This is a genomic window from Stenotrophomonas sp. BR163 (genome assembly GCF_047520985.2).
GTDB classification, from domain to species: domain Bacteria; phylum Pseudomonadota; class Gammaproteobacteria; order Xanthomonadales; family Xanthomonadaceae; genus Stenotrophomonas; species Stenotrophomonas sepilia.
The window spans coordinates 63,119-168,580 of the sequence record NZ_JAXBRE020000005.1; the positions used below are offsets into that span (position 1 = coordinate 63,119).

At 65.7% G+C, this 105,462-nt stretch carries 131 protein-coding genes, 1 tRNA gene, 1 other RNA gene and 1 pseudogene (2 of these 134 only partly in view); 89 read left to right on the forward strand and 45 right to left on the reverse strand.

Annotation, left to right across the window (positions count from 1 at the left end):
* Positions 1-316, reverse strand: the start of a protein-coding gene (gene ygfZ, locus ACM0PY_RS05715; protein WP_180884522.1) for a CAF17-like 4Fe-4S cluster assembly/insertion protein YgfZ. Its footprint begins 560 nt before the window's first position; the window shows 316 of its 876 coding nt (coding positions 1-316); the start codon lies at positions 314-316; its stop codon lies beyond the left edge, outside the window.
* A gap of 39 nt (positions 317-355) precedes the next feature.
* Here ygfZ and ACM0PY_RS05720 point away from each other — a divergent pair, with 39 nt between their 5' ends.
* From ACM0PY_RS05720 to ACM0PY_RS05765, 10 genes are all read left to right on the forward strand, one after another.
* The gene (locus ACM0PY_RS05720) at positions 356-526 is read left to right on the forward strand and encodes a DUF1674 domain-containing protein (protein WP_005409075.1); all 171 of its coding nucleotides are present in this window, start codon (positions 356-358) and stop codon (positions 524-526) included.
* Positions 527-582: 56 nt separating this feature from the next.
* Positions 583-975, forward strand: a complete 393-nt coding sequence (gene sdhC / locus ACM0PY_RS05725; RefSeq protein ID WP_005416132.1) for a succinate dehydrogenase, cytochrome b556 subunit — start codon at positions 583-585, stop codon at positions 973-975.
* The gene (gene sdhD, locus ACM0PY_RS05730; protein WP_005409077.1) at positions 972-1,358 is read left to right on the forward strand and encodes a succinate dehydrogenase, hydrophobic membrane anchor protein; all 387 of its coding nucleotides are present in this window, start codon (positions 972-974) and stop codon (positions 1,356-1,358) included. The genes sdhC and sdhD overlap by 4 nt, the downstream gene beginning before the upstream one ends.
* A gap of 31 nt (positions 1,359-1,389) precedes the next feature.
* Entirely contained in the window at positions 1,390-3,180 is a 1,791-nt protein-coding gene (gene sdhA / locus ACM0PY_RS05735) for a succinate dehydrogenase flavoprotein subunit (protein ID WP_414609342.1), read from the forward strand.
* A gap of 66 nt (positions 3,181-3,246) precedes the next feature.
* On the forward strand, positions 3,247-4,032 hold the full coding sequence (locus ACM0PY_RS05740; RefSeq protein ID WP_005409079.1) for a succinate dehydrogenase iron-sulfur subunit: 786 nt from the start codon (positions 3,247-3,249) through the stop codon (positions 4,030-4,032).
* Between the two features lie 98 nt (positions 4,033-4,130).
* A complete protein-coding gene (locus ACM0PY_RS05745; protein ID WP_049413478.1) occupies positions 4,131-4,379 on the forward strand; it encodes an FAD assembly factor SdhE in 249 nt (82 codons plus the stop codon).
* Complete coding sequence (locus ACM0PY_RS05750; protein WP_072168330.1) at positions 4,330-4,779, forward strand: hypothetical protein; 450 nt, start codon at positions 4,330-4,332, stop codon at positions 4,777-4,779. Before ACM0PY_RS05745 ends, ACM0PY_RS05750 begins: the two co-directional genes overlap by 50 nt.
* A 23-nt stretch (positions 4,780-4,802) precedes the next feature.
* On the forward strand, positions 4,803-6,044 hold the full coding sequence (locus ACM0PY_RS05755) for a lipoprotein-releasing ABC transporter permease subunit (RefSeq protein WP_005416136.1): 1,242 nt from the start codon (positions 4,803-4,805) through the stop codon (positions 6,042-6,044).
* Entirely contained in the window at positions 6,037-6,750 is a 714-nt protein-coding gene (gene lolD / locus ACM0PY_RS05760; protein WP_032954095.1) for a lipoprotein-releasing ABC transporter ATP-binding protein LolD, read from the forward strand. Before ACM0PY_RS05755 ends, lolD begins: the two co-directional genes overlap by 8 nt.
* A 187-nt stretch (positions 6,751-6,937) precedes the next feature.
* Entirely contained in the window at positions 6,938-7,387 is a 450-nt protein-coding gene (locus tag ACM0PY_RS05765) for a DUF6491 family protein (RefSeq protein ID WP_065195830.1), read from the forward strand.
* A 74-nt stretch (positions 7,388-7,461) separates the two neighbouring features.
* On the opposite strand, the gene ACM0PY_RS05770 is transcribed toward ACM0PY_RS05765, so the two are convergent.
* The 3 genes from ACM0PY_RS05770 to ftsY form a co-directional block, all read right to left on the reverse strand.
* Positions 7,462-7,731, reverse strand: a complete 270-nt coding sequence (locus ACM0PY_RS05770; protein ID WP_014036808.1) for an oxidative damage protection protein — start codon at positions 7,729-7,731, stop codon at positions 7,462-7,464.
* Between the two features lie 5 nt (positions 7,732-7,736).
* Positions 7,737-8,861: an A/G-specific adenine glycosylase gene (gene mutY, locus ACM0PY_RS05775; protein WP_134972143.1), complete on the reverse strand. Its 1,125-nt coding sequence runs from the start codon at positions 8,859-8,861 to the stop codon at positions 7,737-7,739.
* 102 nt (positions 8,862-8,963) lie between these two features.
* Positions 8,964-10,250, reverse strand: coding sequence for a signal recognition particle-docking protein FtsY (ftsY, locus tag ACM0PY_RS05780; protein WP_180884517.1), 1,287 nt, complete (start codon positions 10,248-10,250; stop codon positions 8,964-8,966).
* 129 nt (positions 10,251-10,379) lie between these two features.
* Between ftsY and ACM0PY_RS05785 the strand changes: the two genes are divergently transcribed.
* Entirely contained in the window at positions 10,380-10,679 is a 300-nt protein-coding gene (locus ACM0PY_RS05785) for a hypothetical protein (RefSeq protein WP_065185205.1), read from the forward strand.
* 192 nt (positions 10,680-10,871) lie between these two features.
* Here ACM0PY_RS05785 and htpG read toward each other — a convergent pair whose 3' ends face one another.
* Complete coding sequence (gene htpG / locus ACM0PY_RS05790; RefSeq protein WP_180884515.1) at positions 10,872-12,764, reverse strand: molecular chaperone HtpG; 1,893 nt, start codon at positions 12,762-12,764, stop codon at positions 10,872-10,874.
* Positions 12,765-13,278: 514 nt separating this feature from the next.
* Between htpG and rsmD the strand changes: the two genes are divergently transcribed.
* From rsmD to ACM0PY_RS05820, 6 genes are all read left to right on the forward strand, one after another.
* On the forward strand, positions 13,279-13,857 hold the full coding sequence (gene rsmD, locus ACM0PY_RS05795; protein ID WP_111201959.1) for a 16S rRNA (guanine(966)-N(2))-methyltransferase RsmD: 579 nt from the start codon (positions 13,279-13,281) through the stop codon (positions 13,855-13,857).
* 26 nt (positions 13,858-13,883) lie between these two features.
* Positions 13,884-14,393, forward strand: coding sequence for a pantetheine-phosphate adenylyltransferase (coaD, locus tag ACM0PY_RS05800; RefSeq protein WP_005416145.1), 510 nt, complete (start codon positions 13,884-13,886; stop codon positions 14,391-14,393).
* 59 nt (positions 14,394-14,452) lie between these two features.
* Complete coding sequence (locus tag ACM0PY_RS05805; protein ID WP_005409092.1) at positions 14,453-14,944, forward strand: hypothetical protein; 492 nt, start codon at positions 14,453-14,455, stop codon at positions 14,942-14,944.
* A gap of 132 nt (positions 14,945-15,076) precedes the next feature.
* Positions 15,077-15,358, forward strand: coding sequence for a YfhL family 4Fe-4S dicluster ferredoxin (locus ACM0PY_RS05810; protein ID WP_004153175.1), 282 nt, complete (start codon positions 15,077-15,079; stop codon positions 15,356-15,358).
* Complete coding sequence (ggt, locus tag ACM0PY_RS05815) at positions 15,355-17,085, forward strand: gamma-glutamyltransferase (protein WP_134972425.1); 1,731 nt, start codon at positions 15,355-15,357, stop codon at positions 17,083-17,085. Before ACM0PY_RS05810 ends, ggt begins: the two co-directional genes overlap by 4 nt.
* A gap of 117 nt (positions 17,086-17,202) precedes the next feature.
* Positions 17,203-18,090 (forward strand): MBL fold metallo-hydrolase, encoded by an 888-nt coding sequence (locus ACM0PY_RS05820; protein WP_072168323.1) that lies wholly within the window; start codon positions 17,203-17,205, stop codon positions 18,088-18,090.
* Between the two features lie 41 nt (positions 18,091-18,131).
* On the opposite strand, the gene ACM0PY_RS05825 is transcribed toward ACM0PY_RS05820, so the two are convergent.
* Together ACM0PY_RS05825 and upp are read right to left on the reverse strand one after the other, a co-directional pair.
* Positions 18,132-18,425: a PsiF family protein gene (locus tag ACM0PY_RS05825; RefSeq protein WP_049413317.1), complete on the reverse strand. Its 294-nt coding sequence runs from the start codon at positions 18,423-18,425 to the stop codon at positions 18,132-18,134.
* A 185-nt stretch (positions 18,426-18,610) separates the two neighbouring features.
* Complete coding sequence (upp, locus tag ACM0PY_RS05830; RefSeq protein WP_005416149.1) at positions 18,611-19,243, reverse strand: uracil phosphoribosyltransferase; 633 nt, start codon at positions 19,241-19,243, stop codon at positions 18,611-18,613.
* Between the two features lie 217 nt (positions 19,244-19,460).
* On the opposite strand from upp, the gene ACM0PY_RS05835 reads away from it, so the two are divergent.
* The 7 genes from ACM0PY_RS05835 to ACM0PY_RS05865 all read left to right on the forward strand — a co-directional run bounded on the left by ACM0PY_RS05835 (position 19,461) and on the right by ACM0PY_RS05865 (position 27,972).
* Positions 19,461-21,974, forward strand: a complete 2,514-nt coding sequence (locus ACM0PY_RS05835) for a TonB-dependent receptor (RefSeq protein WP_219633392.1) — start codon at positions 19,461-19,463, stop codon at positions 21,972-21,974.
* Complete coding sequence (locus ACM0PY_RS05840; RefSeq protein ID WP_111201963.1) at positions 21,974-23,089, forward strand: NHL repeat-containing protein; 1,116 nt, start codon at positions 21,974-21,976, stop codon at positions 23,087-23,089. Before ACM0PY_RS05835 ends, ACM0PY_RS05840 begins: the two co-directional genes overlap by 1 nt.
* Positions 23,090-23,103: 14 nt before the next feature.
* Positions 23,104-24,453 carry a purple acid phosphatase family protein gene (locus tag ACM0PY_RS05845; protein WP_235646680.1) on the forward strand — a complete coding sequence of 450 codons (1,350 nt, stop codon included), beginning with the start codon at positions 23,104-23,106 and terminating at the stop codon, positions 24,451-24,453.
* A 10-nt stretch (positions 24,454-24,463) separates the two neighbouring features.
* Positions 24,464-25,090 (forward strand): inorganic diphosphatase, encoded by a 627-nt coding sequence (locus tag ACM0PY_RS05850; RefSeq protein ID WP_111201965.1) that lies wholly within the window; start codon positions 24,464-24,466, stop codon positions 25,088-25,090.
* 25 nt (positions 25,091-25,115) lie between these two features.
* The gene (locus ACM0PY_RS05855) at positions 25,116-25,580 is read left to right on the forward strand and encodes a hypothetical protein (protein WP_180895443.1); all 465 of its coding nucleotides are present in this window, start codon (positions 25,116-25,118) and stop codon (positions 25,578-25,580) included.
* Between the two features lie 141 nt (positions 25,581-25,721).
* A complete protein-coding gene (locus tag ACM0PY_RS05860) occupies positions 25,722-27,137 on the forward strand; it encodes an FAD-binding domain-containing protein (protein WP_180884510.1) in 1,416 nt (471 codons plus the stop codon).
* A 139-nt stretch (positions 27,138-27,276) separates the two neighbouring features.
* Positions 27,277-27,972 carry a YiaD family glycine zipper/OmpA-like lipoprotein gene (locus ACM0PY_RS05865; RefSeq protein WP_005416156.1) on the forward strand — a complete coding sequence of 232 codons (696 nt, stop codon included), beginning with the start codon at positions 27,277-27,279 and terminating at the stop codon, positions 27,970-27,972.
* Positions 27,973-28,174: 202 nt separating this feature from the next.
* On the opposite strand, the gene ACM0PY_RS05870 is transcribed toward ACM0PY_RS05865, so the two are convergent.
* Positions 28,175-29,206: a LysR family transcriptional regulator gene (locus tag ACM0PY_RS05870; RefSeq protein ID WP_061477953.1), complete on the reverse strand. Its 1,032-nt coding sequence runs from the start codon at positions 29,204-29,206 to the stop codon at positions 28,175-28,177.
* A gap of 147 nt (positions 29,207-29,353) precedes the next feature.
* Between ACM0PY_RS05870 and ACM0PY_RS05875 the strand changes: the two genes are divergently transcribed.
* From ACM0PY_RS05875 to ACM0PY_RS05900, 6 genes are all read left to right on the forward strand, one after another.
* A complete protein-coding gene (locus ACM0PY_RS05875) occupies positions 29,354-29,581 on the forward strand; it encodes a hypothetical protein (RefSeq protein ID WP_049414419.1) in 228 nt (75 codons plus the stop codon).
* Positions 29,578-30,348 (forward strand): SDR family NAD(P)-dependent oxidoreductase, encoded by a 771-nt coding sequence (locus ACM0PY_RS05880; RefSeq protein WP_053499154.1) that lies wholly within the window; start codon positions 29,578-29,580, stop codon positions 30,346-30,348. The genes ACM0PY_RS05875 and ACM0PY_RS05880 overlap by 4 nt, the downstream gene beginning before the upstream one ends.
* Before the next feature lie 91 nt (positions 30,349-30,439).
* Complete coding sequence (locus ACM0PY_RS05885) at positions 30,440-31,663, forward strand: efflux RND transporter periplasmic adaptor subunit (RefSeq protein WP_049414417.1); 1,224 nt, start codon at positions 30,440-30,442, stop codon at positions 31,661-31,663.
* Positions 31,664-31,790: 127 nt separating this feature from the next.
* A complete protein-coding gene (locus ACM0PY_RS05890) occupies positions 31,791-34,961 on the forward strand; it encodes an efflux RND transporter permease subunit (RefSeq protein WP_109813849.1) in 3,171 nt (1,056 codons plus the stop codon).
* Between the two features lie 63 nt (positions 34,962-35,024).
* Positions 35,025-35,762 (forward strand): SDR family oxidoreductase, encoded by a 738-nt coding sequence (locus ACM0PY_RS05895; RefSeq protein ID WP_049470334.1) that lies wholly within the window; start codon positions 35,025-35,027, stop codon positions 35,760-35,762.
* Positions 35,756-37,177, forward strand: coding sequence for an efflux transporter outer membrane subunit (locus ACM0PY_RS05900; protein ID WP_414609343.1), 1,422 nt, complete (start codon positions 35,756-35,758; stop codon positions 37,175-37,177). Before ACM0PY_RS05895 ends, ACM0PY_RS05900 begins: the two co-directional genes overlap by 7 nt.
* Before the next feature lie 41 nt (positions 37,178-37,218).
* Here ACM0PY_RS05900 and ACM0PY_RS05905 read toward each other — a convergent pair.
* Positions 37,219-37,596: pseudogene (locus ACM0PY_RS05905) on the reverse strand (VOC family protein).
* Positions 37,597-37,737: 141 nt separating this feature from the next.
* Between ACM0PY_RS05905 and ACM0PY_RS05910 the strand changes: the two are divergent.
* Positions 37,738-38,001 carry a hypothetical protein gene (locus tag ACM0PY_RS05910; RefSeq protein ID WP_111201971.1) on the forward strand — a complete coding sequence of 88 codons (264 nt, stop codon included), beginning with the start codon at positions 37,738-37,740 and terminating at the stop codon, positions 37,999-38,001.
* A gap of 19 nt (positions 38,002-38,020) precedes the next feature.
* On the opposite strand, the gene ACM0PY_RS05915 is transcribed toward ACM0PY_RS05910, so the two are convergent.
* The 3 genes from ACM0PY_RS05915 to hchA all read right to left on the reverse strand — a co-directional run bounded on the left by ACM0PY_RS05915 (position 38,021) and on the right by hchA (position 40,700).
* Complete coding sequence (locus ACM0PY_RS05915; RefSeq protein ID WP_111201972.1) at positions 38,021-38,878, reverse strand: endonuclease/exonuclease/phosphatase family protein; 858 nt, start codon at positions 38,876-38,878, stop codon at positions 38,021-38,023.
* 240 nt (positions 38,879-39,118) lie between these two features.
* A complete protein-coding gene (locus ACM0PY_RS05920) occupies positions 39,119-39,823 on the reverse strand; it encodes a PA1136 family autoinducer-binding transcriptional regulator (protein WP_111201973.1) in 705 nt (234 codons plus the stop codon).
* 4 nt (positions 39,824-39,827) lie between these two features.
* The gene (gene hchA / locus ACM0PY_RS05925) at positions 39,828-40,700 is read right to left on the reverse strand and encodes a glyoxalase III HchA (protein ID WP_134972715.1); all 873 of its coding nucleotides are present in this window, start codon (positions 40,698-40,700) and stop codon (positions 39,828-39,830) included.
* 379 nt (positions 40,701-41,079) lie between these two features.
* Here hchA and ACM0PY_RS05930 point away from each other — a divergent pair, with 379 nt between their 5' ends.
* Entirely contained in the window at positions 41,080-42,303 is a 1,224-nt protein-coding gene (locus ACM0PY_RS05930; RefSeq protein WP_235646618.1) for a cytochrome P450, read from the forward strand.
* A 17-nt stretch (positions 42,304-42,320) separates the two neighbouring features.
* Here the strand turns inward: ACM0PY_RS05930 and ACM0PY_RS05935 are convergent, their stop codons facing one another.
* Positions 42,321-44,342: an esterase/lipase family protein gene (locus ACM0PY_RS05935; RefSeq protein WP_134972716.1), complete on the reverse strand. Its 2,022-nt coding sequence runs from the start codon at positions 44,340-44,342 to the stop codon at positions 42,321-42,323.
* 147 nt (positions 44,343-44,489) lie between these two features.
* Between ACM0PY_RS05935 and ACM0PY_RS05940 the strand changes: the two genes are divergently transcribed.
* The gene (locus tag ACM0PY_RS05940) at positions 44,490-44,951 is read left to right on the forward strand and encodes a methyltransferase family protein (protein WP_111202031.1); all 462 of its coding nucleotides are present in this window, start codon (positions 44,490-44,492) and stop codon (positions 44,949-44,951) included.
* A 14-nt stretch (positions 44,952-44,965) separates the two neighbouring features.
* Here ACM0PY_RS05940 and ACM0PY_RS05945 read toward each other — a convergent pair whose 3' ends face one another.
* From ACM0PY_RS05945 to ACM0PY_RS06045, 21 genes are all read right to left on the reverse strand, one after another.
* A complete protein-coding gene (locus ACM0PY_RS05945) occupies positions 44,966-45,448 on the reverse strand; it encodes a hypothetical protein (RefSeq protein ID WP_180884506.1) in 483 nt (160 codons plus the stop codon).
* Between the two features lie 258 nt (positions 45,449-45,706).
* Positions 45,707-45,925, reverse strand: a complete 219-nt coding sequence (locus ACM0PY_RS05950) for a helix-turn-helix transcriptional regulator (protein ID WP_065183319.1) — start codon at positions 45,923-45,925, stop codon at positions 45,707-45,709.
* Between the two features lie 55 nt (positions 45,926-45,980).
* A complete protein-coding gene (locus ACM0PY_RS05955) occupies positions 45,981-46,700 on the reverse strand; it encodes a hypothetical protein (protein WP_235646619.1) in 720 nt (239 codons plus the stop codon).
* On the reverse strand, positions 46,693-46,845 hold the full coding sequence (locus ACM0PY_RS05960; protein WP_235646620.1) for a hypothetical protein: 153 nt from the start codon (positions 46,843-46,845) through the stop codon (positions 46,693-46,695). The genes ACM0PY_RS05955 and ACM0PY_RS05960 overlap by 8 nt, the downstream gene beginning before the upstream one ends.
* Positions 46,838-47,041, reverse strand: coding sequence for a hypothetical protein (locus tag ACM0PY_RS05965; RefSeq protein ID WP_235646621.1), 204 nt, complete (start codon positions 47,039-47,041; stop codon positions 46,838-46,840). Before ACM0PY_RS05965 ends, ACM0PY_RS05960 begins: the two co-directional genes overlap by 8 nt.
* Positions 47,038-47,583 (reverse strand): hypothetical protein, encoded by a 546-nt coding sequence (locus ACM0PY_RS05970; protein WP_414609344.1) that lies wholly within the window; start codon positions 47,581-47,583, stop codon positions 47,038-47,040. The genes ACM0PY_RS05965 and ACM0PY_RS05970 overlap by 4 nt, the downstream gene beginning before the upstream one ends.
* Before the next feature lie 187 nt (positions 47,584-47,770).
* Positions 47,771-48,277 (reverse strand): hypothetical protein, encoded by a 507-nt coding sequence (locus tag ACM0PY_RS05975; RefSeq protein WP_414609345.1) that lies wholly within the window; start codon positions 48,275-48,277, stop codon positions 47,771-47,773.
* Positions 48,274-48,642, reverse strand: a complete 369-nt coding sequence (locus ACM0PY_RS05980) for a hypothetical protein (RefSeq protein WP_100449732.1) — start codon at positions 48,640-48,642, stop codon at positions 48,274-48,276. Before ACM0PY_RS05980 ends, ACM0PY_RS05975 begins: the two co-directional genes overlap by 4 nt.
* A complete protein-coding gene (locus tag ACM0PY_RS05985) occupies positions 48,639-48,857 on the reverse strand; it encodes a hypothetical protein (RefSeq protein WP_100449733.1) in 219 nt (72 codons plus the stop codon). The genes ACM0PY_RS05980 and ACM0PY_RS05985 overlap by 4 nt, the downstream gene beginning before the upstream one ends.
* On the reverse strand, positions 48,854-49,060 hold the full coding sequence (locus ACM0PY_RS05990) for a hypothetical protein (protein ID WP_100449734.1): 207 nt from the start codon (positions 49,058-49,060) through the stop codon (positions 48,854-48,856). The genes ACM0PY_RS05985 and ACM0PY_RS05990 overlap by 4 nt, the downstream gene beginning before the upstream one ends.
* Complete coding sequence (locus tag ACM0PY_RS05995) at positions 49,057-49,278, reverse strand: hypothetical protein (RefSeq protein WP_032962321.1); 222 nt, start codon at positions 49,276-49,278, stop codon at positions 49,057-49,059. Before ACM0PY_RS05995 ends, ACM0PY_RS05990 begins: the two co-directional genes overlap by 4 nt.
* Positions 49,275-49,490: a helix-turn-helix domain-containing protein gene (locus tag ACM0PY_RS06000; RefSeq protein ID WP_087786640.1), complete on the reverse strand. Its 216-nt coding sequence runs from the start codon at positions 49,488-49,490 to the stop codon at positions 49,275-49,277. Before ACM0PY_RS06000 ends, ACM0PY_RS05995 begins: the two co-directional genes overlap by 4 nt.
* Positions 49,490-50,269 carry a lambda exonuclease family protein gene (locus tag ACM0PY_RS06005; RefSeq protein ID WP_100449735.1) on the reverse strand — a complete coding sequence of 260 codons (780 nt, stop codon included), beginning with the start codon at positions 50,267-50,269 and terminating at the stop codon, positions 49,490-49,492. Before ACM0PY_RS06005 ends, ACM0PY_RS06000 begins: the two co-directional genes overlap by 1 nt.
* Complete coding sequence (bet, locus tag ACM0PY_RS06010; RefSeq protein ID WP_202909960.1) at positions 50,266-51,228, reverse strand: phage recombination protein Bet; 963 nt, start codon at positions 51,226-51,228, stop codon at positions 50,266-50,268. The genes ACM0PY_RS06005 and bet overlap by 4 nt, the downstream gene beginning before the upstream one ends.
* A gap of 7 nt (positions 51,229-51,235) precedes the next feature.
* A complete protein-coding gene (locus tag ACM0PY_RS06015; RefSeq protein WP_100449736.1) occupies positions 51,236-52,174 on the reverse strand; it encodes a hypothetical protein in 939 nt (312 codons plus the stop codon).
* Positions 52,175-52,257: 83 nt separating this feature from the next.
* A complete protein-coding gene (locus tag ACM0PY_RS06020) occupies positions 52,258-52,776 on the reverse strand; it encodes a hypothetical protein (RefSeq protein ID WP_329813195.1) in 519 nt (172 codons plus the stop codon).
* A gap of 43 nt (positions 52,777-52,819) precedes the next feature.
* Entirely contained in the window at positions 52,820-52,969 is a 150-nt protein-coding gene (locus ACM0PY_RS06025) for a hypothetical protein (RefSeq protein WP_414609346.1), read from the reverse strand.
* A 109-nt stretch (positions 52,970-53,078) separates the two neighbouring features.
* Complete coding sequence (locus tag ACM0PY_RS06030) at positions 53,079-53,318, reverse strand: hypothetical protein (RefSeq protein WP_414609347.1); 240 nt, start codon at positions 53,316-53,318, stop codon at positions 53,079-53,081.
* Positions 53,315-53,638: a hypothetical protein gene (locus ACM0PY_RS06035; RefSeq protein ID WP_111097070.1), complete on the reverse strand. Its 324-nt coding sequence runs from the start codon at positions 53,636-53,638 to the stop codon at positions 53,315-53,317. The genes ACM0PY_RS06030 and ACM0PY_RS06035 overlap by 4 nt, the downstream gene beginning before the upstream one ends.
* Before the next feature lie 153 nt (positions 53,639-53,791).
* Positions 53,792-54,583: a hypothetical protein gene (locus tag ACM0PY_RS06040; protein WP_495493246.1), complete on the reverse strand. Its 792-nt coding sequence runs from the start codon at positions 54,581-54,583 to the stop codon at positions 53,792-53,794.
* Between the two features lie 158 nt (positions 54,584-54,741).
* Entirely contained in the window at positions 54,742-55,416 is a 675-nt protein-coding gene (locus ACM0PY_RS06045; protein WP_242898959.1) for an XRE family transcriptional regulator, read from the reverse strand.
* A 92-nt stretch (positions 55,417-55,508) separates the two neighbouring features.
* Here ACM0PY_RS06045 and ACM0PY_RS06050 point away from each other — a divergent pair, with 92 nt between their 5' ends.
* Entirely contained in the window at positions 55,509-55,712 is a 204-nt protein-coding gene (locus ACM0PY_RS06050; RefSeq protein WP_088470458.1) for a helix-turn-helix domain-containing protein, read from the forward strand.
* Between the two features lie 17 nt (positions 55,713-55,729).
* On the opposite strand, the gene ACM0PY_RS06055 is transcribed toward ACM0PY_RS06050, so the two are convergent.
* The gene (locus ACM0PY_RS06055) at positions 55,730-55,951 is read right to left on the reverse strand and encodes a hypothetical protein (protein WP_088470459.1); all 222 of its coding nucleotides are present in this window, start codon (positions 55,949-55,951) and stop codon (positions 55,730-55,732) included.
* Between the two features lie 318 nt (positions 55,952-56,269).
* Here ACM0PY_RS06055 and ACM0PY_RS06060 point away from each other — a divergent pair, with 318 nt between their 5' ends.
* The 4 genes from ACM0PY_RS06060 to ACM0PY_RS06075 all read left to right on the forward strand — a co-directional run bounded on the left by ACM0PY_RS06060 (position 56,270) and on the right by ACM0PY_RS06075 (position 59,754).
* On the forward strand, positions 56,270-56,710 hold the full coding sequence (locus ACM0PY_RS06060; protein WP_088470460.1) for a phage regulatory CII family protein: 441 nt from the start codon (positions 56,270-56,272) through the stop codon (positions 56,708-56,710).
* Positions 56,711-56,801: 91 nt separating this feature from the next.
* Positions 56,802-57,737 (forward strand): hypothetical protein, encoded by a 936-nt coding sequence (locus ACM0PY_RS06065; protein WP_414609348.1) that lies wholly within the window; start codon positions 56,802-56,804, stop codon positions 57,735-57,737.
* Positions 57,734-59,218: a replicative DNA helicase gene (gene dnaB / locus ACM0PY_RS06070; protein ID WP_414609349.1), complete on the forward strand. Its 1,485-nt coding sequence runs from the start codon at positions 57,734-57,736 to the stop codon at positions 59,216-59,218. Before ACM0PY_RS06065 ends, dnaB begins: the two co-directional genes overlap by 4 nt.
* Entirely contained in the window at positions 59,215-59,754 is a 540-nt protein-coding gene (locus ACM0PY_RS06075; RefSeq protein WP_414609350.1) for a hypothetical protein, read from the forward strand. Before dnaB ends, ACM0PY_RS06075 begins: the two co-directional genes overlap by 4 nt.
* Positions 59,755-59,759: 5 nt before the next feature.
* On the opposite strand, the gene ACM0PY_RS06080 is transcribed toward ACM0PY_RS06075, so the two are convergent.
* The gene (locus ACM0PY_RS06080; protein ID WP_414609351.1) at positions 59,760-60,356 is read right to left on the reverse strand and encodes a hypothetical protein; all 597 of its coding nucleotides are present in this window, start codon (positions 60,354-60,356) and stop codon (positions 59,760-59,762) included.
* Between the two features lie 65 nt (positions 60,357-60,421).
* Here ACM0PY_RS06080 and ACM0PY_RS06085 point away from each other — a divergent pair, with 65 nt between their 5' ends.
* From ACM0PY_RS06085 to ACM0PY_RS06265, 37 genes are all read left to right on the forward strand, one after another.
* The gene (locus ACM0PY_RS06085) at positions 60,422-60,706 is read left to right on the forward strand and encodes a hypothetical protein (RefSeq protein ID WP_414609357.1); all 285 of its coding nucleotides are present in this window, start codon (positions 60,422-60,424) and stop codon (positions 60,704-60,706) included.
* Entirely contained in the window at positions 60,703-61,164 is a 462-nt protein-coding gene (locus ACM0PY_RS06090) for a RusA family crossover junction endodeoxyribonuclease (RefSeq protein ID WP_414609352.1), read from the forward strand. Before ACM0PY_RS06085 ends, ACM0PY_RS06090 begins: the two co-directional genes overlap by 4 nt.
* Positions 61,161-61,373, forward strand: coding sequence for a hypothetical protein (locus ACM0PY_RS06095; RefSeq protein ID WP_414609353.1), 213 nt, complete (start codon positions 61,161-61,163; stop codon positions 61,371-61,373). The genes ACM0PY_RS06090 and ACM0PY_RS06095 overlap by 4 nt, the downstream gene beginning before the upstream one ends.
* A gap of 8 nt (positions 61,374-61,381) precedes the next feature.
* Entirely contained in the window at positions 61,382-61,777 is a 396-nt protein-coding gene (locus ACM0PY_RS06100; RefSeq protein WP_065197438.1) for a hypothetical protein, read from the forward strand.
* Positions 61,774-62,157, forward strand: coding sequence for a GIY-YIG nuclease family protein (locus tag ACM0PY_RS06105; protein ID WP_414609354.1), 384 nt, complete (start codon positions 61,774-61,776; stop codon positions 62,155-62,157). The genes ACM0PY_RS06100 and ACM0PY_RS06105 overlap by 4 nt, the downstream gene beginning before the upstream one ends.
* Positions 62,158-62,235: 78 nt before the next feature.
* A tRNA-Met gene (locus tag ACM0PY_RS06110) sits at positions 62,236-62,313 on the forward strand.
* 84 nt (positions 62,314-62,397) lie between these two features.
* Entirely contained in the window at positions 62,398-62,898 is a 501-nt protein-coding gene (locus ACM0PY_RS06115; RefSeq protein WP_088470467.1) for a hypothetical protein, read from the forward strand.
* Positions 62,899-62,900: 2 nt separating this feature from the next.
* The gene (locus ACM0PY_RS06120; RefSeq protein WP_414609358.1) at positions 62,901-63,212 is read left to right on the forward strand and encodes a hypothetical protein; all 312 of its coding nucleotides are present in this window, start codon (positions 62,901-62,903) and stop codon (positions 63,210-63,212) included.
* Positions 63,209-63,448, forward strand: coding sequence for a hypothetical protein (locus tag ACM0PY_RS06125; protein ID WP_088497117.1), 240 nt, complete (start codon positions 63,209-63,211; stop codon positions 63,446-63,448). The genes ACM0PY_RS06120 and ACM0PY_RS06125 overlap by 4 nt, the downstream gene beginning before the upstream one ends.
* Positions 63,445-63,858, forward strand: coding sequence for a Gp49 family protein (locus ACM0PY_RS06130; RefSeq protein WP_414609355.1), 414 nt, complete (start codon positions 63,445-63,447; stop codon positions 63,856-63,858). Before ACM0PY_RS06125 ends, ACM0PY_RS06130 begins: the two co-directional genes overlap by 4 nt.
* The gene (locus tag ACM0PY_RS06135; RefSeq protein ID WP_088497115.1) at positions 63,845-64,279 is read left to right on the forward strand and encodes a hypothetical protein; all 435 of its coding nucleotides are present in this window, start codon (positions 63,845-63,847) and stop codon (positions 64,277-64,279) included. The genes ACM0PY_RS06130 and ACM0PY_RS06135 overlap by 14 nt, the downstream gene beginning before the upstream one ends.
* Positions 64,255-64,557, forward strand: coding sequence for an Rz1-like lysis system protein LysC (gene lysC, locus ACM0PY_RS06140; protein WP_088497114.1), 303 nt, complete (start codon positions 64,255-64,257; stop codon positions 64,555-64,557). Before ACM0PY_RS06135 ends, lysC begins: the two co-directional genes overlap by 25 nt.
* The gene (locus tag ACM0PY_RS06145) at positions 64,554-64,934 is read left to right on the forward strand and encodes a hypothetical protein (protein WP_143592530.1); all 381 of its coding nucleotides are present in this window, start codon (positions 64,554-64,556) and stop codon (positions 64,932-64,934) included. Before lysC ends, ACM0PY_RS06145 begins: the two co-directional genes overlap by 4 nt.
* Positions 64,921-65,121, forward strand: coding sequence for a hypothetical protein (locus ACM0PY_RS06150; RefSeq protein WP_414609356.1), 201 nt, complete (start codon positions 64,921-64,923; stop codon positions 65,119-65,121). The genes ACM0PY_RS06145 and ACM0PY_RS06150 overlap by 14 nt, the downstream gene beginning before the upstream one ends.
* Before the next feature lie 131 nt (positions 65,122-65,252).
* Positions 65,253-65,444 (forward strand): HNH endonuclease, encoded by a 192-nt coding sequence (locus tag ACM0PY_RS06155; RefSeq protein ID WP_216358876.1) that lies wholly within the window; start codon positions 65,253-65,255, stop codon positions 65,442-65,444.
* A gap of 160 nt (positions 65,445-65,604) precedes the next feature.
* Positions 65,605-66,018, forward strand: a complete 414-nt coding sequence (locus tag ACM0PY_RS06160) for a helix-turn-helix domain-containing protein (protein WP_111172968.1) — start codon at positions 65,605-65,607, stop codon at positions 66,016-66,018.
* Positions 66,019-67,716 (forward strand): terminase TerL endonuclease subunit, encoded by a 1,698-nt coding sequence (locus ACM0PY_RS06165; RefSeq protein WP_235646645.1) that lies wholly within the window; start codon positions 66,019-66,021, stop codon positions 67,714-67,716. It begins immediately after the preceding gene.
* The gene (locus ACM0PY_RS06170) at positions 67,713-68,996 is read left to right on the forward strand and encodes a phage portal protein (protein WP_235646646.1); all 1,284 of its coding nucleotides are present in this window, start codon (positions 67,713-67,715) and stop codon (positions 68,994-68,996) included. The genes ACM0PY_RS06165 and ACM0PY_RS06170 overlap by 4 nt, the downstream gene beginning before the upstream one ends.
* 4 nt (positions 68,997-69,000) lie before the next feature.
* On the forward strand, positions 69,001-69,888 hold the full coding sequence (locus tag ACM0PY_RS06175; RefSeq protein WP_235646647.1) for a head maturation protease, ClpP-related: 888 nt from the start codon (positions 69,001-69,003) through the stop codon (positions 69,886-69,888).
* 4 nt (positions 69,889-69,892) lie between these two features.
* Positions 69,893-71,080: a phage major capsid protein gene (locus ACM0PY_RS06180; RefSeq protein ID WP_235646648.1), complete on the forward strand. Its 1,188-nt coding sequence runs from the start codon at positions 69,893-69,895 to the stop codon at positions 71,078-71,080.
* Between the two features lie 57 nt (positions 71,081-71,137).
* Positions 71,138-71,380, forward strand: coding sequence for a hypothetical protein (locus ACM0PY_RS06185; RefSeq protein ID WP_235646649.1), 243 nt, complete (start codon positions 71,138-71,140; stop codon positions 71,378-71,380).
* 2 nt (positions 71,381-71,382) lie between these two features.
* Complete coding sequence (locus tag ACM0PY_RS06190; protein ID WP_235646650.1) at positions 71,383-71,727, forward strand: head-tail connector protein; 345 nt, start codon at positions 71,383-71,385, stop codon at positions 71,725-71,727.
* 1 nt (position 71,728) lies between these two features.
* Positions 71,729-72,067 (forward strand): phage head closure protein, encoded by a 339-nt coding sequence (locus tag ACM0PY_RS06195; RefSeq protein WP_220083855.1) that lies wholly within the window; start codon positions 71,729-71,731, stop codon positions 72,065-72,067.
* A 5-nt stretch (positions 72,068-72,072) separates the two neighbouring features.
* Positions 72,073-72,564: a hypothetical protein gene (locus ACM0PY_RS06200; protein WP_235646651.1), complete on the forward strand. Its 492-nt coding sequence runs from the start codon at positions 72,073-72,075 to the stop codon at positions 72,562-72,564.
* The gene (gene gp17 / locus ACM0PY_RS06205; RefSeq protein WP_235646652.1) at positions 72,564-72,917 is read left to right on the forward strand and encodes a tail completion protein gp17; all 354 of its coding nucleotides are present in this window, start codon (positions 72,564-72,566) and stop codon (positions 72,915-72,917) included. The genes ACM0PY_RS06200 and gp17 overlap by 1 nt, the downstream gene beginning before the upstream one ends.
* Positions 72,918-72,969: 52 nt before the next feature.
* On the forward strand, positions 72,970-73,467 hold the full coding sequence (locus ACM0PY_RS06210; RefSeq protein ID WP_165710565.1) for a phage tail tube protein: 498 nt from the start codon (positions 72,970-72,972) through the stop codon (positions 73,465-73,467).
* Between the two features lie 62 nt (positions 73,468-73,529).
* Positions 73,530-73,919, forward strand: a complete 390-nt coding sequence (locus ACM0PY_RS06215) for a phage tail assembly chaperone family protein, TAC (RefSeq protein WP_065724360.1) — start codon at positions 73,530-73,532, stop codon at positions 73,917-73,919.
* 32 nt (positions 73,920-73,951) lie between these two features.
* Positions 73,952-74,158, forward strand: coding sequence for a hypothetical protein (locus ACM0PY_RS06220; protein WP_043034803.1), 207 nt, complete (start codon positions 73,952-73,954; stop codon positions 74,156-74,158).
* Between the two features lie 17 nt (positions 74,159-74,175).
* Positions 74,176-76,335 (forward strand): hypothetical protein, encoded by a 2,160-nt coding sequence (locus ACM0PY_RS06225; RefSeq protein ID WP_414609463.1) that lies wholly within the window; start codon positions 74,176-74,178, stop codon positions 76,333-76,335.
* On the forward strand, positions 76,328-76,663 hold the full coding sequence (locus ACM0PY_RS06230) for a phage tail protein (RefSeq protein WP_088497094.1): 336 nt from the start codon (positions 76,328-76,330) through the stop codon (positions 76,661-76,663). Before ACM0PY_RS06225 ends, ACM0PY_RS06230 begins: the two co-directional genes overlap by 8 nt.
* Positions 76,664-76,673: 10 nt before the next feature.
* Positions 76,674-77,645 (forward strand): hypothetical protein, encoded by a 972-nt coding sequence (locus ACM0PY_RS06235; protein WP_235646654.1) that lies wholly within the window; start codon positions 76,674-76,676, stop codon positions 77,643-77,645.
* Complete coding sequence (locus ACM0PY_RS06240; protein WP_235646655.1) at positions 77,642-78,337, forward strand: phage minor tail protein L; 696 nt, start codon at positions 77,642-77,644, stop codon at positions 78,335-78,337. Before ACM0PY_RS06235 ends, ACM0PY_RS06240 begins: the two co-directional genes overlap by 4 nt.
* A 62-nt stretch (positions 78,338-78,399) precedes the next feature.
* Positions 78,400-79,140: a C40 family peptidase gene (locus ACM0PY_RS06245; RefSeq protein ID WP_235646656.1), complete on the forward strand. Its 741-nt coding sequence runs from the start codon at positions 78,400-78,402 to the stop codon at positions 79,138-79,140.
* Entirely contained in the window at positions 79,133-79,732 is a 600-nt protein-coding gene (locus ACM0PY_RS06250; RefSeq protein WP_235646657.1) for a tail assembly protein, read from the forward strand. The genes ACM0PY_RS06245 and ACM0PY_RS06250 overlap by 8 nt, the downstream gene beginning before the upstream one ends.
* Positions 79,733-79,764: 32 nt before the next feature.
* Entirely contained in the window at positions 79,765-83,232 is a 3,468-nt protein-coding gene (locus ACM0PY_RS06255; RefSeq protein ID WP_495493247.1) for a TipJ family phage tail tip protein, read from the forward strand.
* Positions 83,232-83,621: a hypothetical protein gene (locus ACM0PY_RS06260; RefSeq protein ID WP_235646659.1), complete on the forward strand. Its 390-nt coding sequence runs from the start codon at positions 83,232-83,234 to the stop codon at positions 83,619-83,621. Before ACM0PY_RS06255 ends, ACM0PY_RS06260 begins: the two co-directional genes overlap by 1 nt.
* Positions 83,621-84,358 carry a hypothetical protein gene (locus ACM0PY_RS06265; protein WP_495493248.1) on the forward strand — a complete coding sequence of 246 codons (738 nt, stop codon included), beginning with the start codon at positions 83,621-83,623 and terminating at the stop codon, positions 84,356-84,358. Before ACM0PY_RS06260 ends, ACM0PY_RS06265 begins: the two co-directional genes overlap by 1 nt.
* A gap of 7 nt (positions 84,359-84,365) precedes the next feature.
* Here the strand turns inward: ACM0PY_RS06265 and ACM0PY_RS06270 are convergent, their stop codons facing one another.
* On the reverse strand, positions 84,366-85,031 hold the full coding sequence (locus ACM0PY_RS06270; protein WP_414609469.1) for an SOS response-associated peptidase: 666 nt from the start codon (positions 85,029-85,031) through the stop codon (positions 84,366-84,368).
* Positions 85,032-85,109: 78 nt separating this feature from the next.
* Here ACM0PY_RS06270 and ACM0PY_RS06275 point away from each other — a divergent pair, with 78 nt between their 5' ends.
* Positions 85,110-85,652: a hypothetical protein gene (locus ACM0PY_RS06275; RefSeq protein WP_414609467.1), complete on the forward strand. Its 543-nt coding sequence runs from the start codon at positions 85,110-85,112 to the stop codon at positions 85,650-85,652.
* 106 nt (positions 85,653-85,758) lie between these two features.
* Positions 85,759-86,262, forward strand: a complete 504-nt coding sequence (locus tag ACM0PY_RS06280; protein WP_414609468.1) for a hypothetical protein — start codon at positions 85,759-85,761, stop codon at positions 86,260-86,262.
* Positions 86,263-86,265: 3 nt separating this feature from the next.
* Here the strand turns inward: ACM0PY_RS06280 and ACM0PY_RS06285 are convergent, their stop codons facing one another.
* Both ACM0PY_RS06285 and ssrA read right to left on the reverse strand, forming a co-directional pair.
* Complete coding sequence (locus ACM0PY_RS06285; RefSeq protein ID WP_495493249.1) at positions 86,266-87,471, reverse strand: phage integrase central domain-containing protein; 1,206 nt, start codon at positions 87,469-87,471, stop codon at positions 86,266-86,268.
* Between the two features lie 165 nt (positions 87,472-87,636).
* Positions 87,637-87,990: a transfer-messenger RNA gene (ssrA, locus tag ACM0PY_RS06290) on the reverse strand.
* Between the two features lie 220 nt (positions 87,991-88,210).
* On the opposite strand from ssrA, the gene ACM0PY_RS06295 reads away from it, so the two are divergent.
* On the forward strand, positions 88,211-88,783 hold the full coding sequence (locus ACM0PY_RS06295; protein ID WP_061477942.1) for a hypothetical protein: 573 nt from the start codon (positions 88,211-88,213) through the stop codon (positions 88,781-88,783).
* A gap of 75 nt (positions 88,784-88,858) precedes the next feature.
* Here the strand turns inward: ACM0PY_RS06295 and smpB are convergent, their stop codons facing one another.
* Positions 88,859-89,362, reverse strand: a complete 504-nt coding sequence (gene smpB, locus ACM0PY_RS06300) for an SsrA-binding protein SmpB (RefSeq protein WP_005416174.1) — start codon at positions 89,360-89,362, stop codon at positions 88,859-88,861.
* 57 nt (positions 89,363-89,419) lie between these two features.
* Between smpB and ACM0PY_RS06305 the strand changes: the two genes are divergently transcribed.
* Positions 89,420-89,845, forward strand: a complete 426-nt coding sequence (locus tag ACM0PY_RS06305; protein WP_061477941.1) for a type II toxin-antitoxin system RatA family toxin — start codon at positions 89,420-89,422, stop codon at positions 89,843-89,845.
* Positions 89,846-89,848: 3 nt separating this feature from the next.
* Positions 89,849-90,106: an RnfH family protein gene (locus tag ACM0PY_RS06310; protein WP_134972719.1), complete on the forward strand. Its 258-nt coding sequence runs from the start codon at positions 89,849-89,851 to the stop codon at positions 90,104-90,106.
* A gap of 34 nt (positions 90,107-90,140) precedes the next feature.
* Here ACM0PY_RS06310 and ACM0PY_RS06315 read toward each other — a convergent pair whose 3' ends face one another.
* Positions 90,141-90,533, reverse strand: coding sequence for an outer membrane protein assembly factor BamE (locus ACM0PY_RS06315; protein WP_005409234.1), 393 nt, complete (start codon positions 90,531-90,533; stop codon positions 90,141-90,143).
* Between the two features lie 103 nt (positions 90,534-90,636).
* On the opposite strand from ACM0PY_RS06315, the gene fur reads away from it, so the two are divergent.
* Positions 90,637-91,044, forward strand: a complete 408-nt coding sequence (gene fur, locus ACM0PY_RS06320; protein ID WP_005409235.1) for a ferric iron uptake transcriptional regulator — start codon at positions 90,637-90,639, stop codon at positions 91,042-91,044.
* A gap of 63 nt (positions 91,045-91,107) precedes the next feature.
* Here the strand turns inward: fur and ACM0PY_RS06325 are convergent, their stop codons facing one another.
* On the reverse strand, positions 91,108-92,364 hold the full coding sequence (locus tag ACM0PY_RS06325) for an SGNH/GDSL hydrolase family protein (protein WP_180884503.1): 1,257 nt from the start codon (positions 92,362-92,364) through the stop codon (positions 91,108-91,110).
* Positions 92,365-92,461: 97 nt separating this feature from the next.
* On the opposite strand from ACM0PY_RS06325, the gene ACM0PY_RS06330 reads away from it, so the two are divergent.
* The gene (locus ACM0PY_RS06330) at positions 92,462-93,379 is read left to right on the forward strand and encodes a LysR family transcriptional regulator (protein WP_111202027.1); all 918 of its coding nucleotides are present in this window, start codon (positions 92,462-92,464) and stop codon (positions 93,377-93,379) included.
* A 134-nt stretch (positions 93,380-93,513) separates the two neighbouring features.
* Here ACM0PY_RS06330 and recN read toward each other — a convergent pair whose 3' ends face one another.
* On the reverse strand, positions 93,514-95,175 hold the full coding sequence (gene recN, locus ACM0PY_RS06335) for a DNA repair protein RecN (protein WP_065179665.1): 1,662 nt from the start codon (positions 95,173-95,175) through the stop codon (positions 93,514-93,516).
* Positions 95,176-95,290: 115 nt separating this feature from the next.
* Here recN and hrcA point away from each other — a divergent pair, with 115 nt between their 5' ends.
* The 4 genes from hrcA to dnaJ all read left to right on the forward strand — a co-directional run bounded on the left by hrcA (position 95,291) and on the right by dnaJ (position 100,317).
* The gene (gene hrcA / locus ACM0PY_RS06340; protein ID WP_005416180.1) at positions 95,291-96,355 is read left to right on the forward strand and encodes a heat-inducible transcriptional repressor HrcA; all 1,065 of its coding nucleotides are present in this window, start codon (positions 95,291-95,293) and stop codon (positions 96,353-96,355) included.
* 63 nt (positions 96,356-96,418) lie between these two features.
* Positions 96,419-96,934, forward strand: a complete 516-nt coding sequence (gene grpE / locus ACM0PY_RS06345; RefSeq protein ID WP_049416918.1) for a nucleotide exchange factor GrpE — start codon at positions 96,419-96,421, stop codon at positions 96,932-96,934.
* Positions 96,935-97,115: 181 nt separating this feature from the next.
* Entirely contained in the window at positions 97,116-99,038 is a 1,923-nt protein-coding gene (gene dnaK / locus ACM0PY_RS06350) for a molecular chaperone DnaK (RefSeq protein WP_005416183.1), read from the forward strand.
* A gap of 154 nt (positions 99,039-99,192) precedes the next feature.
* Positions 99,193-100,317 carry a molecular chaperone DnaJ gene (gene dnaJ / locus ACM0PY_RS06355; RefSeq protein ID WP_072168303.1) on the forward strand — a complete coding sequence of 375 codons (1,125 nt, stop codon included), beginning with the start codon at positions 99,193-99,195 and terminating at the stop codon, positions 100,315-100,317.
* Between the two features lie 122 nt (positions 100,318-100,439).
* Here the strand turns inward: dnaJ and ACM0PY_RS06360 are convergent, their stop codons facing one another.
* A complete protein-coding gene (locus ACM0PY_RS06360; protein ID WP_111202029.1) occupies positions 100,440-101,237 on the reverse strand; it encodes an AraC family transcriptional regulator in 798 nt (265 codons plus the stop codon).
* Between the two features lie 72 nt (positions 101,238-101,309).
* On the opposite strand from ACM0PY_RS06360, the gene ACM0PY_RS06365 reads away from it, so the two are divergent.
* From ACM0PY_RS06365 to ACM0PY_RS06375, 3 genes are all read left to right on the forward strand, one after another.
* Positions 101,310-102,509 carry an MFS transporter gene (locus ACM0PY_RS06365; RefSeq protein ID WP_111202030.1) on the forward strand — a complete coding sequence of 400 codons (1,200 nt, stop codon included), beginning with the start codon at positions 101,310-101,312 and terminating at the stop codon, positions 102,507-102,509.
* Between the two features lie 572 nt (positions 102,510-103,081).
* A complete protein-coding gene (gene pdxY / locus ACM0PY_RS06370) occupies positions 103,082-103,990 on the forward strand; it encodes a pyridoxal kinase (RefSeq protein ID WP_134970525.1) in 909 nt (302 codons plus the stop codon).
* Positions 103,987-105,111, forward strand: coding sequence for a prephenate dehydrogenase (locus tag ACM0PY_RS06375; protein WP_134970527.1), 1,125 nt, complete (start codon positions 103,987-103,989; stop codon positions 105,109-105,111). The genes pdxY and ACM0PY_RS06375 overlap by 4 nt, the downstream gene beginning before the upstream one ends.
* Positions 105,112-105,370: 259 nt before the next feature.
* On the opposite strand, the gene ACM0PY_RS06380 is transcribed toward ACM0PY_RS06375, so the two are convergent.
* Positions 105,371-105,462: the 3' portion of a hypothetical protein gene (locus ACM0PY_RS06380; protein WP_005416191.1), read on the reverse strand. 103 nt of this gene lie beyond the right edge of the window; 92 of the gene's 195 nt are visible here — the last part of the coding sequence; its start codon lies beyond the right edge, outside the window; it ends in the stop codon at positions 105,371-105,373.

The following is a 105,462-nucleotide window of genomic DNA, read 5'->3' on the forward strand; positions in this document are numbered from 1 at the left end:
CGCTGCGCACCTGTACCTGCACCTTGCGACGGAACACGAAGCGCTGCAGTTGCGACGCAATCGCATCGGCATCGCCGTCGGCCAGCACCAGCATCACGTGATCGTCGGCCAGCCGGAGCAGCTGGAACACTGCCAGGGTGCGGCCCTTGGCACTCAGCCAGGCGCTCCACTGCCAGTGCAGCAGGGGCAGGGCGGTGACATCGCTGCTGAACTGGGCGTGGGCGAAGGCGGCCGCATCCGGGCCCTGCAGGCTCAGCAGCTGGTGGCCGGGCAGGCGCGGATATCCGACGAAAGCAGGGGGCAGGTTGTCAGGCACGTGAACGAGGTCTAAAATTTGTGCGTTGCGAGACCGAACATGATAGGCCAAACAACCCCCACTCCCGACGACGAATCTGAAGCCCCGCTGGTCCCCGCGGCACCCGTGCCCGTGGAACAGGAAAAAGCAGAGGAATTCGGCGGCCGCGGCGGACTTGATCCGGTGCGGTATGGCGATTGGGAGAAAAACGGACGCTGCATCGATTTCTGATCAGCATTGAGCCAACGCGGCCGCGTGCCGCCCAGCCGAGACAACGAGCCCAGCGAATGGCGACCAGACAACGCCCACTTTCCCCGCACCTTCAGGTGTATCGCTGGCAGATTCAGATGGCCACCTCGATCCTGCATCGAGCCACTGGCATCTTTCTGTCTGTTGGTGCCCTCATCATCGCTGCCGGCCTGCTGGCCCTGATGATGGGGCCCGAGTCCTGGAACTGCTTCACCGGCCATGCCGGGGCCTGGTATGGCCGCGTGTTCCTGTTCGCGTGGACATGGTCGTTCGCCTATCACCTGTGCAATGGCATCCGCCATGTAGTGCAGGACTTCGCCATCGGCTTCAGCATACCTGCCTTCATCCGCAGCAGCTGGCTCTCGGTCATCGGCAGCCTGGTGATCACCCTGCTGGTGTGGGCCTATGTGATGTTCGGAGGTGCCGCGTGAGCAAGTTCCGTACCCCGCTGAAGAACGTGCGCGGCCTGGGCTCGGCCAAGACCGGCACCGAGCATTTCGTGCACCAGCGCCTGACCGCCGCCGCGCTGGTGGTGCTGGGCATCTGGTTCCTGGTCTTCGTACTGGGCCTGCTGGGCTCGGATTACGCGACCGCCGCCGCCGCCGTGGCCAAGCCGTGGAATGCAGTGCCGCTGATCGGCCTGCTGATCGCCATGTTCTGGCACGCGCAGCTCGGCATGCAGGTCGTGCTGGAAGACTACATCCACGAATCGCTGCTGGCCCTGGTGCTGCAGACCGCGGTGAAGTTCGTCGCCGTGCTCGGCATGATCGTCAGTGTGTTTGCGGTGGGCCGCATCGCCCTCGGCGTTGCCTGAGCCCAGGCACCTACACAGGAATCCAGATTAGATGTCCGCTTACAAGATCACCGAACACAAGTACGACATGGTCGTGGTCGGCGCCGGCGGTGCCGGCCTGCGCGCCACGTTCGGCCTGGCCGCCAAGGGCCTGCAGACCGTGTGCCTGACCAAGGTCTTCCCGACCCGTTCGCACACCGTCGCCGCCCAGGGCGGTATTTCGGCCGCACTCGGCAACATGGGCGAGGACGACTGGCGCTACCACTTCTTCGACACCATCAAGGGTTCGGACTGGCTGGGTGACCAGGACGCCATCGAGTACATGTGCCGTGAGGCCATCCCGGCCATCATCGAACTGGAACACTACGGCGTGCCGTTCTCGCGCACCGCCGAAGGCAAGATCTACCAGCGTCCGTTCGGTGGCATGACCACCAAGTACGGCGAAGGCCCGGCGGCGCAGCGTACCTGCGCGGCGGCCGACCGTACCGGCCACGCGATGCTGCACACCCTGTACCAGCAGTCGCTGAAGCACGATGCGCGCTTCATGATCGAGTACTTCGCGCTCGACCTGATCTTCGACGACGAAGGCGCCTGCCGCGGCGTGCTGGCCCTGGACATGTCCGATGGCACGCTGCACCTGTTCCGCGCCCAGGGCGTGGTGCTGGCCACCGGCGGCTACGGCCGTGCCTACTTCAGCGCTACCTCGGCGCACACCTGCACCGGCGACGGTGGCGGCCTGGCCATGCGTGCCGGCATCGCCATGCAGGACATGGAGTTCGTGCAGTTCCACCCGACCGGCATCTACGGCGCCGGCTGCCTGATCACCGAGGGTGTCCGCGGTGAAGGCGGCATCCTGCGCAACAGCAGCAGCGAGCGCTTCATGGAGCGCTATGCACCGCACTACAAGGATCTGGCCTCGCGCGACGTGGTCAGCCGTTCGATGACCATCGAGATCCGCGAAGGCCGCGGCGTCGGCGAGCACAAGGACCACATCCTGCTCGACCTGACCCACCTCGGCCCGGGCGTGATCGACGAGAAGCTGCCGGGCATCGCCGAGAGCGCCCGCATCTTCGCCGGCGTCGATGTGCACAAGCAGCCGATCCCGGTCATTCCGACCGTGCACTACAACATGGGCGGCATCCCGACCAACTACCACGGTGAAGTGGTGCAGAAGGTCGGCGACAACGACAACGCCGTGGTGCCGGGCCTGTACGCCATCGGCGAAGCGGCCTGCGTGTCCGTGCACGGCGCCAACCGCCTGGGCTCGAACTCGCTGCTCGACCTGGTGGTGTTCGGCCGTGCGGTGGCCAACCGCTGCGCCGAGACCATCAAGCCGGGTGCCGCGCACAAGCCGCTGCCGGCCGATGCCTGCGACAAGGCGCTGGGGCTGCTGGACAAGCTGCGCCACGCCAACGGCGATACCCCGACCTCGGTCATCCGCGATCGCATGCAGCGCACCATGCAGGCTGACGCGGCCGTCTTCCGCACCAGCCAGACGCTGAAGGAAGGCTGCGAGAAGATGGACAAGATCTTCGACTCGTTCCAGGACGTGAAGGTCTCCGACCGTTCGCTGGTCTGGAACTCGGACCTGATCGAGACCTACGAGCTGAACAACCTGCTGCTCAACGCGGTGGCGACGATCAACTCGGCCGAACAGCGCAAGGAAAGCCGTGGTGCGCATGCGCACGAGGACTATCCGGACCGCGACGACGTCAACTGGCAGAAGCACACCCTGGTCAGCGTCGACGAGAAGGGCAAGTGCAGCTTCGACTACCGTCCGGTGCACATGTACACGTTGACCGACGACGTGTCCGTGGTGCCGCCGAAGCCGCGCGTGTACTGATCCGACCCCGCCTACCATGCAATCCGCGCCCACGGGCGCGGGCCGCCTGAGCCAACGAGAGCAGCCATGGCCGAGTTTTCACTCCCCAAGAATTCCAAGATCACGAAGGGCAAGCACTTCCCCGTGAAGAACGGCGGCAAGAATGTGCGCACCTTCAAGATCTACCGCTGGAGTCCGGACGACGACAGCAACCCGCGCACCGATACCTATGAAGTCGATCTGGACGCCTGTGGCCCGATGGTCCTGGACGCCCTGATCAAGATCAAGAACGAGATCGACCCGACCCTGACCTTCCGCCGTTCCTGCCGCGAAGGTATCTGTGGTTCGTGCGCGATGAACATCGACGGCACCAACACCCTGGCCTGCACCCGAGCCATCTCGGACTGCGGCAAGAAGGAAGTGCCGATCTACCCGCTGCCGCACATGAACGTGGTCAAGGATCTGGTTCCGGACCTGACCCACTTCTACGCGCAGTACGCCTCGATCAAGCCGTGGATCCGCACCCAGACCCCGGCACCGCCGGACCGCGAGCGCCTGCAGTCGCCGGAAGACCGCAAGAAGCTGGACGGCCTGTATGAGTGCATCCTGTGCGCCTGCTGCTCGACCAGCTGCCCGAGCTACTGGTGGAACGGCGAGCGTTACCTGGGCCCGGCGATCCTGCTGCAGGCCTATCGCTGGATCATCGACTCGCGCGATGAGGACACCGGTGCGCGCCTGGACGATCTGGAAGATCCGTTCAAGCTGTACCGCTGCCACACCATCATGAACTGCGCCCGGACCTGCCCGAAGGGCCTGAACCCGGCGCTGGCGATCGCCGAGATCAAGAAGCTGATGATGGAGCGCCGCGCCTGATAAAGGCCTGGCAGTACCCGGTGGAGCCACGTCACGTGAGGCTGCACCACCCAGTAGAGCCACGCCATGCGTGGCTTTGCTGTATCTGGAGAAGCACGATGGAAGACGATGTCCTGCTGAAGAAGCTGCGCTGGCGCTGCCGCCGCGGCATGCGCGAACTGGACCAGCTGTTCGGCCGCTACCTGGACCGTGAGTGGAGCACTGCACCGACCGGAGAGCGCGAGGTTTTCCTGTTCCTGCTCGACTGCGAGGACGATAAGTTGTGGCGCTGGTTCATGGGCTATGAGGCCTGCCCGCATGCGCACGCGATCCCCCTCATGCAGAAGATCCTCGCCCTCAAGCCTTGAGTGGCGCCCCTCGCGGCTGCAGGCCGCCGCCCAGTTGGCGGTGCTGCTGGCCGCGCCCTGGTTGTTGCGCGCCTCGGATCTGCCTGCGCGGTTGCTGATGCCCGCGCTGCTGCTGGCCTGGGGCGTCGGCTTGGCCGAACTGGCCTGGCGCCAGCGCAGGCCGCGCGTGCAGGTGCTTCTGCCTCCGCTTCCCGAGGCATTGCAGGTGGCCGGACGGGACGTCGATACGCCACGGCTGGTGGTGCGTGGCCCATGGTTGTTGTTGCTGTGGCGTGAGGATCGGCGCCGCCGGCGCCTGCTGTTCTGGCCGGATGTGCTCGATTCAGGGCAGCGACGTGAACTGCGACTGGCCGTGGCCACACGCAGCGTTTCCCGTCGGCCCCGGTCAATGGCACCATAAGCTGAATTGACCGGCGTGCCTGCATGTTCAAACCCATTCCCGTGGCCATCGGCCTGCGCTACCTGCGCGCCAAGCGCCGCAACGGCTTCATCTCCTTCATCTCGATGGCATCGATCCTGGGCATCGCGCTCGGCGTTACGGTGCTGATCACCACCCTGGCGGTGATGAGCGGTTTCCAGAAGGAAATCCGCAGCCGCCTGCTGCAGATGACCGCCCATACCACCATCAGCCGCGACGGCGAGCCGATGCCGGACTGGATGCGGGTGGTTGATGTCGCCCGCAAGGATCCGCGCGTGGCGGGTGCCGCGCCGTACATCGAGATCCAGTCGATGATCAGCGGCCCGCGCGTGCAGGGCGCGATCATCCAGGGCATCGATCCGGCGCTGGAGCCGAACGTCTCGGTGATCGACAGGAAGGTCACCAAGGGCAGCTATGACAGCCTCAAGCCGGGCAGCTTCAACCTGCTGCTGGGCAAGGAGCTGGCGATCTGGCTGGGCGTGGACGTTGGCGACCAGGTGCTGGTGACCTTTGCCGAAGTGCAGGGCACGCCGGCTGGTGCGGTGCCACGGATGAAGCGCTTCACCGTCAGCGGCATCTTCGAGGCCGGCTACAACGAGGTCGATCGCGGCGTCGGCTTCGCCAACATGCAGGACCTGGAGCGTGTTCTGCGCAGTGACGGCGCCACCGGCGTGCGGCTGAAGCTGCACGACATGGACCGCTCGCTGGAAGTGGGCGTGGACCTGGCGCAGAGCCTCGGCGGTGCCTACCGCGTGAGTGACTGGACACAGCAGAACGCCAACCTCTACCACTCGCTGCGCATGGAGAAGGTGGTGATGGGCATCCTGCTGTCGCTGATCATCGCCATGGGGGCCTTCAACCTGGTGTCCTCGCAGGTGATGCTGGTGACCGACAAGCAGGCCGACATTGCCATCCTGCGCACCCTGGGCCTGACCCCGGGCGGGGTGATGCAGGTGTTCATGGTGCAGGGCTCGTTGATCGGCATCTTCGGCACGCTGGCCGGCCTGATCGGCGGCATCACCCTGACCCTCAACCTGGAACGCATCCTCGGCGCCATCGAGAGCGTGTTCAACGTCAAGCTGCTGCCGGAGGATGTGTACTACATCACCGGCCTGCCGACCGACATGCAGACCGGCGACGTGGTGGCGATCACCGTGGTCGCGCTGCTGATGAGCTTCCTGGCCACCCTGTATCCCGCCTGGCGGGCAGCACGCACCCAGCCGGCGGAGGCCCTGCGTTATGAATAAGGTCGTCAACCGCGGCGATGAAGTGATCCGCGCCGAAGCGCTGGGCAAGACCTATGCCGAAGGGCGCATGCAGACCCCGGTGTTCGATGGGCTGGACCTGACCGTGACTGCTGGCGAGACGGTGGCGATCATCGGTGCCTCCGGCGCCGGCAAGAGCACGCTGCTGCATCTGCTGGGCGGCCTGGACATTCCGACTGCCGGCGAAGTGTATGTGACCGGCCAGCGCATGTCGGCGCTGTCGGATACCGCGCGCGGCCTGCTGCGCAACCAGGCGCTGGGCTTCGTCTACCAGTTCCATCACCTGCTGCCGGAATTCACCGCGCTGGAAAACGTGATGATGCCGGTGCTGCTGGCCGGCACCGCCGTGGCCGAGGCGAGCAGCCGGGCCACCACGCTGCTGGAAGCGGTCGGCCTCGGCCATCGCCTGGACCACAAGCCGGGCGAGCTGTCCGGCGGCGAACGCCAACGTGCTGCAGTGGCGCGCGCGCTGGTCAATCATCCGGCCTGCGTACTCGGCGACGAGCCGACCGGTAACCTGGATGACCGCACCGCCGGCACCGTGTTCGAGCTGATGCTGGAGCTCAACCGCGCGCGTCATACCAGCCTGGTGCTGGTGACCCACGACCGCAGCCTAGCACGGCGCCTGGACCGGGTGCTGGAGCTGCGCGAAGGGCGCCTGCACGCATTGGCCCACGCCGACGTCTGAGCGCTGGGACCGCTTTGGTAGAGGCCGCCCTTGGGTGGCTGCTCCAGCAGGGCAGGCGCCAACCAAGGTTGGCGTCTACCGTGGTCCGGCCAGCAGCCGCCGACCGGCGGCTGAATGGGGCGCGAGCCGTCGCGCCGGCGTTGCCAGCCCAGGCGCATGATGGCGACAGTTCCCCGAGGAGATCGCCATGAAGACCCCGATCCTGATGGCCGGACTCTGCCTGGCACTGGCCGCCTGTGCGACCACCGGCCGGCTCAGCAGTACCGAGAAACTGGATCTGTACCGTGCCCACGCCGGCGCGCCGCAGAATGACATGCAGTTCTTTGGCAGCCTCAATGGCTGGACCGAGCTGGGCGACAGTGCGCTGGCGGTGTGGACCCGTCCCAGCGAAGCCTATCTGCTGGAGTTGAATGGTCCCTGCCAGGACCTGCCATATGCGACCGCCATCGGCCTGACCAGCAGCATGGGCCGCGTGTCGTCGCGCTTCGACAAGGTGCTGGTGCGCGACCCCACCGGCGGCCCGCGCCTGCCGTGCTTCATCAACAGCATCCGCAAGCTGGACGTGAAGGCCCTGCGTGCGTCCGAGCAGGAGCTGCGCCAGGCGCAGGTGCAGGAGCGCGAGGAAAACGCGAAATAGCGCGGTAGTGCCGGCCGCTGGCCGGCATCGCGCAGATGCCAGATTGCCGGCCAGCGGCCTGCACGACCTGCCTGTCAGGCTTCCGGGGTGAAGCCGGCCGGCTTTTCCGCGTCCTTCTCGAACAGGAACTTGACCAGTTCGCCTTCAAGGAACGCACGATGTTCCGGCGTGCGCGGCGACAGCCGGTTCTCGTTGATCAGCATGGTCTGGTGGGCCAGCCACGCGGCCCAGGCCTGCTTGCCGATGTTGTTGAAGATGCGCTGGCCCAGCTCGCCGGGGTAGGGCACGAAGTCCAGGCCCTCGGCATCGCGTTGTTCGTACTGGCAGAAGACGGTTCGGGGCATGGCACTCACTCGTGGTTGCGGGGTTTGCTGGAATTTCGTTTCGGCGTCTTGATCGTGGCGCCGTCGAGCAGTTTGCGGATCGGTGCCGGCAGGCCCAATGCGGGTAGCTCGTCGTTGGCGACCCAGCGCAGCGTGGGTTCTTCCACGCGCAGGCCGCGCACCTTCCGTGACAATACCTGCAGGTGCAGCCTGTAGTGGCTGAAGGTGTGCTGCAGCACCGGCAGTTCCTCCGCATCTTCCAGCGAGCCGTCGACATGTGCGTCGAACCAGTCCTGCAGGTCGCTGCCGGCCTCGGCCTGCGGCAGCGTCCACAGCTGCGCCCAGATGCCGGTGTCCGGCCGCTTCTGCAGCAGCACGCGCTGCTGGGCGTCGCGCAGCAGCAGTGCAACTGCTTCGCGTTCGGGCAGGGTCTTGCTGGGCTTGGGCGTGGGCAGTTCAGCGGTGCGGCCTTCGCGCCGCGCCACGCATGCGTCCTGCAGCGGGCAGATCACGCAGGCCGGCTTGGCCCGGCTGCATACCGTCGCGCCCAGGTCCATCTGCGCCTGGGTGTAATCGGCCATGCGCCCGGCCGGCACCTGCGCGACGTGCGCCTCGGCAATCGCCCACAGTTGTTTCTCGATGGCCGGCAGGCCGGGAAAGCCGTCGATGCCGTGGTAGCGGCTGAGCACGCGCTTGACGTTGCCGTCGAGAATCGCGAACCGCTCGTTCCAGGCCTGGCTGAGGATCGCACCGGCGGTGCTGCGGCCGATGCCGGGCAGGGCATGCAATGCATCGAAGTCACGCGGCAGGTCGCCGTCGTGCAGTTCCACGCAGCGCTTTGCCGCGGCATGCAGGTTGCGTGCACGGGCGTAGTAGCCGAGCCCGGCCCACTGCGCCATCACTGCGTCATTGCTGGCGGCAGCGAGGTCGGGCAGGGTCGGGAAGTGCTGCAGGAACCGCTGGAAGTACGGGATGACCGTAGCCACCTGGGTCTGCTGCAGCATGATTTCCGACAGCCAGACCCGATAGGGGCTGCGCGGGTGCTGCCAGGGCAGGTCATGGCGACCGTGGTCGTCGAACCAGTGCAGCAGGCGGGCGACGAAGTCGTCTTCCTGGGCAGTGTCGGCGCTGGCGTGCGGCTGGCGGGGCATGAGTGTTCCGGAAGGAGGCAGCCACCCATGGGGTGGCTCTGCTTCGCCCTGGTGGAGCCACCCATGGGTGGCTGCACCAGATTGCGGTGGCTGCGCGATCTATCAGGCGCCCAATGCTTCGGGCAGCAGGGCGTCGACGAAGGCTTCCGGGTCGAACACGCGCAGGTCTTCCGGGCGCTCGCCAATGCCGGCGAAGCGGATCGGAATGCCGAACTCGCGGGCCAGTGCGAACACCACGCCGCCCTTGGCGGTGCCGTCCAGCTTGGTCACCACCAGGCCGGTCACGTTCACTGCGGCATTGAACTGGCGCAGCTGCGACAGCGCGTTCTGGCCGGTGGTGCCGTCGATCACCATCAGCACTTCGTGCGGGGCGGTGGGGTCGATCTTGCCGAGCACGCGGCGGATCTTGCCCAGCTCGTTCATCAGGCCTGACTGGGTGTGCAGGCGGCCGGCGGTATCGGCGATCAGCACCGAGGTGCCGCGGGCCTTGCCGGCCTGCAGCGCGTCGAATGCCACCGAAGCGGCATCGGCGTTCTGCCCCTGCGCGACCACGGCCACGCCGTTGCGCTCGCCCCAGGCCTGCAGCTGGGCCACGGCCGCGGCGCGGAAGGTATCGCCGGCAGCCAGCATCAGGCTGTGGCCGTCATCCTTGAAGCGCTTGGCCAGTTTGCCGATGGTGGTGGTCTTGCCGACGCCGTTGACGCCGACGGTGAGCACCACGAAGGGCTTGGCGTTGCGGTCGATCACCAGCGGCTTGGCCACCGGCTGCAGGATCGCGATCAGCTCGGCGCGCAGCGCGGCCAGCAGCGCATTGGCGTCGGCGAACTCGCGCGACTTCATGCGCTTGCGCAGGCCCTCGACCAGATCGGTGGTGGCGCCCACGCCGACGTCGGCGGTGATCAGGGCGGTTTCCAGTTCGTCCAGCAGATCGTCGTCGAGCTTGGGGTTGCGCGAGAACAGGCCGCCGAAGCTGCGCGCGATGACGCTGTTGCGCAGGCGTTCGCGCCAGCCGGGCTTGCCGGCGGGCGCCGGCGGGGCATCCACCAGCGCCGGCAGGTCGGTGGCCGGGGCGGTTGGTTCCTCGACCGGAATGACCGGAGCCAGAGGAGCCAGCACAGCGGCCGCGGCGAGCGTTTCAGCCTGGACGTCCTCGGACGCGGTGGCCGGCTGCGCAGCTGGCACGGCAGGCACTTCGGCGACGGGGGCCTGTACGGCGACGGTGGCCGGTTCCGGTGCCTTGGCTTCGACCACCGCGGCGGTGGGTGCGTCTTCGGCCGGGGCGGCCGACGGGAACGCCGCCGCCAGCTCTTCAGCCGAGTAGTGCTGGGTCTTGGGCGCCTCCGTGGTGGGGGCATCCTGGGGCTTCTTGCGGCGGAAAAAACTGAGCATTGGCAAAAGGCGCTGAAATCAGAGGGATATGCTACCACTCGGGCCTGTCGGGCCGATGTGGACTCAAGGTCGCGGCCGGCTGGCCGTTAACCGGTCCGGAGGGTTGCGCGGAGCGGCCCGGAGACCGCCATGAACAACGTGATGGGAATCGCCCTAGGCGGCATGCGTGCGGCCCAGCAGGGCGTGCAGGTGGCCGCGCACAACGTGGCCAATCTGGCGACCCCGGATGCGCAGCGCCTGCAGTTGCAGCGCGGTGCCACTGGACAGGGTGGGGTGCAGGCCTCGGTGACTGCCGCCGGCGCCGATGTCGGTGCACCGCTGGGAGATCTGCTGGCGGCGAAAGCCGAGGTGGTGGCCTTCGCCGCCAATGCCTCGGTGATCCGCCGCCAGGACCCGTTGCTGGGTTCGCTGCTGGATCGGGAGGCCTGAGCAACACCGCCTTGGCAGGTGCCAACCGCTGCCCCTGGCAGGTGCCAACCTTGGTCGGCATCCAAGCCCCGCCCTGGCAGGTGCCAACCTTGGTTGGCACTCATGGAGCAGTCGAGCATGGCTCGACTCTACAAAAGCGCGTGAACCAGGGTTGGCCTCCATCGGGACGCTGCCCGGCACCCGATCTGTCGATCAGGCCGACAACTCCAGCAGCAGCTTGTTCAGGCGCGCCACATAGGCACCCGGGTCCTTCAGGCTGTCACCGGCGGCCAGCGCGGCCTGGTCGAACAGCACCCGGCCGAGGTCGTCGAAGCGCGCGCCATCGGCTTCGGCGTCGAGCTTGGCGATCAGCGGATGGCCCGGGTTGATCTCCAGCACCGGCTTGCTGTCCGGCACCTTCTGCCCGCTGGCTTCCAGGATCTGGCGCATCTGCAGGCCCAGGTCCTGCTCGCCGATGGCCAGCACCGCCGGCGAATCGGTCAGGCGGTGCGACACGCGCACCTCGGCCACTTCGTCACCCAGGACCGTCTTGAGCCGCTCGACCAGGCCCTGCTTGTCCTTTGCTGCCGCTTCCTGTGCCTGCTTGTCCGCATCGGTTTCCAGTGCGCCCAGGTCGAGATCGCCACGGGCGATGTCGACGAAGCCCTTGCCGTCGAAATCGGTCAGGTAGCCCATCAGCCACTCGTCGATGCGGTCGGTCAGCAGCAGCACTTCCACACCCTTCTTGCGGAACACTTCCAGGTGCGGGCTGTTGCGTACCTGGCTGTAGCTCTCGCCGGTGAGGTAGTAGATCTTGTCCTGGCCTTCGGTCATGCGGCCGATGTAATCGGCCAGCGACACGCTCTGCGCATCGCCGTCGCCGCGGGTGGAGGCGAAGCGCAGCAGGCCGGCCACCTTCTCGCGGTTGTTGTAGTCCTCGGCCGGGCCCTCCTTCAGCACCTGGCCGAACTCCTTCCAGAACGTGGCGTATTGCTCGGGCTTGTCGGTGGCCAGCTTCTCCAGCATGTCCAGCGAACGCTTGGTCAGCGCCGATTTCATCGAATCGATGACCGGGCCGGACTGCAGGATCTCGCGCGACACGTTCAGCGACAGGTCGTTGGAATCGACCACGCCCTTGATAAAGCGCAGGTACAGCGGCAGGAACTGCTCGGCCTGGTCCATCACGAACACGCGCTGCACGTACAGTTTCAGGCCCTTGGGCGCATCGCGGTGGTACAGGTCGAACGGCGCGCGGCCGGGCACGTACAGCAGTGAGATGTACTCCAGCTTGCCCTCGACCTTGTTGTGGCTCCACGCCAGCGGGTCGCTATGGTCGTGCGCTACGTGCTTGTAGAACTCGGTGTACTCGGCGTCGCTGATCTCGGTGCGCGGGCGGGTCCACAGCGCGCTGGCGCGGTTGACGGTCTCCCACTCGACGGCGGCGCCTTCTTCGCCACCTTCCTTCGGCATCTGGATCGGCAGACCGATATGGTCCGAGTACTTCTTGAGGATGCTGCGCAGGCGCCAGCCATCGGCGAAGTCGTGCTCGCCGTCCTTCAGGTGCAGCACGATGCGGGTACCGCGCTCGGCCTTGTCGACGGTGGCCACTTCGAAATCGCCTTCGCCACGCGAGCTCCAGCGCACGCCTTCGGCTGCAGCCAGGCCGGCGCGGCGCGAGGTCACTTCCACTTCGTCGGCGACGATGAAAGCGCTGTAGAAGCCGACGCCGAACTGGCCGATCAGCTGCGAATCCTTCTTCTGGTCGCCGGACAGCTGCCGCAGGAAGTCGCCGGTGCCGGACTTGGCGATGGTGCCGAGGTGGGCGATGGCTTCGGCGCGGCTCATGCCAATGCCGTTGTCTTCGATGGTGATGGTGTGGGCGGCGTCGTCGAAGCTGACGCGCACGCGCAGCTCGCTGTCGCCTTCCAGCAGCGCCGGCTGGGTCAGGGCCTCGAAGCGTAGCTTGTCGGCGGCGTCGGCAGCGTTGGAGACCAGCTCGCGCAGGAAGATTTCCTTGTTGGAGTACAGCGAGTGGATCATCAACTGCAGCAGCTGCTTGACTTCGGTCTGGAAGCCAAGGGTTTCGGTCTGGGTGGTCTCGGTCATCGATAGGGCTCCATGTGCAATGCCGCGCCAGCGCGTGCGGCCTCGCCAAGGGGTAGGGATGATTGTCCCGAAATCAAGGGGTTGGTCGGGCAGGGCTTGCAGCCCTGCACCTGCAGAGGCCGAAGCAACAGCAACAGCGGGCGTTCCGTGGGATGGCGGGGCGGTGTGGGTTGGCAGGACACGCCATGAACCCGTCCCTGAAGTGACCCCCGAGACTTGGACGGGTTCACTCGGCTGTTGGTAGGTGTCGACCTTGGTCGACACATCTGTCAGATATCGAAATAAAACTGGCCTGTATGTCGAGCATCGGATCGCGTCTGGGGTGGAGCCCCCTGAGTCAGGGGGCGGCCGCGAAGCGGCCGGGGTGTGGAAGCTGGTAAGTGGGGCCCGCGTTTCGCGCAGCAAAGCGTGGGAGCGACAGCGCGCATGCGTTGGCGCGTCCCCGGGCGCCGCCCGGCCGAACTACAATCCCGCTCATGCTGAATTTCTCGAATGAACCCCGCCGGGGGCGCCGGTGAGCGGCCGCGGGGGCAATGACGGCCAGGTCCGCATCATCGGCGGTCGCTGGCGCAATACCCGCCTGCCGGTGCCGACCCTGCCGGGACTGCGGCCCAGCAGCGATCGTGTGCGCGAAACCCTGTTCAACTGGCTGATGCCCAAGCTCGGCGGGGCCTGTGTGCTGGACCTGTTCGCCGGCAGCGGCGCATTGGGCCTGGAAGCGGTCTCGCGCGGTGCCACCCACGCCACCCTGGTCGAGCGCGATGCGCAGCTGGGACGCAACCTGGCCGCCGCCGTGGCCAAGCTGCAGGCCAGCGACCAGATCAGCGTCGTGCAGGCCGATGCCCTGCGCTGGCTGCAGGGTGCGCCCGCGCAGCAGGCCGATCTGGTGTTCATCGACCCGCCATTCGCCGATGGCCTGTGGCAGGACGTGCTGGCCCAGCTGCCGCGGCACCTGGCCGCCGACGCCTGGCTGTACCTGGAATCGCCGGCCGGCCACGTGCCGGTGCTGCCGCAGGGCTGGCTGCTGCACCGCGAGGGCGGCACCCGTGAGGTGCGCTTTGCCCTGTACCGCCGTGCCACTGCTACACTTTGACCTCATCTGAACATCTGCTACCGCCCATGACCGTGGCCAACCGCCGCATCGCCGTCTATCCCGGCACGTTCGACCCGATCACCAACGGTCACATCGACCTTGTGAGCCGGGCCGCGCCGCTGTTCGAAAAGGTCGTGGTCGGCGTGGCGCAGAGCCCGTCGAAGGGCCCGGCGCTGCCGCTGGAACAGCGCGTGCAGCTGGCGCGTGGCGCCCTGGCCCACCATGGCAATGTCGAAGTCATCGGCTTCGATACCCTGCTGGCCCATTTCGTACGTTCGGTCCAGGGCGGGGTGCTGCTGCGCGGCCTGCGCGCGGTGTCCGACTTCGAGTACGAGTTCCAGATGGCCAGCATGAACCGCCACCTGATCCCCGAGGTCGAGACCCTGTTCCTGACCCCGGCCGAGCAGCACAGCTTCATTTCGTCCTCGCTGGTCCGCGAGATCGCGCGCCTGGGCGGCGACGTGTCCGGTTTCGTGCCGGCCGCGGTGCTCGAAGCCCTGCGCAAGGTCCGCGAAGCGAAGGCGGCACAGTCGTAAGCCCGCCGTACCTGCACCCCATTACGTACAACACCACGCACCATTCCGGGAGGAAATCCATGAACACCACCATGCGCGCGATGCTGATCGCTTCGTTGGCCCTGGCCTTCACCGCCTGCAAGAAGGAAGAGGCCGCTCCGGTCGACGAGGCCAAGCAGGCCCTGGTCGCTCCGGCCAAGGACGACGATGCCGGCTGGAAGAAGTACCTGCAGGAAGTGGCGATCCAGAACATGGGCAACATCACCAACAGCCCGTTCCTGTACTACCTCTCCCCGGAATCGGACCCGGACTTCCAGGCCAAGTACGAGCGCCAGACCGAGAGCGCGACCCAGGCCGTGGCCCGTGGCGTGCAGCCGGGCAACATGCTGGCCTTCGGTTCGTCGGCCTCGGGCAAGATGGCTGACATGATCCAGGCCGTGTTCAAGGACGTGTCGCCGGATTCGATGAAGGGCGTGCGCGTCGTCTTCATCGGCCAGTCGGCCGACAACGCCCGCGTGCAGGCTGCGATCCAGCCGACCGGTGCCGAGTACATTTTCGTCGAAGCCAAGTAATACCGAGCCATGGCGGCCATGCTCCGGCATGGCCCGGGCGGCGTCCTGCCAGGGCGCCGCTGATGACCTGACCGGCCCGCGCGCCCGCGCTGGCCGGTCCTTTGTCCCAAGGCGCGGGCGAGGAGTATCGCCATGTCGCTGAAAATCAACGAGCTCTGCGTCAACTGCGACGTCTGCGAGCCGGCCTGCCCGAACCAGGCCATTGCGATGGGTGAAACCATCTACGTGATCGACCCTGCGCGCTGCACCGAATGCGTGGGTCATTTCGACGAGCCACAGTGCGTGGTCGTCTGCCCGGTCGAGTGCATCGACCCGGATCCGGAGATCGTGGAAACGGAAGACCAGCTGCTGGCCAAGCTGCGCCAGCTGCAGCACGATCACCCCGAACTCTATGCGGAGCCCCCATCCGAATGAAGACGCTGATCGTCCGCCCCCTGTTGCTGCTCGGCCTGCTGCTGAGCCCGATGGCCTGGGCCGACAGCCCGGCTCGTGCCGAGCGCCCCGACGGCGCAGCCATTGCCAGCGGCCACGCGCTGGCCACCCAGGCCGGTATCGATATCCTGGCGCAGGGCGGCAACGCCTTCGACGCTGCGGTGGCGGTCTCGTCCACGCTGGCGGTGGTCGAGCCGATCAGTTCCGGACTCGGCGGCGGCGGCTTCTTCCTTCTGCACGACGCGGCCACCGGCAAGGACGTGATGCTGGATGCACGCGAGACCGCACCGGCGGCGGCCACGCCGCAGGCCTTCCTCGACAAGCAGGGCAACCTGGACCGCGACCGCTCGGTCAACGGTGCGTGGTCGGCGGGTATTCCCGGCCTGCCCGCAGCGCTGGTCGAACTGTCGGCCCGGCACGGCAAGCTGCCGTTGTCGGCCTCGCTGCAGCCGGCGATCCGCATCGCACGCGAAGGCTTCCCGGTGTACGACCGCATGGCCAAGGGCTACGCGTCGCGCCGTGAAGTGATGGAGCGCTATCCCGGCACGCGTGAAGTCTATCTGCGCAACGGCAAGCCGATCGCCAGCGGTGACCTGTTCAAGCAGCCGGAGCTGGCGCAGACGCTGGAGCGCCTGGCCGCTGGAGGTTTCGACGGCTTCTACAAGGGCCAGACCGGAAAGCTGTTGCTGGCGGGCGTCAAGCAGGCCGGCGGCAAGTGGACCGCCGAAGAGCTGGCCGGCTATCGCGTGAAGCAGCGCGAGCCGATCGTGTTCAACTACAACGGCTGGAAGATCACCACCGCGCCGCCGCCGTCGTCCGGTGGCATCGCGCTGGCCAGCATGCTGCAGATCCTGGAAGGCTGGGACATCAGGAAGATGGATCCGGCGCACCGTACCCACCTGGTGGTGGAGTCGATGCGCCGTGCCTACCGCGACCGTACGTTCTTCCTCGGCGATCCGGACTTCGTGCAGATCCCGCAGAAGGTGCTGACCAGCAAGGACTACGCACAGGGCCTGCGGGCGACCATCCATCCGGAAAAGGCCACGCCCAGCGACCTGCTGTCGGGCAACCCGACGCCGCTGGAAGACGACGAGACCACGCACTTCTCGATCATCGACCGCGACGGCAACCGCGTCGGCGCCACCCAGACCGTCAACCTGCTGTACGGCTCGGGGCTCATTCCCAAGGGCACCGGTGTGCTGCTGAACAACGAGATGGACGATTTCGCGCTGAAGCCGGGTACGCCCAATGCCTTCGGCGTGATGGGCTACGAGGCCAATGCGCCGAAGCCGGGCAAGCGCATGCTCAGCTCGATGACGCCGACCTTCATGGAAAACAGCGACAAGGTGATCGTGCTGGGCACCCCGGGTGGCAGCCGCATCATCACCATGGTGCTGCTGGGCATCCTCGGCTACGACGCTGGCCTGGACGCGCAGCAGGTTGCCGCGCTGCCGCGCTACCACCACCAGTGGCTGCCGGACCTGATCGAAGCCGAGGATGATGCGTTCGACGCGGCGACGGTGAAGCAGCTGCAGGCGATGGGCCACAGGATCGACCTGCCGGGCAATGTCGCCGCCGGCGGACGCGGTTCCAGCCACGTGTGGGGCAACCTGCAGACCGTGGAATGGGACCGCAAGGCGAACAAGCTCTTCGGTGGCAGCGACCCGCGCAATCCGGTGGGCAGTGCCCAGGTCGTGCCGGCCTACTGATGTGGTGGTGCCGGCCACTGCCCGGCAATCTGCAGATCACCAGGACCCCGCCAACCGGCGGGGTTTCCTGTTTCCTTTCTAGCGATTATTTAACGGTCCGGCGCCGATAATCGACGCATGAAACTCTGGTCTATTCGTGGAAACTCGCAGCGCCTGGACGGCGGCGCGATGTTCGGCAACGCGCCGCGTGCGTTGTGGGAAAAATGGGCGGCTCCGGACGAGCTCAATCGCATCGAGCTGGCCTGCCGTGCGCTGCTTGCCAGTCCGCTGGAAGGCAAGACGGTACTGTTTGAAACCGGTATCGGTGCGTTCTTCGACCCGCGCATGCGAGAGCGCTACGGCGTGCAGGAAAGCCAGCACGTGCTGATCGATTCACTGCGCGAAGCGGGTTTCGAGCACGAGGACATCGACGTGGTGGTGCTCAGCCACCTGCACTTCGATCATGCCGGTGGCCTGCTTGCCGCATGGAGCGAAGGGCGTGAGCCCGAGCTGCTGTTCCCCAACGCAACCTATGTGGTTGGTGCGCAGCATTGGCAGCGCGCCGTGCAGCCACACCCGCGCGATCGGGCCAGTTTCATTCCTGAGCTGCCCGGCCTGCTGCAGGCCAGTGGCCGCCTGGAAGTGGTGGATGGCGAGTACTCGAAGGCGCTCGGCCGCAGCGTGCGCTTCAGCTACAGCGATGGGCATACGCCGGGGCTGATGCTGGCCGAGATCGTTGGCCACGCGCATGCCGGGGAAGATGCGCACGGTGGCGTGGTGTTCTGTGCCGACCTCATCCCAGGTCGTTCATGGGTACACGTGCCGATCACCATGGGCTATGACCGCAATGCCGAATTGCTGATCGACGAGAAACGGCAGTTCCTTGAGGACAAGCTGGCGCGCAACGTGCGGCTGTTCTTCACCCACGACCCGCAGGTGGCGCTGGCGCAGCTGGGCCGTGATGACAAGGGACGTTTCGTGACCCTGCACGAACAGGGCGAGCTGAAGGCGCGCGCCCTGGGGTAATGGCAGAGCCGAGCGTGGGCTCGGCTCTGCATCACTCGTCGTTACGACGCCTTCAGGCAGCTGCTCATGAAGGTCTTGCGCGCATCGCCTGCCAGTTTCTTCGCGCCCGCGTCAGCGTTGCACTTGCGCATGCGTTCCTGCTGCGTATTGACCGGCTTGGTTTCGGCGGCCTGGCCACTGAGGCAGGAGCTCTGCGCGGTCTTGTAGGCATCCCCCTTCAAGCCCTTGTTCTTGGCCGAGCATTCGGCCATGCGTTGCTGCTGCGGGGTGGTGGCGTTGGCAGCCAGGGGCAGGCCGGCCAGCAGGACGGCGGCCAGCAGGAATGAGGCCTTCATCGCGAGCTCCAAGGGTGGCGGGTGCGCGGAGCATTCGCCTCCGGCCGGCAAGGCCACGTGAAGAATCACGCGTCGGCCACACCCGCGTCCACGGGCGTTCACGTGCCGCGGCGAAGCGCGCCCGCGAACGGTTCTCGGGTCAGAGCCCTCTCCTGCGGAGAGGGATCCGACCGCGGTTCGCCGGATCAGCCGACGCGGGTGCCGAAGATGCGGTCACCCGCGTCGCCCAGTCCGGGCAGGATGTAGCCCTTGTCGTTGAGCTGGGCATCGATGGCCGCAGTGTAGATTTCCACGTCCGGGTGCACGGCCTTCACTGCTTCGATGCCTTCGGGCGCGGCCACCAGGAAGATGCCCTTGATGCGACGGGCGCCGGCGCGCTTGAGCATGTCGATGGTGGCGATCAGCGTGCCGCCGGTGGCCAGCATCGGGTCGAGGATCAGTGCGTCGCGCTCTTCCAGGCGGCCGGTCAGGCGCTCGAAGTAGGGCACCGGCTGCAGGGTTTCTTCATCGCGCTGCAGGCCGACCACGCTGACACGGGCCGCCGGGATCAGCGACAGCACGCCGCTGAGCATGCCCAGGCCGGCACGCAGGATCGGCACCACGGTGATCTTGGCGCCGGCAATGCGCTGCACCGTCACCGGGCCGGCCCAGCCGGCCAGGGTGTGCGGCTCGGTATCCAGGTCGGCGGTGGCCTCGTAGGCCAGCAGCGTACCCAGCTCGTTGGCCAGTTCGCGGAAATCCTTGGTGCTGAGCGCAGCGTTGCGCATCAGGCCGATCTTGTGCTGCACCAGCGGGTGGCGCACTTCGACGATCTTCATGGTCGGGAAGGGGAATAGGGAGAGAGGCCGCCATTTTGCCGGATTGGCGGGGCGAAGCCCAAACCGGGCCCGGGGCCGCTGTACATGAAATGTGCAGACGCATGTCACGGCCATGCAACCTTGCGGACATACCGTGCAGACCCATTCTTAACAGGAATGGGGATTCCCAGTGCATATCAAGACTCCGTTGGCCGTTGCCATCACCCTGACCCTGGCGATGGGGGCTGCGGCACCGCTGCAGGCCGCCGGGCAGCAGGCGGTAGCCGCTACCGGCGCCGTGGCGGCCGACGCGGTCGACCTGGACCGTATCGAGGTGCGCGCCCAGCTCGAATCGCAGATCCGCGCGGTCGACCTCAAGCGCGGCAGCGACGCCATCGAAGACGCGGTGTCCTCCGATGCCCTGGGCCAGTACCCGGACAAGAACGTGGCCGAATCACTGCAGCGCCTGCCGGGCATCAGCGTGACCCGTGACCAGGGCGAGGGCCGTTTCGTGGTCATCCGTGGCCTGGACGCCAATCTCAACAGCGTCAGCGTGGATGGCATCGCCGTGGGCACGCCGGAGGATTCCAGCCGTGCCGCGCCGCTGGACGTGATCCCGTCCGATTCCACCGAACGCCTTCGCGTGGTGAAGTCGCCGACCCCGGACATGCCCGGTGATGCCATCGGTGGTGCCGTGCTGGTGGAATCGGCCTCGGCCTTCGACCGCGACGGTCGCAGCCTGCGTGGCAAGATCGAGGGCAGTCACCAGCAGCTGTCCGGCGAGACCAGCCCGAAGGCGGCCTTCAACTACAGTGAAGTGTTCAACGACACCTTCGGCGTGGCGCTGGGCGTGAACTACCAGAAGCGCAGGTTCGAGTCGGACAACACCGAAGTGGAGTACGACGGCGAGGACGATGCCGCCCCCGGTGACGTGACCGCGATCAACCTGCAGCACCGCAAGTACGAGATCGAGCGCAAGCGCATCGGCGCCAACCTCAACCTCGACTGGCGGCCGGACGAAGACAGCAGGTACTACCTGCGCACGCTGTACAGCCAGTTCGACGATGCGGAGACCCGCCAGCGCGTGATCTTCAACTTCGACGACGCGAAGATGGTCAAGACCGGCACCGACCAGTACCGCCTGGATGGCATGCCGAAGGATTCGATCGACAAGCGCATGCGCTACCGCACCAAGAAGGAAAACACCTTCGCGGCCAGCCTGGGCGGCGAGAACAAGTTGACCAACGCCGTGGTCGATTACCGGATCGGCTACACCCGTACCGAAGAGCGCGTGAACGACGAGATGGAGACGCGTTTCAAGCTCAATGGCAAGGCGTTCAACGGCAGCCTGGACCAGAGCAGCCGGCTGCCCAGCTACAGCTTCGACAACCCGCAGTGGCTGGACAACAGCAACTACGCATTCGACCGCTTCGTGCTTTCGCCCAAGCAGGTGAACGACAAGGAGCACAGCGCGCAGGTCAACGTGCGCTTCGACGGTGACAGCAGCAGCATCAAGTTCGGTCTGCTGGGCCGCTGGCGCGACCGCGACGTGAATGTGGATGAGCGCGAACTGCGCGTCGGGCCGAAGGTGACGCTGGCGGGCTGGACCACCTCCTCGCCCGAACATCGCCACGGCAACTTCGGCGACGGCATGGATTCGGCTGCGATGCGTGCCTTCTGGGCGGCCAATGGCAGCCAGTACAGCGCCCGCCCGCAGGACGTCGGCGGCAATGCAATGACGTCGCTGGAAGAGGATTACGTGGCCAGCGAAGACATCTTCGCCAGCTATGCCATGGGTAACTGGGACGTGGGCGCGCTGCGCATCATCGGCGGCGTGCGCGTGGAGAACACCCGCTTCAAGGCGATCGGCAACCAGGTGGACGTGGCCGCCAACGGCCGCAGCTTCACCGTCACCCCGCGCGTGGCCAACAGCAGCTACACCAACGTGCTGCCGGGCCTGCACCTGCGCTATGACGCGGCTGATGACTGGGTGCTGCGCGCCTCGGCCAACAAGACCGTATCGCGCCCGTCCTTCGGCGACGTCTCGCCGCGCGTGGGTTACAGCCGCGGTGACGAGGAAGTGCGCCTGGGCAACCCGGAACTGGATCCGTACGAGTCGAAGAACATCGACCTGTCGGTGGAGAAGTACATCGGCAGCAGCGGCATCGTTTCGCTGGGCCTGTTCCACAAGTCGATCGATGGCTACATCGTCGAAACCGTGCGCACCAATGATCCGGCCTACGGTGGATTCGATGTGACGCAGCCGATCAATGGTCGCAAGGCCACCGTGCGTGGTGCGGAGTTCAACTGGCAGCAGCAGCTGGCCTTCCTGCCGGACGGCCTGGATGGCCTGCTGGTCGGCGCCAGTGGCACCTGGCTGGATACGAAGTTCGATGCCGGCATCAAGGACCGTGCGGGCGAGGACTTCACCCTGCCACGCGCCTCCAAGCACGTCTACAGCGCGCACATCGGCTATGAGAAGTACGGCTTGAGCACGCGCCTAGCGGCCGTGTACCGCAGCGAGTACCTGGACAGCATCGGCAAGGGCCGCGCGTTCGATATCTACGTTGCGCCGAATACCCAGCTCGATTTCTCGCTTGACTACAGGTTCACCCCGCGCGTGAGCGTGTACTTCGAAGCGCAGAACCTGCTGGACAAGCCGCTGGAGCTGTACCAGGGCACGCGTTCGCGCACCCTGCAGATGGAAGAGTACGGCCGCACCTATGCGCTGGGCCTGAAGGTGGCGCTGTGATGGGGCGTGGCGTCACCGTCCTGGCCGCCGCGCTGGCAGCTACGCTGGTCGCCGGCTGCACGCCGGCCACCGGCACCGATCCGGTTGCGGGAGCTGCCGCGCCGGCCGCCGGGGGCGAGCGCGTGGTGACCACCATCGCCGAAGCCTTCCTGTCACCGATGACCCCAGCCGACAACATCGATTCCCCCGCGGCCTGGCGCGCGCCGGACGGCGCGCTGTGGCTGATCGCCACCGCCAAGGCCACCGACAAGCTGGTGGTCTACGACGGCAGCACCGGACAGCACCTGCGTGACGTCGGCAGCAGCGGCACCGCACCGGGGCAGTTCGACCGCCCAAATGGTATCGCGGTGATCGATGACCTGCTGTGGATCGTGGAGCGCGACAATCACCGCGTGCAGGTACTGCGCCTGCCGGACTTCACGCCGCTGGCGACGTTCGCTGCGGACGACCTGCGCAAGCCTTACGGACTGTGGGTCGACCGTCGTGCCGATGGCTACAGCGTCTACGTCACCGACTCCTGGGACAACGGCGAGGATGCACAGGGGCGTGACGTCCTGCCGCCGCTGGCCGAGCTGGACAAGCGCGTGCGCCAGTATCACGTGATCCGCAATGGTGAGAAGGTCGACGCGAAGCGGGTGGCCAGCATCGGCGATACCACCGAGGCGGGAGCGCTGCGCGTGGTCGAGTCGATCTGGGGCGATCCCGAGAACGACCGCCTGCTGATCGCCGAAGAGGACGAGAGCTACGCCAGCGAGTTCAAGGTCTACACCCTGGCGGGCCGCTTCACCGGCACCACCTTCGGCCGCGACGTGTTCAAGGCGCAGGCTGAAGGCGTGACCCTGCGCACCTGCGGCAAGGATGGCTGGTGGATCACCACCGAACAGGGCAAGCAGCGCAGCGTGTTCCATCTGTTCGACCGGCACACGCTGAAGCCGGTCGGCGCGTTCCAGGGCAATACCGTGGCCAACACCGACGGCATCTGGATGATGCAGCAAGCCAGCACGCGCTTCCCGCACGGCGCGCTGTATGCCGTACACGACGATCAGGGTGTGGTGGCCTTCGACTGGGAAAGCATCGCCAAGCAACTGGCGCTGCCGCTGGAGTGTGGTGCATGAGCCGGCAGTGCGTGATGCGCACGCTGGCCCTGAGCCTGCTGCTGGCGCTGCCGTCGCTGTCGTTCGCGGCGGCCGAACCGAATACCCAGGTGCCGGCAGGTAGCCGCCACTACGCAGCGACGACGGTGCCGGACCGCATCGTCGCCTCGCCGGTGGTCGATCCCAGCCATGGGTTCGCAGTGGCCTGGCGCACCGATGGCAGCGTGCAGGCGCCGCTGCTGGAGATCGCAATGGCCGCAGATTCGCCGGCCATCGAAGGCATCCGCCAGGTTCGTGCGACGACCCGCGCGCTGCAGACCGAGAACGGCCTGTCGCACCACCATCGTGCAGATGTCGATGGCCTGCAGCCGGATACCCAGTACGTCTACCGTGTGCAGGGCAACGGCAGTTGGAGTGCATGGAACCAGCTGCGCACGCTGGCTGCCGCCGACCAGCCGCTGACCCTGCTGTACTTCGGCGATACCCAGAACAAGAACGTCAGCCATGTCAGCCGCGTGGTGCGTGCCGCGCAGAAGGCCGCACCGCAGGCACGCATGAGCCTGTTTGCCGGCGACCTGGTCAGCGGCGGCGACAACATGGATGACAGCGAGTGGGGCGAATGGTTTGCCGCCGTCGGCTGGCTGGCGCAGGAAACGCTGGTGGCACCGGCCATAGGCAATCACGAGTACTTCGAGGAATTCGAGGACACCCCGCAGGAGCGCCGCGTGCTGGGCCACCACTGGCCGGTCACGTTCGCGTTGCCGGGCAATGGTGCCAGCGCTGCGCAGCAGAGCAGCTACTGGTTCGATGCGCAGGGCGTGCGCGTGGCCGTGGTAGACGGCACATCGGCACTCGACCTCGGCACGGCCAAGGCACAGGCACAATGGCTGGACAAGGTGCTGACCGGCAATCCGCAGCCTTGGACCATCGTGTTGCTGCACCAGCCGTTCTACTCGCCGCGCGAAGGGCGCGAGAACGCCGCGCTGCGTGAGGTGCTGTTGCCGGTGGTACGCCGCCATAACGTCGATCTGGTGCTGCAGGGCCACGACCACACCTATGGCCGCCGTGGCGAGGGGCAGGCCGCAACGCCGCAATACGTGGTGACCGTGGCGGGGCCGAAGCAGTACCGCCTGTCCGATGAAGCGCGCAGGACGATGAACCCAGTGGCCGAAGACACCCAGTTGTTCCAGGTGTTGAACATCGACCCGCAGCGCCTGCGTTATGAAGCGCGCACCGTGACCGGCCGTCTCTACGATGCCTTCGAACTGCGCCGCGATGCCAAGGGGGGAAAACAGCGCATGGAGCTGACCGAAGGCCGCATCACGCCGCGTGATTGCCCGCGTGCGCAGACCGCCAAGGGTCGCGCCGATCGCTGCTGGGAATGAGGAAACGCCGATGACCACGCCCCGTCGCATCCTTCCTCTCGCTGCCATCGGCGCCGCTCTGCTGTTGCTGACCAGTGCGGTGACCGCTGCCGATACCGTGCTGCATCCGTTCCTGGTGGCCCAGCCAAGGGAAGCCCCGCAGGAAGTGAATCTGGCGGTGGAGATTCCCTCCGGCAGCATGACCAAGTACGAGATCAAGGAAGACGGCCTGGTGCATGTGGACCGCTTCCAGTCGATGCCGGTCGCCTATCCGGCCAACTACGGTTCGATGCCGCGCACGTTGGCTGGCGACAACGATCCGCTGGACGCGCTGGTGCTGACCCGTGAACCCCTGCATCCGGGCGTGATCGTACGCTTCCGGCCGATCGGCTACCTGAAGATGATCGACGGCGGCGAGCACGACGAGAAGATCATCGGCGTGCCGACCGACAAGGTTGACCCGACCTACGCCAACATCCGCGACCTGGACGATCTGCCGGAGATCGAAAGACACCGCATCGAAGCGTTCTTCCGGGTCTACAAGGACCTGCCGGCCGGGCGCAACCCGGTGCAGCTGAACGGTTGGGGCAACGCCGCCGAGGCGCGGGCGCTGATCAGCGAAGCGATGAAGCGCTTCGGCGCGGTCCCCGGTCCGTGACCGGGGCGGGGCCCTCCGTCGTTGTATGCTCGCCGCTCACTCCCGGGAAGCGGTGCGGATGGGCGGATCGACATGGGTGCGCGGGTTCGGCGCCACGCTGTTGGTGCTCGAGCTGTTGCTGCTGGCGTTTCCGGTGACCTTGCTGGATGGCTTCCGCCTGATGGTGCTGCTGCAGCCCAATGACCATCCGGACCGGATGCCGACGCTGGTCGGAGCTGCGCTGGCGGGCCTCGGCCTGCTGGGTTTCTGGTGGCTGGCGGGGACATTTCTGCTCAATGGCCTCACCCTGCGCGGCTCGCCCTGGTGCGCGCGGTTGGCGGCGGGGCTGGGCGTTGCCCTGTGCGTGGCGAGCCTGATCTTCGCACTCGTGTTCGACCGCCTGACCGGCTGGGCACTGGTGGGGCTGCTGGGATTGCCGGTGCTGGTCCCGCTGGCGCACATGATGTTGGCCAGCTGGCAGCGCTCGTCCGCCGAAGCGGCCGCGTCGTAACGCGGGGTGTTCATCCACCCCCACGCATGGCGTGGACCTGCAGAGGGCCATGGCATGACACCACCGCTGCGTCTCCTGTCATGGCGTGGGCTTCACTGCTGCTGGCTATGATGTGCGCCTTCCACAACGAAGGCGGTGCATGTGTCGGTAGCGTTGGTATGGTTCCGCCGTGATCTGCGGCTGCAGGACAATCCGGCCCTGCAGGCCGCGCTGGACGCCGGTCACCATGTGGTGCCGGTGTACATCCACGCGCCGCACGAGGAAGGCGAATGGGCGCCCGGCGCGGCGTCCGATGCCTGGCGTCATCGCTCACTGGCCGCACTGGATGCCGACCTGCGCACGCGCGGCTCGTCGCTGGTGCTGCGCAGTGGTGACAGCCTGCCGGCCCTGCAGTTGCTGATCGAGCAGACCGGCGCCGAGGCGGTGTACTGGAGCCGCAAGTACGAGCCGGCCACCCAGCCTCGCGACGCCACCATCAAGCGCACGCTGCGCGAGCAGGGCGTCGACGCGCAGAGCTGCAATGGCAGCCTGTTGTTCGAGCCCTGGGACATCGCCACCCAGCAGGGACAGCCGTACAAGGTGTTCACGCCGTACTGGCGCAACGTGCTCAGTCATTGGCGCCTGCCGGCACTGCAGGCCGCACCGGAGGCACTGGCGACGCACGCGGTCGACAGCCTCGCAATTGATGATCTACAGCTTGCACCGACGCTGGATTGGGATACCGGCTTCTGGGAGCACTGGCAGCCGGGCGAAGCCGGTGCGCTGGAGGCGCTGTCGGTGTTCGAGGACGGCGCCTTGCACGGTTACCGCGAGCAGCGAGACCTGCCCGATCGCGTGGGCACCTCGCGGATGTCGGCGCACCTGCATTTCGGTGAGATCGCACCGTGGCGCATCGCGCATGCGCTGGAAAGACTGCGCAGTGCCGGCACCGATGCCGACATCGACGGCTATCTGCGGCAACTGGGCTGGCGTGATTTCGCCTACCACCTGTTGCATCACTTTCCGAAGACGCCCACGGACAACCTCAATCCGCGTTTTGACCGCTTCCCCTGGGTAGCGCCGACTGCAGCACAACTGCACGACTGGCAGCGCGGCAACACCGGCGTGCCGATCGTTGATGCCGGACTGCGCGAGCTGTGGCACACCGGCTACATGCATAACCGGGTTCGGATGATCGTGGCCAGTTACCTGTGCAAGCACCTTCGCGCGCACTGGCTGCATGGCGCGCGCTGGTTCTGGGACACCCTGGTCGATGCCGATCTGGCCAACAACACGATGGGCTGGCAATGGGTGGCCGGGACCGGCGCCGATGCCGCGCCGTACTTCCGGGTGTTCAACCCAGTCACCCAGGCCGAGAAGTTCGATCCGCAGGCCCGCTACATCAGCCGCTGGGTGCCGGAGCTGGCGGCGCTGCCGGTGAAGGCGCGGTTTGCGCCGTGGCAACATCCTCTGCTCCTGGCCGCACACGCGCCTGACTACCCACGCACGCCGATGGTGGACCTGGCAGAGGGCCGCGATGCTGCGCTGGCGGCATACCGCCAGTCGGGGGCGGGGTAAAGGGGGACCCGAGCGATCCGGTCAGTTAGCTGAACGCGGCCCTGTCGGCGCACCGGATCATCATCCCGACATCGCATTCGGCTGTTTATCCTCTCTGCGCCCGCAAGCCGCCGGCCGACCGGAAACCAAGGAGAACCTCATGATCCGCAACACCACCCGCAACGTCGCACTGGCCCTGATGAGTGCGGCCGTCCTGTCGGCCTGCGCCACCGGCGGCTCCTATGTGCAGAGTGACCAGTACGGCAACCCGACCGAACAGCAGAACCGGACCGGCCGCAACGCGCTGATCGGTACCGCCATCGGCGTGGCGGCCGGCCTGCTGACCGGCGACAGTGCTACCGAGCGGCGCCAGCATGCGCTGATCGGTGCCGGTATCGGCGCACTCAGCGGTGCCGCCGTCGGCCAGTACCAGGATCGCCAGGAACGCGCACTGCGCGAGCGCACCGCCAACACCGGCATCGATGTGCAGCGCCAGGGCGACAACATCATGCTGAACCTCCCGGACGGCATCACCTTTGACTTCGGCAAGGCGACCCTGAAGCCGCAGTTCTATGGCTCGCTCAACGGCGTGGCCGGTACGCTGCGTGAGTACAACCAGACCATGATCGAGGTGGTTGGCCACACCGACAGCATCGGCAGCGACGCGGTCAACAACCGCCTGTCGAAGGAACGCGCCGACTCGGTCGCGCAGTACCTGATCGGCCAGGGCGTGCAGAGCGTGCGTATCGAAACGCTGGGCGCCGGCAAGGCGTACCCGATTGCCGACAACAGCACCGATGCCGGCCGCGCCAAGAACCGCCGCGTCGAGATTCGGGTGATTCCGCTCAAGCAATAACGCGTAGCGTTGCTGCTTGAGCCGGTCCGGCCATCGGCCGGAACGAAAATGCCGCCCTTGCAGGCGGCATTTTTGTGGGTGCCGAGCGTTGCTCGGCACGCCGACAGCGCATGCAGAGTCGAGCCGCGCTCGACTCCCTCTGTAAGCCATGCCGACCAAGGTCGGCATCTACCAGAAGATGGATAGGCGCTCTTGTTGCAGGTTACGCCGCCGAAGCGGCCACCTTCTCCAGGATCCGCTTGCCACTGTTCTCCAGCGCGGCATCTTCCTGTGCCTTCTGCTGCTGTGCCAGCTTCGCGCCGGGGCACTGCGCCAGCATGTAGTTGGCATCGAAGTTGAGCTTCTCGACCAGGAAGTCGACAAATGCGCGCACCTTCGGCGAGACCAGGCGGCCGCCGGCGAATACGGCATTGAAATCCACTTCCGGGCCGGTCCAGCCGGCCAGCACGCGGCGCACCATGCCCGATTCGACGAACGGCTTGGCCATCACATCACCGGTCAGCAGCAGGCCTTCGCCACAGACCAATGCACCATTCAACGCAGACATGTCGTTGGCAGTCATCAGCGGGGTGACCGGGAAGTCGCGCAGTTCGCCGCCGTTCTCGCCCAGCTGCCAGGTGAAGCGCGGCGAGTTGCCGGTATGGTACGGCTTGCGCATCGCCAGGATGCGATGGAACTGCAGCTCTTCCGGATGCAGCGGTTCGCCATAGCGCTCAATGTAGGCCGGACTGGCGAACACCTGCGTGCGCAGGCTGCCCAGCTTGCGCGCGACCAGATTGGAATCGGGCAGGGCACCCACGCGCAGCGCCAGGTCCGCTTCACCGGCGATCAGGTCCAACTTCTCGTTGCCCATGTGCATGTCCAGGCGGATCTCTGGATACTGCGCATGGAACTGGCCCAGCAGCGGCGCAATCCAGGTGATGCCGATCGAGTAGGGCACAGTGAAGCGCAGCCAGCCGCGCGGGCCGGACTGCAGCTGGCTCACCGCGCTCTCCGCTTCTTCCAGTTCGCGCGCGATGCGCTGGCAGTGCTCGTGATAGATCGAACCGGCTTCGGTCAGGCCGAGGCGGCGCGTGGTCCGGTGCAGCAGGCGCGCGCCCAGGCGCGTTTCCAGCTCCTGCACTTTGCGGCTGACCGTGGTCTTGGGCAGGCCGAGCGATTTGGCAGCAGCAATGAAGCTGCCTTGCTCGACCACTTTGACGAAGATCAGCGTCTCGTTGAGATCGTGGGACATGGTCGGGGGTCCTGGACGTCGGGGATGGGACAATCGTGACAGAACGATTGGACCGGGTGCGGGATGATTATTCCCCTTAATCAGGACTAATCAAGTAAAGGTTTGAGGTCTATCGTGGCGCCATTCGTTAATTGGAGCCCGTCCGCCATGAGCCTGCGCAACATTCTTGCCCGACTCCGGAACGCCGGCCAGAACACCCTGGACCTGGCGATGACCGTCGAAGCCCGTCCGAGTTCCTTGGTACACAAGGACTTTCGTGAGTTTACCGCGCCCATGCGTCAGCAGCGTGGCGGTGCCATCCGCCTGGTCCCGCACAAGGGCGACCGCCTGCGTCGAATCGGGACTATCCCGGATTTGGGAGGAAATGTCCCGTGAATGGGATACTGACGCCCGAAGTCCTGGTCCTTGGCGGTACCGGTGCCGTCGGCCAGGGCGTGGTCGGCGCGTTGCTGGAAGCCGGCAGCCCGGTGCTGGTGGTTGGCCGCGATCCGGGGCGGCTGGCCGCGCTGCATGAGCAGTTCGCGGATGAGCCCGGACTGGAGACGCTGCTGGGTTCGCTCAGCGATGACGGCTCGGCACGCGCGCTGGCCGAACGCATCGCGCAGCGCCCGCGTCCGTTGGCCGCCGTGATCGCGGCCATGGGTGGCCCCTACCGTCGCGGCCGGGTGATCGACCGCAACGGCGATGAGCTGCTGGGCGCGATGCAGGCCGACCTGATGCCGCACGTGCACGCCGTGCGCCACCTGCTGCCGCTGCTGCAGGACAACGTGCATGCGCGCCGCTACGTGATGATCGGCAGCCCGGCCAACGCCAAGCCCTGGGCGGGCTACGGTGAGACCTCGATCACCACCGCCGCACTGCGCATGTACGCGCAGGTGGTGCACCAGGAAGCGCAGGCGCTGGGCGTGCGCGCGCAGATGCTGGAAGTCTGCAGCCCGGTGTGTACCCCGGCCAACGCGGCCAATGCCTGCATCGAGTGGCCCAGCTCGTTGCTGGTCGGTCGTCGTGTGGTCTCCCTGCTTGACGGGTGCCGCGACAACCGCGCCATCGTCCGCTGCGACAGCAGCGATGCCGAATTGCCGCGTGGCCTGCTGCACCTGGAAGTTCCTCCGCTGTGGCGCGACACCGCAGGCATCGCTTGACCTCGACCATGGTTGAGGTCGCAGTATTCGCCGCCGATTTTTGCAACACGTTCTCATATCGCTGTACCACCCCTCCGTACGGATGCATGCCATGACTTCCCCCAATACCACCCCACATCGTTTCGGCCATCGCATTGCGATGGCCGGCGTGTCGATCCTCGCCGCGGCCGTGCTTGCAGCCTGCAGCGGCGGCCATGCCGAAGAAGGCGGTGCACCGCCGCCGCCGCAGGTCAGCGCCGCGCCGGTGCTGGTCAAGCAGGTCAGCCAGTGGGACGAGTTCAGTGGCCGCGTCGAAGCGGTGCAGAGCGTTGAACTGCGTCCGCGCGTGTCCGGCTACATCGACAAGGTCAACTACGTCGAAGGCCAGGAAGTGAAGAAGGGCGAAGTGCTCTTCACCATCGACGCGCGCAGTTACCAGGCCGAGTACGACCGGGCAGCCGCCGAACTGGCCCGCGCCCGTACCCAGGCCACGCTGGCCCGCAGCGAGTCCGAGCGCGCCAAGCGGCTGTCCGAGCAGCAGGCGATCTCCACCGAGACCGCCGAGCAGCGCCGTGCGGCTGCCGACCAGTCCGGCGCCGCCGTGCAGGCCGCGCAGGCAGCATTGGATGCCGCCCGCCTCAATCTTGAGTTCACCAAGGTGCGGGCACCGATCGACGGCCGTGCCGGCCGCGCGATGGTCACCGCCGGCAACCTGGTCACCGCCGGCGACAGCGCCAGCGTGCTGACCACGCTGGTCTCGCTGGACACGGTGTTCGTCTACTTCGATGCCGACGAAAGTACCTTCCTGCGCTACGCCCAGATGGCACGCAAGGGCGAGCGCCCGAGCGAGCGTGACAGCGCGCTGCCGGTGAAGGTCGGCCTGTCCGGTGAAGAAGGCTACCCGCACACGGGCAAGGTCGACTTCCTCGACAACCAGGTCGCCCGCAGTACCGGTACCATCCGCGTCCGTGCGCTGCTGGACAACGCCGATCGCCAGTTCACGCCGGGCTTGTTCGCCCGCGTGCAGCTGCTGGGCAGCGGCCAGTTCCAGGCGCTGCTGATCGACGACAAGGCCGTGCTGACCGACCAGGACCGCAAGTACGTGTACGTGGTCGACAAGGATGGCAAGGCCCAGCGCCGTGACATCCAGCTCGGCCGCACCGCCGACGGCCTGCGTATCGTCGAGCACGGCCTGGCCGCCGGTGACAAGGTGATCATCGATGGCGTGCAGAAGGTCTTCATGCCGGGCATGCCGGTGCAGGCCAAGGCGGTGGCGATGCAGCCACAGCCGGCGCCGGCACCGGGCCGCGATGCCACCGCTGCCCTGAAGCACTGATCCGCCGTCTCCTGATCCGCGTTTCCGCTTAGCTGCCGGCGCCAGCGGCAGTCTTCCCTGCCTTCGTCATCCCGGCGAGGGGCGGGGTGGCTGTTGCCCGCCGAATGCCTTTCCCAGGAATTCCTCCATGGACTTTTCCCGCTTCTTCATCGACAGGCCGATCTTCGCGGCGGTGCTGTCGATCGTGATCTTCGCCGCAGGCCTGATCACGATTCCAATCCTGCCGATCAGTGAGTACCCCGAAGTGGTGCCGCCGTCGGTGGTCGTACGCACGGTGTATCCGGGCGCCAACCCCAAGGTCATTGCCGAGACCGTCGCCACGCCGCTTGAAGAAGCGATCAACGGCGTCGAAGGCATGATGTACCTGAAGTCGGTGGCCGGCTCGGACGGCGTGCTGCAGATGACCGTCACCTTCCGCCCGGGCACGGACCCGGACGCAGCGGCGGTGAAGGTGCAGAACCGCGTGGCGCAGGCGCAGGCGCGCCTGCCCGAGGACGTGCGCCGGCAGGGCGTGACCACGCAGAAGCAGTCGCCGACCTTCCTGATGGTGGTGCACCTGACCTCGCCGCAAGGCAAGTACGACACCCTGTACCTGCGCAACTACGCGCGCCTGCACGTCAAGGATGCGCTGGCGCGTATTCCGGGCGTGGGTGACGCGCAGATCTTCGGTGGCGGCGACTACGCCATGCGTGCCTGGCTGGATCCGGACAAAGTGGCCTCGCGCGGCCTGACCGCCAGCGACGTGGTGCGTGCCATGCGCGAGCAGAACGTGCAGGTTTCGGCCGGCCAGCTCGGCGCCGAACCGCTGCCGGACAGCAAGTTCCTGACCCTGATCAATGCCCAGGGCCGTCTGAAGACCGAAAAGGAATTCGGCGACATCGTGCTCAAGAGCGGCACCGATGGCGAGATCGTGCGCCTGGCCGACGTGGCCCGCCTGGAACTGGGTGCGGGCGACTACACCCTGCGCTCGCAGCTGGACGGCAAGAACGCGGTGGGTATCGGTATCTTCCAGTCGCCGGGTGCCAACGCGCTGGAAATCCGCGATCAGGTCATCTCGACGATGGACGAGATGCAGAAGACCATGCCGGCCGATGTGAAGTACGAAGCGGTGTATGACACCACCATCTTCGTGCGCGACTCGATCAAGGCCGTGGTCTCCACGCTGCTGGAAGCGATCGCCCTGGTGGTGCTGGTCGTGATCCTGTTCCTGCAGACCTGGCGTGCGTCGATCATTCCGTTGATCGCGGTGCCGGTGTCGGTGGTGGGTACGTTCGCCGCGCTGTACCTGCTGGGCTTCTCGATCAATACGCTGAGCCTGTTCGGCCTGGTGCTGGCGATCGGCATCGTGGTCGACGACGCGATCGTGGTGGTGGAGAACGTTGAACGCAACATCGAGGAAGGCCTGTCGCCTACTGCGGCGGCTCACCAGGCCATGCGTGAAGTGTCCGGCCCGATCGTGGCGATCGCGCTGGTGCTGTGTGCCGTGTTCGTGCCGATGGCCTTCCTGTCCGGTGTTACCGGCCAGTTCTACAAGCAGTTCGCGGTCACCATCGCTATTTCCACGGTGATCTCGGCGATCAATTCGTTGACCCTGTCGCCGGCCCTGGCCGCGCGCCTGCTGAAGGCCCATGGCGCTCCGAAGGACGGCCCGAGCCGCCTGATCGACCGCCTGTTCGGCTGGGTGTTCCGTCCGTTCAACCGCTTCTTCAAGTCCAGCTCGGAGAAGTACGAGCGCGGCGTGGCCCGCATCCTCGGCCGCCGCGGTGCGGTGTTCGTGGTCTACGCGATCCTGCTGGTCGGTACCGGCGTGATCTTCAAGCTGGTGCCGCCGGGCTTCATTCCGACCCAGGACAAGCTGTACCTGATCGCCGGTGTAAAGCTGCCGGAAGGCTCGTCGATCGCGCGTACCGATGAAATGTTGCGCAAGGTCGCCAAGATCGCCCAGGAAACCGATGGCGTGGCCCACACCATCTCGTTCCCGGGCTTGAACGCGCTGCAGTTCACCAACACGCCGAACACTGGTGTGGCGTTCATTCCGCTCAAGCCGTTCGCCGAGCGCCATGGCCGCACCGCCGCGCAGATCAATGCCGAGATCAACCAGAAGATCGCCGGCCTGCAGGAAGGCTTCGCGTTCGCGATGATGCCGCCGCCGATCCTCGGCCTGGGCAACGGCAACGGCTACCAGATGTTCATCGAGGACCGTGGCAACCTGGGTTACGGCGCGCTGCAGAATGCCGTACAGGCGATGCAGGGCACCGTGGCGCAGACGCCGGGCATGGCCTTCCCGATTTCCAGCTACCAGGCCAATGTGCCGCAGCTGGATGCCGAAGTCGACCGCGTCAAGGCCAAGGCACAGGGCGTGCAGCTCACCGAACTGTTCGACACCCTGCAGACCTACCTCGGTTCGGCCTACGTCAACGACTTCAACCAGTTCGGCCGTACCTGGCAGGTGATCGCCCAGGCCGACGGTCCGTACCGCGAGACGGTCGAGGACATCGGCAAGCTGCGCACCCGCAACGACCGCGGCGAGATGGTGCCGATCGGTTCGATGGTCACCATCAAGCAGACCTTCGGCCCGGATCCGGTGCTGCGCTTCAATGGCTATCCGGCGGCTGACCTGGCCGGTGAAGCCGACCCGCGCCTGCTGTCCTCCGCCGAGGCGATGAACAAGCTGACCGAGATCGCCGGCAAGGTGCTGCCGGTGGGGATGACCACCGAATGGACCGACCTGAGCTACCAGCAGGCAACCCAGGGCAAGGCGGCCTTCATCGTGTTCCCGGTGGCGATCATGCTGGCTTTCCTGGTGCTGGCCGCGTTGTACGAGAGCTGGTCGCTGCCGCTGGCGGTGATCCTGATCGTGCCGATGACCCTGCTGTCCGCGCTGTTCGGCGTGTGGTTGACCGGTGGTGACAACAACGTGTTCGTGCAGGTTGGCCTGGTGGTGCTGATGGGCCTGGCGTGCAAGAACGCGATCCTGATCGTCGAGTTCGCCAGAGAGCTGGAGATGGGCGGCAAGGGCATCGTTGAAGCCGCGCTGGAAGCCTGCCGCCTGCGCCTGCGCCCGATCGTGATGACCTCCATCGCCTTCATCGCCGGCACGGTGCCGCTGGTGCTGTCTCACGGTGCAGGCGCCGAAGTGCGCTCGGTGACCGGTATCACCGTGTTCGCCGGCATGCTGGGCGTGACCCTGTTCGGCCTGTTCCTCACCCCGGTGTTCTACGTGGCCCTGCGCAAGTTCGTCACCCGCAACGGTGGTGGCCAGCTGGTGCAGCACGGCGAACCGACCATCCACCACTGATACGGAACTCCGCCGCCGGTCGTTGGCCGGCGGCCACTCTCCCCACAGACAAGGCATGCATCCATGAACACCCATCAGAACAAGATCGCGCTGGTGACCGGCGCTACCCGTGGCATCGGCCTGGAAACCGTGCGCCAGCTGGCAGAGGCCGGCGTGCACACGCTGCTGGCCGGTCGCAAGCGCGATACCGCGGTGGAGCTGGCACTGAAGCTGCAGGCTGAAGGCCTGCCGGTCGAAGCCCTGCAGCTGGACGTGACCGACGCGGCCAGCATCGCCGAAGCGGTCGAGCAGGTGCGCCAGCGCCACGGTCGCCTCGACATCCTGGTCAACAATGCCGGCATCATGATCGAGAACCCGGCGCAGGCGCCGTCGGAGCAGTCGCTGGACACCTGGAAGCGCACCTTCGACACCAACGTCTATGCGCTGGTCGCGGTAACCCAGGCATTCCTGCCGCTGGTCAAGCAGTCCAAGTCCGGACGCATCGTCAATGTGTCCAGCATGCTAGGCTCGCAGACCCTGCACGCGGATCCCTCGTCGGGCATCTACGACTTCAAGATTCCGGCCTACAACGCGTCCAAGGCCGCAGTGAACAGCTGGACCCTGAGCCTGGCCTACGAACTGCGCAATACCCCGATCAAGGTCAACACCGTGCATCCGGGTTACGTGAAGACCGACATGAACGGTGGCAACGGCGAAATCGAGATCAGCGAAGGTGCACGCTCCAGCGTGGAAATGGCGCTGATCGGTGAGTCCGGTGCCAGCGGCAGCTTCACCTACCTGGGCGAGGTGCTGCCATGGTGATGCGCACGTTGGCGATGGCCGTCTCCAGCCTGGTGCTGGCGGGCTGTGTCAGCGTCGGCCCGAACTACAAGGCCCCGGTGCAGGAACCGGTGGTCCTGCAGGGCGCACAGCAGCCGGTGTTCAGTACCGCTTCGCCGGTCGCCAGCTGGTGGGCGCAGTTCGATGATCCAGTGCTGGAACAGCTGGTGCACGGCGCACTGTCGGACAACCTGGATCTTCGCGTGGCCGTGGCCCGCGTCAGCCAGGCCCGCGCGGTGTTCGTGGAAAGCCGCCTCGACCAGGCTCCGCACGTCACCGCTGGCGGCAGCTACGACCGCCGCAAGCAACCCGATCCGCAGCTGGGTGGGCAGCGGGTGTTCAGTGAAAGCTACCAGCTCGGCTTCGACGCCGGCTGGGAGCTGGATCTGTTCGGCCGCAAGCGCCGTGCTGCAGAAGCCGCGCGCGCCGACCTCGACGCCGAGCAGGCCAACCTGGCCGATGCGCAGGTGCTGGTCGCCGCCGAAGTGGCGCGCAACTACTTCGAGCTGCGCGGTACGCAGAAGCGCATTGCGGTGGCCCAGCACACGCTGGTCAACCTGCGCGATACGCAGAAGCTGACCGAGGCGCGCTGGGAGCTGGGCGCCGGCAGTGAGCTGGACGTGCAGAGCAGCCGTGCACGGCTGAAGGCGATCGAGGCCGAAATTCCGCTTCTGGAAGTGGCCGAGACGCAGTCGCGTAACCGGCTGGCGGTGCTGCTCGGCCAGCGCCCGGAAGTGCTGACTGACATGCTCGCGCCGCACGACGTACCGGCCTTCGCCAAGGCACTGCCGCTGGGCGATACCCGCGAGCTGCTGCGCCAACGCGCCGACGTGCGCGTGGCCGAGCGTCGCCTGGCCGCTGCTACCGCACGCGTGGGCGTGGCTACTGCGGACCTGTTCCCGCGGCTGTCGCTGTCCGGTTTCGTCGGCTTCCTCGGCGGCGATGCAAGTGGCCTGGTCAATGGCAACAACAAGGCCTGGTCGCTGACCCCGTCGCTGAGCTGGGCAGCATTCGACTTCGGCACCGTGCGTGCACGCCTGCGTGCCAGCAAGGCCGAGGCCGAAGGCGTGGCAGCACAGTATGAGCAGGCCGTGCTGCTGGCACTGGAAGACACCGAAAACGCGCTGACCCGCTATTCCAAGCAGCAGGCGCGGCTGGCGATCGTGGTCGAGCAGGCGCAGGCGGCACGCCGCGCTGAGTCGCTGGCGCAGATCCGCTACCGCGAGGGCTCGGAGGACTTCCTGACCCTGCTGGATGCGCAGCGCACGCAACTGGCGGCCGATGATGCGTTGGCGGCCGCCGAGTCCGAGGTCAACGTCAGCGTGGTGGGCGTGTACAAGGCGCTGGGGGGATGGGGTCAATCACCGCAGCCGCCGAGTGTGGCGCAGGTGCAGTAACCGCAGGGGACGGAAGCAGTGGCTTCCGTCCCTTTCTTCTTTCAGGGCCAGTGATTGGCCGGCACCTCGCGCTCGCGCATGCGCACGATGCAGAAGCGATGGCCGGTCGGTGCTTCCATTACCCACCAACGTTTGACGAAGCCGATCCGGCGCGCACCGAGCCTCTCCAGGCGGTCGGCCTCGGCGTCGATGTCGTCACTCTCGATGTCCAGGTGCACCCGTGACGAGTGATCGACCCGCTGGACCTCAACGTCCAGGCCCGCCGGTGCGCCCAGCAGGTCGGCATACTCGGCGCCCCCTTCGGCACGCGTCGCCTGTGCCTGCAGGCCGAGCGCGGCGGCCCAGAAACGGGCGCCTTCGTCAGCGGGAAGGTCCTAGCAGTCGATGATGAATCCAGCCAGCCGGCTCTGGTGTGCCATGTGCTGCTCCGCAGTTCGAGGGGTACGCGGCAGGGTAGCGCGGTGCATTCCGCGTACGTCTTCACCTTCGTGACGTTTCTGACTCTGCCGGATTGCGGGCCCGCCGTGTAACTAGTGGGTCAGGCACTCGGGAGGAAGGCGATGGCGGACGGAAGGCGGGATACCCAACGGATGTTGTTCGGCGATCCGGGTCCACCGGGTGCGGGGCTGTCAGTGGCAGTCGTGGTACTGCTGGTGCTGGCGACGATGGCCGCAGCGGTCGGTTTCGTGCGCCTGCAGGATTCGATGCTGGGACTGGGCCTGATCGGCGTGGCGGTGTTCCTGGCGATAGGGGCCCGCATCTGCCAGGCACGCGATCAGCATCAGGCCCTGTATCGCCTGCTGTCGCGGCAGCCGCCGCTGTAGCTGCGGCTGCCGTGCGGGGTCAGTGCTGCGGCCAGTCCAGTTCGACCACCAGCGGGAAATGATCCGATGGCAGCACGCCATCGATGCGGCGGTCATCGGTCAGGAAGCTGCGCGCGTGGAAACCGCGCACCAGCACCCAGTCCAGCTGCGCGGTGGCCTTGCCAGTGAAATCGTGGAAGGTCAGTCGCGGGCCCTGCGGTGTCTTCACCTGGGTACGGGTGTCGTGCAGTACGCGGGTGAATGCCTTGTAGGTGTCGCCGCCGGGTTCGCTGTTGAAGTCACCGGTCAGCACCACCGGCAGATCGGCCGGCAGGCCGGCCACGCGCCTGCCGATCAGCTCGGCACCTTTCACCCGTCGTGGTTCGTCCTCGTCGCGGTAGGGCAGGTGGGTATCCATGAAATAGAAGCGGCGGCCGTCATCGATGCGGCGGAACAGCGCCCAGGTGACCATGCGTGGATACAGGTTGCCCCAGGTGATGCTGCCGGGCACATCGGGCGTATCAGACAGCCAGAAGTTGCCTGATTCCTCGATCGCCAGCACCTTGCTGTCGTAGAACACGCCCATGTGCTCGTCGCCGCTGCCGCCGCGGCGGCCCTCGCCAAACCAGCGGTAGCCGGGCAGGTGCTGGGCAAGGTAATCGGCCTGCTCCTGCACCAGCTCCTGGGTACCGATCACCGCCGGGTGCGCATCGAGGATGACCTTCACCATCGCATCGCGACGATCGGGCCAGCGCTTGCCGGGCTCGGTATCGGCCGGGGTGCGCACATTGAACGACATCACCTTCAACGGCGCAGGGGCTGCGGCCCAGGCGCTGGTCGCAGGCAGGGCAAGCGCCAGCAGGGCACAGAGTACGGGGTGACGGAAACGCGACAACATCGTGGAATCCCTCCATTCCATGAAAACGGTTTCATGGAGCATGCCACGAATGCGCGGACAGCGTTATGCAGGGATGGGTGGCTCGCGGATGCCGGGCGGGCGATGAACGTCCCACGCGGTGGACCGCGCACCGGCGATCACGGGTCGTAGCTCATCCCGTCGCCTGCCTTCTGCAATCGCGCAGATGCACAGGGCGTATGCAGCACGCTGATCAGGCAGCAGGAAGTGCCTCCATCCTGATCAATCTTCAATCTCGCCACGGCGGCCTGCCGCGCGCACTGCCTGCGCGGTGGTCGCTACGCCAAGCCGTTGCCGCGCTCGCCGCAGGTGGTTCTCAACCGTGCGCGCAGACAGCCCCAGCGTGGCCGCTATCTCTGCCTGGCGCCGTCCAGCGGCGACCCAGCGCAGCACCTCGCGTTCGCGTGCGCTCAGCGCGCCCGCGCGGATGTCGGCCGGCGCTTCGGCCAGACGCCGCGCCGCACGGAAGGCGGAGGTGCCGACCATGTCCAGCAGCACACGCGCGCTGGCGGACGCATCAATCGAGGTGCCGGCGAAGCTGACCGCGCCTTCCAGACCGGTCGGGCCGAACACTGGAACCTGCAGCCCATGCAGGCCATCGCCGCGCGGCTGCTTCACCACCACATAGCGTTCGCCGCGCACGCCCTGGCGCTTGCTCCAGAAGAACGGCGCAGTGCTGTCCAGTACATGGCGGTTGACCGGGCAGGCGTGCAGGTAGCGGGCGAGCCCGGTGGCGCTGCCGTCGTCGAACCAGTCACCTTCGATCCAGTACACGCGCTGTGCGCCGCGCTCCAGCCCGGTTCCGGTGGCAAACACCAACAGGCGGTCGTAGCCCAAGGGTGAGGCGGCGGCGCGCAGCACGCCGCCCACCGCAGGCAATGACCGAGCCTGTTCCAGTTCCAGCAGCGCGGGCACCAGCGCAGGCATGGGCTCAGCGCCCCGACAGTGCATCGAGCAGCGTACGCGCGGCCAGCTTGCCCAACGCGTTGCCGGCCAGCGGACTGTCGCCGGTCAGCAGCAGGCGATCCTGCAGCACGCTGCCATCGATGCCCTCATTGACGATCTGCACGCCCTGCTGGGCCAGCCGTTCACCGAAGAACCAACGCAGTTGCCCGGGCATGTAGCCGATCTCCGGTGTCTGCCGGTCCATTGCGTCGGGGAAGGCACAGATGCGGTAGCCACGGAACAACGAGTCACCCTCGGCTTCGTCGACGCCCGCTGCCAGCAGCGCCGCCGGGCCATGGCAGAGGGTGATGATGTGGCGCTGCTCGGCCATGGCCCACTGCAAGGTGGCCTTCACAGCGCGGCTTTCCGGGAGGCCGATCAACGCGCCGTGCCCACCGGGAATGAAGACAGCGGCGTAGTCCGAATCGGTGCCCAGGCCGGCCACCACCTGGTCCAGCTGCAACGGCTGGCGGAAGCGTGCCTGGTAGCGTTCGTACAGGGCGCCGATCTCGCTGTCCTTGTGTGGGAACGCCCACCATTCGAACTTGACCGGGTTGCCGGACAGCGTCGCCACGTCGATGTCGAAGCCGGCCTTGTCCAGGTGGTACATCGGCAGCAGGGTTTCCACCGGATGGTTGCCGGTGGAGAACAGGTGGCCATTGGCGGTCGGCAGATAGCGCTCGTCGGCGGCGATCATCAGCACCTTCCAGCGACCATCGCGGCGCGCATCCGGATAGTCGGCGCCGGACAGGTCGCTCTTGGGCGAGGTGAACTGCGACAGCGAATACGGCGACGGGAAGAAGGCATCGCGCTCGGCCGGATCGGGGCTGGGCTGGCGGCTGGGCTCTTGCGTGTTCATGCGGACCTCCGTTGGGGGAAAGTGAGCCCAGCATAGGAGGCTGCGTGCGCAGGCGCGATGAGGGATTCCCCTCAATCGGCCGCAACCCGGATGCTGCAGCGCGCCACCCGGCCGGTTGGACAGTGGGATTATGTCGTGTTATCTAGCCAGTGCCGGGATAATCCCGGCATAACCACACAGCAAGCAAAGGAATGAAAATGAAAAGATTCGCCCGAGCATTGCGCGTCACTCTGAATATTCATCCGAACGAAAAGAGCAGCGTGTGGAATACCTGGCCTCTGTGGGTCGAATTCTGATCCTGCGGGCCAAACCCGCGATCTAGCGGTAGCAAGACGAAGGGACTCGTCTTTCGAGTCCCTTCCTGCCGGAGACGCACTGCATGCAAGGGATGTCGAATGAAGGCAGCGCCATTGCTGCCGAGCGCCTGGCTGCGCGCGTGGAGCGCGAAGGGCCGGTGCTGAAACTGGAAACCGGCGGTATCGGGGTTTTCTGCCCGGAACTGGCCGGCAAGGTCGACAAGGAGAATTCCGAGCACCTGTTCGTGGTCGAGTCGCTGGCCGACCTGTTCCGCCGGCACGAACGCGTGCGCTGGACCGAAGTGCGCAGCCTGATTGCCACGCGCAGTGCTGAACTCACCAGTGCACAGACTCTGGAGGTGTTGCAGTCGCGCATGCGGCAGGCATTGGACGCACTGTGCGGGCGCGAGCTGGATGCCACGCCAGCCGCGTGGAAGGTGATGGCGCATCCGCTGGTGCCACTGGTGATCGATGGGCTCGACGCGCGCGGCACTGCGGCCATCGAACGCGCCCTGCATCTGCGCTACACCACCCAGGTCGAGCAGGTCATCCATCGGCGTCATCTGCTGCGCAACTTCCTCATCGGTCGTGGCGAATCGCGGGCGATCGCCGCCGAACTCAAGCGCCGGGTCCGCAGCGGACGTTCGGCGCTGGACTACGCGCAGTCATTGCTGAGCCTGCGGGAGCGCATCGGCCTGGACAAGGTCACTTACCTGGTCACCGTGCAGCTGATCGCCATTTCCGGCGTGCCTGGCATGATGGCCGCCTGCCTGCTGCTGGCGATGCAGATGCATCCGCGCTGGCGCCAGCGCATCGAGGAGGAATTCGCGCCGCTCTCGGATGCGGAAATCCATGCGCTGCCGATGGCCAGGATTCCCTGCACGATGCGCTTCCTGAAGGAAGTGATGCGACTGTATTCCACGCCCTTCAACAACCGCCGGGTGGCCGCCTGCGATCTGCAGGTGGAAGGGCAGGCCATCGCCGAAGGCACAGTGTTCGAGTTGAGTTCGTTCATCCAGCACCGCTCGGCGAAGTACTGGGATGACCCGCTGCAGTTCGATCCCGATCGCTGGTTGCCCGAACGGCGCAAGCGTACCGCCGGCATCTATGTGCCTTATGGCTTCCCCACGCGTTCCTGCGTGGGATCGGCGGTCGGCAACGCACAGCTGGTATTGCTGTGCGCGCTGCTGGCACGCGAGTTCCGCTTCACCCCCAGCGCCGACTATCGGCCCGAGGTGCGCATGGAGGGCTTTGCGATTCCGGCGGCGCTGCATGGCACGTTCTCGCGGCGTACGGCCGGTGCCTGATCTGTCGGGACGGCGGCTTACTTTCCCGTTCGCCCGTGTGCCTGCATGTCCTCATGCAGGATCCGCCGCAGCTCGACGATGGCCGGCGTAGCTTCCTGCACGCTGTGTCCGGACACGATCACCTTCTCCGAATCCGCGTGCGGCAGGTGCGAACTCCAGTAGGGCACCAGCCCGTCATCGGTCTTCTCAAGCGGGCCATCGGCCTTGGCGCGGGCGATGATCGAGTGGTAGTGCACCTTCGGTGACATCGGCAGGTCAGCCACGGCGCGGACGAACGGGTCGTCCTTGTCCAGGTTCTGGATGCTGTTCATCTGGTAGCCGTGCTTGCCGTCATTGCGGTCGATCTGGCCGTCGTTGGCGATGGTGGCAACGTCTTCCAGCACGGTCAGTGGCAACCGCACCAGCCGGCCGATCCACCGGCCGAGGCGGGTGCCCGCCACGTCGGTGCCGCGATGCGGCGTGGCGATGAACACCACGCGGGACACTTCCGGTTCCGGCAGGAAGGTCAGCACCGGTGCGCCTTTGGTGCGCAGCAGTTCGCGCTGGGCGGGCGTCATCTGCGCGGTGGCCAGCAGGGTGTCGACCAGGTGGTCGCCGGAGGAGGAGATCATCAACCGTGCGATCACCCCGCCCATGCTGTGCCCTACCAGCACCATGTCATGCGAGGCCTGCGCCTTGCCGCTGGGGTCGAAGTGCTTGAACACTTCAGCCAGCGTGTGGCGCATCGCATCGTGGCTCATCGCGATGGGCATGTTGGTCGGGTAATAGAACTGCCAGACCTGGAAGTCCCGGCGGATCTCGTCGTCGCGCAGCAGTTCGTTGGCCACGTTGACCCAGGCTTCCGGACTGCTGGCCAGGCCATGGATCATCAGCAGCACGCGGCGGTTCGGGTCATAGGGCTGCATCATGTACAGATGCGGCGTGTCGATGCCGCCCTTGCCGCCGAACAGCGTGCGCAGCGACTGTCGGCTGAAGTTGGAGCGGGCCAACCACAGCGCATAGCCGGCAGTGAAATTGGCTGCCAGTGGCACCTGCTGGCTGTGCAGGGTCACTTCCGAAACCTGGTAGGGATCGTGGATCTCCAGCTCCGGCTCGTCATCGTGCAGCACCTCCCACAGGTTTTTCCCCGAGAAGCGCAATAGCACCGTCATCGATGGCGAGGGCATCTCGCTCCAGCTCTGCGTGGCCGAAGTGCTGGCCTGCGTTGCCTGCGCCGCTGCCCGAGGCGTGGTGGCCGTGCTGTCGGCCGGGTCATCCATCACCGCCACCAGCTCGGCACCGAAGCCATCGCGGCGATGCACGCTTCGCAGCGTACCGGTGAACGACAGCGAGGCGGCGGGTACCAGCTCGCTCGGGGTACGCTGGTCCAGTGCCGATGCTTCGTCTGAAGGGGCCAGCACGAAGGTCCAGCGGCCCAGCTGGAAATGGCTGGCCTGGCCGTGCACGCGCCCGGTGGCATAGGCGTTGTAAAGCTGCACCGAGGCTTCCTGCACAGCCAGGTTGTAGTAGTCGCGCACCTGGGTCTGGCGGTCTTCGAAGCCGCGCTGGTTCGCCGTGCGCTCGGTGAAGAACAGATAGGCATAGGCCTGGCGCGCGACCTGCATCCACGCATCGAGGCGTGGCTGGAAGTCGGCATCCAGCTCGGTGACGGCGGTCTTGGCACGGCCGGATGCCGAGTACTCGCGCTTTGGCGCCGGCAGGGTCATCGCATACTGCAGCCACAACTCGGCCAGGCTGGAGCGCTTGTCTTCCTCGCGCACCACGATGCTGCTTTCCATGGCCTCGATGCAGGGCAGGCCGGGCTTGGCACAGACGCCCTCATCGAGCCCGGCCACGCGCAGGGTCTCAATGGTCGCCGCGCTGAGCTTGCCGGAGGTCAGGATGTCACCGCGCTTGAGCGCGATGTACTGGCCGGGCGTGACTGAGGCAACCTGCACCGACGGCCCGAACTGGCGCAGCGTCGCGCAGCCGCCCAGGGTGAGCAGCACGGTGATGATGAGGGTCGTGCGGCCGATGAAGCCCAAGCCCGTGGTAGCCATGCGATCCTCCTGCGCGGTGGCGCCACTCTAGCGGCCGGCCTGTCAAAGCGGAATAGACCGGACGGGTCGGTTTGCGCCTGGCCGCTTGGGGCGATTCAGCCATTTCCGTGTGACACTGCGGCGAATGGAAAGGACACGGTGATCGCGATGGCCTGGCTGGAAACCCGCATTCCCCCGCCCGTGGTAATGCTGCTGTTCGCCGCTGCGGGCTTTGCAGCACGCTGGCTGTGGCCGGGTTTGCACCTTCGGGTACCGATGCCTGTTCTGCTGGCAGGGGTGACGGTGACGCTGGGTGTCGTGCTCAACCTGCTGCCCAAGGTCTCTTTCCGACGCGCCGGTACCACCGTCAATCCTCTGCGACCTTCGGCGTCGAGCGCGCTGGTTACCAGTGGAATCTACCGCCGCACCCGAAATCCGATGTATCTCGGCCAGGCGCTGGTCCTGTTTGGTGCCATGGTGTACCTGCAGAACCTGATCGCGCTGCTGGTGGTGCCGCTGTTCCTGGCGTACATCACTTGGCTGCAGATCCTGCCGGAGGAGCGGGCACTGATGGCCCGCTTTCCCGAGGCGTACGCGCGGTACCGTCATCGCGTGCCACGCTGGCTGTAGCGTCGGCTACGCCATCAGCGGCTGATCTGGCACTTCACCGCCGCCGAATAGCCCTCGTAGTCGTCACCCGCGATCACGTGCAGGGTGTGGCGCTTGTCGATGCGCTTCACGTAGGAAGGTTCCTCGGTATTGGCATGCTCGTTGACCTCGGTCACCGACCAGGCCCTGGCCAGGCGCTTGGGATCGACGCCGTTCAAGTACACGAAGAGGCCTTTCTCGCCTTCGGCCACATTCACATCGGCACTGCTGACCGTGCCGCCAAACAGCGCGACCGGCTTGTCCTCCGGCTCGAACGTGCCGCCCGGCTTCTTGGCCAGGCCGGCCGCCTGCAGCGCATCGATGGCGTCGGCCGCACTGAAATCCGAGCCTGCCTTGCAGGCCAGCAGCGCCTCCAGCGTGGCGGTGCCGGGCGGCGCGATGGCCGGGGCTGCGGCGTGCGTGGCTGGGGCTGCGGCGAGCGCGGTGAGGAGCAGGGACATCGCGAGGGGGGCTTTCATGGCAGATCCTTCTGGCGGTCGCGGATGGAGGGACTGCTGTGTTGGAGGTGTCATCCCGATTATGCGCCACACGTCCTGCGCGACGTGCAGGCACAAAAAAGCCGGAACCCCAGTTGACGGGAGATCCGGCTTCTTGCGGCCTCGACAGGCCATACAGATGGTGGAGGTGGGCCCTACCGCAATGTGAACGTAAGTTGTTGATGGCGCAGGTGGTTGATTCTGGTGTTCGAAACCGATACCCCCAGCAATACCCCCACTCTATGCAGCCTTGGCGGGTTCAATTCCATCCCGCTCGGCAACCCGGGCGGCCTGCCAGGCGTCCACCTCAGCCTCGATCCAGCCTACCGCATTGCCGCCCAGCGGCACCGGCGCCGGGAAAGTGCCGGCGCTGATCCGGTCATAGATCGTGGTCTTGCCCAGACCCGTGCGGCGCTTGACCTCGGGCATCTTGATGAAAACGAGCGGCTCGGTAGCCATGTTGTCCTCCTTCAGTTCGTGGCCAGCGCAGCGCGCAGCTGCTCGGTGGCGGTGTTCATGCGGCTGCAAACAGATCGGCAGGCATCGTTACCTGCGTTCGGCCTGCTGCCTTCGTTTCGAGGATGTGCCCCCCCCACTGCTGGGCCATCGCCGCGGCAATCGCGGGATCGAAGCGTGAGCGCTCCTTCTCGCGGTCGGGGCCTGGTGGCATCAGGTGGCAACGGGCCTCGATCTTCCCGTGCTGCGCGATCACCTGCGCCTTCGTGTGGGTGGGCACCAGCGCCGGCAGATTCTTCAGCCAGAGCGTGGCACCCTTGGTGAATGGGCTGCCGAAGTCGTAGGGCTGCACGGTCTGCGTCGGTCGGCCCAGCACGCTCATGGCCAGCCCGTGCGGCTTCGAGTTCTCGTTGCCGATGAATTCGATCGGCGCGGCCATCAGGTCGGCGAACAGCAGCGCTCCCTCCAAGAAGTCGCGCATCCTATTCGGGTACTTCGGGTGCCGGCGACGATCGGGCTGCGGCAGCGCAGTGTCGTCGGGGTGGTACATCCAGCGGATGCCGGCCAGCGTGTTGAAGGTGCAGTAGGGGTGGGCCACCATCGCCAGCCAGCGGCCGGCCTGCAGGTGGTTCCGTACGTCGTCCTGGATGTGCCAGCGCGGGTCGCCCTCGCTGGGGCGCAAATCGCACGAGTAGGCATCGAAGCCGAAGGCGCGGAACGCCGACGCTACGGTGTCGCTGTACTCGCAGGCAACGAGGATCGGCAGCAAATCAGCCATGAGCGCACCTCCGCCAGCACCAGCGCAGCCCATTGCGCGCGGCGCGGCATGCGCGGCTGATCGCCCACAGGGTGGCGATGCCGGCCAGGAAGCCGGCCAGGGCGAACACGTGGACCATTGCAGCGGTGAGCAGCTGGTTAGCCATGGGCGTCAGGCTCCTGTGGCAGCGCTGGCATGGCCATCTCGGCGTGCCGCTTGAAGATGCGCATCTGCAGCGCAATGCACTCGGCTGCCATGTCCAGAGACTCGACGCCGATATGCTCGGGCACATGCAGCACCACCTCGCCACCCTCGGGGATCGAGCAGCGCATGGTGCGGTAGACGATACGGACGCCGCTCATTTGCCCACCGCCTTACCGTCGATCAGGGCCAGCAGTCCTTCGGCGTAATTCTTGAAGTCCTCGGTAACTGCGTTCACTACAGCCCAGCGAACGGCACGCCGGAACTGGCCCAGGTCCACGGCATGCGCGGGCAGTGCATGCCGCTCCATGATCAGTCGCAGGTCGAGCAGCCGGATGCACACTGTGCCGGCGGCGTCAGGGTCCTCCGGGTCCAGCTCGCAAACGTCGCGTATGACAAGCTCGAACCATTCGGGGGTAGACCCCACCGGCTGGCGGAAGTCGCTGATACCTGCGTGTTCCATACTCCCCCTATGATCGGGATGGGCACGGCAACGCTTGCATTCCGATTCGGTGCAGCTGTCCACCGGCTGGCGGGCGGCGAGGGCGGCGCGCAGTCGGCGTATCTCAGCTAGGCAATCAGCTAGAACCAAGTCAGGATCAGTTTCGTCCGCAGGAACTCTCATGGGAGCGTTGCCCGATGTGATACGCTCGATGGCTGCGGTGATTCTTTGTTCGATGTCGATCACAACTTCTTCCTCCATCGCATGCAATGGTTGCAGAAGACCTTCCCGCCACCGCAGTGGCGACAGGCTGGCTCCTCGAAATAGAACTCAGTGCAGTCACCGCAGAAGCGCGTCCAACACCAAATCAGCCAGTACCAAGTGCCCTCCACGCATCGGGGAAGCCACAGGAACCGCCGTGTGTAATCCGGTCGCGATCTATCCCATTTCATGCCATGCGCCTCCGTTCGAGGTCGGCTTCATAGGCGGCAGCGGCAGCCTTTTCGATCTGATCTGCGAACAACAGCGAGTCGTCAAGCGCTCCGCACCACGCCGCCTTGTGTGGCGAATCAGCGAACGCTTGGAGGTTCTTCACGATGGCTGCGGCCAGCCCACGGATTTCCAGCCATTGCCTGCGAGCATCCCCCTGACCACCCGGGGATGGCTGGGCGGAGAGGGCGCGCGTATTCCAGTGTTCTGCCATCGAGGTCCGCAGCCAATCGATTCCGTAGCGGAGGGTGCGCTGGTTCCGCTGGATGCATCCCATGCTCTTGCACTTCAGGGTCAGCCCGTTGTCCTTGTACGGCACGAACTCGGCAACGTTTCCGCAGAGCGGACAGGGGAGCAGCTCGCGTGCCCACGCCTGAAATTCATGCCGATCCAGCTCGGCCTGATCCCCCAGCCTCACCCTCCCACCGGGCTGCACGTCCGCCAGGGTCTTGTTGTCGGTGGTCATGCGGATGCTCCCATTGCGGCGTCGATCATGTTCGCAGCGGTGCGAAGGCCTGCCACGTACTGCTTTCCGTGTTGCTGAGCCGTGCCCTCGCTGGCGGCGCGTGCGCGAATCTTGCGGGCCACTTCCTGTAGCGCATCGTCGCTGCCACTCCCGGCCTGTAGCGCCCTGGCAACGACTGCCTCGCCAGCCTCGGTCAGCTGGAACTCGTCGTTTTCAGCGCCTTCCACAACCCAGCCACGGGCCTGCAGATCCATCATCTGCGGCAACGTGAGATTGGTGACGCCAGCCCACGTGAACTGTGTGTCGCACACGATCAGGTGGCGCACGGCGTCGGCTTCGCTGATGGAGTACTCGATGGTCTTCATGCGCGCGCTCCCTTCTTCGTGCGGCTGTCGTGGCCACCCTCGACCACCTGGCGGCGGCTGATGGTGGATCGGTCGATGGGGCTGTTGCCGAGCTTCTGGACCTTGCCGCCCGAGCGCAGGAACTGCGCCACGTCGCCGGCGATCTCGGCCCGCTGGCGGTCCTTCTCGGCCTGCGTGGCCAGGTCGAAGGTCGGCTGTACGTGGATGCTGGTCATGCGGTCTTCTCCAAGGTTTCTAGTAGCGAGTCCGCGACGCGGACAGACTCCTCACCGATCCAACCCATCGGTCCATTCCATGCCTTGCCGCTTGCGAGAAGCCCCTGCATCGCCATCGCGGCGAACAGCTCGCGCTTGGTCAGTCCACTCGGTGCATTCATCCGGCCTTCGGAGGGGTAGGCCGGCTTGGTTCGATTCGTCATGCGTGGCTCCTGAGCGGCACGCGGCGCACTGGCCCGTGCCACAGGTTGGTGAGGTTGTTGAGGCGCACCTGCAGCGGATCGCGGCGCAGGGGGCGCAGCGGGTCATGCAGGCGGCGCTCGGTGTTCCGGCAGGGCGCGCACGCGGCGGTGGCCTTGCCGTTGATCAGAGGGAAGAACCGCAGCGGCAGCCGGGCCGCGCACTTCGTGCAGGTCTTCATGGCAGGCGAGCCTTCATCAGGTTGGCCCAGGTGAGCGGGTAGGGGCCGCGCTTGATCCGGTCGTAGGCCGTGCTGCGCGAGACGTCCAGAATCTCGGCCACCTGCCTGGTGGTGTAGCGCTTGCCCTCGATCACCTGCGCGAACAGCTGGGCGCGGGCGAGGCCGGCACGGCGCAGGCATTTGGCGTGGCTGGGGTAGATCGTCACGTCCATCAGGCGGCCTCCTGGTGATCGCCAGCACGCAGACTGTGCTCAAACCCGGCCACCATCTGCCGGAACGGTTCCAGGTCCGCGCGCAGCTTGGCGATGAACGCCTCGTCGCGGTCGAAGCGGCGCCACCACAGCTGCTTGCCCACGGCGGCCAGCGCCGGGCAGTACAGGCCGATGTGCCACCACTGCCGGCCGGTCAGCCACATGCAGCCCTGGGCCTGCTCGAACACCTCGCTCGCATCGTTGTCGATGTGGAACGCGCGCAGCTTCTCGGGGTTGATGAAGCACTTGTATTCGCTGCCGCCGTCCTCGCCGATGAAGCCGTCAGCCGAGCAGCCGTAGTCGCCGCAGTCGCTCAACACGAACCCAGCGCGTTTCACCAGCAGGCCGGACTGCACCTCATGCTCGGCGCGAGCTTCCGGTTCCAGCTCATGGCCGCGGCGCATGGCGAACGTCTCGAAGCCTTCGCCCAGCGGCTCGCCGCTGATTCGCTCGATAGCCAGCCGGAAGGCGTAGTTCTTCGACGCCTCGCTGAAATCGCCGATGGGCTCGCCGGCGATGGCCTTCTCGATGATTGCCGAGCGCGGCACGGCCTTGTATCCGGCGCGCTCCATTGCGGTCTTCTCGGCCAGGCCGGACAGCACCGCGTCCACGTAGGTGCGCTGCTGGCCGGTCAGCTCGCCCACGCGCGAGCGCGCGGTGGCGAACATGCTGGCCGTGATGATGCCGGCGCGGGCGCGGTGCCACGCCTCGCTGCCCTGGTCGCACCCGATGACGATCACAGCGGCACCTCTTCATCGGCTGCAGGCTGCTGGTCGCCTTCTTCGACTACGGTGGCGCTTGCGCGTTCGGCGATGCCCTTCAGCGTTTCATGGCCCGCGCTGCCGATCAGCTGTCGCTGCTCCTTGGTCAGGCGGCCCCAGGCGCCCTCGTATTCCTCCATTCCGCAGTCGGCGAAATCCTTCAGGCTGGCGTACAGCGCTTGGCGCTCCGGGGTGTCTTGCGGCTCGGCCTGCTGCTGGCGGGTGATGGCGCCAGCGGTGGAGGGGCGGCGATCAGCGCGCACCGTCTCGCCGTCAATGATTTCCTTGCCTTCCATTTCCTCGGCGGTGGGCTGGGAGCCGACCGCTTCCGGGAACGCCTTGCGCAACGCCTGGGCCTCTGCACACTTCGCCAGCTGGCCGAAGGCGCGCTTTTCCCACATGGCGTTCGGGCTGCCATCGCTCTTGGAAGCGTAGTTCTCCAGCCAGTATTCCTTGGCGGAGAACTCCACCACCTGGTTGCCGAGCAGCTTGCGGACCGTTACGCGACACCATTCTGGGTAGAGCAGCTGAATAGCTTTCTGCGTCTTCTGCCTGCGCCCATTGGGACCATCCGACCACACGTCGCGCACCGACTCCATGGTGCAGGTTGGTCCGAACTCGGGTTCACTGCAGCCGGCGTACTGACCCGTGCGGGAGGCGTTGATGCGGTACAGGCCGATGCCGGGCATAACCACGTCGCGCATGCCGTTGACGGGGGTGCCGTCGGGGTTCTCGCCGATCTTCACCTTCATGGGCACGATGTGCACCGGCTTGGTCATCGGGTCGAGCCCGGCCGCCTGGCAGTAGCTCAGCACCATGTCGATGGACGCATCACTGGCGCCCGGGTACAGGCTCGACTTCAACGCGCCGCGGATAGCTTCGGCCTGCTCGCTGGTCATCAGGGCGCCGACAGCGGCGCGGGTGGTCATCTGGTTCATGGGTGCCTCAGTAGCGGATGGCCACGGCCGGGACCTTGCCCTGCACGATGGCGGTGATAACGGTGGCGGCATCGTCTTCGCTGATGCCCTGGGCGATCAGCGCGGCCATGGCGGCGCGGTTGATCGAACGGCGGTGTTCGACGTCGGCGGCGCGTGCTTCGTCCGCCTTGCGCTGGGCATCGGCCTGGGCCTGCCGCTCACGCTCGGCGCGCTCAGCTTCTTCCTGCGCGCGGCGCTCAGCGGCGGCGACGGCTTCAGCCTTTTCGCGCTCGGCCTTCTCGGCGGCATCCTTGGCACGCTGTTCGGCTTCGGCTGCCTCACGGGCTGCGCGCTCGGTGGCTTCGCGCGCCTCACGTTCGGCACGCTCCACGGCAGCAGCTGCCTCGCGCTTCGCGTTCTCTGCGGCCTCAGCCTGCAGGCGGGCCTCGCGCTCGACGCGCTCACGCTCGGCCTGCTCAGCTGCAACGCGCTGGCGCTCTGCCTCTTCAGCGGCGCGCACGGCTTCCTCGCGGGCGCGGATCTCTTCTTCCTTCCGGGCAATCTCGGCCAGGCGGGCCGCTTCGGCCTCAGAACGGGCGCGTTCCTCGGCCTCGGCGCGCTCGCGCTCAATGCGGGCCTGCTCTTCTTCCCAGTCGGTGAGCGGCTTGCGCACTTCGTCGCGCAGCGCGTCAAGGGTGTCGCGGGCCTTCTTGCGGGCCGAGTCGATGTCGCCGGTCTGCTTCTTCAGGTCGGCCACCAGCGCCTTGCCGGCGTCATCGATGGCGATCTTCGAGCGCGACACCTTGTAGGCGATCGAGGCGATTTCCTTGCGGCCGGCAACCGTCTTGACGTTCGGTACCAGGGTGACGGCCTCAGCGCGAATGCGGGCCAGGAGGTCGTCCAGTCCGCCGCCGGTGAAGGCCTCGACGGCATTGACGGATTCGAGTGGAATCAGGGCTTCGGACATGGCAGTTCCTTTGTCGGGTGGGAATAGATGCCGGCGTCGTGGAATCCCGGCCGGCGCGGGGCCCGTGAGGGCGGGGGAATGCGTTACGCGGCCAGGTCTGCCTGCTGCGGGGCGGCGCTCGGCGGCGTGAGGGTCAGGCGCACCTCACCGCGACGCCATGCAGAGATCAGCTCGGCGTCTTCGTCCTCGTCCAGCAGCACCGAGACGGTGAAGCCCATGGCCACGCTGCCGCCTTCGAGAGGCTTCCAGGTGATCTTTTTCACCTTGGCGTCGGCGAAGAACACCGGATCGATGTGGTCCATCAGGGAGCCGATCGACAGCTCGTAGCCTTCGAACTTCCCGGTGATGTCCTGCTCGCCCAGCAGCGGCAGATTCAGCGCCACTAGGTCGGTGCTGCCTTCCATCGGCAGGTTCTGCTGCTGGCCCTTGTCGGCCTTCTTCCAGAACGCCGGCAGGATGGCGGGGTCGATGGTGTTGAGGATCGTGTTCGGAGCGTTCAGCGAGAACTTCAGGTCAGCAGCGGCCGCATCTTCGTCGCCGTGCTTTTCCTTGCGCAGGTTCAGATGCGAGAACACCGCATCGTGTTGATCGAGCTGGAACATCGGTGGTGCCTCTCGTAGGAGCCGGCCGCGCCGGCGGGGATGGTCAGCCGCGGACGCTGCTAGTGCTGGCCCAGCGGGCCTTCGCAGCGTCACGGTCGGAGTGGGCTTGTTGGATCTCGGCGATGCGCAGTGGTACGACGACTGCGGCGAACAGCGCGACGGCGGCCCAGGCGATGCGGAGGCGGCGGCTCACGACAGTACCGCCTGCGCCAGCACAGCGGCCAGCACGCCCAGGCAGAACGCCAGGGCATTGGCGACGACCGTGGTCACCACGTGGTGCCGATGCTCGCGTTCGGCGGCGGTCATGCGGCACCGCCTTTGACGCTCGCCAACTCGGCACGCAGCTCGGCGATGCGGCGACGGTCTTTCGCGGCGTCACCCTGGTAGCCGGCGGCGACGCGGGCAGATGAGGCGCGGTTCGGATTGCGGGGATTGTTTGGCCGGCGCTCGAAGTACCGAGCCCGGCGGCTGGCGCCGCGCTCCAGCCGCAAGTGCCAGGCAAGGGCGTCACACAGGCGCTGCAGGTCGACAGGGGCGCTCATGCGGCGTCCTCCAGCTGCCCGGCCTCGAAATCCTTCATCGAGGCGTCCACGCGGCGGGACATGTCGCGGACCAGGTCGGCCAGCTCGCGGAAGTGGGGCAACAGGTAGGCCGGAACCTCCTGCGTCAGGAGGTGGGTCATCACGTGCCGGGCTTGGCTCAGCTTCTCGACCAGCGGGGCAACGTCGCCCTCGCGCTCCAGCTCCGCCGCCACGTGGTCGCAGGCGAACTGAAAGGCCTCGTCGTTGGGTTCGGCCGGTGCGCGGCCGTCATGGCTGCGCTGGGCAGCGCGGGCCAGATCGTTTGCGGTGCGGACTGCCATGGGTGACCCCGTCTGGATGGCCCGGGTGGGCCGACGGGGCTAAACTATGGCATTCCATAGTTCATTGTCAATGGGATCCCATAACTTTATTTGACGAGAACAGAAAACCCCGCCGTGGCGGGGTTCAGTGCTGTCGGATCTGTTGCTTCAGCGCTATTGGGCGGAACTGAGCCTCTTCGGGTCGAATCCCGACACGTCGAAGGTCGCCGTAAGTGCGCCTTGGTGGAAGACGTTCACCTCGATCCTTACCGTCTTTGCCTTAGCCAACTGCGATGAGAACCTTTGGAAGCCTGGGATGAAGACGGTCTCTGTGCTGTTGTCGGAAGGATCAGTTCCGGTCAGCGTCATGGCAGGGCCTTCGTCGAATCTCACGCGAACGGAGCAATCGCTATAGGAGTGACAAAGGATCTGGCCCTTCTCTATCGAGAACAGGATGTCGTTGCCCCAGCGAGGATGTTTCCTCAACGTCAACCGTGCATGCTGCTTCCCTTGGTAGGGGAACTCAAACTCAAAGCTGTTCGTGCTGGTAACCGATGCAGAGTATCCAGTCTTGCTCGTCATATCGTCCTTGAAGGTCGAATACGACCACTGCTTTCCTATGCTTTCAGCGGCAAGCTTGGCTGCTTCTTGGTTAGCCGTTTCCTGCTGAGCCCGTATCTGCTCAATGAGCTGCTTAGCCTCCGCTGCCTCCGTAGTGGCAGGGTACTTTTCGATCAAGTATTCAGCACGGACCGCCCTAGTGGCGAGAGGTATCGATGGGTCTTTCACGTCTCGGAGCAGGTTCTCCTGCTCGCTCTTCAGCGCGCGGCTCGTTGAATCTCCGTCGGTGCTTGCCTTACCTCCGTGGCCTCTTGGCAGGTTAGATAGCACCAGCAGCACAATCACAAGGCCAACGACTACAAGCACAGCTGCTAAGCAGCCGCTGCGGACTGATTTGCCCTTCACTTCTGCTGGCGATTGGTAGCTGGGGATCGATGGGGAATCAAGTGAAGTCTGCGGGAACCCGCAATGAGGGCAAGCGGGTGCGGCATCGCTAACCTTTCCACCGCACTCTCGGCAAACGACCAGTGCCATAAAGTCTTCCTTAAGTAATGAACAAGGGTTCAGTCAGCCCAACCACCTATCCAATGAACACGACCAACTACGGTGATTGGCTCCCTCTTTGAATCCATCGGCCTAGGCTTTTGCCAGTTATGGTCGCCTCGAGGGTTGTCGCTCGCAAAGTAAACGCCTGCTTCCAGCACCATAGCGCGCTTGACGTAGTACTCAGGGTTGGCGGCGCCGTGAACCTGGACAAGGTAGAGCGCTCCGTCCACCACCCTTGTATCTGAGGTGTCAAACAAGATCGCGTCTCCGTCCTCGATGGTCGGTTCCATCGAGTCGCCCTTGCCGTAGTAGACAGCCAGATTGCGTCCATAGATGCCCCTGCGCCTTAGGCTGGTCTTCTTGAACTTGAGGCTGTGGGTCTCCGCATACTCTTCAGCTTCGGCACCTGCCGCACCCAGTCCCACCGCCTGGGAGTAACCGGTGACGTCAGTGTAGTCAGAGTCATCAGGTCCAGCTTCGGCGACCTCCATCGCCCCCTTTCCGGTCTGAAGCCACTTGGCGGAGACCCTGAGAGCCTCTGCAATCTGAGGTAGCTGGGTTGTACCCGCCTGGTCGTTGTTCTCAATGCCGGCAAGCGTCGGGTACTTGATCTTGGCTGCCTCAGCCAATTGAGGCCGAGACAGGCCACGTATCCGGCGAGCTTCCTTAATTCGTTCACCAATCGTGTTCATGACTGCGAGCATTACGGAAACCCATTATGGGATGCCGTTGACATGAAGCTATGGCATCCCATAGTCTTGGGCGACCCAACAGGAACGCGCACATGGAAATCACCTGGGCAGACCGAATCAAAGCGCTCGAACAGCGCGGCTGGTCCCTGACCGAAATTGGCCGTGCCATCGGCAAATCGCCTCAGACCGTGAGCGACATCAAACAGGGCAGGACTAAGGAGCCGGGCGGCATGGCTGCCGTCCAGCTCCATCACCTCTATGCAACCGGCGCTAAACCCGCCGGAGCCGCAGCCTGAGATGGCCGTCGGAGTAGCTACTGCAGGTTGCCCACGGCGCGGGCGAGGGAGGCCAGTTCCTTCTTCGCTACGGACGGGCCCGCGTATGCAGCTGCGTCTCGCAGTTGCGCCTGGACCGCGGCGGCTGCGGGGGATCCGGGGATGAGTCCCTTGCTCACGATCACCAGCATTTCCTCTAGGGCTTCGGTCCTCGCCTCGGTGTGCCGCAGGCGCAGTTCCAGCTTCTTGATCTCGTACATGGGTAGTTTCTTGATCGGTTGGGTGGGTGTTGCACCTCGACCGTATCGAGAGAAGGGGAGGCGTCAACGGACGGCCCTCTTGGCAGGGAAGGGGAGCACCGCTCCCAGCGCCATCCCTGGCGCTCGGCGAGGCTGGCGCAGGCACCGCACTACATCCCGGCCTTTGACCCTCCTGATCGCGTACGACCTACCCGCCATGTGCACCAGCCTGACCACATTCGGTGCCCACAGCAGCCTTGCTTCCTTTTTCGCTCGCTTCTCCATGCCGCGCATCTTGCGCCGGCGTCGTAACGCAAACCACGTTCACCGAGACCGCCCATGAACATCACAGACGCCGCACACAAGACCGTGAAGGACTACCCCGGTGGTAGTGAAGCGCTGGCCGTCCGCATCGGCATGTCCGCCGCGGTGCTGCGCAACAAGGTCAACCCGAACAACAACACGCATCACCTGACCCTGGCCGAGGCCAGCGAGATCATGGGCGTGACCGGTGACGACCGGATCCTGCACGCGCTGGCCGCCGAGCACGGCTATGTCCTGCGCCGCACCGAGGGCTCGCCGGGCGGCAGCGTGGTGACGGCTCTGCTGGCGGTGGCGGCACGGCAGGGCAACCTCGCGCAGGCCGTCTCCGAATCGCTGGAGGACGGGAAGATCTCGCAGAACGAGGCCAGCGAGATCGGGCGCCTGTGCGCTTCCATCCAGGCCGACGCCGCTGACCTCGCTCAGCGTGCGCACGTGGCGGCGAGGACGGTGGCATGAAGCGCCTGACCGATCCTCTCGCCCACGCTATGTGGCTGGTCCGGCAGCGCTGGCACATCGCCGGTTGCCTGCAACTCCTGCGGGGTGCGTGATGAGCACCGATGCGCGCCTGAGCGTCGGCCTTCCTGGCCACCCCAAGACGAAAAAGCTGATCCGCCGTCTGGACGCCTCGGCGGGCTGGTCGCTTGTGTGCCTGATCCTCTGGGCCCGTGCCAACCGGCCCGATGGCGACCTGTCCGACATGTCAGCGGAGGACATCGAGCTGGCCGCTGATTGGACCGGAGAAAACGACGCGTTCGTCCGCGAGCTGGCGTCCGTTGGCTTCCTGGACGGCGTGGAAGGGGCCTACCAGTTGCACGACTGGGCTGATCACCAACCGTGGTCGGCAGGGTCTGACCTGCGCTCACTGAAGGCGAAATGGAACGCGGTCAAGCGCCATCACGGCGAAGCTGAGGCTGATCGGCAAGTGCCCGAGTATGCGCGGATTCGTGCTGCAAGCTCCGATTCGGATGCTAGTAGCAAGAAAACTGATGCTACTAGCAATGCTGGTAGCAGTGATGCAGCAATGCGTCCAGCAGCTTCTAGCAATGCTCCGTCTCCGTATCCGTCTCCGTATCCAAAAGAAGAAAAGCCCCCCCATACCCCCCCGGCTGACGCCGCGGGGGCAAAGCCCGGACGACGGAAGCGGGAGAAGATCACCTTCGCCGCCTTCCTCGACCTGTGCCAGGAGGCGGGCGAGTCGGCCATCCCGCGGACCGATCCGATCTTCACGTTCGCCACGGATACCGGAATCCCGAGGGACTTCCTGCACCTGGCTTGGCGCGAGTTCGCCTCCCGGCACCGCGACAGCGGCCGGATGCAGAAGGACTGGCGGGCCCATTTCCGCGACGCCGTTCGCCGCAACTGGTTCAAGCTCTGGTGGTTCCCGGCGACCGGGCCCTGTGAGCTGACGACCGCCGGCGTGCAGCTGGCCCGTGAGCGCGATGCCGAGCGTGCCCGGGAGCAGGATCAGGAGCAGGCCGCATGAGTGCTCAGCCTGCCTACCGCGACGACTACGGCCATCTGCCGGTGCCCCCGCATTCGATCGACGCTGAGCAGTCCGTCCTGGGCGGCTTGATGCTGGCGCCGGAAGCGCTGCGCGAAGTCCGCGATGTGCTGACGGAACGAGACTTCTACCGCCGCGACCACCAGCTGATCTGGCACGCCATCTGCGATCTGGCCGACCGCGAGCAGCCGTTCGACACGGTGCTGCTGATCAACTGGTTCGAGAACCAGCGGCAGCTGGAAATGGTGGGCGATGGCGCGTACCTCGTCGAGCTGGCCAGCACCACGCCGTCAGCGGCCAACATCCGCGGCTATGCCGAGGTCGTGCGCAACAAGGCGCTGCTGCGCGGTGTGATCGAGCGTGCGACCGAGATCACCAACGACGCCTACGGCACTGCGGACGAGGACGCCGATGCGCTGGTGGCCAGCGCCACAGCGAAGTTTGCCAACCTCAGCGTGCAGTCGGGTGGCAACGGCGGCCTGGTGATGGTGCGCAGCGACCTGCAGGGCATGTGGGAGGAAATGGAAGCCCGGTTCGAGGGCACCGCCGACCTGGGTCTGGTTCCGCCGTGGCAGAACGTGGCTAGGAAGCTGCCCGGACTGGAACCCACGGACCTGATGATCCTCGCGGCCCGGCCGTCGATGGGCAAGACGGCGAACATGCTGGAGTGGGTCTACAGCGTGGCGGTGCAGGGCAAGAACGCGGCCGTGTTCAGTCTGGAAATGAGCCGCCGGCAGTTGCTTGCAAGGCTGATGAGCATGCACTCGGGAGTGCCGCTCTCGCGTATGCGCGTCAAGGGCGAGCTGACCGACGACGACTGGCACAAGCTGAGCATCGCCCGCAACTTCCTGCATGGTCTGCCGCTGGCGATCGATGATTGCGGCTCGTTGCCGGTGGATTCGCTGGTGGCGCGCGCGTCCCGCATGCACGCCAAGGTGAAGGGCGGGTTGGGCGTGGTCGCGGTCGACTACCTGCAGCTGCTGTCGGGGCCGGCCAAGGCTGGTAACCGGACCGAGGAAGTCTCCTACATCTCGCGCACGCTGAAGAAGCTGGCCAAGACCTTGGGCTGCCCGGTGATCGCGCTGTCGCAGCTCAATCGGTCGCTGGAAACGCGCACCGACAAGCGCCCGGTGATGGCCGACCTGCGCGAGTCAGGCGGCATTGAGCAGGACGCCGACGTGATCGCCTTCATCTACCGCGACGACTACTACACGAAGGATGCCTGCGGCGCTCCCGGCATCTCGGAATTCATCCTGGCCAAGAATCGCCAGGGCGAGACCGGTACCGCCTACCTGCGCCACCACCTCGAATGCAGCCGTTTCGAGAACTACCACGGCGAGAAGCCGAACTACACCCTGAAGACCTTGGCGCGGGCTACCGCTGGCGACGATGACGGTGGGTTCGACGCGCCGGCAGGCCATCACAGGAGCGGCAAGGACCGCGCCGCAGGAGATCGTGCATGACCATGACCGCAGCAGCGAAGAAGATCCGTGCCAAGCGCGCGCGCCGTCCGATCTACATGGTCGTGACTAAGCTGATCGATCCGGGCACCGGTGAGCTTGTTGGGGCGCTTGTGCCGGCGCATGAGGTCGACCAGCGCCTGATGCGTGAGCGCAAGTTCAAGGTGGGCCGCGAGGTCCGCGCTGAACTGAAGCAGCCGCGCGAGGGTTGGCAGCACCGCCTGGTGCACAAGATTGGCCAGCTCATGGTCGACAACGTGGAGGGCTGGGAGCAGCTCGGCAGCCACGACGCGGTGAAGCGCCTACAGCGCGAGTCCGGCACTTGCTGCGAGGAAATGGAGATCGACGTTCCAGGAGTCGGCCGCCTGATGGTCAAGCAGGCGGAGAGCCTGTCGTTCGACGAAATGGAACAGGACCGATTCCAGGTCCTGTTCGATGGGATCACCGAGCATATCGGCCAGCGCTACACCCACGTGATGCTCGACGACGTGCGCGCCGAGTTCTGGAACATGGCCGGGCAGAACCGGAGGGTGGCGTGATGGAGCTAAGCCGTTGCCTTGAGAAGGAACGCCTCGATGAGGTTAACCGCCCTAATCCTGCGCTGCTCTGCGTACTCCAGAAGTTCGATGAAGCGATCGGCGTGTCCCGGCATCAGGAGTCGGTCCTTCAGCAGGTCCTGAGCTTCTTCAAAGAAGTTGATGGTGGTGAGTATTTCTCCACCAGCATCAGGCATGAGGTGGCATTCCCGCTCGATTTCCCTCATTTCTCTGGAAATTGGTGCAGCCGGCATCGGCACGATGACGCTTCCGTCGCGTTGGACCTTCGCATGATCGAGCTGGGCGGAAATGCCCTTCTGGAACCGCCTAACGGCCCTATGGGCTCTGGTGTAGCGCATGTTGGCTTCAGCCATTTCCCGCTTGTCCGCCTCCCTCTTGGCGGCAGATCGTTCGTTAGAGGCGATTACGACTGCCGCAACAATGGCGGCGATGCTGCCAACCGCTTGCACCCAAGCGGGTGCGTCCTTGCCGAACTGAATCTGTCCGGTGAAAGCGAGAAGCACGAAGGCAAAGGTGCAGCCAGTGGCTACAAGCGCTGCGTTGAGGCAGATCCTCGTCCAGTTGAATCTCTTCATCAATTCCATGTTGATTGCCCCGGTATCCGTGCCGGAAGCATACCCACTCCCGAATTCACGCGGGAGTGCTGCTGATGCGGTCGAAGAATTCCAAGCCGTTCACCTCGGCTGAGAGGCGGCACGTGGAGGCGGTCAAGCTGCTGCCCTGCAGCGTCTGCAGCCGGCCTGGTCCCAGCGACGCACACCACATCAACCAGGGGCAGCACTTCACGACAGTGGCCCTGTGCAAGGACTGCCATCAGGGCAGCTTCAACGGCATCCACGGGCAGAAGCGCATGTGGCTCGTAATGAAGATGGACGAGCTTGCCGCCCTGAACGTCACCCTTTCCCGGCTGCAGCTGCAGGAGCCCGCCCGATGATCCACCTCACCCTCCCATATCCAATCAGCTCAAACCGTTACTGGGCCGTGCGGGTTATCCCGAGGAAGCCGAAGCCGCTGGCGATCACCTACGTGACCGAGGACGCGAAGGCCTACAAGGCGGCGGTCGGCCACTTGGCCAAGGCGGCTGGCATCCGCGCTCCCTCGACCGGCCGCGTGGGGCTGTACATCAAGCTGTTCCCGCGCCGGCCGCAGGACTGGGCGAAGCGTGCACGGAAGGACCCGTACACCTGGGACGACACGGTGCAGTGCATCGACCTTGGCAACTGCGAAAAGGTGCTGTCCGACGCCTTGAACGGCATCGCCTGGGTGGACGACAAGCAGATCCGGCGGACACTGCTGGAACGCATGGAGCCGGACGAGAAGGGCGCGCGGCTGGAGGTGGCCATCGAGTACCTGGCCGCGGCGCCGAGCCTGTTCGGGGAGGCCGCAGCTTGACCACGCCAGAGGCCCGCACACGGAAACGCTACAACGCCTACCTGCGCCGGCATGGCGTCTGCTCGGTCTGCACCATGCGCGAGCCCGGCAGCAGGCCGGCGCACTGCCAGCGCCGTCCGGACAGGAGGGGGAACTGCGACACCGACGGCCTGCTGCCGGTGTTTCGCTTCGATGAGAACGTATTGAAGGGGATGCGCGATGAATCCTGAGGTGACCCATGGATAAGAAGCAGCTCGAAGCGCGCCTGATCCAGTGGGCGGAAGAGTACGGCGGTGGCCGGTACGAGCACATCGGCTACTCCAGCCGGAACCTGCTTCAGTCACTGATTGAGCATCAAGGGTTCGTGCCGGGTACCGGTGGCTACCGCGGCATTCTCATCAACACGCCAGGAGACGAAGTCCAATCCGCAGTGCTTGCCATGGAGGCGTATGGCTACATCCGACCCGGACGGACGCTGCGGTGCGAGTACTTCCTGAAGTCGGCGCCACTGGAACTGAAGCTGCAGAACCTGCGGCGCGCGGGGATCGACATTAAGCGGCCGACCTACTACGACTATCTCGCCATCGCAAAGGCATTCGTGATGGGTCAACTTTCGAAGGAGAACGCAGCATGAAGATGCGCGTATACATGATGATCGCCGACGCTTGCTGTGGTGAGAGCTACTGCAAGATCGGGGTGACCACCGATCTGGCTGCGCGGGTCAGCGCCGTGCAAACCGGCTGCCCGATGCCGATCACCGATGTGGCCTACCTAGACCTGCCCCGTGGTGCTCGGTCAGCTGAGGCCATGTTCCATGACCAGCTTCGCGCCTATCACACGCAGGGTGAGTGGTTCCGCATGAACCTGTCTGACCCCGTCCACAAGCAGGCGATGAAGGATGCAACGGCCTTGGTCGTTAAGCACTTCGGCGTGAGCGAGACCCGGTGGAAGCACATGAGCCTCGATGCGATCCGGTCGTTGTGCAAGGTATTGCGTCTAGACAATGTGGCCTAGAAACTTGGCACCATTCGAGAAGTCCCCCCTGAAGCCCTGGCCAACGCCGGGGCTTCTGCGTTTCGGGGCATCGTCTCCTGCGGGCGTGGGCCAGTGGTCTAAGCCGCCGGGCTCATAACCCGGAAGTCCCCGGTTCGAATCCGGGCCCCGCAACCATCTACGCCCGTCCACCCTCACCGGACCCATTCGCCGAGCCTGCCGGGCTGCGGTGACGGGCACCCTATCGCCGGAGATCCACCCATGTCACAGCTACCGTTGCCGATGACTGCGGCGCAGTGCCTGCAACACGTGGTTGTTCCGGCCCTGGCACTGCTGGGTGCCGCCCGCTACGACTCGCCTGAGGCGCGAGTGATGCTGCTGGCCATCTCCGGGCAGGAGTCTGGGCTGGCTCACCGCCGACAGGTGAAAGGTCCGGCCCGTGGCCTGTGGCAGTTCGAACAGGGCGGCGGCGTGCGCGGGGTGCTGAACCACCCGTCGACCCGGGCAGCGGCTGCGCTGCTCTGCGGCGCGCGCGGGGTCACCGCGACGCCGGCTGCTGTGTATGCCCAGCTGGAGCAGGACGACATCCTGGCCGCTGGGTTCGCCCGCCTGCTGCTGTTCACCCTGCCCAAGCGGCTGCCGCCGATCGGCAACGTCTCGGTGGCTTGGGCGCAGTACTTGGACGCCTGGCGCCCCGGCAAGCCGCACATCGACCGTTGGCCGAGGAACTACCGCGCCGCGGTTGAGGCGGTAAGGGCGTGACGATGGAAGTCCAGCCGAGCCAGGACGGCCGCACCCGCGTTTCCCTCGGCCTGGTGGAAAAGTGGTTCGTGACCGCTTTTGCCGGATTCATCGTCGCCGGCGGCTACTGGCTGATCAGCTCCATGCAGGCCGTCCTGACCCAGCAGCAGGTCACGAACCAGCAGATGGCGACGGTGCAGCAGCAGCTGCAGACCTTCAACACACAGCTGGCGGACGTCCCAGCGCTGAAGCTCGAACTGGCCAAGCAGGCCGTGCAGGTCGAGCAGAACAAGCAGGACATCAAGGAGCTGAAGCAGCTCAGGGGGCTGAAGTGAAGGACCGATTCAACTGGCAGGGCGTCGCTGGCCGTGCCAGCACCTGGCTGGCCACCCTCGCTGCCGCCGCAGCCGCTGCACTTGGCGCCTACGCGCTGATGCCGGAGCGGGCGCAGAACCTGTTCCCCGAGTGGGGCCTGATCGTGCTTGGTGGCCTGGCCGTCGGCGGTGCCTTCCTGGTCCCGGTGGCCACCAGCTTCAAACAGAAACCCAAGCGCCCGAAGGAGGGCCTGTGAACGACAAGACCATCGAGCAGGAAATCCAGTCCAAGGGCCTGACCCACCCGCGCGTGACCCCGGCTGACATCGAGGCTGAGATCGCCTCCGAGTGCTTCTTCACTGCATGGGATGCGTTCACCGCAACGTTCGATGCCGGGAAGGTTGTGTGCCGTGAGCTTGACTACAACACCCTCCGCCTGCCTCCGCCGGCAGCGTCTCGTTACGAGGCAACGCGTTGCCTGACGATCTGCGTGCTGGTGCTGCGCAACGGCTTCACCGTCACCGGTGAATCGGCATGCGCCAGCCCGGAGAACTTCGACCCCGAGATCGGCCGCAAGATCGCGCGCCAGAACGCTGTTCAGAAGATCTGGCCACTGCTGGGCTTCCGCCTGCGCGACCAACTGAGCAACAGCCGTGCTGATCCCTGACCCTCTGCGGCCCTACGTGGGCCTGATCCGCGTGGGGCTGTGGATTGCGGCAGTCGCCGCGGTCCTGCTGATGGGCGCCCGCCTGGGGTCGGACTACCGCAGCAAGAAAGACCAGGCCCTGATCGCTGCCGCTGAGAAGCAGCGCGACCAGGCCAAGGCCAGCTCCGACGAGAACCTGCGCGCGGCCAACGCCTGCGGCCAGCTGCTGCAGGAGGTGAACCGGCAGACGCAGTTGGCCATCGATGAAGCCGCCCGCCAGCAGCAGGCAGCCAAGGAGGCCGCACGGCTGGCCGAGGCAGCCGCAGCCCAGAGCCAGCGCCGCGCGAACCAGGCCGAGCAGGCCCTGCAGGCGGCCAAGACCCAGCCGAGATGCCGGCAGCAGTTGGAGCAGAACCTATGCGACGCCATTCCGTTGCTGTGATCTTGGCGGCGGCCCTGCCACTGTGCGGGTTCGGCAGCTGCAGTAAGGCCGAGAAGCCTGACCTGCCCAAGGTGGTGTATATCCCGGTGGAGCGCACGGTGGCTGTGCCGGCGGCGCTGACCTCCCGTTGCCCCGTGAAGCGGGCCAGTCAGCGGACCATCGAGAGCGTGGTGTCGGCCTACAACGCCAACGTCCTGAGCCTGGAGCAGTGCAACAGCCAGCTGGGCGCCATCGAGAAGCTGGCTCCGGCCAACGAACAGAAGCAGGTGAAGCCGTGATCCCTGACCGATTCAACCCGCGGGTGTGGCTGCGCAACTGGTTGCTGAAACCGACCGCAGAGGAAGCTTCGCTTGGTCGGGATCTGCCAAACCCCATGGCCACGACGGTGAATCACTTCGCGGTGGTTAACACGCATGCCCAGGGCAATCCAGTAGCCCAGCCGTTCGGAGCTGTCGGTGGCCAGGTTGCCCTTGACCCTGCCGTAGTGAATGAAGCCTTCGCCAAGAACATCAACCAGTGGGCGGAGCGCGAGTCCCGCCCAGGTGGGGTGCTGCATGGCCGTGGTCCTGATGCGTCGTGGACGCTGAGGAAGGACGGCAACTTCGAGATCCAAGGTATGGGGCCGAGCGAGGGGCAGACCGATGAGCCTGTCTGATCGCTTGCGGCGCATCGAGCTGCAGCAGGAAGAGCAGCGCCAGGCCACCGCCGGGATCGCACAGCAGCTGGCCGCCCTCATCGATGCGTTGGCAGCCGAGGGCGAGGAAGAGCAGGACGAGCCAGCCCGCAGCCTGAACGGCGAGCTGGTGCCCGGCGAGCGCGACCAGTCGCAGAGCCTCGGCTGATGGCGAGGGTCACCACACTCGCACCGCGCATAGCCAGCGCGCCCAGCAGGCTGAAGCCCACGGCACCGGTGGCACCCAGCTACGGCAAGGGTAGGGGCGGCAGACCATGGCGTAGGAAGCGCGACGCAGTCATGCAGCGAGACCAGTACCTGTGTCAGCCCTGCAAGCAGCAGGGACGCGTCACCGAAGCCACGGAGGTGGATCACATCGTCAACGTGGCCGAGGGCGGCAGCGATGACGAGACGAACCTGCAGGCGATCTGCACCGAATGCCATGGGGTGAAGACCCAGGCAGAGGCAAGGCGAGGTGCGGCACGACGTTGAACCGACCGCGTGGAACAAAACGCGACGCGACGACAGTTTCACATCGGTGGGAACAGGCCCGGGGGGAGGGACAAAACTTCGAGCCCTTTGCCACGGACACCCGCCGCCCACTCATTCAGAGGTTTTTTTCTCGGCCGGAATTTAAGGCTGAGGGCCATTTATGCGCAAAAACACGAAACCCGGCCGCCCGGCGTTCAAGGCCACCGCGGTGCAGCGCCGGCTGGTGACCAACGCAGCGGCCAGCGGCATGACGCACCAGGAGATATCGATCGCGCTGGGGATCTCTCGGAACACCTTGGAGAAGTACTTCGAAAAGGAGATCTCGGCAGCCGCACTGCGCCGGCGAATGGAGGTGATGGACGCCATGGCGAGGACGGCACTTAAGGGCAACGTGGCTGCCCAGAAAGCGTTCCTTGCGCAGGTGCCCACGCTGGCTGCGCCCCCGGTGCCGCAGGAGAAGCCGGTGGGCAAGAAAGAGAAGGCCAACGCTGATGCGGTCGGTGCGGAGACCGGTACCGGCTGGGAAGGTCTGCTGGGCAACAACGTCACCCCCATCTCCCGGGCTGCCAAGTAAGTGAGCTGGGACCTTTCCTGTCGGGACTGGTGGGGCAAGCTGCAGGCCGGCCAGTTGCCGGTCGCGCAGCTGCCTCTCTGGACCCAACAGGCGGAACGCGCGGCAGCCATCCTGGGTAGGCTTCGTCTGGCGGACGTACCTGGAACGCCCACCCTGGCGGAGGCCGGGGGCGAGTGGTTCCAAGACGTGGCACGCAACATGTTCGGCTCGGTGAACCCAGAGAACGGTGACCGCGAGATTCGCGACCTGTTCGCCCTGGTACCGAAGAAGAACGCCAAGACGACATTCGGGGCGCTGGGCATGGTGACAGCCACGCTGATGAACCAGCGTCCACGTGCCACGTTCCTGATGACGGCACCGGTGCAGGACACGGCACAGCTGGCGTTCGATGCAGCGGCGGGCGCGATCGAACTGGACCCGGTGCTGGATGCCAAGTTCCACATCCGCCACCATCTGAAGACGATCATCCATCGCGAGACGAAGGCCTCGCTGGAGATCATGACGTTTGACCCTGCGGTGTTGACCGGCGTGAAAGTGTCGGGCGGAGCGCTGATTGACGAGCTGCACGTGTGCGCCAAGAAGGCCAAGGCCGCCCAGGCGCTGCGTCAGATCCGCGGCGGCATGGTGCCTTACCCGGAAGCGTTCCTGTGGTTCATCACCACGCAGAGCGACGAGCAGCCAGTCGGGGTGTTCGCCGACGAGCTGCAGAAGGCTCGGGACATCCGCGACGGAAAGCGGGTGGGCAAGATGCTGCCGGTGCTGTTCGAGTTCCCGCAGGAGATACAGGAGTCGAAGGACCAGCAGTGGAAGGACCCGCAGCTGTGGCCGCTGCTGAACCCGAACATCGGCCGGGCCATGACGCTGGAGCGCATGGTGGAAGAGTTCGACGACGCTGTGGGCACCAGCGAGGCCGAGCTGCGCAGCTGGGCGTCGCAGCACCTCAACGTGCAGATCGGGGTGGCGCTGCACCAGGGCAGCTGGGCGGGGGCAGAGTACTGGGAGCAACAGGCCAACAAGAAGCTCAAACTCGCGCACATGCTGAAGGTCTGCGAGGTCATGACGGCCGGGATCGACGGTGGCGGGCTGGACGACTTGTTGGGGCTCTCATTCTGCGGTCGGCACAAGTACACCAAACGGAAAATGCTGGTTTCCTTCGCCTTTGCACACCCCAAGGCGGTTGAGCGGCGCAAGAGCGAGAAGGAGCGATATGCCGGCTTCATCAAGGACGGCAGCATGTTCGTCGGCGGCATGGAGGACGAAGGTGCCACCGACCTGCGCGACATGGCCAAGATGGTGAAGTTGGTGGACGACGCCGGCCTGCTTTCGGGGATCGGCGTGGATCCGTCAGGGCTGGGCACTGTGCTCGACGCCTTGGCGGTCGAGCAGATCGATCCCGATCTGATCATTGGCATCCGACAGGGTTGGCAGTTGACTGGAACCTGCAAGGTGTTCGAGCGATGGCTCTCCGATGGCCTGCTGGAGCATGACGGCTCGCGGCTGATGGATTGGTGCGTGGGCAACGCCAAGGTCGAAGCATCTAAGAACGCCCTCTATGTCACCAAGGCGGCAAGCGGAACCGGAAAGATCGACCCGCTGATGGCGGCGATGAATGCGGTCGAGCTCATGTCACGCAACCCAGAAGCGAAAGGAACTATGGACGATTGGCTGAGCGATCCGGTCATGGCGGGTAGGGCATGAAGACGAAACCACGGCAAGGCGTCCTCGGGCGAGTGCGTGCGGCAGTCGATGGCTGGGTGCGGTCATTCACGACCCGCGACGCTGAGCTCTACATTGACCGCGAGATGGCAAACGAGGCTGGAGTTGCTGTCACGGCCAAGACCGTTCTACAGGTAGATGCAGCCTGGGCATGCGTTCGGCTGATTTCAGAGACCATCGCAACCTTGCCGCTCTCGATGTATGAAAGGACGAAGTCCGGCAAGCGCGTCGCGAGCCAACATCCTTTGCACTTCGTTGTTCACGACCAGCCGAACATAGACTCGACTGCGGCGGTGTTCTGGGAGGCCATGGTTGTCGCAATGCTTCTTCGGGGAAACGCGTTCGCTGAGAAGCTCTATGCCGGCGAGCGCCTGATCGGCCTGCAGTTCCTTGATCCAGCCAGGCTAACCATCAATCGTGACCTGAACGGCAACAAGGTGTATCGCTACCTGCGGGCCAATGGCGCTCCCAGGATCATCGCGCCGGCAAGAATCTGGCGCATTCCCGGGTTCACGCTGGATGGCGAGAACGGCGTGTCCGTCATCGCCTACGGCGCCAAGGTGTTCGGCAACGCAATTGCTGCTGATCGTGCAGCCGCTCGCACATTCCGAAACGGACTGCTCCAGACGATCTACTACAAGGTACAGGCGTTCCTGAAGCCTGAGCAGCGGACGGAGTTCAAGAAGAACCTGATGGGTTCCATTGAGCGCGGTGAAACCCCGCTGCTCGAAGGTGGAACGGAAGCCGGCACGCTGGGCATCAAGCCATCCGACGCGCAGCTGTTGGAGTCGCGGGCGTTCTCTGTGGAGTCGATCTGCCGCTGGTTCCGCGTGCCGCCGTGGATGGTGGGCCATACGGAGAAGTCGACAAGCTGGGGAACCGGCATCGAACAGCAGATGATCGGCTTCCTGACGTTCACGCTGGGGCCGTGGCTCCGACGAATCGAGCAGGCCATCAGCAAGGACCTGCTGACGCCAGCCGAGCGCCTGCGCTACTACCCGAAGTTCACCGTGGAAGGCCTTCTGCGCGCCGACAGCGCCGGACGCGCTGCCTTCTACGGGGTGATGGTGGACAAGGGGATTCTTACCCGCGACGAAGTGCGCGAGCTGGAAGACCGGGAGCCGATGGGCGGCAACGCCGCAGTGCTCACCGTGCAAACCGCAATGACCACGCTGGATGCCATAGGCGCTGGGTCAGATGCAGACCAGGCCAGGGCTGCTATTCGGGCGTTCCTGGGCTTCTCCGAAGACAAGAAGGACTGACCACATGACGATCAAGACGCTGCCGGGTGTACCGGAGGGCCGCCCCTGCGCCGCTGTCAGCAGCCAGATCCAGCCGCGCGCCCTTGACCGCTGGGAGGCTGGCGTCAGGGCGGCTTCCGACACCGATGCGGAGCGGTCCATCAGCATCTATGACGTGATCGGCTACGACTACTGGACGGGCGAAGGCGTGACCGCCAAGCGCATCGCGGCATCCCTTCGTGGGATGGGGAAAGGACCGGTCACGGTCAACATCAACAGCCCCGGCGGCGACATGTTCGAAGGCCTGGCGATCTACAACCTGCTGCGCGAGCACGACGGCGAGGTCACTGTGAAGGTGCTGGGCTTGGCTGCATCGGCTGCGTCCGTCATCGCCATGGCCGGTGACACGGTCCAGATCGCGCGCGCCGGCTTCTTGATGATCCACAACGCTTGGGTCGTTGCCGTGGGAAATCGCCACGACCTTGCTGACGTGGCTGCGACGCTCAAGCCCTTCGACGACGCGATGGCCAGCATCTACGCCGCGCGCACCGGTGCCGAGCAGAAGGCCATGTCAAAGCTGATGGATGCCGAGACGTGGATCGGCGGTGCCTCCGCAGTTGAGGACGGCTTTGCAGATGAGCTTCTGGCATCCGATCAGGTGGAGAAGGGCGCAAGCAAAGAGAACGCCTCAGCGGTACGCCGTGTGGAGGCCGGCTTGCGTGCCACAGGCATGCCGAAGTCAGAAGCGATGCGCTTGATCAGCGAAATCAAGTCCAGTAGGGGCGATCCCACTGGCAGCGGTGAGGGCGATCCCACCGAACAGCCCCGGCTATCGCCGGATGCTTTCAGTAGTGCGGCTGCATTGGCCGCAACACTCACCAACATCAACACCACCGAGTCCCACAAGGAGTAACTCAATGTCCATCGAAACCGATATCCAGAGCATCAACGCCAGCCTCAAGACGGTCGGCGACCAGCTCAAGGCACATGCCGAAGCCGCAGCAAAGTCCGGCGATCTGAACGCCGCCCTCCGCTCCGACGTCGACGCAATGCTGAGCAAGCAAGGTGAGCTGCAGGCCAACCTGCAGGCTGCCGAGCAGAAGCTGGCAAAGATCGAGGCCAACGGCGCCGGCGGCGACGTGCAGCACCAGTCGTTCGGCCAGCAGTTCGTCAACAGCGACGAGTTCCAGGCATTCGCCAGCAAGACCACCCCGCGTGGTCGCGTCGACATGATGTTCAGTGCTGCGATCACCTCGGTCACGACCGACACCGACGGCGCGGCCGGCGACCTGGTCACCCCCACCCGTCTGCCGGGTGTCATCGCGCCGCCGGACCGCCGCCTGACGGTACGCGACCTGATCACGCCGGGCCGAATGGACGGCAACACGCTGGAGTACGTGAAGGAAACTGGCTTCACCAACAACGCCGCGCCGGTGGCAGAGACTGCGAAGAAGCCCGAGTCCAGCTTGAAGTTCGACCTGGTGAGCACCACTGCCAAGGTGGTCGCGCACTACATGAAGGCATCGCGCCAGATCCTCAGCGATGCCTCGCAGCTCGCCAGCTACATCGATGGCCGCCTGCGCTACGGTCTGGCGTTCAAGGAAGAGCAGCAGCTTCTCAATGGTGACGGCACCGGCCAGAACCTGCTGGGCATCATCCCGCAGGCGACGGCTTACGCTGCACCGTTCGAGCCGGCCGATGCCACGGTAATCGACAAGATCCGCCTGGCCATGCTGCAGGCGCAGCTGGCTGAGTTCCCGGCCAGCGGCATCGTGCTCAACCCGATCGACTGGGCACGTGTCGAGCTCCTGAAGGACACCACCGGCCGCTACATCATCGGCAATCCGCAGGGTGTCATCGGCGCCACGCTGTGGAACCTGCCGGTCGTTGCAACCCAGGCGATCGCCGAGGACAAGTTCCTCACTGGCGCATTCAAGCTGGGGGCGCAGCTGTTCGATCGCTGGCAGGCACGTGTCGAGGTGGCCACCGAGAACGAAGACGACTTCGTCAAGAACCTGGTGACCATCCTGGCCGAAGAGCGCCTGGCGCTGGCGGTCTACCGGCCGCAGGCCTTCATCTACGGCGACCTGGGCAACGTCGCCTAATCCACCGTTCCAGGCTATCCCGGCCTGCCACAGTGCAGGCCGGGTTCGGAGAGGATCATGCTGATCAAGTTCAAAGAGCCGGATCCGCGCGCCGGCACCACCGTTCGAATGGACAGCAGCCGCGGGCAGTACTTCATCGACACCGGAGCCGCCGACGCCGTGAGCGAACAGCCCCCGGCAGAGCTGCCGGAGCCGGTGACGGAAGAAATCACTGTCACTGAAGCCGCTGCGGAGGCCGCCGACGCCGTGAGCGAACAGCCAGCTGGCAAGAAGGCACGGCAAGGCAAGGCCAGGGCCTGACCATGGAGCTGATCACCCTGGATCAGGCCCGAGCACATTGCCGTGTCGATACGGACGATGACGCGCTGTTGGAGCTTTACGGGACCGCGTCAGAAGGGGCTGCTCAGCAGTTTCTCAATCGCCGTGTGTTCAAAGACACTGAATCCATGGCCGCCGCAGTCCTGGATGGTACGGCGGGCGTCGATCCTATGCTGGCCAACGACTCAATCAGGGCGGCAATCCTCCTGATGTTGGGGCACCTGTACCGCACGCGTGAGGACGTGCAGGGTAGCGACGGGGCGACGGTCCAAGTCCCGATGGGCGCCCATAGCCTGCTATGGCCTTATCGAATCGGCCTCGGGGTCTGACATGAGCCTGCCGGCAGGTAAGCTCCGCCACCGTGTGCTGATCCAGCGGCAGGTGACGACCAAGGACGAGGACGGCGTGCAGACCACGACGTGGGTCGACGTGGCCACGGTATGGGCTTCGGTTGAGCCGCTCTCGGCCCGCGAGTTCATCCAATCCGGGCAGACCCAATCGGCGGTCACCGCACGCATCACCATGCGCCACCGCGATGGACTGCTGCCGTCGATGCGCCTGATACACCGCGGCGAGATCTTCAACGTTGCAGGTCTGCTGCCTGACAAGACGTCTGGGCTGGAGTACATCACGATCCCGGTTTCGGCCGGCGTCAACGACGGGCGCTAGCCGGTATGAAGGTCGAACTTCAGATCCACGGGGTCGATGGTGTTCTGTCTACGCTGGAGGCGTTGCCAGCGGAGGTTGTGAGCAAGCGGGGCGGCCCTGTCAAGCTGGCACTGGCCAAGGGGGCGCGGCTGCTCCGCGATCAGGCGAAGGACAACTTCCGTCGCTCTGCAGCTATCGGCGGCGTCGATAGTACCGACACGACCGTCAACAACATCATTGCCAGTCGCGGAAAAGCGCCTGTGGGAACGAAGGGTGAGCGTCAGCTTGTGCGGGTAAAGCGCAAAGCGTTCGTGAATGCGCATGGATCGAAGACGACCACTCGGAAGGCCGCCCAGCTTATGGAATACGGGTCCAGTACGCAGCCGGCCTATCCGTGGTTGCGTCCGGCCGTCCAGCGTCGAGGAACCCAGATCATCGATGTGATCACCGAGGACCTGTTGAAGAGGCTTGACCAGATCACCAAGCGCCTGGCCGCGCAGAACGGAGGGCGCCGCTGATGTTCCCGAAGGTGTATCGAACCATCCGCACCGCGGCGGTGTCGGCGATCGTCGACGACAGGATAGGACGCCACGGTGAGGTGGCGCAGACCGAGACTCGCCCCTACATCGTTTGGCAGATCGTGACAGGTTCGGCATTTGACAACCTGAGCGCGTCCCCAGGGGGCGATTTCACCACTGTGCAGATCGACTGCTACCACGCGACCGACGCAGGCGTAGAGCAGCTGGCAAAGGCCGTCCGCGCTGCGCTGGATGGCGTGCTGATCGTCAACCGCGTCGTGGTCAACAACCGCGACCCAGATACCAAGCTGTACCGCGTCGGCCTCGAAGCCGACTTCATCGACCAGCGCTGATTGCTGGTCATCCGTAATGCCGCCCTCGCGCGGCCCTTCAGAGGAAACTGCCATGACCGAGGGCGTCGTCAAGACCCAGGGCACCCATCTGTTCTTCGTTGACCCGAACGCGGCCGGCGGGCCGGCGATCGTCAAGTTCGCATGTCCTACCGGGGCGTCCGGCCTGGGCGGCGCCGCCGACCAGATCGAATCCACTTGCCTCGATGCGACCGTGGACAAGGAGTACCAGCGCGGCCTGGGTAATCCGGGCCAGGTGTCCATCCCGTTCAACTACATCCCCAGCGACGCATCCCATGATGCGCTGTTCAAGTTGAAGGATAGCGGCGAGAACGTGAGCTGGTACATCGGCCTGAGCGACGGCACTGCTGCGCCAACTCTCGACACCGAAGACGAGTTGGTTCCGCCACTAGCCACCGCTCGCTCGGGGTTCCTGTTCACCGGCTACATCGCTGATGTGAACATCGACATCGCCACCAACGAGATCGTGCGCGGCACGGTCACAGTCCAGCGCAGCGGCGGCGTCACCCGCTACGGCAAGCCGCTGGCCTGATCCCATCCAAGCGCCCGGCGCCCGAGTGGCGCCGTGGCGAGCCATCTCTACGGAACCACTCCATGACCGAGACAAACAACACTGCAGCGCCGCTGCTGGACCCCTCGCTTTTCATCTCCGACGACGTGCATGAGCGCGAGGTCAAGCTTGCCGACGGCAGCAAGCACACGTTCTACATCCGCGAGCAGGAGGCCGGCGTGCTGCGCGGATTCTTCGCGGGACAGGCCAGTGAAGACCCGGACAAGCAGGCTGAATCAATGGCTCGCCTCATTGCCAAGGCGATATGCACCCCCGACGGCAAGCCAGCTCTGACGCTGGCGCAGGCCAAGAAACTGAAGTTCGCCGTTCAGATTGCCCTGACCAAGGCCATCAGCGAGGTGCACAGTTACCAGGGAAAGGAGAGCTCGCCCGCCGAGGAAGCGGAGAGTGGTTCCGATACCAGCTCGCCCTGAGCCTCGGGAAGACCCTCGGCGAGATCGACGCAATGCCAGGCGCTGAGCTGAATGGTTGGCGCGCCTTCTATGAGCTGTATCCCTTCGACGATCTGCACCGGTTCCACCGGCCGGCCGCAGTGATCGGAACCGCTTTCGGCGGCAAGTACGAAAGCATCATCGGATTCCTCGCTCCGAGCCCGGACGACCCGGTGCTGAGCGACGCCGATCGCGATGTATCCAAGGCCCTCGGCTTCTAACCTGACTGGACCCCACCATGGCCACTGCCGGCTCAATCGTTGTCGACCTACTGATGCGCACGGGGTCGTTCGAGACCGACACCAACCGCGCGTCCAAGCAGATGAAGAAGCTGGGCAAGGATGCCGGGGACACTGCTGCCGACATTGGGCGTGCCTTCGGGCTAATCGGCGGAACCATCGCTGGTGGGTTGGCCACGGCCGGCACGGCCGTTCTGGGTTGGACCCGGCAGCTGGTCGATGCATCGGCGGAACTGGAAAAGTTCTCCCGTCTGTCCGGCACCAACGAGCAGGTGTTCCAGCGCATGGCTGCTGGCGCGGCCACCGTTGGCATCCAGCAGGACAAGCTCGCCGACATCTTCAAGGACACCCAGGACAAGCTGGGTGATTTCCTGCAGACCGGCGGCGGCGCGATGAAGGACTTCTTCGAGCAGATCGCACCGCGCATCGGGTTGACCGCGAAGGAGCTGCAACACCTGAGCGGGCCGGAGGTGCTGCAGCGGTACTACAGCGCTTTGGAGCAGGCCGGCGCGAGCCAGGCCGAGATGGTCTTCTACATGGAGGCGATTGCCAGCGACTCGTCCATGCTGGCCCCGCTGCTGGCGCGCAACGGCGAGGGCTTCCGGAAGTGGGGCGATGAGGCGCAGCGCCTTGGGGCCGTGCTTGATGCAGACACGCTGGCTGCTATGAAGGAGGTCAAGGAACAGTCCAACCTGGTCCAGCTGGCATTCCAGGGCTTGAAGAACGAGGTGGCGGCCGAGTTGCTACCGCAGTTCAAGGAGCTGACGGCGTTCCTCGGATCAGACCAGACCAAGAACGCCTTTGTCACCATTACAAAGTGGGTGGGCGATCTGGCGGCCGAGATGGCCAATGGTGCGGTGCTGATCGTCAACTTCATCGACAAGGTGAACCAGATCCGAAAGCTCGATGCGGGCGGGGCTGTAGCGGACGCTGGCGAGGAAGCGCTGAACACCCGCATGGCTAGGCTCACGGACAGAATCAATTACATCAAGAAGAACGATCGGGGGCTGTTCGGGCTGCCACTGACGGACAACCAGGAAGAAGCGCGCCTGAAGCGAATCAATGATCTTCAGCAGGAACGCTTGGAGATTCAGCGAGAGCTGACGAAGCGCTATCGCTCAGAGGCGGCCGGCGAGAACTTCAAGGGAGTTACGGGATCCGTCGACAGTACCGCGCGGATCCCGGGCAGCGGGCTAGCGGCCACTGTGGGCGGTTCTGGTGGATCGGACCGACGCGTGGGTGCGTTGACCAAAGAGAAGTCGCTGCTGGAGCAGATCCAAGAGGACTACGACGCCCTCTACAGCGCTGGAAGCAGTCGCGCCGACGACCAGATCGCAAAGCTCGAACGCGAGATCGCCCTCCATGGTGACCTAAGCGAATCGGCAAAGCTGAACTACGACATCCAGGCAAACGCCTACGGTGCGCTGAGCGAGGCTCAGGCGGAGCTGCTGCGCAACCTGGCTGCGGTGAAGGACGCCCAGGAAGACTACTCGGCCCTGTACGGTGACGGCCTACAGAAGATGGCCGACGACACGACGGAGAAGACGTCCACCATGCGGACGGTCGCGGACCAGGCCGCCCGCAACATGCAGACGGCGTTCGCTGACTTCTTGTTTGACCCGTTCGAGGATGGGCTTGGCGGCATGGTGAAGGGGTTCGCCAAGGCCATGCAGCGCATCGCCGCCGAGCTGGCCGCCTCGGAAGCGCTGAAGGCGATTGGTAGGTGGGCATCAAGCTACAGCGGATCCGGTTCGAGCTGGATCAATGAGCTGGGCAGCGCAATCGGTGGGATGGCTGGAGGCCGCGCCGGTGGCGGCCCGGTTGCCGCCGGCAGCATGTACCGGGTGGGCGAGGGCGGTCGGCCTGAACTGTTCGACCAGGGCGGGAAAACCTACCTGATCCCCGGTGACGCCGGTTCGGTTCGTCCGATTACCGCAGGCATGCCCGCATCCGCCATTGGAGGCGGTGGCGGGATCACCAACAACTTCAACACCACGATGAACATCTCGTCCGATGGCACCAGCACCACCCAACAGGGCGATGGCAGCGAGGACGCTCGCCGGCTCAATCAGTTCTTTACTTCCAAGATGAATGAGTGGGCCACCCAACAGTCGCGGCCCGGCGGCCTCTTCCATCAGATGAGGGTGAGCAATGGCTGAGGTCTTCACTTGGTGCGTGCGCACCGAGATCACCGGCACCGGTGACTTCCTGACGCGCGAGGCGAGATTCGGTGACGGCTACCGCCAGACCGCTGCCGATGGCCTGAACAACGAGACCCAGCAGTGGCCGATTTCCATCGTCGGTAAGGAATCGAAGGTAGGTCCTGCGCTGGCCTTCCTGCGCGCGCGCAAGGGCGCCGTGTCCTTCCTGTGGACGCCACCGCTCGGCGTTCAGGGCCTTTACCTCTGCAAGACCTACACCCTCATCCCCCATGGCAATGGCGTGTTCACGCTCAATGCCACGTTCGAACAGACGTTCCAGCCGTAAGGAGTAGATCATGCCTCTTAATCCAGTTGACACCACTACCGATCACGGGACTTACAAGGGTGATCCGGCTAAGACTGCGTTCGGCAAGGTCAACTCCAATGATCAGTACCTGGAGCAGTTGGCGCTGGGTGCAGATACCAAAGCGAACGCTGCAAAATCCACAGCGGATGCCGCTCTCCCCAAGAGCGGCGGCACGGTGACAGGTCCCATCAACCGGACCGGCGTGGCGAATCAGGACATGTTCCGCGTGCAGAACACCGGCACGCAGAATGGTATTGGTGGAGATTTCGCTTCGTGGGCAGGTTCTCGGACCCCGGGACTGCAAGTGGACGCTCAGCTGAACACCTCCGCGTACATGGCTGTCCGTGTTTCGCACTGGGGTGTCAAGCACCTTTTCGGGCTTGACGTCTACGAAGGCGGTTCAGGCTCCGGGGCTCAGACAACAGTCGAATACCACTTCGCGGCGGGTGCAAGTCGCCACAGGTTCATCGACAACGGCAGCATGATCATTGCCGGAACGCTCACGCAGAACTCGGACTATCGAATCAAGGATGAGATCGAGGCTATCGATCCGCAGGCCGCCGCCAGCTCATTGCGAGCGACCCGGCCAGTTGAGTACACGGACATCAGCGACGTCGCACGGCCCCGGCGATCTGGCTATGTAGCTGACGAGCACCAGGCGCACTTCCGGCTACTTGTGGACGGCGAGAAGGACGCGATGCGGGAAGAGATGGTGATGGTGGGAGATACCACGCCATACGCACCCGGTGAAGAACCGCCGGATTACGTCCCGCCGCGACAGGAACTGCGGCAAGTTGCCGCGCTGCAAAGCGTCAACTACATCGGAATGGTTCCCTACATCCACGCAGGTTGGATTCAGCATGATCGACGCATTGACGCCTTGGAGGCGGAGCGTGATGAGTTGAAATTGGCGTTGTCGGGCCTTGCCGAAAGGCTCGCTGCATTGGAGTCAGGAGCATGATCACTGCCGATGCCCAGCAGCTGGAGCCGGGCGGTCGCATCACACTGTTCGAACTAGACGCCAGCAGCTTCGGCGCCGACCAGCTGTTCTTCCACGCGCACCTGCAGTCGGGCGTGATCTGGTGGCAGGGCCAGGAGTACGGGCCGTGGCCGATCGAAGCGACCGGCTTTTCGCGCACCAGCGATCAGCCGCCAACCCCCCGGCTGAAGGTCAGCAACATCGACGGCCGCATTACGGCCCTGTGCCTGCTGTTCGACGACCTGGTGGGCGCGCGCGTCATTCGCCGGCAGACGCTGGCCAAGTACCTCGACGCGGCGAACTTCCCCGAAGGCAACCCCACGGCCGACCCAGGCGAGCACTTTCAGGATGAGATCTGGTTCATTGAGCGCAAGGTCTCCGAGACGAAGGAGACCGTCGAGTTCGAGCTGACTACAGCGATCGACCTCAACGGCGAGCAGCTGCCCGGCCGCCAGGTAATCGCGGGCGTCTGCGGCTGGCTGATCCGCGGCGGCTACCGCGGCCCCTACTGCGGCTACAACGGGCCGGCCGTGGCCGATGCCAACGACGTCCCCACCACGGACCCCGCGCGTGATCAGTGCGGGGGCAGGGTGAACAGCTGCAAGCTGCGCTTCGGTGCCGACAAGCCGCTGCCGTACGGCGGATTCCCGGCTGCAGGCCTGCTTCGGACCTGATTCACGCCACCATCGAGCAACTATCCAGCCCGCTATGTGCGGGCTTTTTCATGGGCGATACCATGCAACAGACGACTCTGCAGGCCCTCCAGGCGCACGCCATTGCCGAGTACCCACGCGAGTGCTGCGGCCTGATCGTGGCCGGCCGCGACGGGGAGACGTACATCCCCTGCCGGAACGTAGCGACCACACCCAGCGAGCACTTCCGGCTGCCAGCGGAGGACTTCGCCGACGCCGAGGACGTGGGCCAGGTGCTGGCCGTCGTGCACAGCCACCCGAACGCCCCGGCGACGGCGTCGGATGCCGACCGTGTCATGTGCGAGGCCAGCGGCCTGCCGTGGCACATCGTGAGCGTGGGCCAGGTCACCGGTGCAGATCCCGAGTGTGGCGACCTGCAGACCATCGAGCCGTGCGGCTACGAGGCGCCGCTGGTGGGCCGGCAGTTCGCCCACGGCACCTTGGACTGCTACACCCTGGTGCGCGACTTCTACGAGCGCGAGCTTGGCATCCAGCTCTGCCAGTACGAGCGGGACGACGACTGGTGGGATAAGGGCCAGGACCTCTACAGCCTGGAACGGCTGCGCGCCGAGGGCTTTGACCTGATCGCGGGTGAGCCGCAGCGCGGCGACATGGTGCTGATGCAGATCCGTTCGCCCGTCCCAAACCACGCCGGTGTCTACCTCGGCGAAGGCCAGCTGCTCCACCACATGCACGGCCGGCTGTCGGAGGTCATCACTTACGGCGGCATGTGGGCCGAGCGTACCCGTTACATCGTCCGCCACAAGGAGGCTGCCCGTGTCTGAGCGCCTGCGCACCATCCGCCTGTACGGACAGTTGGGCAGCCGCTTCGGCCGCTCCTTCCGGCTCGCCGTGAACAGCCCCGCCGAGGCCGTGCGCGCGCTGTGCGCGATCCTGCCGGGCTTCGAGCGGTATCTCCACGGCGCCAAGCGGAATGGCATGGCTTTCGCTGTCTTCATCGGCAAGCAGAACCTCTCCAAGGAGCAGCTGCAGGACCCGCCGGGGGATGAAGACATCCGCATAGCGCCGGTGCTGCTTGGCAGTAAGCGAGGCGGTGTGCTGCAGACCATCCTCGGAGTCGTCCTGATCGTCGTCGGCGTCTACGGAAACATTGCTGGTGGCTGGGGGCAGCCGTTCATCAATGCCGGCGTGGGTATGGTCATCGGCGGTGTTGCCCAGATGCTGGGGCCGCAGCCGAAAGGCCTAGGCTCCCAAGACAGTGCCGAGAACCGACCGAGCTACAGCATGAACGGCACCGTCAATACCCAAGCGCAGGGCAATCCTGTGCCGGTCGCCTACGGCGGCCACGACCAGAAGGGCATGCTCACCGGCAGCGCGGTGATCAGCGGCGGAATCATGGCGGAGGACCAGCTTTGAACCTGCCAGTCGCAACTCCAATCGCCCGCGGGTTGCAGCTGGCGGGCGCCGGCGGCAAGAGCGGCAGCAACGGCCGCACCTCGGTGGAGACCCCGGACAGCCTGCACTCGATGGCCGTGGCCAGGATTATTGACCTCGTCAGCGAGGGCGAGATCCGCGGCCTGGTGGCCGGCAACCAGTCGATCTACCTGAACCAGGTGCCCATCCAGAACCCGGACGGTGGGTTGAACTTTGCTGGCGTCACCGTCGACACCCGATCAGGTACGCAGGACCAGGACTACATCGCCGGGTTCCCGTCGGTCGAAAACGAAATTTCAGTGAACGTGGAGCTGCGCAGCGACCAGCCGGTCGTTCGCGCCGTAAGCGGGCCTGATCTCTCGGCCGTGCGCATCCGGCTGGCCGTCCCTGCCCTGCAGAAGGTAGATGAAGAGAACGGCGACCGGAACGGCTACTCGATCAGCTACGCGGTGGACGTGTCGGTCGACGGTGGCGCCTACACCACCGTGCTCAACGATGCGATCACCGGCAAGACCACGACGCAGTATGAGCGCAGCCGTCGAATTGAGTTGCCGCCCGGCTCGCAGTGGCAGGTGCGCATTCGCAGGCTGACCCCGAACCAGAACAACTCGCTGATCTCGGACGTGGTCAACGTGCTCTCGATGACCGAGATCATCGATGTGAAGCTGCGCTACCCGAACAGTGCGCTGTGCGCGGTCCAGGTCGACGCGAGTCAGTTCCAGAACATCCCGTCGCGATCCTACCGGGTGTGGGGGCGGATCATCCGCGTGCCCAGCAACTACGATCCCATCGGCCGCACCTACAGCGGCGTGTGGGATGGCACCTTCAAGTCGGCCTGGACGAACAACCCGGCCTGGGTGTTCTTCGACATCGTCACCAATGACCGGTTCGGCCTCGGCAACCGCATCCCGCTGGACTGGGTGGACAAATGGCGGCTGTACCAGATCGCCCAGTACTGCGATCAGCTGGTGAGCGACGGCATGGGCGGCCAGGAGCCACGGTTCACCTGCAGCCTGTACCTGCAGAGCAGGGCGGACGCCTACAAGGTGCTGCAGGACATGGCCGGCATGTTCCGCGGCATCAGCTTCTATGCCGCCGGCCAGGTCATGGCCTCGGCCGACATGCCGAAGGACCCTGGTGCGACCTACAGCCAGGCCAACGTGATCGAGGGGCGCTTCCACTACGAAGGCAGCGGCCGGAAGACACGCCATACCGTCGCGCTGGTGTCGTGGACCGATCCGGACGACTTCGGGCGGCAGAAGGTGGAGGTCGTTCAGCACCTCGATGCGATCGCGCGCTACGGCGTAAACCAGACCGAGGTCACGGCGATCGGCTGCCACTCGCGCGCGCAGGCGCAGCGGGTAGGCAACCATATCCTGTACACGGAGAGCCTGGAAACCGAGACCGTTAGCTTCGCGGTTGGCTTGGATGCCCTCAACTGCATGCCGGGCGACGTCATCCAGGTGGCTGACCCGAACAGGGCGGGGCGCCGGCCCGCCGGCCGCGTCCGTGCTGCAGGCGCCAGCAGCCTCACCCTGGACCTGGTGCCCGAGACGATGGCCGTGGGCGACACCTTGCGCGCCACGCTGCCCAATGGGCGCACGGAAGGCCGGACTATCAACGGGATCGACCCCGCCACGGGAGTGGTCACGGTCTCGGCACCGTGGTCGGCCATCCCTGTGCCGCAGTCTGTGTGGGCCACCGAATCCAGCGACTTGGTGCTGCAGCTGTTCCGCGTGATCGCCATCACTGAAGGCGAGGAGCTGACCTACAACATCACAGCCCTGAAGCACGTCCCAGGAAAGTATGCCGCGATCGACGACGGCACCCGCCTCGAACTGCCGCCGATCAGCATCATCCCGCCCAGCGTCCAGCCGCCGCCGACCAACGTGGCTCTGTCCTCGCACGTGGTGATCGAGCAGGGCATCGCCACGCCGACGCTGACCATCCAGTGGGACCCGGCCGACAAGGCCATCGCATACGACGTGGAATGGCGCCGCGACGACCTCAACTGGGTGCGCGCTGGGCGCGTGGCCACCAGCAGCATCGAGGTGCCCGGTATCTACGCGGGCCAGTACCTTGCGCGCGTGAGGGCGGTGAACGCGCTCAATGCCGTCTCACTCCCGGCTATGAGCCCGCTCACGACGATTGCCGGCAAGACCGAGCCGCCGCCAGCGGTGACCTCGCTGACTGCCACGTCCATCGTCTTCGGCATCCGGCTGGCCTGGGCTTTCCCGCCAGGCGCCACGGACACTCAGCGCACCGAGATCTGGCGCAGCCCCAGCCCGAACCGAGAGACGGCCACGAAGCTCGGAGATTATGCCTACCCGCAGAACCGCCTGGAGCTGGATGGCTTGGCCGCAGGTGGCCGCTTCTTCTTCTGGGCCCGGCTTGTAGACCGTAGCGGCAACATCGGTCCTTGGTATCCGGAAGGCGCCGGTGTGATGGGCGAGGCGAGCACCAACCAGTCCGATTACGACGCCTATTTCTCCGGGAAGATCAGTGAGAGCGCGCTGGGCCAGGCACTGCGCGGCAAGATCGACAGTATCGACCAGATCGTGCCGTTGATCTGGGACGCAGCGGCGACCTACGAGCCAGGTCAGACGGTCGTTCACAACGGGAAGATCTGGAGCTGGCAGGGCACCGATCCCGGCAACGAGGAGCCGCCTGGCACGAACTGGCAGGACGTGGGCGACGCCATTGCGGAAGCAGGCGCAGTCGCTGGCCGGGTGAACACGTTGGAGCTGCAGGTCAACGATCCGGAGACCGGCCTTCAGGCCATCGGCCAGAAAACCGACGGGCTGTTCGTGCAGCTGAACGTGCAGGCTGCAGGTGACGAGGACTGGGGCGCCGGCGATGAGACGGTTTTCGCTGGCACACTGACCATTCAGACGGTCATCGCAGAGGGCGATTACGCCCAAGCGAAACGAACCGATACCGTGCAGGCTCAGGTCGGGCAGACCCAGGCAGCAGTCGAACAGACTTCGCAGGCAGTGGTGGGCCTCAATGGGAAGATCAGCGCCACATACACGCTTCGAGCGCAGGTTACCTCCGACGGCCGGATCTACGGCGCCGGCTTCGGCCTGGGTGTCGAGCAGCAGCCTGATGGTAGCTTCCAGAGCCAAGCGCTCTTCCAGGTGGACCGCTTCGCGCTGATCAACATCGCCAACGGCGCCACCACTGCCCCGTTCGTGGTCCAGGGCGGCCAGACCTTCATCAGCCAGGCCTTGATCGGAACCGCGTGGATCACCAGCGCCAAGATTGCCGATGCGGCGATCACCAACGCGAAGATCAGCGGCGCGATCCAGTCGGATGACTACGTTGCTGGCCAGACCGGCTGGAGGATCGACAAGGCTGCCGGCGGCGGGTTCCAGTTCAACGGAATGGTGGCTGGCGGGTATCGCCTCAACATCACCAACCAGGGCGTCTACATCTACTACCCGAACGGCAACCCGGCCGTCGAACTTGGAGTGCTGCTGTAATGGCTGATGTGGGGCTAAGGGTGAGAAGCCAGAGCGGGTATGTGGAGACCACGGTCACCACACGCCTGACCAAGATCATCGGGTCGTATACGTTCCCGCTCTACAACCCGATCAACTCCAACAACAAGTGGGTAGCGCCGCCTGAGGCAAACGGGGGGCTAATCGTCAACGACTTTTCCGGCGGTGAGCCCTTCTACTACTTCACTTGCGAGGGGCAGCGGTCGGCCTACGGCATGCTGGTGCCTTCGGTGACCATCTCGGGCAACAGCATCAACTGGACCTGGGATCCCGACGTGGTGAACTACCACGTCAGGATGGAGATGTTTCCGAGCCAGCCAACCTCGAACACCGTCGGCGGCATCACCCTTCACTACGGGATCTACAGCTGATGGCCGTTGGACTACGCGTGCGAAACCAGGGCACCGGCCAAATCCAGATTGGCGCAGGCTATCGGAACCTGCAGCTGGCCAAGTCGGGCACGCTCGATACCGGATCGTTCTCCGGCGGCGCGACCGGCGGATCGCCGCCGTTCGCCTCTTGGCCAGATCGCGGGTTCCTGGCCAGCACCAACGGCACGTCCAACCTGCACGTCTGCCGATATGTGAACGACTCAGTGTCGGTGAATACCGGCTTCAGCCTGGTGCAAAGCGGCGTGACGTGCCTCGCATATGCATCGAGGTCGGCTCCAAACAAGTCGCTGGAGTACTACACGTTCAGCGCCGCTGAGCGCGCAGCTTCCGGTCCGGTGGGGCTGCGGATGCGTGGTGAAGATGGGACGGTCTTCTACGACTCCAGGTGGAAGGGCCTGCGCGTGCTGCAGGTGGTCGCCTTACCTGCGGTCGCTGGGCCGCCTGTAGAGATCGGTCAGTTCTTCCCGGGCACCAAGATCGGCATCGCCATCCCATCGCCGCGGTTCTACTACTCGTCCGTGGCGCAGGACCGTTGCACGATGAACGCCGACTATTTCCACATGACCAGCGACAACAGGATCTTCCTCTCCAAGCAGGCGGTCTCCCAGCAGACCCTCATCACCAACACCTTCCCCGTGGGCGGTGCCACGATGGGACCCCAGAACGCCACGATCTTCATCGTGGACCTGACGGAGGTGCCGCTGGGGTTCGGTTGACGCGTGGCTACGCGACCTGCAGCAGCAGGTCCTCGCGGTTGTTCCGAGGCGTGTTAACCGCGCGGCTGACGCGGTAAGCCTCCATCGCGGGTGGTTCGCTGGCCAGCAGCATTGCCATGGCGTCGTCGGGGCGCGCTGCCATCCACTCATCAATCTGGCCGGCCTGCAGCCACACCGGCATGCGGTCGTGGATGTCGGCCGAGACGCCACTGCTGTCGCCGGTGATGATGGTGAAGGTGCCCAGGTTGCCGTCGGGCAGCAGGGGGCTGGTGTCCTCCCACAGGCCGGCGGCAAGCAGGGGCCCGGTTGCGTGGATGAACCAAGGATCTTTCTTCTCGTCGATCGGGCTCACCGACCACTCGTAGTAGCCGGCCATGGGGATGACGCAGCGGCGCTTCTTGAAGGCCGACCGGAACGCTGGCTTGGTGGCCACCGTCTCGATCCGGGCGTTGATGGTCGAGCCCTGCAGGCCTTTGGCCTTGGCCCAGAACGGCAGCAGGCCCCACGCCAGCCGAGTGACCTGCCGGCCTTCGCCCCGGTCCAGGATCACCGAGGCGCGCTGTGTCGGCGCGAGGTTGTAGCTGGGCTGGATCTCGGCCAGGCCCTGGGCAAGGTCAGCCAGCCCCGGCTGGACGAAGTCGATCACGGGGAGCTGGACGAATCGGCCGCACATAGGGAGCATGTACGCTCTCGGCTGTGATGCCACTGACAATTCCGGACGGTCATGGGGACGGAGCAGTTCAAGCCATACATGGAATTCACCGCGCAGGGGAAGGCGTACGAAGCCCTGATGGTGATGATTTCGCAGCTGGAAAAGAAGCCGCACTCGGCAGCTGAACTGCTTCCTGTGGTGGTGTTTATGGCCTTCACCGTGGAGGCCTATTTGAACTCCCTTGGCGCCAGGAAGATTGAATTCTGGGATGAGATTGAACGCATCCCATGGCGGAACAAGGTCAATGTGCTGCATCTTCACGCTGGTAAGGAGGCGGACTGGGGCGGCAAGCAGCTGCAATACGCAGCGAGGCTATTCGCTCTGCGAGACAAGCTGGCTCATGGCAAGCCCGAGGTGGTTGCTGGGCCGATCTGCGCGTCGCGTGAAGAGGCTGAGGAAAAGCTGCTTGAAATGGTCAACCCTCCGTGGCTGAAGGAGCTATCCGCAGGATGGCTTAGAACGGCGAGGACGAGTTTCCGGGAGCTGATGACCTACCTTTCCGGCCTCTACGGCCTGGAGGTAGTTGATCACCAGCTCCATTCCCAGGGGCGATTCGAGATCATCCGTTCGGAGGACAAGTAAAGGCAGCCTTGCTCGACCAGCTTTTCGGCCCCCCTTGCCGGAACGATTCAGTCAAGTGGCCGCCGCGTTCGCAGGATCTGCGACCGCCAGCCGTATCCTTCCGGCCATGCGCTCTTCCCACGGCTTCCGCACCGCCCCGATCCCCTCTGGCTGGGTCCAGACCGGCGAGCGCTGGGCGCTTTGGTACAACGGCCGCGAGACGGCCAGCGTCATGCCCGACGGTGGTCCTGGGGTCCGGCTATGGATGGAAGGACAGAAGATGTGGCAGGTGAAGGAAGTGCGCGCGGCCAACGTCCGGCAGGCGAAGCGGTACGCCGAGCGCTGGTGTGCGGCCAGGCTCTATCCCGATCTTCCCCTGCGCCAGGCGGTTGCCCGGCTGACCGACAGCACCCCGATCCAGCCCGAGCCGCCACTGCCCGGCCTGCCGCCGACCCGCGAGCAGCGGCAACAGGCCCGGCGTCTGGCCGAGGCCGGAGCGAAGGAGGTCGAACGGATCAAGGCGGCGCTCGAACCGCGCAAGCCGCCGGCAGAGACGAAACCCCGAGCGAGGGACGTCCGCACCAAGGCGTGGGTGAGGGCAGGGCTGCAGCAGATGCGGCGGGGCGTGTAGGCCTCATCCTGCCCGCAGCTTCACCACGTTGCCGTCGCGCAGACCATCGAGGTAATCCGCCCAGACCTGCATCATTCGCACGCGCTCCTGCAGGTGCGATGTGCGGTTGTAGGCCCGGCCGTTGGGATCCTTCACCGCGTGAGCAAGCTGGTGCTCGATGATGTCCGGGCGGAAGTGCAGGACCTCGTCCAGAATGGTGCGAGCCGTCGCGCGGAAGCCGTGGCCGGTCATCATCGTGCGGTCGTAACCCATATTGCGCAGCGCTGCGGTAACGGCGTTCTCCGACATCGGGCGTTTGGCATCGCGGGCGCCAGAGAACACCCACTTGTGCCGGCCGGTGATCGGCTTAATGTCCTCCAGGATCTGCAGCGCTTGCCTGGATAGCGGCACCAGGTGCGCTGCACGCATCTTCATCTTGCTGGCGGGGATGGTCCACACGGCCGCGTCGAGGTCGAATTCCTCCCATTCCGCATGCCGAAGTTCGCCAGGACGCAGGAACACCAGCGGCGCCAGCCGTAGCGCCGCCCTGGTGATGGCAGATCCGCCGTATGCCTCGATGGAGCGCAGCAGGCCGCCCAGCTGCACGGGGTCGGTAATCGCCGCATGGTGGGCTTCCTTCGGCGGCGCGAGCGCTCCTTTCAGATCGGCAACCGGGTTCCGCTCGGCCCGGCCGGTGGCCACGGCGTAGCGCATGATCTGGCCGCAGTTCTGCATGATTCGGTGCGCAGACTCGATCGCGCCGCGTTCCTCGATGCGCCGGGCCACCCGGAGGAAGTCCGGCGCGGTGAGGTCAGTTACAGAACGCGACCCGATCCAGGGGAAGACATCGTTCTTCATCCAGGCTTCGACCTTCTCCGCATAGCTGGGCACCCAGGGGCGTGTGGCCAGCCACTCATTGGCGATGGTCTCGAAGCTGTCCGAGCCAAGGGCGGAGTGGGCGAGGGCAGCGGCCTTCTTCTGCGCGCCAGGGTCGACACCTCGGGCCAGCAGTCGGCGGGCTTCGTCGCGGGCCTCGCGGGCGCGCGCCAAGGAGACATCCGGGTACAGGCCGATCGACAGCAGCTTCTCCTTGCCGGCGATGCGGTACTTCCAGCGCCAGCTGCGCGCGCCGGTCGGGGTGAGGTAGAGGTAAAGGCCGCCACCGTCGGTGATCTTCTGCGGCTTGTCGCTGGGCTTGGCGCGCCTGATGGCTGCGTCGGTCAGAGGCATTGGGGGTATCGCTTCAGTGGGGGCGGTCGGATACCCCTTGATATACCCCCACCGTCTCATGGATTGAAACGGATTGCCCCGGTCTGCTGCGGACAATAAAAAAGCCCGGAAACCCTTGTGATGCGGGGGTTTCCGGGCTTCTCCGGTCCTTTGCGAACCGTTCGTTGGTGGAGGTGGGCGGAATTGAACCGCCGTCCGAAGGCACTCCATCCCCAGCACTACATGCTTAGCTCACCGTTGGATCTCGTCCCCGAACAGCACGGTGCGCAAAGCGCATCCGGGAACCAGCCTGTTGTGTTCTAGTGCCGGACTGACAGGCAGCCGTCCAGCGCGATTCCATGATAGTGACTCTACACCGCGAGCATGGACACAAGCGGTTTCGAGGCTTAGGCCTTAAGCGGCCAGAGCGTAGTTGTCGTCGTTGGCAACTAGAGTTTTGCAGCTGGATTTACGAGGAAAGCTACCCCCTCGGCATGCGCCAGGCGACTTCACAACCCCCGTCGAAACCAATGCACCCCCGGTTTCTTCAAGTTCTGCAAGGTACAAGGCCTGTTTCGTGTCGCCACGGTCAGTGCCTGCCCAACAGTGGCAATGCTACGGCAAAACAGCTGAACAGTCACCTTGGCAATCCACAACAAGTTGTAGAGCCTCGGTCATAGCGGATTGGTAACGTCATGGGCACGAATTTGCGACACACTGGCGGCGACCATCCGGGCCAGGACAAACACGGAGACTGTGGGTGACCGAGGCAAGCCAACAACGCAGCCTACGACAGCTGGTCGGGCCCGTCGGGGCCGACTATCAGAGGCGCGCGCTGCCGCCCGGTTGGGTCTGGGCGGTACTGGCGGCGTTGCTTGCGGCCACCGCGCTGACCGAACTGCCGGCCACAGCGGCCGCAGCACTGGTCGCCAGTGCGGTGGTGGTGCATTGGTCGCAGCGCGGTCGCATCCATTGGCTGGGCTGGCGTCTGCCGGGCATGGCGGTGTTGGCGGCCCTGCTGTGGGGGCCGGAAGTGCTGTCGCAGTGGTTCGAGCACGGGCTGGCCGTGGTCCTGATGTCGCTGGCGAGCCTCAGCATCGGCGTGCATGTGTGGCAGTCGCGGCAGCTGGCGCGACAGCTGCAGGGCGCTGCCGATTCGCTGGATGACGCCCAGCTGCTGGCCCTGTTGCCGGCCGATGCGGCCCAGATGGCACAGCAGTGGCGCGCGGGCGATGACCGGCATGCCCCGGAACTGGCGGTCGTAATGCACCTGGCCGTGATGCACGCGGCGCTGGCACCGCGCATGCGCGGGCAGGGCATGCTGGCGGGGTGACCCGCCTTTTGTAGAGCCGAGCCTGCGCTCGGCTGCCCTTCTTGCCGAAGCCGAGCATGGCTCGGCGCTACAGCCTTACGCGTCGCGGTTGCCGCGACGCATCACACGCTGCTTCTCGATCGCCCAGTCGCGGTCCTTGGCGGCATCGCGCTTGTCATGGGTCTGCTTGCCCTTGGCCAGCGCGACTTCGAGCTTGATCTTGTTCTTGCTCCAGTACATCGCAGTGGGCACGATCGTGTAGCCATCGCGCTCGACCTTGCCGATCAGCTTGTCGATCTCGTTCCGGTGCAGCAGCAGCTTGCGCTCGCGCCGGTCATTGGCCACCACGTGGGTGGAGGCCTGGATCAACGGGGTGATCTGTGCGCCGATCAGGTAGATCTCGCCGCGCTTCACATAGGCGTAGGCGTCGATGATGTTGCCGCGGCCTGCGCGGATCGACTTGACCTCCCAGCCCTGCAGGGCGAGGCCGGCCTCGAAGCGCTCTTCGATGTGGTACTCGTGGCGGGCACGCTTGTTCAACGCGATGGTTTTGTTGGCCGTCGCGCTCTTTGCTTTATCCTTGCCGCTGTTCTTGCTCATTTCCGTATTGTCTCCGATTCGGGCCCGCCCGGTCGATTGCCGAAACGTCCTGTATTCATGCCTACTATCCGCCGCAGCGCCCTGGTCGAACATTCGGCCGCGCGCATGTTCGACCTGGTCAATGATGTCCAGGCCTATCCGAGCCGTTTCCGCTGGTGCTCGGCCGCCCAGATCATGGAGCAGGGCGAGGACCGCCTGGTGGCGCGCCTGGACCTCGGCCTGGGCTCTTTCAGCACCTGGTTCCAGACCGAAAACACGCTGCGGCGACCGCACAGCATTGATATGCAGCTGCGCGATGGCCCGTTCAAGCAGCTGCACGGCCGCTGGGAATTCCATGCGCTGGCCGAGGATGCCTGCAAGGTCACCCTGACCCTGGAGTTCGAACCCAGCTCGCGCCTGCTCGGTCCGGCGCTGGCGATCGGCTTCCAGGGGCTGGCCGATCGCATGGTCAACGATTTCGTCCGCGTCGCCGACGAGGGCTGAGCGATGATCGAGGTCGAGGTGGTACTGGCCTGGCCGCAGCAGGTGCTGTCGCGCCGCCTGCAGCTGGAAGAGGGGGCCACCGTCGCCGATGCTGTCGCGGCGGCCGCACTGGAAGGCAGTGCCGATTGTCCCGCCGTCGCCGTGCATGGCGTAGTGGCACGCCCGCACCAGGTTCTGCTGGACGGCGACCGCATCGAACTGCTGCGCCCGCTGCTGGCAGATCCGAAGGATAACCGCCGGCGTCGCGCGCTCGGCGGTTGATTCCGGAAGCCGTACCTGCGGACGGGCAGGGGGCTCAGCGGCCCTTCTTCTTCTTGTCCTTCGGCAGATTGCGGCCGAACTGGCGCACGGTCTGCTGGGCCAGGGCCTTGTCGTTGCCCGGGAAGTAATCGCCTTCCCAGCGGGTCACGGTGTCATTCTCGAAGAACACCACGAAGTTCTTCACTTCGGTACGGCCCAGGCGGTTCACGCGCTGGCTGGAGGTGTAGTCCCAGCGCTGGGCGTGGAACGGGTCGGGAATGGACGGGGTGCCCAGCAGCGCGGTGACCTGCTGCTTGCTCTGCCCGACCTGCAGCTTGGCCACGGCATCTTCCCGGATCAGGTTGCCCTGATAGATGGGTTGCTTGTAGATGATGCCGCACCCGGTGGTGGACAGGGCGACGGCGGCGACCAACAGGAGATTGCGCATCGGGACTGGCGGTTGGGGAAATCAAACCGATGATACACTCCCGGCGTGCCACCGCGACCCAATCCGAGGCAGCTGGCGCTAAATCGCCAATGAACGGAGACCTATGGAAACCCACGACCTGCGTAAAGTCGGCCTGAAGGTGACCCATCCGCGGATGCGGATCCTGGCGCTGCTCGAGCAGCGCAATGCCCAGCACCACATGACCGCCGAAGACATCTACCGCCAGCTGCTGGAGCACGGCGACGAGATCGGCCTGGCCACGGTGTACCGGGTGCTGACCCAGTTCGAGGCCGCCGGCCTCGTGCTCAAGCACAATTTCGAGGGCGGCCAGGCGGTCTACGAACTGGACCGTGGCGGCCACCACGACCACATGGTCGACGTGGACAGTGGCAAGATCATCGAGTTCGAAAGCCACGAGATCGAGGAGCTGCAGCGCAAGATCGCCGCAGACCATGGCTACGAGCTGGAAGAGCACTCGCTGGTGCTGTACGTGCGCAAGAAGCGCAAGTAAGCCGTTCCGGCCAGCTGGATGCGACGAAACCCCGGGCCTGCCCGGGGTTTTCCGTTGATGGGGTCAGAGCCCTTTCCCTTCAGGAAAGGGATCCGACCCTTTGCGGCCCAGCAGGATCTCCAGGTCCACCGCCTCGGCCATGGCCCGGTTGCCGGCATCACCCGGGTGGAGGTGGTCGCCGGAGTCGTAGGCGGCGGCCATCCGTGAGGGATCGGCCGGGTCGCGCAGTGCCGCGTCCAGGTCAATCACCGCGTCGAACGGGCTGTCCGTGCGCAGCCAGGCATTGATCCGCTGGCGCAGGGCATCCTTGTCCGGGTGGTAGTAGTCGTCCAGTGGCGTGCCGGGCAGGGCGTCGGCAAACGGCGGCAGGGTGGCGCCAATGATCCGCACGCCACGGTGGCGGGCCTGTTCTGCCAGCGTCCGATACCCCGCCTGCAGTTCGGCCAGCGTGGGCCGGGCCTGGTTCCGGGCGAACGCAGTGCCAGGCCAGCTGATGTCATTGATGCCGATCAGCACGATCACACTGGATACCGCAGGCTGGTCCAGCGCGTCGCGCCGGAAGCGGACCAGGGCGGATTCACCCATGCCGTCGCGCAGCAGCCGCCCCCCGGAAATGCCGGCGTTCACCACGGCCATGCCCCGCGCTGCCAGGCGCGCGGCCAGATGATCGGTCCAGCGCTGGTCCTGGTCGAGGCTGGCGGTGGCACCGTCGGTGATCGAATCCCCGATCACCACCACGCTGCGCGCGTCGGCGCCGGCCTCGACGTCAATTCCGGTCAGCAGCAGGCGGGCCGTGGTGCTGCTGGCTGCGCTCAGGGCCTGGGCCCGGCTCTGGTCGCCGGGGGCGATCCAACTGGTCTGGCGGCCTTCCCAATGGAACGTCTGAACGGTTGCCGGCCCCGGCACAAAGACGCTGACCTGCACTGCCTGGCGGTCATCCGTGGCCAGCGGGAGCGGATCGCTCAGCTGTTCCTGACCGGGCCCGATCAACACCCCGGGCTGGCCGCCGAAGCTGAGCGGTTGCGGGATGGCGCCCGCGCGTGCGGCCACGCTGGCTGCTCCGATCCGCAGCGGCTGGGTGCCGTAGGCATTGCTCAGCCGCACCCGCAGCCGCGGGCCGCCCAGGCTGATGCGCGCCGTCTGGCGGAAGGTCTGGTCCTGCAGTGTGGCCGGGACCAGGGTCGGGAACAGGAAATCCGCGTTCCAGACCGGCTGCGGGCTGGCCTGCCAGCTGGCGACCCAGTGCGGGGCGGATGCGGCACTGGCGGCGCCGGACACGGCGAGCAGGGCGGTGGCGGTGAGCTGGCTCAAGCGGTTCATCGGGCAGTCCCGAGTGGAGGGACCGCCATGGTGATTCCGTGCTTATCTGTGAACTAGACTGCGCATGGACAATCATCTGTGAACTGGATTCATTGCCATGGCGCGACCTGACATCAACCGATCTGGCGAACTGGAAGTGTTCGTGCGCGTGATCGAGACCGGTGGCTTCTCCGCCGCCGCCCGAACGCTGGACATGACCCCGTCGGCGGTCAGCAAGCTGGTGGCCCGGCTGGAGCAACGGCTGGGCACGCGCCTGCTGCAACGCTCCACCCGCCAGCTGCAGCTGACCCCGGAAGGCTGCGCGTTCTACGAGCGTGGCCTGCGCGTGCTGGCCGACCTGGAGGAGGCCGAGCGTTGTGCCAGCGCCCATGCCGAGCCGCGCGGGCGGCTGCGGGTCAACTCCAACGTACCGTTTGGCCGCCATTTCCTGTTGCCGCTGCTGCCGGCGTTCCTTGAGCGTAACCCGCAGGTGGGCGTGGACCTGACCCTCAACGACGAGGTGATCGACCTGCTGGAGCAGCGCACCGACGTGGCAGTGCGGGCCGGGCCGCTGAAGAGCTCCAGTCTGGTGGCGCGACGGCTGGGCGCGACGCGGATGATGATCGTGGCTGCACCGGCCTACGCGCAGCGGCACGGGCTGCCACGCACTGCCGAGGAGCTGCAGTCGCACAACCGGCTGGACATCGGCCACGCGCGTGCGATGCAGGGGTGGCCGTTGCTGCAGGAGGGGCGCGAGCGGATGCTGCTGCCCAGTGGCAATGCCCGCGCCAGCAACGGCGATGCGCTGCGCCAGCTGGTGCTGGGCGGGCTGGGCATGGCGCGGCTGGCGGCATTCCAGGTGCAGGAGGACATTGCTGCCGGGCGCTTGCTGCCGGTGCTGGAAGAGGCCAATCCCGGCGACCTGGAAGAGGTGCACGCGGTGTTCCTGGGGCAGGGCGGTTACCTGCCGCTGCGGGTGCGCGCGTTCCTCGATTTCCTGGTGGAGAACGTCGACCTGACGCGGCCGTTGGGGTGATACGGGTAGTGCCGGCCGCTGGCCGGCAACCTCACGATCATCGTCCACCGGTGTTGGGTTGCCGGCCAGCGGCCGGCACTACCGTGCGGGTGGGTTGTAGATCCACGCCATGCGTGGATAACCGTGAACAGGCCTCAGGCCTGCAGCAGCTTGCGGGCGGCGGCGCGCGCTTCCTTGCTCACTTCCACGCCGCCGAGCATGCGCGCCAGCTCTTCCTCGCGCGCCTTGTTGTCCAGCTTTTCCACTGCGCTCTGGGTCATGCCTTCCACCGGGGCCTTGCTGACCCGGTAATGGGCGTGGCCCTTGGAGGCGACCTGCGGCAGGTGGGTCACGCACAGTACCTGGCGCTTCTCGCCGAGCGCGCGCAGCTTCTGGCCGACGATATCAGCCACCGCGCCGCCGATGCCGGAGTCGACCTCGTCAAACACCATGGTTGGCACTGCATCCAGGTCCAGCGCGGCCACTTCGATGGCCAGCGAGATACGTGACAGTTCACCGCCTGAGGCTACCTTGCGCAGGGCGCGCGGCGGCTGGCCGGCGTTGGCCGCCACCAGGAACTCGACGCGCTCGGCACCCTGCGGGTCGGGCTTGCCGCTGTCCTGTGGCTCCAGTTCGATCAGGAACTGGCCGCCGCCCATGCCGAGCTCGGCGATGATGCCGGTGGTGGTGGCCGACAGTTCGGCAGCGGCGCTGCGGCGGCTGGCGGTCAGCACTTCAGCCTGCACGCGCCAGGCGGCGGCGGCCTTGTCGATCTCGCCGGCCAGGCGCTGCAGGCGCTCGTCGGCGCCACGCAGCTGCTCCACTTCGGCATGCATGCGCTCGCGCTGCGCGCCCAGTTCGTCCATCGGCACGCGGTGCTTGCGGGCCAGGTCGTGCAGGCGACCGAGGCGGCGCTCGTTCTCCTCGAACTGTTCCGGGTCGGCATCCAGATCGTCGTGCACGCGATCAAGCAGCGACAGGGCTTCGTGCAGCTGGATCGAGGCGTTCTCGATCAGGCCGTCCACCTCGCCCAGGCGCGGGTCGTGCTCGACCAGCCGCGACAGCTCGTGGCGCACTTGCTGCAGCAGGTCCAGCGCGGAGCTGCCGTCTTCACCGTTGAGCTGGTTGCTGGCCGCCTGGCAGGCGCTCAGCAGGGCGCTGGCGTGGGCCTGGCGGCGGTGGCTGGCACCCAGTGCGGCGATCGACTCCGGTTCAAGGTCCTCGCGGTCCAGTTCGCGCAGCTGGTGCTCCAGGAAGCCGATCCGGTCACTGACGTCGCCCTGTTGCGACAACGCCAGCGATTCATCGACCAGTGCCTGCCAGGCCGCGGCGGCGTGGCGCACCTGGCGGCGCTCGTTCTCGTTGCCGGCATAGGCATCCAGCAGGGCCAGCTGCGACGGGCGCGCCAGCAGCGCCTGCTGTTCATGCTGGCCGTGGATCTCCACCAGCAGCGAGGCCAGGTCGCCCAGCTGTGCCAGCGTCACCGGGCGGCCATTGATCCAGGCCCGCGAGCCGCCGTCGGCGCGGATCACGCGGCGCAGCTGGCATTGGTCCTCGTCGTCCAGCTCGTTGTCGGCCAGCCACTGCCGGGCGGCCTGCAGCTGCTCCAGCGCGAACTCGGCGGAAAGCTCGGCGCGTGCGGCGCCATGGCGGACCACGCCGCTGTCGGCGCGCAGGCCGGACAGGAAGCCCAGTGCGTCGACCATCAGCGACTTGCCGGCGCCAGTCTCGCCTGAAACCACGGTCATGCCTGGCCCGAACTCCAGTTCGGTGGCGCGGACGACGGCAAAATCCTTGATCGAAAGATGTCTGAGCATGAGTAAGGGGGTGTCAGCAGCCGCGCAACGCTAGCACGCGGGCGCGGGAGGTCCAATGACTTGCCAAGGCGATGCGCCGCCATTATCTAGTGTCCGTGTCTCACAGGTTGATTCCATGCACGGTTCTCCCGACCAGCTTGCCCCGCGTGCGCGCCACCTGCTGCGCACGCTGATCGCGCGATACATCCAGGACGGCGAGCCGGTCGGCTCGCAGACGCTGGCGCGCGTGGCCGGCCTGGAGGTCAGCCCGGCCACCATCCGCAACATCCTGGGCGACCTGGAGGATCTGGGCCTGCTGGCCTCGCCACATACCTCGGCCGGCCGCGTCCCGACCGCGCATGGCTATAGGGTGTTCGTCGACAGCCTGCTGCAGATGCAGCCGCCGGGCGAGGGCGAGCTGGCCCGGTTGCGCCAGGAACTGGCCGGTGGCGGCAGTACCCAGGCCCTGCTCGGCAGCGCCTCGGAGCTGCTGTCGGCGATGAGCCACTTCGTCGGCGTGGTCAGCGCGCCGCGGCGTGAGCAGTTCGCCTTCCGCCAGATCGATTTCGTGGCGCTGGACGGGCGCCGGGTGCTGGCGATCCTGGTATTTGCCGACAACGAGGTGCAGAACCGGGTGATCGAGACCCGGCAGGAGTTTGCGCCAGGCCAGCTGGAGCAGGTCGCCAATTACCTCAATGCGCATTTCGCCGGCCTGCCGATGGCCGAGATCCGTACCCGCCTGCTGCTGGAGCTGCGCGACGCCCGGTCCGAACTGGAGCAGTTGCTGGCCCACAGCATCGAACTGGCCGAGCAGGCCCTGCAGCCGGCGGCCGACGACATGCTGGTGGCCGGGCAGACCCGCTTGATGGGCGTGCAGGACCTGTCCGACCTGGAGCGCCTGCGCGAACTGTTCGAGCTGTTCTCCAGCAAGCGCGAGATCCTGCAGCTGCTGGAGCGGACCATCCAGGCGCCGGGGGTGCGCATCTTCATCGGCGAAGAGACCGGAATGATGCCGCTGCAGGGCGTCTCGCTGGTCACTGCCCCGTACACCGCCAATGGCCAGGTGCTGGGCGTGCTGGGCGTGATCGGTCCCAAGCGGATGGCCTATGACCGGGTGATCCCGCTGGTCCAGGCCACCGCCGATGTGCTTGGCGCGGCCTTTTCGCCGGCCGGACGCACGCCGGGAACATCCGACGCTTGAAACGCAGCATCCCGCCCACACTAGGGTGGGTGGAGGCGGAGAGTGACCGCCAGGGACCCAGACATGAACCACGAACAGCCAGATATCGAATCCCAGCAGAGTGCCGCCGATGCGGCTGCCACCGCCGGCGTCAACGACGAAGTCGAGCGCCTGCGCGCCGAAGTCGAGCAGGTCAAGGCCGATGCGCTGCGTGAGCGCGCCGACCTGGAAAACCAGCGCAAGCGTGTTGCCCGTGACATCGAGCAGGCCCGCAAGTTCGCCAACGAGAAGCTGCTGGGCGAGCTGTTGCCGGTGTTCGACAGCCTGGATGCCGGCCTGAAGGCCGCCGGCGACGATCCGCACCCGCTGCGCGAGGGCCTGGAGCTGACCTACAAGCAGCTGCTGAAGGTCGCTGCCGACAACGGCCTGGTCCTGCTGGACCCGATCGGCCAGCCGTTCAACCCGGAGCACCACCAGGCCATCAGCCAGGCGCCGACCCCGGGCGCTGCCCCGGGCAGCGTGGTGACCGTGTTCCAGAAGGGCTACCTGCTCAACGAGCGCCTGCTGCGGCCGGCGCTGGTGGTGGTGGCCGCCGACTGACCCTGCCGGGCCGGGCGGCGGGAATGACCTGCGACCCGGCCCGACGCTGAACGCGCCGGGCGACCGGAAACACAGCGTTCGGGAGGTGGCTTGAATGTTCCACGGGCCTCCCCCACATCGTATTCATCCACCGGCCGAACGGCCGGACTGACCCCAACAAGCATCCTCAGGAGTCTCCCCCATGGGCAAGATCATTGGTATCGACCTCGGCACCACCAACTCGTGCGTGGCGATCATGGACGGCGGCAAGGCCCGCGTCATCGAGAATTCGGAAGGCGATCGCACCACCCCGTCGATCGTCGCCTACACCAAGGACGGCGAAGTCCTGGTCGGTGCCTCGGCCAAGCGCCAGGCCGTGACCAACCCGAAGAACACCTTCTATGCGGTGAAGCGCCTGATCGGCCGCAAGTTCACCGATGGCGAGGTGCAGAAGGACATCGCCCACGTCCCGTACAGCATCCTGGCCCATGACAATGGCGATGCCTGGGTCGCCACCAGCGACGGCAAGAAGATGGCCCCGCAGGAAATCTCGGCCAAGGTGCTGGAGAAGATGAAGAAGACCGCCGAGGACTTCCTCGGTGAGAAGGTCACCGAAGCGGTCATCACCGTGCCGGCCTACTTCAACGACAGCCAGCGCCAGGCGACCAAGGACGCCGGTCGCATCGCCGGCCTGGACGTCAAGCGCATCATCAACGAGCCGACTGCGGCTGCGCTGGCCTACGGCCTGGACAAGGGCGACAACAAGGATCGCAAGATCGTGGTGTACGACCTGGGCGGCGGCACCTTCGACGTCTCGGTGATTGAGATCGCCAATGTCGACGGTGAGAAGCAGTTCGAAGTGCTGGCCACCAACGGCGACACCTTCCTGGGTGGCGAAGACTTCGACAACCGCGTCATCGAGTACCTGGTTGAAGAATTCAACAAGGACCAGGGCATCGACCTGCGCAAGGATCCGCTGGCCCTGCAGCGCCTGAAGGATGCTGCCGAGCGCGCCAAGATCGAGCTGTCCAGCGCCCAGCAGACCGAAGTGAACCTGCCGTACGTCACCGCTGACGCGTCGGGTCCGAAGCACCTGAACATCAAGCTGACCCGCGCCAAGCTGGAAGCACTGGTGGACGACCTGATCAAGAAGTCGATCGAGCCGTGCCGCGTCGCCCTGAACGATGCCGGCCTGCGTTCGAGCGACATCAGCGAAGTGATCCTGGTCGGCGGCCAGACCCGCATGCCGAAGGTGCAGCAGGCGGTGACCGAGTTCTTCGGCAAGGAACCGCGCAAGGACGTCAACCCGGACGAAGCCGTGGCACTGGGTGCGGCGATCCAGGGCGGCGTGCTGGGCGGCGACGTCAAGGACGTGCTGCTGCTGGACGTGACCCCGCTGTCGCTGGGTATCGAAACCATGGGTGGCGTGTTCACCAAGATCATCGAGAAGAACACCACCATCCCGACCAAGGCCTCGCAGGTGTTCTCCACCGCCGAGGACAACCAGTCGGCCGTGACCGTGCACGTGCTGCAGGGTGAGCGCGAACAGGCCCGCTTCAACAAGTCGCTGGCCAAGTTCGACCTGTCCGGCATCGAGCCGGCCCCGCGTGGCCTGCCGCAGGTGGAAGTGTCCTTCGACATCGACGCCAACGGCATCCTGCACGTGTCGGCCAAGGACAAGAAGACCAACAAGGAACAGAAGGTCGAGATCAAGGCCGGTTCGGGCCTGTCCGAGGAAGAGATCGCGCGCATGGTTGCCGACGCGGAAGCCAACCGCGAGGAAGACAAGAAGTTCCAGGAACTGGTGCAGGCCCGCAACCAGGCCGACGCCCTGATCCACGGCACCCGCAGCGCCATCACCGAGCACGGCAGCAAGGTCGGCGGGGATGTCATCGGCAAGGTCGAGGCGGCGCTGGCCGACCTGGAAACCGCGATGAAGGGCGACGACAAGGCACAGATCGAAGCCAAGTCGAAGGCACTGGAAGAAGCTGGCCAGTCGCTGTTCGCCGCTGCTTCGGCCGACCAGGGCGGTGCCCCGGGTGCCGACGCCGGCAATGCCGGCAAGGCGCAGGATGACGTGGTCGACGCTGAGTTCACCGAAGTCAAGGACGACAAGAAGTCCTGATCCGGACCGACGCGGGACGCTGGCCACCAGCGTCCCGTTGTCGCATCAGGGTCCTGACCGCCCACCGGCGTGTCGGGGCGCCCGACGCAAGAGCGGACCTGGTTCCGCTCTTCCGCTTTGACGAATCCCGACTTTCCGGAACCCGATTCACGATATGAGCAAGCGCGATTACTACGAAGTGCTGGGCGTTGCCCGCACCGCCACCGACGACGAGCTGAAGAAGGCCTACCGTCGCTGCGCGATGAAGTTCCACCCGGACCGCAACCCGGGTGATGCGGCGGCCGAGGCCTCCTTCAAGGAGTGCAAGGAAGCCTACGAAGTGCTGTCCGACGGCAACAAGCGCCGCATGTACGACAGCCACGGCCACGCCGCGTTCGAGCACGGCATGGGCGGCGGCGGCCCGGGCGGCCCGGACATGAACGATATCTTCGGCGATATCTTCGGCAACATCTTTGGCGGGGGCGGCGGTGGCCCGCGCCAGGCCCGTCGCGGCGCCGATATCGGCTACGTGATGGAGCTGGACCTGGAAGAAGCCGTGCGCGGCGTCGAGCGCCGGATCGAGATTCCGACCCTGGCCGAGTGCGGCGACTGCGATGGCAGTGGCTCCGAGGACGGCAAGGTCGAGACCTGCAATGTGTGCCATGGCCGCGGCCAGGTGCGCATCCAGCGCGGCATCTTCGCCATGCAGCAGGCCTGCCACAACTGCGGCGGCCGAGGCCAGATCATCGCCAAGCCCTGCAAGACCTGCCACGGCAACGGCCGCGTCGAGGAAGACAAGGTGCTGTCGGTGAAGGTGCCGGCGGGCGTCGATACCGGTGACCGCATCCGCCTGCAGGGCGAGGGTGAAGCCGGGCCGGCCGGTACGCCGCCGGGCGACCTGTACGTGGAAGTGCGCGTGCGCGAGCATGCGATCTTCCAGCGCGATGGCGACGACCTGCACTGCGAAGTGCCAATCCGCATCTCGCAGGCGGCACTGGGTGACACCGTGCGCGTGGCTACCCTCGGCGGCGAAGCGGAGATCCGCATTCCGGCCGAGACCCAGACTGGCAAGCTGTTCCGCCTGCGCGGCAAGGGTGTGCGTTCGGTGCGCAGCCGCAGCGAAGGCGACCTGTATTGCCGCGTGGTGGTGGAGACTCCGGTCAACCTCACCACTGAACAGCGCAAGCTGCTGGAGCAGTTCGAAGCCACCTTCGTCGGCGAGGAAGCGCGCAAGCATTCGCCGAAGTCGGCCACCTTCATCGACGGCGTGAAAGGCTTCTGGGACCGGATGACGTCCTGAGTTTTTCAACCGAAGCGTTGAGCGGAAGCGCCGGGCCATGCCCGGCGTTCTCGTTTGCGATCCGCGATGGTTTCCGCCGGGCATGCGCCGCGATGGTGGATCCACGCCATGCGTGGATGCCGTTACCGGAAAAACGCCGCAGGTGTCTGCCCCAGCTGGCGCTTGAACATGCTGGTGAACGCGCTGGGGCTGTCGTAGCCCGTCGCCAGCGCGACATCGATGACCTTGTCGCCGACCGCCAGCCGTTCCATCGCGGCCAGCAGCCGTGCCTGCTGCCGCCACTGCCCGAAGGTCATGCCCAGCTCGTTGGCGAAATGCCGCTGGATGGTTTTCACGTCCACCTCCAGCGCCTGCGCCCAGTCCTGCAGCGTGGCGTCATCGCCCGGGTGCTTCTGCAGGTGCAGGCAGATCCGCTGCAGGCGCGGGTCGGTTGGCGCGGGCAGGTGCAACGGCAGCACGTCCATGCGGTGCAGCTCATCCAGCAGCAGGCGGACCACGCGGCCATCGCGGCTGTCCTCGATGTGCTCGCCCTTGACCAGCGTGGCGGCCTGCAGCAGCTCGCGCAGCAGGGGCGAGACCTGCACCGCGAACGGTTCGGCCGGCAGGTGCGGGGCGAACGACGGGTCGATGTACAGGCTGCGCATGTGCACGGCGGCGATGCAGTCCACCGCGTGCACCATGCCGGCCGGCATCCAGATCGCGCGGTTCGAGGGCACCACCCAGCGGCCGACTTCCGAGCGCACCACCATCAGGCCGGAGATGGCGTAGACCAGCTGGTGGCGCTGGTGCTTGTGCCCGGGAATGTGGGTGCCCACCGGGTACTGGGTGACCCGATAGGTGACCGGACGGTGCACTGGAACCTCCCGCCAGGGCGCGGCCGGATCGACGTCGCCGGCGATGTCCTTTTTGCGATAGGGCATGACCTGAACGCGGCAGAAGGGAGGGAAGGGCAACCGTAGCATGCGGGGCTCGCCCCCAACCTGACTGCGTCCATGTCGACCCTGGCTTCTCCCGCAACGACCTCACGCCCGGCGGCCCCCGGCGTGCTGGCCGCCATTTCCACCTCGCACGTCGTCAACGACATGATGCAGTCGCTGATCCTGGCCATCTATCCGGTGATCAAGGGTGGCTTCAGTCTCAGCTTCACCCAGATCGGCCTGATCACGTTGACCTATCAGCTCACTGCGTCGATCTTCCAGCCGTTGATCGGTGTAGCCACCGACCGCCGCCCGGCACCGTATTCGCTACCGATCGGCATGGCCTCGACCTTGTGCGGCATGCTGCTGCTCGGCTTCGCACCGAACTACGCGATGGTGCTGCTGGCAGCGGCAATGGTCGGCATCGGCTCGGCGATCTTCCATCCGGAGGCCTCGCGCATCGCGCGGCTCGCCTCGGGCGGCCGTCATGGCTTCGCGCAGTCGGTGTTCCAGGTGGGGGGCAATTTCGGTACCGCGTTGGGCCCCCTGATTGCGGCGGCAGTGATCGTGCCGTACGGCCAGCATGCCGCGTCGTGGTTCGCAGGCGCGGCCCTGATCGGCATCGCATTGCTGACCTATGTTGGCCGCTGGTACGCGTTGCATCTGGGCACGCCGCGCCCGGCCAGTACCGCCTCGATGGCGCCGCGCCATCCACCACGCACGGTGGCCAAGGTGCTGGCGATCCTGCTGGTGCTGATCTTCAGCAAGTACTTCTACATGGCCAGCATCGGCAGCTACTTCACCTTCTACCTGATCCACCATTTCGGCATTCCGGTGGCGCAGGCGCAGCTGCACCTGTTCGCGTTCCTGGTGGCGTCCGCCGCTGGCGGCTTCCTGGGTGGCCCGCTGGGTGATCGCATCGGCCGCAAGCCGATCATCTGGACCTCGATCCTCGGCGTGGCGCCGTTTGCGTTGGTGCTGCCGCATGCCGATCTGCTGTGGACCACGGTGCTCGCGGTACTGATCGGCTTCGTGCTGTCCTCGGCATTCTCGGCCATCGTGGTGTACGCGCAGGAAATGATGCCGCACCGCATCGGCATGGTGTCCGGCCTGTTCTTCGGTTTCGCGTTCGGTATGGGCGGGCTGGGTGCCGCCGTGCTCGGCCTGTTGGCGGACAGGACCAGCATCGAGTACGTCTACCAGCTGACCGCGTTCCTGCCGTTGCTGGGCATCGTGGCGGCGTGGCTGCCGCCGTCGCGGCCTGCTGCTCGCTGAGGGGGTTTGGTTTGCAGGGCTTGCAGCCCTGCACCCGCAGAGGCAACGGCAACAGCCGAAGCGCGCTATCCGTGGATTGGCGGGGGGGGGGGGCCGGTTGCGGGGGACGCCGTGAATACGTCCCTGCAGGCTCGGTCGCGCCATCCATGGCGCTCACGCCCCCGCAACCGGACCCACCCCGCCTTCGACAGTTTCCTGCGATTTGTCGGAACGGTGTACTGCTCTGGTAGGTGTCGACCTTGGTCGACACGGTAGACCCATGCCATGCGTGGATGAATTCATTTGATATCTGACAGATGTGTCTACCAAGGTCGACACCCACCAACAGCCGCAGTTACCAACAGCCGCGTGAACCTGTCGAAGGCGGGGCGGTGTCGGAGTGCGGGGTGTCAGCCGCATGGATGCGGCTGCCAAGCCTACACGGACGTACTTGCGGCGTCCCCGCATTCCGACACCGCCCCGCCACCCCACGGATAGCTCGCTTTTGCCGTTGCCGTTGCCGTTGCTTGCAGCTTCGGCAGGTGCTGGGCTGCAAGCCCTGCCGAAAACCCCCTTGGGCGTAGAATGCGACCATGAGCGAATCCCTTGATAATCACCTGGTCCACGGCCGCCGCCAGCGGCCCGACGGCCCGTCGCCGATCGATGTCATCTCGGTCCAGTCGCAACTTGTCTACGGCCACGCTGGCAACAGCGCTGCCGTACCGCCGATGCGCGCGCTGGGCGTGCGTGTGGCAAGCATTCCGACGGTGCTTCTCAGCAACGCGCCGTTCTACGACACCACGCGTGGCCGCGTGCTGCCGGCCGACTGGTTCGCCGACCTGCTGCTGGGCACCCACGAACGCGGCCTGCCGCAGCGGGCGAAGATGCTGGTCTCCGGCTACTTCGGCAGCACCGCCAACGGTGCTGCCTTCGCAGACTGGCTGGACGACATCCTGCCGGGCTGCCCGCAGCTGCGCTATTGCCTGGACCCGGTGATTGGCGACACACACACCGGCCCCTACGTGGAACCCGGGCTGGAAGCGATCTTCGCCGAGCGCCTGCTACCGCATGCCTGGCTGGTGACGCCCAACGCTTTCGAACTGAATCGCCTGACCGGCATGCCGGCGCTGGCCGAGGCCGATGCCCTCGCCGCCGGGCGCACGCTGCTGGATCGCGGCCCGCATTGGGTGATCGCGCACAGCGTGGGCGGCACCCCGGGTGAACTGGTGACCCTGGCCGTCGGCCGCGAGGAAACCTGGCGCTGGACCTCGCCGCTGCTGCCGGTGGACGTGGCGGGTACCGGCGATGTGCTGATGTCGCTGGTGGTGTCGTTCCTGCTGCGCGGCGAATCGATGCAGCAGGCGATTTCGCGTGCGATTGCCGGCACCCATGCGGCGCTGGAGGCGACCCTGGACAACGGCTTCGAGGAATTCGACGTGGTCGCCGCCGCGCCGGCGGCGCTGGCCGAAGGAATGCGCTTCCGCGCCGAACGCGTGGCATGAGCGGCCTGGACCCACGCACGCCGCGCACGGTCGGCATCATCGGCAGCGCTGGCGCCTACGGGCGCTGGCTGACCCGCTTCTTCCAGCAGCACCTGCAGCTGCAGGTGATCGGCCACGATCCGGCCGACCCAGGTTCGCACACGCCGGAACACCTGCTGGCGCAGGCCGATGTGCTGGTGTTCTCGGCACCGATCCGGCACACCCCGGCGTTGATCGCCGAGTACGTGCGGCAATCGGCGGGCCGCGAGCAGGGCAGGCTGTGGCTGGATGTGACCTCGGTAAAGGAGGCGCCGGTGCAGGCGATGCTGGCCTCGCAGGCCGAAGTGGTTGGCCTGCACCCGATGACCGCACCACCGAAGGCGCCGACCCTGAAGGGGCGGGTGATGGTGGTCTGCGAAGCGCGGCTGCAGCTCTGGCAGGCGTGGGTCGATACGCTGTGCGCTGCGCTGCAGGCCGAGTGCGTGCGGGCCACGCCGCAGCACCACGACCAGATGATGGCGCTGGTGCAGGCGATGGTGCATGCCACCCATCTGGCCCAGGCCGGCGTGTTGCGCCAGTACCAGCCGCAGCTGGGCGATCTGGCTGCGATGATGCCGTACCGTTCGGCATCGTTCGAGCTGGATACGGCGATCATTTCGCGCATCCTGTCGCTCAACCCGGCGATCTACGAAGACATCCAGTTCGGCAACCCGTATGTGGCGCCGATGCTGGAGCGGCTGGTGGGCCAGCTGCAGGCCCTGCAGGCGCAGGTCGGGCAGGGCGACGACGGTGCACGTGATGCCTTCCGCGAGCAGCTCCTGTCGGCCAATCGCAGTGCTTTCGGTGAGCAGGCGCTGGCGGACGGCAACTACACGTTCGAACGCGTGGGCTATCTGCTGGCTGACCTGACCGAGCGCAGCGCGCTGTCGGTGCATTTGCCGGAGGACCGGCCGGGCTCGCTGCGTGAACTGTTGAACGTGTTCGAGCAGCACCGCATCAGCCTGGCCTCGATCCATTCCTCACGCACGCCCGGGGGCGAGGTGCATTTCCGTATCGGATTCGTGGCCGGCAGTGATCCGACGGCGATCCGTCGGGCAGCGGCCGAGGTGGACGCCAGCGGCATCGGACGGGTGCTGGGCTGAGCACATTCATCCACAGGTGGTGTGGATGGATCCTGAGCAAATGTGTGGATAACCTCGCTCAGCCCTTGCTGGCAAAGGCTGTCAAGATACCTGGCGAAAAATTGGCCACGCTTCTTTGTAGGGTCGAGCCATGCTCGACTGCTTTTGGCGACAAGCGTGTCGACCCAGGTCGACACCTACCAGAGCGGAGGATGGAGATCCGGTAGCGCGAGCGCGGAGCAGCGCGAATGCGGTAGCGCCGGGCCATGCCCGGCGAACCTCAAATCGTCAACCGCAGTTCACCACCACTGGTGGTGAACTCGCGTCCATTGCGCACCAGCTGGCGCCCGTCATCCAGCTCATAGCGCGGCG

Excerpts from the sequence above, each read along its gene's own strand:
- mutY (WP_134972143.1), bottom strand. The coding sequence starts at position 8,861 with ATGCCCCGCCAGCCGCACGCCAGCGCCGACACTGCCCAGGAAGACGAC.
- ACM0PY_RS06100 (WP_065197438.1), top strand. The coding sequence starts at position 61,382 with ATGGATAAGAAGCAGCTCGAAGCGCGCCTGATCCAGTGGGCGGAAGAG.
- ACM0PY_RS06020 (WP_329813195.1), bottom strand. The coding sequence starts at position 52,776 with ATGTTCCAGCTCGATCAACACGATGCGGTGTTCTCGCATCTGAACCTG.
- ACM0PY_RS06280 (WP_414609468.1), top strand. The coding sequence starts at position 85,759 with ATGCGCTCTTCCCACGGCTTCCGCACCGCCCCGATCCCCTCTGGCTGG.
- ACM0PY_RS05770 (WP_014036808.1), bottom strand. The coding sequence starts at position 7,731 with ATGCCCCGAACCGTCTTCTGCCAGTACGAACAACGCGATGCCGAGGGC.
- ACM0PY_RS05990 (WP_100449734.1), bottom strand. The coding sequence starts at position 49,060 with ATGACGAATCGAACCAAGCCGGCCTACCCCTCCGAAGGCCGGATGAAT.
- ACM0PY_RS05920 (WP_111201973.1), bottom strand. The coding sequence starts at position 39,823 with ATGCCTGCGCTGGTGCCCGCGCTGCTGGAACTGGAACAGGCTCGGTCA.
- ACM0PY_RS05840 (WP_111201963.1), top strand. The coding sequence starts at position 21,974 with ATGGGGCGTGGCGTCACCGTCCTGGCCGCCGCGCTGGCAGCTACGCTG.
- hrcA (WP_005416180.1), top strand. The coding sequence starts at position 95,291 with ATGCACGGTTCTCCCGACCAGCTTGCCCCGCGTGCGCGCCACCTGCTG.
- ACM0PY_RS06170 (WP_235646646.1), top strand. The coding sequence starts at position 67,713 with ATGAAGACGAAACCACGGCAAGGCGTCCTCGGGCGAGTGCGTGCGGCA.
- ACM0PY_RS05870 (WP_061477953.1), bottom strand. The coding sequence starts at position 29,206 with ATGTCCCACGATCTCAACGAGACGCTGATCTTCGTCAAAGTGGTCGAG.
- fur (WP_005409235.1), top strand. The coding sequence starts at position 90,637 with ATGGAAACCCACGACCTGCGTAAAGTCGGCCTGAAGGTGACCCATCCG.
- ACM0PY_RS06160 (WP_111172968.1), top strand. The coding sequence starts at position 65,605 with ATGCGCAAAAACACGAAACCCGGCCGCCCGGCGTTCAAGGCCACCGCG.
- ACM0PY_RS06155 (WP_216358876.1), top strand. The coding sequence starts at position 65,253 with ATGCAGCGAGACCAGTACCTGTGTCAGCCCTGCAAGCAGCAGGGACGC.
- ACM0PY_RS06015 (WP_100449736.1), bottom strand. The coding sequence starts at position 52,174 with ATGTCCGAAGCCCTGATTCCACTCGAATCCGTCAATGCCGTCGAGGCC.
- ftsY (WP_180884517.1), bottom strand. The coding sequence starts at position 10,250 with ATGCTCAGTTTTTTCCGCCGCAAGAAGCCCCAGGATGCCCCCACCACG.
- ACM0PY_RS06275 (WP_414609467.1), top strand. The coding sequence starts at position 85,110 with ATGGAATTCACCGCGCAGGGGAAGGCGTACGAAGCCCTGATGGTGATG.
- htpG (WP_180884515.1), bottom strand. The coding sequence starts at position 12,764 with ATGACCGAGACCACCCAGACCGAAACCCTTGGCTTCCAGACCGAAGTC.
- ACM0PY_RS05950 (WP_065183319.1), bottom strand. The coding sequence starts at position 45,925 with ATGGCTACCGAGCCGCTCGTTTTCATCAAGATGCCCGAGGTCAAGCGC.
- ACM0PY_RS06190 (WP_235646650.1), top strand. The coding sequence starts at position 71,383 with ATGGAGCTGATCACCCTGGATCAGGCCCGAGCACATTGCCGTGTCGAT.
- grpE (WP_049416918.1), top strand. The coding sequence starts at position 96,419 with ATGAACCACGAACAGCCAGATATCGAATCCCAGCAGAGTGCCGCCGAT.
- ACM0PY_RS05975 (WP_414609345.1), bottom strand. The coding sequence starts at position 48,277 with ATGACCACCGACAACAAGACCCTGGCGGACGTGCAGCCCGGTGGGAGG.
- ACM0PY_RS06305 (WP_061477941.1), top strand. The coding sequence starts at position 89,420 with ATGCCTACTATCCGCCGCAGCGCCCTGGTCGAACATTCGGCCGCGCGC.
- ACM0PY_RS05810 (WP_004153175.1), top strand. The coding sequence starts at position 15,077 with ATGTCGCTGAAAATCAACGAGCTCTGCGTCAACTGCGACGTCTGCGAG.
- lysC (WP_088497114.1), top strand. The coding sequence starts at position 64,255 with ATGCGACGCCATTCCGTTGCTGTGATCTTGGCGGCGGCCCTGCCACTG.
- lolD (WP_032954095.1), top strand. The coding sequence starts at position 6,037 with ATGAATAAGGTCGTCAACCGCGGCGATGAAGTGATCCGCGCCGAAGCG.
- ACM0PY_RS06375 (WP_134970527.1), top strand. The coding sequence starts at position 103,987 with ATGAGCGGCCTGGACCCACGCACGCCGCGCACGGTCGGCATCATCGGC.
- ACM0PY_RS05980 (WP_100449732.1), bottom strand. The coding sequence starts at position 48,642 with ATGAAGACCATCGAGTACTCCATCAGCGAAGCCGACGCCGTGCGCCAC.
- sdhC (WP_005416132.1), top strand. The coding sequence starts at position 583 with ATGGCGACCAGACAACGCCCACTTTCCCCGCACCTTCAGGTGTATCGC.
- ACM0PY_RS06315 (WP_005409234.1), bottom strand. The coding sequence starts at position 90,533 with ATGCGCAATCTCCTGTTGGTCGCCGCCGTCGCCCTGTCCACCACCGGG.
- ACM0PY_RS06240 (WP_235646655.1), top strand. The coding sequence starts at position 77,642 with ATGATCACTGCCGATGCCCAGCAGCTGGAGCCGGGCGGTCGCATCACA.
- ACM0PY_RS06235 (WP_235646654.1), top strand. The coding sequence starts at position 76,674 with ATGCCTCTTAATCCAGTTGACACCACTACCGATCACGGGACTTACAAG.
- ACM0PY_RS05785 (WP_065185205.1), top strand. The coding sequence starts at position 10,380 with ATGAACAACGTGATGGGAATCGCCCTAGGCGGCATGCGTGCGGCCCAG.
- ACM0PY_RS05965 (WP_235646621.1), bottom strand. The coding sequence starts at position 47,041 with ATGAGCGGCGTCCGTATCGTCTACCGCACCATGCGCTGCTCGATCCCC.
- ACM0PY_RS05875 (WP_049414419.1), top strand. The coding sequence starts at position 29,354 with ATGAGCCTGCGCAACATTCTTGCCCGACTCCGGAACGCCGGCCAGAAC.
- ACM0PY_RS05750 (WP_072168330.1), top strand. The coding sequence starts at position 4,330 with ATGCGCACGCGATCCCCCTCATGCAGAAGATCCTCGCCCTCAAGCCTT.
- ACM0PY_RS05745 (WP_049413478.1), top strand. The coding sequence starts at position 4,131 with ATGGAAGACGATGTCCTGCTGAAGAAGCTGCGCTGGCGCTGCCGCCGC.
- gp17 (WP_235646652.1), top strand. The coding sequence starts at position 72,564 with ATGTTCCCGAAGGTGTATCGAACCATCCGCACCGCGGCGGTGTCGGCG.
- ACM0PY_RS05900 (WP_414609343.1), top strand. The coding sequence starts at position 35,756 with ATGGTGATGCGCACGTTGGCGATGGCCGTCTCCAGCCTGGTGCTGGCG.
- ACM0PY_RS06045 (WP_242898959.1), bottom strand. The coding sequence starts at position 55,416 with ATGAACACGATTGGTGAACGAATTAAGGAAGCTCGCCGGATACGTGGC.
- ACM0PY_RS05820 (WP_072168323.1), top strand. The coding sequence starts at position 17,203 with ATGAAACTCTGGTCTATTCGTGGAAACTCGCAGCGCCTGGACGGCGGC.
- ACM0PY_RS05955 (WP_235646619.1), bottom strand. The coding sequence starts at position 46,700 with ATGGCTGATTTGCTGCCGATCCTCGTTGCCTGCGAGTACAGCGACACC.
- smpB (WP_005416174.1), bottom strand. The coding sequence starts at position 89,362 with ATGAGCAAGAACAGCGGCAAGGATAAAGCAAAGAGCGCGACGGCCAAC.
- ACM0PY_RS06105 (WP_414609354.1), top strand. The coding sequence starts at position 61,774 with ATGAAGATGCGCGTATACATGATGATCGCCGACGCTTGCTGTGGTGAG.
- ACM0PY_RS05755 (WP_005416136.1), top strand. The coding sequence starts at position 4,803 with ATGTTCAAACCCATTCCCGTGGCCATCGGCCTGCGCTACCTGCGCGCC.
- dnaB (WP_414609349.1), top strand. The coding sequence starts at position 57,734 with ATGAGTGCTCAGCCTGCCTACCGCGACGACTACGGCCATCTGCCGGTG.
- ACM0PY_RS06225 (WP_414609463.1), top strand. The coding sequence starts at position 74,176 with ATGGCCACTGCCGGCTCAATCGTTGTCGACCTACTGATGCGCACGGGG.
- ACM0PY_RS05960 (WP_235646620.1), bottom strand. The coding sequence starts at position 46,845 with ATGGCTAACCAGCTGCTCACCGCTGCAATGGTCCACGTGTTCGCCCTG.
- dnaJ (WP_072168303.1), top strand. The coding sequence starts at position 99,193 with ATGAGCAAGCGCGATTACTACGAAGTGCTGGGCGTTGCCCGCACCGCC.
- ACM0PY_RS06055 (WP_088470459.1), bottom strand. The coding sequence starts at position 55,951 with ATGTACGAGATCAAGAAGCTGGAACTGCGCCTGCGGCACACCGAGGCG.
- ACM0PY_RS06310 (WP_134972719.1), top strand. The coding sequence starts at position 89,849 with ATGATCGAGGTCGAGGTGGTACTGGCCTGGCCGCAGCAGGTGCTGTCG.
- ACM0PY_RS06075 (WP_414609350.1), top strand. The coding sequence starts at position 59,215 with ATGACCATGACCGCAGCAGCGAAGAAGATCCGTGCCAAGCGCGCGCGC.
- ACM0PY_RS05865 (WP_005416156.1), top strand. The coding sequence starts at position 27,277 with ATGATCCGCAACACCACCCGCAACGTCGCACTGGCCCTGATGAGTGCG.
- bet (WP_202909960.1), bottom strand. The coding sequence starts at position 51,228 with ATGAACCAGATGACCACCCGCGCCGCTGTCGGCGCCCTGATGACCAGC.
- ACM0PY_RS05895 (WP_049470334.1), top strand. The coding sequence starts at position 35,025 with ATGAACACCCATCAGAACAAGATCGCGCTGGTGACCGGCGCTACCCGT.
- ACM0PY_RS06200 (WP_235646651.1), top strand. The coding sequence starts at position 72,073 with ATGAAGGTCGAACTTCAGATCCACGGGGTCGATGGTGTTCTGTCTACG.
- ACM0PY_RS05930 (WP_235646618.1), top strand. The coding sequence starts at position 41,080 with ATGCAAGGGATGTCGAATGAAGGCAGCGCCATTGCTGCCGAGCGCCTG.
- ACM0PY_RS05915 (WP_111201972.1), bottom strand. The coding sequence starts at position 38,878 with ATGTTGTCGCGTTTCCGTCACCCCGTACTCTGTGCCCTGCTGGCGCTT.
- ggt (WP_134972425.1), top strand. The coding sequence starts at position 15,355 with ATGAAGACGCTGATCGTCCGCCCCCTGTTGCTGCTCGGCCTGCTGCTG.
- ACM0PY_RS06330 (WP_111202027.1), top strand. The coding sequence starts at position 92,462 with ATGGCGCGACCTGACATCAACCGATCTGGCGAACTGGAAGTGTTCGTG.
- ACM0PY_RS06365 (WP_111202030.1), top strand. The coding sequence starts at position 101,310 with ATGTCGACCCTGGCTTCTCCCGCAACGACCTCACGCCCGGCGGCCCCC.
- ACM0PY_RS06150 (WP_414609356.1), top strand. The coding sequence starts at position 64,921 with ATGAGCCTGTCTGATCGCTTGCGGCGCATCGAGCTGCAGCAGGAAGAG.
- ACM0PY_RS05740 (WP_005409079.1), top strand. The coding sequence starts at position 3,247 with ATGGCCGAGTTTTCACTCCCCAAGAATTCCAAGATCACGAAGGGCAAG.
- ACM0PY_RS06090 (WP_414609352.1), top strand. The coding sequence starts at position 60,703 with ATGATCCACCTCACCCTCCCATATCCAATCAGCTCAAACCGTTACTGG.
- ACM0PY_RS05850 (WP_111201965.1), top strand. The coding sequence starts at position 24,464 with ATGACCACGCCCCGTCGCATCCTTCCTCTCGCTGCCATCGGCGCCGCT.
- pdxY (WP_134970525.1), top strand. The coding sequence starts at position 103,082 with ATGAGCGAATCCCTTGATAATCACCTGGTCCACGGCCGCCGCCAGCGG.
- ACM0PY_RS05765 (WP_065195830.1), top strand. The coding sequence starts at position 6,938 with ATGAAGACCCCGATCCTGATGGCCGGACTCTGCCTGGCACTGGCCGCC.
- ACM0PY_RS06265 (WP_495493248.1), top strand. The coding sequence starts at position 83,621 with ATGGCCGTTGGACTACGCGTGCGAAACCAGGGCACCGGCCAAATCCAG.
- ACM0PY_RS05945 (WP_180884506.1), bottom strand. The coding sequence starts at position 45,448 with ATGAAAGCCCCCCTCGCGATGTCCCTGCTCCTCACCGCGCTCGCCGCA.
- ACM0PY_RS06245 (WP_235646656.1), top strand. The coding sequence starts at position 78,400 with ATGCAACAGACGACTCTGCAGGCCCTCCAGGCGCACGCCATTGCCGAG.
- ACM0PY_RS06215 (WP_065724360.1), top strand. The coding sequence starts at position 73,530 with ATGACCGAGACAAACAACACTGCAGCGCCGCTGCTGGACCCCTCGCTT.
- hchA (WP_134972715.1), bottom strand. The coding sequence starts at position 40,700 with ATGAACACGCAAGAGCCCAGCCGCCAGCCCAGCCCCGATCCGGCCGAG.
- ACM0PY_RS06285 (WP_495493249.1), bottom strand. The coding sequence starts at position 87,471 with ATGCCTCTGACCGACGCAGCCATCAGGCGCGCCAAGCCCAGCGACAAG.
- ACM0PY_RS06180 (WP_235646648.1), top strand. The coding sequence starts at position 69,893 with ATGTCCATCGAAACCGATATCCAGAGCATCAACGCCAGCCTCAAGACG.
- ACM0PY_RS06000 (WP_087786640.1), bottom strand. The coding sequence starts at position 49,490 with ATGGACGTGACGATCTACCCCAGCCACGCCAAATGCCTGCGCCGTGCC.
- ACM0PY_RS06080 (WP_414609351.1), bottom strand. The coding sequence starts at position 60,356 with ATGGAATTGATGAAGAGATTCAACTGGACGAGGATCTGCCTCAACGCA.
- ACM0PY_RS06060 (WP_088470460.1), top strand. The coding sequence starts at position 56,270 with ATGAACATCACAGACGCCGCACACAAGACCGTGAAGGACTACCCCGGT.
- ACM0PY_RS06175 (WP_235646647.1), top strand. The coding sequence starts at position 69,001 with ATGACGATCAAGACGCTGCCGGGTGTACCGGAGGGCCGCCCCTGCGCC.
- ACM0PY_RS06030 (WP_414609347.1), bottom strand. The coding sequence starts at position 53,318 with ATGAGCGCCCCTGTCGACCTGCAGCGCCTGTGTGACGCCCTTGCCTGG.
- ACM0PY_RS05720 (WP_005409075.1), top strand. The coding sequence starts at position 356 with ATGATAGGCCAAACAACCCCCACTCCCGACGACGAATCTGAAGCCCCG.
- ACM0PY_RS05985 (WP_100449733.1), bottom strand. The coding sequence starts at position 48,857 with ATGACCAGCATCCACGTACAGCCGACCTTCGACCTGGCCACGCAGGCC.
- ACM0PY_RS06270 (WP_414609469.1), bottom strand. The coding sequence starts at position 85,031 with ATGTGCGGCCGATTCGTCCAGCTCCCCGTGATCGACTTCGTCCAGCCG.
- ACM0PY_RS05890 (WP_109813849.1), top strand. The coding sequence starts at position 31,791 with ATGGACTTTTCCCGCTTCTTCATCGACAGGCCGATCTTCGCGGCGGTG.
- ACM0PY_RS05910 (WP_111201971.1), top strand. The coding sequence starts at position 37,738 with ATGGCGGACGGAAGGCGGGATACCCAACGGATGTTGTTCGGCGATCCG.
- ACM0PY_RS05935 (WP_134972716.1), bottom strand. The coding sequence starts at position 44,342 with ATGGCTACCACGGGCTTGGGCTTCATCGGCCGCACGACCCTCATCATC.
- ACM0PY_RS06260 (WP_235646659.1), top strand. The coding sequence starts at position 83,232 with ATGGCTGATGTGGGGCTAAGGGTGAGAAGCCAGAGCGGGTATGTGGAG.
- ACM0PY_RS06120 (WP_414609358.1), top strand. The coding sequence starts at position 62,901 with ATGGAAGTCCAGCCGAGCCAGGACGGCCGCACCCGCGTTTCCCTCGGC.
- ACM0PY_RS06230 (WP_088497094.1), top strand. The coding sequence starts at position 76,328 with ATGGCTGAGGTCTTCACTTGGTGCGTGCGCACCGAGATCACCGGCACC.
- ACM0PY_RS05885 (WP_049414417.1), top strand. The coding sequence starts at position 30,440 with ATGACTTCCCCCAATACCACCCCACATCGTTTCGGCCATCGCATTGCG.
- ACM0PY_RS06085 (WP_414609357.1), top strand. The coding sequence starts at position 60,422 with ATGCGGTCGAAGAATTCCAAGCCGTTCACCTCGGCTGAGAGGCGGCAC.
- ACM0PY_RS06050 (WP_088470458.1), top strand. The coding sequence starts at position 55,509 with ATGGAAATCACCTGGGCAGACCGAATCAAAGCGCTCGAACAGCGCGGC.
- dnaK (WP_005416183.1), top strand. The coding sequence starts at position 97,116 with ATGGGCAAGATCATTGGTATCGACCTCGGCACCACCAACTCGTGCGTG.
- ACM0PY_RS05845 (WP_235646680.1), top strand. The coding sequence starts at position 23,104 with ATGCGCACGCTGGCCCTGAGCCTGCTGCTGGCGCTGCCGTCGCTGTCG.
- sdhA (WP_414609342.1), top strand. The coding sequence starts at position 1,390 with ATGTCCGCTTACAAGATCACCGAACACAAGTACGACATGGTCGTGGTC.
- ACM0PY_RS06115 (WP_088470467.1), top strand. The coding sequence starts at position 62,398 with ATGTCACAGCTACCGTTGCCGATGACTGCGGCGCAGTGCCTGCAACAC.
- ACM0PY_RS06325 (WP_180884503.1), bottom strand. The coding sequence starts at position 92,364 with ATGAACCGCTTGAGCCAGCTCACCGCCACCGCCCTGCTCGCCGTGTCC.
- ACM0PY_RS06360 (WP_111202029.1), bottom strand. The coding sequence starts at position 101,237 with ATGCCCTATCGCAAAAAGGACATCGCCGGCGACGTCGATCCGGCCGCG.
- ACM0PY_RS05805 (WP_005409092.1), top strand. The coding sequence starts at position 14,453 with ATGAACACCACCATGCGCGCGATGCTGATCGCTTCGTTGGCCCTGGCC.
- ACM0PY_RS05855 (WP_180895443.1), top strand. The coding sequence starts at position 25,116 with ATGCTCGCCGCTCACTCCCGGGAAGCGGTGCGGATGGGCGGATCGACA.
- coaD (WP_005416145.1), top strand. The coding sequence starts at position 13,884 with ATGACCGTGGCCAACCGCCGCATCGCCGTCTATCCCGGCACGTTCGAC.
- ACM0PY_RS06220 (WP_043034803.1), top strand. The coding sequence starts at position 73,952 with ATGCCAGGCGCTGAGCTGAATGGTTGGCGCGCCTTCTATGAGCTGTAT.
- ACM0PY_RS06185 (WP_235646649.1), top strand. The coding sequence starts at position 71,138 with ATGCTGATCAAGTTCAAAGAGCCGGATCCGCGCGCCGGCACCACCGTT.
- ACM0PY_RS05835 (WP_219633392.1), top strand. The coding sequence starts at position 19,461 with ATGGGGGCTGCGGCACCGCTGCAGGCCGCCGGGCAGCAGGCGGTAGCC.
- ACM0PY_RS06210 (WP_165710565.1), top strand. The coding sequence starts at position 72,970 with ATGACCGAGGGCGTCGTCAAGACCCAGGGCACCCATCTGTTCTTCGTT.
- recN (WP_065179665.1), bottom strand. The coding sequence starts at position 95,175 with ATGCTCAGACATCTTTCGATCAAGGATTTTGCCGTCGTCCGCGCCACC.
- ACM0PY_RS06065 (WP_414609348.1), top strand. The coding sequence starts at position 56,802 with ATGAGCACCGATGCGCGCCTGAGCGTCGGCCTTCCTGGCCACCCCAAG.
- ACM0PY_RS05940 (WP_111202031.1), top strand. The coding sequence starts at position 44,490 with ATGGCCTGGCTGGAAACCCGCATTCCCCCGCCCGTGGTAATGCTGCTG.
- ACM0PY_RS05995 (WP_032962321.1), bottom strand. The coding sequence starts at position 49,278 with ATGAAGACCTGCACGAAGTGCGCGGCCCGGCTGCCGCTGCGGTTCTTC.
- ACM0PY_RS06035 (WP_111097070.1), bottom strand. The coding sequence starts at position 53,638 with ATGGCAGTCCGCACCGCAAACGATCTGGCCCGCGCTGCCCAGCGCAGC.
- ACM0PY_RS05825 (WP_049413317.1), bottom strand. The coding sequence starts at position 18,425 with ATGAAGGCCTCATTCCTGCTGGCCGCCGTCCTGCTGGCCGGCCTGCCC.
- ACM0PY_RS05970 (WP_414609344.1), bottom strand. The coding sequence starts at position 47,583 with ATGGAGGAAGAAGTTGTGATCGACATCGAACAAAGAATCACCGCAGCC.
- ACM0PY_RS06195 (WP_220083855.1), top strand. The coding sequence starts at position 71,729 with ATGAGCCTGCCGGCAGGTAAGCTCCGCCACCGTGTGCTGATCCAGCGG.
- upp (WP_005416149.1), bottom strand. The coding sequence starts at position 19,243 with ATGAAGATCGTCGAAGTGCGCCACCCGCTGGTGCAGCACAAGATCGGC.